Annotated in this window: 113 protein-coding genes and 1 tRNA gene (1 of these 114 cut by a window edge); 49 read left to right on the top strand and 65 right to left on the bottom strand. The window is 36.8% G+C overall.

The features are described from left to right. The 3 genes in view from P7V56_RS02295 to P7V56_RS02285 are tightly spaced (at most 38 nt apart) and all read left to right on the top strand, a layout consistent with a single transcriptional unit that may run on beyond the window. Positions 1 to 477, top strand: partial view of a LysM peptidoglycan-binding domain-containing protein gene (locus P7V56_RS02295; protein ID WP_171221287.1) — the 3' portion only. It extends 1,773 nt beyond the left edge of the window; only the last 477 of its 2,250 coding nucleotides appear in the window; its start codon lies beyond the left edge, outside the window; it ends in the stop codon at positions 475 to 477. 38 nt (positions 478 to 515) lie between these two features. Next, complete coding sequence (locus tag P7V56_RS02290) at positions 516 to 1,487, top strand: DUF4837 family protein (protein ID WP_171221288.1); 972 nt, start codon at positions 516 to 518, stop codon at positions 1,485 to 1,487. A gap of 5 nt (positions 1,488 to 1,492) precedes the next feature. Next, complete coding sequence (locus P7V56_RS02285) at positions 1,493 to 1,939, top strand: GNAT family N-acetyltransferase (RefSeq protein ID WP_171221289.1); 447 nt, start codon at positions 1,493 to 1,495, stop codon at positions 1,937 to 1,939. On the opposite strand, the gene P7V56_RS02280 is transcribed toward P7V56_RS02285, so the two are convergent. The 5 genes from P7V56_RS02280 to P7V56_RS02260 all read right to left on the bottom strand — a co-directional run bounded on the left by P7V56_RS02280 (position 1,940) and on the right by P7V56_RS02260 (position 6,142). Then, positions 1,940 to 2,752 carry an OmpA family protein gene (locus tag P7V56_RS02280; RefSeq protein ID WP_171221290.1) on the bottom strand — a complete coding sequence of 271 codons (813 nt, stop codon included), beginning with the start codon at positions 2,750 to 2,752 and terminating at the stop codon, positions 1,940 to 1,942. It abuts the gene before it with no gap. Between the two features lies 1 nt (position 2,753). Next, positions 2,754 to 4,391 (bottom strand): S41 family peptidase, encoded by a 1,638-nt coding sequence (locus tag P7V56_RS02275; RefSeq protein WP_171221291.1) that lies wholly within the window; start codon positions 4,389 to 4,391, stop codon positions 2,754 to 2,756. 1 nt (position 4,392) lies between these two features. Next, positions 4,393 to 5,262, bottom strand: coding sequence for a DUF4349 domain-containing protein (locus tag P7V56_RS02270; protein WP_171221292.1), 870 nt, complete (start codon positions 5,260 to 5,262; stop codon positions 4,393 to 4,395). 69 nt (positions 5,263 to 5,331) lie between these two features. Further along, positions 5,332 to 5,712, bottom strand: a complete 381-nt coding sequence (rnpA, locus tag P7V56_RS02265; protein ID WP_171221293.1) for a ribonuclease P protein component — start codon at positions 5,710 to 5,712, stop codon at positions 5,332 to 5,334. A 16-nt stretch (positions 5,713 to 5,728) separates the two neighbouring features. After that, positions 5,729 to 6,142 (bottom strand): hypothetical protein, encoded by a 414-nt coding sequence (locus tag P7V56_RS02260; protein WP_171221294.1) that lies wholly within the window; start codon positions 6,140 to 6,142, stop codon positions 5,729 to 5,731. A 152-nt stretch (positions 6,143 to 6,294) separates the two neighbouring features. On the opposite strand from P7V56_RS02260, the gene P7V56_RS02255 reads away from it, so the two are divergent. Next, positions 6,295 to 6,885, top strand: coding sequence for a hypothetical protein (locus tag P7V56_RS02255; protein ID WP_171221295.1), 591 nt, complete (start codon positions 6,295 to 6,297; stop codon positions 6,883 to 6,885). A gap of 28 nt (positions 6,886 to 6,913) precedes the next feature. Here P7V56_RS02255 and P7V56_RS02250 read toward each other — a convergent pair whose 3' ends face one another. The 4 genes from P7V56_RS02250 to P7V56_RS02235 form a co-directional block, all read right to left on the bottom strand. Beyond that, positions 6,914 to 8,788, bottom strand: a complete 1,875-nt coding sequence (locus P7V56_RS02250) for a M1 family metallopeptidase (protein ID WP_171221296.1) — start codon at positions 8,786 to 8,788, stop codon at positions 6,914 to 6,916. A 40-nt stretch (positions 8,789 to 8,828) separates the two neighbouring features. Continuing rightward, on the bottom strand, positions 8,829 to 10,409 hold the full coding sequence (locus P7V56_RS02245) for a S8 family peptidase (protein WP_171221297.1): 1,581 nt from the start codon (positions 10,407 to 10,409) through the stop codon (positions 8,829 to 8,831). Between the two features lie 392 nt (positions 10,410 to 10,801). Further along, entirely contained in the window at positions 10,802 to 11,233 is a 432-nt protein-coding gene (locus tag P7V56_RS02240) for a MarR family winged helix-turn-helix transcriptional regulator (RefSeq protein WP_171221298.1), read from the bottom strand. 16 nt (positions 11,234 to 11,249) lie between these two features. Beyond that, positions 11,250 to 12,107 (bottom strand): MBL fold metallo-hydrolase, encoded by an 858-nt coding sequence (locus P7V56_RS02235; protein ID WP_171221299.1) that lies wholly within the window; start codon positions 12,105 to 12,107, stop codon positions 11,250 to 11,252. A 181-nt stretch (positions 12,108 to 12,288) separates the two neighbouring features. Between P7V56_RS02235 and P7V56_RS02230 the strand changes: the two genes are divergently transcribed. The 4 genes from P7V56_RS02230 to sufD are packed head-to-tail and all read left to right on the top strand — an operon-like array spanning position 12,289 to position 16,181. Beyond that, positions 12,289 to 12,618 carry a HesB/IscA family protein gene (locus tag P7V56_RS02230; protein ID WP_171221300.1) on the top strand — a complete coding sequence of 110 codons (330 nt, stop codon included), beginning with the start codon at positions 12,289 to 12,291 and terminating at the stop codon, positions 12,616 to 12,618. Positions 12,619 to 12,633: 15 nt separating this feature from the next. Further along, positions 12,634 to 14,082, top strand: coding sequence for a Fe-S cluster assembly protein SufB (sufB, locus tag P7V56_RS02225; RefSeq protein ID WP_171221301.1), 1,449 nt, complete (start codon positions 12,634 to 12,636; stop codon positions 14,080 to 14,082). A gap of 30 nt (positions 14,083 to 14,112) precedes the next feature. Further along, positions 14,113 to 14,865, top strand: a complete 753-nt coding sequence (gene sufC / locus P7V56_RS02220; RefSeq protein WP_171221302.1) for a Fe-S cluster assembly ATPase SufC — start codon at positions 14,113 to 14,115, stop codon at positions 14,863 to 14,865. Beyond that, the gene (gene sufD, locus P7V56_RS02215) at positions 14,865 to 16,181 is read left to right on the top strand and encodes a Fe-S cluster assembly protein SufD (protein WP_171221303.1); all 1,317 of its coding nucleotides are present in this window, start codon (positions 14,865 to 14,867) and stop codon (positions 16,179 to 16,181) included. Before sufC ends, sufD begins: the two co-directional genes overlap by 1 nt. An 88-nt stretch (positions 16,182 to 16,269) precedes the next feature. Here the strand turns inward: sufD and P7V56_RS02210 are convergent, their stop codons facing one another. Then, positions 16,270 to 17,610 carry a serine hydrolase domain-containing protein gene (locus tag P7V56_RS02210; protein WP_171221304.1) on the bottom strand — a complete coding sequence of 447 codons (1,341 nt, stop codon included), beginning with the start codon at positions 17,608 to 17,610 and terminating at the stop codon, positions 16,270 to 16,272. Positions 17,611 to 17,839: 229 nt separating this feature from the next. Here P7V56_RS02210 and P7V56_RS02205 point away from each other — a divergent pair, with 229 nt between their 5' ends. The 6 genes from P7V56_RS02205 (at position 17,840) to P7V56_RS02180 (ending at position 21,914) form a co-directional block, all read left to right on the top strand. Then, entirely contained in the window at positions 17,840 to 19,054 is a 1,215-nt protein-coding gene (locus P7V56_RS02205) for an aminotransferase class V-fold PLP-dependent enzyme (RefSeq protein WP_171221305.1), read from the top strand. A gap of 93 nt (positions 19,055 to 19,147) precedes the next feature. After that, positions 19,148 to 19,588: a hypothetical protein gene (locus P7V56_RS02200; RefSeq protein ID WP_171221306.1), complete on the top strand. Its 441-nt coding sequence runs from the start codon at positions 19,148 to 19,150 to the stop codon at positions 19,586 to 19,588. Then, complete coding sequence (locus tag P7V56_RS02195) at positions 19,585 to 20,004, top strand: SufE family protein (RefSeq protein WP_171221307.1); 420 nt, start codon at positions 19,585 to 19,587, stop codon at positions 20,002 to 20,004. Before P7V56_RS02200 ends, P7V56_RS02195 begins: the two co-directional genes overlap by 4 nt. Before the next feature lie 6 nt (positions 20,005 to 20,010). Then, complete coding sequence (locus tag P7V56_RS02190; protein ID WP_171221308.1) at positions 20,011 to 20,334, top strand: SUF system Fe-S cluster assembly protein; 324 nt, start codon at positions 20,011 to 20,013, stop codon at positions 20,332 to 20,334. 80 nt (positions 20,335 to 20,414) lie between these two features. Beyond that, positions 20,415 to 20,921 (top strand): DUF2480 family protein, encoded by a 507-nt coding sequence (locus P7V56_RS02185; RefSeq protein ID WP_171221309.1) that lies wholly within the window; start codon positions 20,415 to 20,417, stop codon positions 20,919 to 20,921. Positions 20,922 to 21,020: 99 nt separating this feature from the next. After that, entirely contained in the window at positions 21,021 to 21,914 is an 894-nt protein-coding gene (locus P7V56_RS02180; protein ID WP_171221310.1) for a DUF3078 domain-containing protein, read from the top strand. A 92-nt stretch (positions 21,915 to 22,006) separates the two neighbouring features. Here P7V56_RS02180 and P7V56_RS02175 read toward each other — a convergent pair whose 3' ends face one another. Beyond that, positions 22,007 to 22,246 (bottom strand): hypothetical protein, encoded by a 240-nt coding sequence (locus tag P7V56_RS02175; protein WP_171221311.1) that lies wholly within the window; start codon positions 22,244 to 22,246, stop codon positions 22,007 to 22,009. 198 nt (positions 22,247 to 22,444) lie between these two features. Next, the gene (locus P7V56_RS02170; RefSeq protein WP_171221312.1) at positions 22,445 to 23,587 is read right to left on the bottom strand and encodes a cystathionine gamma-synthase; all 1,143 of its coding nucleotides are present in this window, start codon (positions 23,585 to 23,587) and stop codon (positions 22,445 to 22,447) included. A gap of 117 nt (positions 23,588 to 23,704) precedes the next feature. Here P7V56_RS02170 and P7V56_RS02165 point away from each other — a divergent pair, with 117 nt between their 5' ends. The 5 genes from P7V56_RS02165 (at position 23,705) to P7V56_RS02145 (ending at position 27,732) form a co-directional block, all read left to right on the top strand. Then, positions 23,705 to 24,415: a response regulator transcription factor gene (locus P7V56_RS02165; protein WP_171221313.1), complete on the top strand. Its 711-nt coding sequence runs from the start codon at positions 23,705 to 23,707 to the stop codon at positions 24,413 to 24,415. Positions 24,416 to 24,427: 12 nt separating this feature from the next. Continuing rightward, positions 24,428 to 25,807: an ATP-binding protein gene (locus P7V56_RS02160; protein ID WP_205959313.1), complete on the top strand. Its 1,380-nt coding sequence runs from the start codon at positions 24,428 to 24,430 to the stop codon at positions 25,805 to 25,807. A 154-nt stretch (positions 25,808 to 25,961) separates the two neighbouring features. Next, complete coding sequence (locus P7V56_RS02155) at positions 25,962 to 26,459, top strand: hypothetical protein (RefSeq protein ID WP_171221314.1); 498 nt, start codon at positions 25,962 to 25,964, stop codon at positions 26,457 to 26,459. Between the two features lie 15 nt (positions 26,460 to 26,474). Then, complete coding sequence (locus P7V56_RS02150) at positions 26,475 to 26,939, top strand: hypothetical protein (protein ID WP_171221315.1); 465 nt, start codon at positions 26,475 to 26,477, stop codon at positions 26,937 to 26,939. A 1-nt stretch (position 26,940) separates the two neighbouring features. Continuing rightward, entirely contained in the window at positions 26,941 to 27,732 is a 792-nt protein-coding gene (locus P7V56_RS02145) for a YoaK family protein (RefSeq protein ID WP_171221316.1), read from the top strand. A gap of 45 nt (positions 27,733 to 27,777) precedes the next feature. Here P7V56_RS02145 and P7V56_RS02140 read toward each other — a convergent pair whose 3' ends face one another. Then, positions 27,778 to 28,233: a DinB family protein gene (locus tag P7V56_RS02140; RefSeq protein WP_171221317.1), complete on the bottom strand. Its 456-nt coding sequence runs from the start codon at positions 28,231 to 28,233 to the stop codon at positions 27,778 to 27,780. A gap of 78 nt (positions 28,234 to 28,311) precedes the next feature. Here P7V56_RS02140 and P7V56_RS02135 point away from each other — a divergent pair, with 78 nt between their 5' ends. From P7V56_RS02135 to P7V56_RS02110, 6 genes are all read left to right on the top strand, one after another. Next, on the top strand, positions 28,312 to 28,668 hold the full coding sequence (locus P7V56_RS02135) for an arsenate reductase family protein (RefSeq protein WP_171221318.1): 357 nt from the start codon (positions 28,312 to 28,314) through the stop codon (positions 28,666 to 28,668). Further along, positions 28,661 to 29,548: a DMT family transporter gene (locus tag P7V56_RS02130; RefSeq protein WP_171221319.1), complete on the top strand. Its 888-nt coding sequence runs from the start codon at positions 28,661 to 28,663 to the stop codon at positions 29,546 to 29,548. The genes P7V56_RS02135 and P7V56_RS02130 overlap by 8 nt, the downstream gene beginning before the upstream one ends. 92 nt (positions 29,549 to 29,640) lie before the next feature. After that, on the top strand, positions 29,641 to 30,501 hold the full coding sequence (locus tag P7V56_RS02125; protein ID WP_171221320.1) for a YicC/YloC family endoribonuclease: 861 nt from the start codon (positions 29,641 to 29,643) through the stop codon (positions 30,499 to 30,501). Positions 30,502 to 30,542: 41 nt separating this feature from the next. Then, complete coding sequence (gene gmk / locus P7V56_RS02120) at positions 30,543 to 31,112, top strand: guanylate kinase (protein ID WP_171221321.1); 570 nt, start codon at positions 30,543 to 30,545, stop codon at positions 31,110 to 31,112. Between the two features lie 72 nt (positions 31,113 to 31,184). Next, positions 31,185 to 31,766, top strand: coding sequence for a nicotinate (nicotinamide) nucleotide adenylyltransferase (gene nadD, locus P7V56_RS02115; protein WP_171221322.1), 582 nt, complete (start codon positions 31,185 to 31,187; stop codon positions 31,764 to 31,766). A gap of 68 nt (positions 31,767 to 31,834) precedes the next feature. Beyond that, positions 31,835 to 33,001, top strand: a complete 1,167-nt coding sequence (locus P7V56_RS02110) for an iron-containing alcohol dehydrogenase (protein ID WP_171221323.1) — start codon at positions 31,835 to 31,837, stop codon at positions 32,999 to 33,001. A gap of 71 nt (positions 33,002 to 33,072) precedes the next feature. Here the strand turns inward: P7V56_RS02110 and P7V56_RS02105 are convergent, their stop codons facing one another. Continuing rightward, a complete protein-coding gene (locus P7V56_RS02105) occupies positions 33,073 to 33,633 on the bottom strand; it encodes a hypothetical protein (protein WP_171221324.1) in 561 nt (186 codons plus the stop codon). Positions 33,634 to 33,931: 298 nt separating this feature from the next. Then, positions 33,932 to 34,513: a hypothetical protein gene (locus P7V56_RS02100; protein ID WP_171221325.1), complete on the bottom strand. Its 582-nt coding sequence runs from the start codon at positions 34,511 to 34,513 to the stop codon at positions 33,932 to 33,934. A gap of 219 nt (positions 34,514 to 34,732) precedes the next feature. On the opposite strand from P7V56_RS02100, the gene P7V56_RS02095 reads away from it, so the two are divergent. Together P7V56_RS02095 and P7V56_RS02090 are read left to right on the top strand one after the other, a co-directional pair. Beyond that, the gene (locus tag P7V56_RS02095; protein ID WP_171221326.1) at positions 34,733 to 35,728 is read left to right on the top strand and encodes an NAD(P)H-dependent glycerol-3-phosphate dehydrogenase; all 996 of its coding nucleotides are present in this window, start codon (positions 34,733 to 34,735) and stop codon (positions 35,726 to 35,728) included. A 1-nt stretch (position 35,729) separates the two neighbouring features. Beyond that, positions 35,730 to 35,945: a hypothetical protein gene (locus P7V56_RS02090; RefSeq protein ID WP_171221327.1), complete on the top strand. Its 216-nt coding sequence runs from the start codon at positions 35,730 to 35,732 to the stop codon at positions 35,943 to 35,945. A 3-nt stretch (positions 35,946 to 35,948) separates the two neighbouring features. Here P7V56_RS02090 and P7V56_RS02085 read toward each other — a convergent pair whose 3' ends face one another. From P7V56_RS02085 to P7V56_RS02075, 3 genes are all read right to left on the bottom strand, one after another. Next, a complete protein-coding gene (locus P7V56_RS02085; RefSeq protein ID WP_171221328.1) occupies positions 35,949 to 36,356 on the bottom strand; it encodes a hypothetical protein in 408 nt (135 codons plus the stop codon). Positions 36,357 to 36,420: 64 nt separating this feature from the next. Then, a complete protein-coding gene (gene pheS / locus P7V56_RS02080) occupies positions 36,421 to 37,440 on the bottom strand; it encodes a phenylalanine--tRNA ligase subunit alpha (protein WP_171221329.1) in 1,020 nt (339 codons plus the stop codon). A 72-nt stretch (positions 37,441 to 37,512) separates the two neighbouring features. Beyond that, positions 37,513 to 37,869 carry a hypothetical protein gene (locus tag P7V56_RS02075; RefSeq protein WP_171221330.1) on the bottom strand — a complete coding sequence of 119 codons (357 nt, stop codon included), beginning with the start codon at positions 37,867 to 37,869 and terminating at the stop codon, positions 37,513 to 37,515. A gap of 112 nt (positions 37,870 to 37,981) precedes the next feature. Between P7V56_RS02075 and P7V56_RS02070 the strand changes: the two genes are divergently transcribed. After that, on the top strand, positions 37,982 to 38,299 hold the full coding sequence (locus tag P7V56_RS02070; protein ID WP_171221331.1) for a hypothetical protein: 318 nt from the start codon (positions 37,982 to 37,984) through the stop codon (positions 38,297 to 38,299). Between the two features lie 3 nt (positions 38,300 to 38,302). On the opposite strand, the gene P7V56_RS02065 is transcribed toward P7V56_RS02070, so the two are convergent. The 8 genes from P7V56_RS02065 to P7V56_RS02030 form a co-directional block, all read right to left on the bottom strand. Next, a complete protein-coding gene (locus tag P7V56_RS02065; protein ID WP_171221332.1) occupies positions 38,303 to 39,046 on the bottom strand; it encodes a tetratricopeptide repeat protein in 744 nt (247 codons plus the stop codon). Between the two features lie 8 nt (positions 39,047 to 39,054). Next, the gene (locus tag P7V56_RS02060) at positions 39,055 to 40,860 is read right to left on the bottom strand and encodes a BatD family protein (protein ID WP_375339194.1); all 1,806 of its coding nucleotides are present in this window, start codon (positions 40,858 to 40,860) and stop codon (positions 39,055 to 39,057) included. A gap of 35 nt (positions 40,861 to 40,895) precedes the next feature. Next, entirely contained in the window at positions 40,896 to 41,642 is a 747-nt protein-coding gene (locus P7V56_RS02055) for a tetratricopeptide repeat protein (protein ID WP_171221333.1), read from the bottom strand. Beyond that, positions 41,643 to 42,680: a vWA domain-containing protein gene (locus P7V56_RS02050; protein WP_171221334.1), complete on the bottom strand. Its 1,038-nt coding sequence runs from the start codon at positions 42,678 to 42,680 to the stop codon at positions 41,643 to 41,645. It abuts the gene before it with no gap. Between the two features lie 70 nt (positions 42,681 to 42,750). Continuing rightward, positions 42,751 to 43,749, bottom strand: a complete 999-nt coding sequence (locus tag P7V56_RS02045; protein WP_171221335.1) for a vWA domain-containing protein — start codon at positions 43,747 to 43,749, stop codon at positions 42,751 to 42,753. Next, the gene (locus P7V56_RS02040) at positions 43,749 to 45,386 is read right to left on the bottom strand and encodes a hypothetical protein (protein ID WP_171221336.1); all 1,638 of its coding nucleotides are present in this window, start codon (positions 45,384 to 45,386) and stop codon (positions 43,749 to 43,751) included. Before P7V56_RS02040 ends, P7V56_RS02045 begins: the two co-directional genes overlap by 1 nt. Before the next feature lie 6 nt (positions 45,387 to 45,392). Further along, the gene (locus tag P7V56_RS02035; protein ID WP_171221337.1) at positions 45,393 to 46,259 is read right to left on the bottom strand and encodes a DUF58 domain-containing protein; all 867 of its coding nucleotides are present in this window, start codon (positions 46,257 to 46,259) and stop codon (positions 45,393 to 45,395) included. A gap of 83 nt (positions 46,260 to 46,342) precedes the next feature. Beyond that, positions 46,343 to 47,347, bottom strand: coding sequence for an AAA family ATPase (locus tag P7V56_RS02030; RefSeq protein ID WP_171221338.1), 1,005 nt, complete (start codon positions 47,345 to 47,347; stop codon positions 46,343 to 46,345). Positions 47,348 to 47,599: 252 nt separating this feature from the next. Between P7V56_RS02030 and P7V56_RS02025 the strand changes: the two genes are divergently transcribed. The 5 genes from P7V56_RS02025 (at position 47,600) to P7V56_RS02005 (ending at position 51,577) form a co-directional block, all read left to right on the top strand. Beyond that, positions 47,600 to 48,466 carry an aldo/keto reductase gene (locus tag P7V56_RS02025; protein ID WP_171221339.1) on the top strand — a complete coding sequence of 289 codons (867 nt, stop codon included), beginning with the start codon at positions 47,600 to 47,602 and terminating at the stop codon, positions 48,464 to 48,466. A 74-nt stretch (positions 48,467 to 48,540) separates the two neighbouring features. Further along, positions 48,541 to 49,692, top strand: coding sequence for an ATP-binding protein (locus P7V56_RS02020; protein ID WP_171221340.1), 1,152 nt, complete (start codon positions 48,541 to 48,543; stop codon positions 49,690 to 49,692). Next, positions 49,685 to 50,422: a metallophosphoesterase family protein gene (locus tag P7V56_RS02015; protein ID WP_171221341.1), complete on the top strand. Its 738-nt coding sequence runs from the start codon at positions 49,685 to 49,687 to the stop codon at positions 50,420 to 50,422. Before P7V56_RS02020 ends, P7V56_RS02015 begins: the two co-directional genes overlap by 8 nt. 66 nt (positions 50,423 to 50,488) lie before the next feature. Further along, positions 50,489 to 50,983 carry a DUF6646 family protein gene (locus tag P7V56_RS02010; protein ID WP_171221342.1) on the top strand — a complete coding sequence of 165 codons (495 nt, stop codon included), beginning with the start codon at positions 50,489 to 50,491 and terminating at the stop codon, positions 50,981 to 50,983. A gap of 18 nt (positions 50,984 to 51,001) precedes the next feature. After that, positions 51,002 to 51,577: a PhnA domain-containing protein gene (locus P7V56_RS02005; RefSeq protein ID WP_171221343.1), complete on the top strand. Its 576-nt coding sequence runs from the start codon at positions 51,002 to 51,004 to the stop codon at positions 51,575 to 51,577. 48 nt (positions 51,578 to 51,625) lie between these two features. Here P7V56_RS02005 and P7V56_RS02000 read toward each other — a convergent pair whose 3' ends face one another. From P7V56_RS02000 to P7V56_RS01985, 4 genes are all read right to left on the bottom strand, one after another. Then, positions 51,626 to 53,029, bottom strand: a complete 1,404-nt coding sequence (locus P7V56_RS02000) for a PcfJ domain-containing protein (RefSeq protein ID WP_171221344.1) — start codon at positions 53,027 to 53,029, stop codon at positions 51,626 to 51,628. A 503-nt stretch (positions 53,030 to 53,532) separates the two neighbouring features. Then, a complete protein-coding gene (gene amaB / locus P7V56_RS01995) occupies positions 53,533 to 55,086 on the bottom strand; it encodes an L-piperidine-6-carboxylate dehydrogenase (RefSeq protein WP_171221345.1) in 1,554 nt (517 codons plus the stop codon). Between the two features lie 139 nt (positions 55,087 to 55,225). Beyond that, positions 55,226 to 55,762 carry a 3-hydroxyanthranilate 3,4-dioxygenase gene (locus tag P7V56_RS01990; RefSeq protein ID WP_171221346.1) on the bottom strand — a complete coding sequence of 179 codons (537 nt, stop codon included), beginning with the start codon at positions 55,760 to 55,762 and terminating at the stop codon, positions 55,226 to 55,228. Between the two features lie 131 nt (positions 55,763 to 55,893). Continuing rightward, positions 55,894 to 56,994, bottom strand: coding sequence for an endonuclease/exonuclease/phosphatase family protein (locus P7V56_RS01985; RefSeq protein WP_171221347.1), 1,101 nt, complete (start codon positions 56,992 to 56,994; stop codon positions 55,894 to 55,896). A 139-nt stretch (positions 56,995 to 57,133) separates the two neighbouring features. Here P7V56_RS01985 and P7V56_RS01980 point away from each other — a divergent pair, with 139 nt between their 5' ends. From P7V56_RS01980 to P7V56_RS01965, 4 genes are all read left to right on the top strand, one after another. Continuing rightward, positions 57,134 to 60,004, top strand: a complete 2,871-nt coding sequence (locus P7V56_RS01980; protein WP_171221348.1) for a carboxypeptidase-like regulatory domain-containing protein — start codon at positions 57,134 to 57,136, stop codon at positions 60,002 to 60,004. 18 nt (positions 60,005 to 60,022) lie between these two features. Next, positions 60,023 to 61,393: a DUF5689 domain-containing protein gene (locus P7V56_RS01975; protein WP_171221349.1), complete on the top strand. Its 1,371-nt coding sequence runs from the start codon at positions 60,023 to 60,025 to the stop codon at positions 61,391 to 61,393. 1 nt (position 61,394) lies between these two features. Then, positions 61,395 to 61,838 carry a hypothetical protein gene (locus P7V56_RS01970; RefSeq protein WP_171221350.1) on the top strand — a complete coding sequence of 148 codons (444 nt, stop codon included), beginning with the start codon at positions 61,395 to 61,397 and terminating at the stop codon, positions 61,836 to 61,838. Positions 61,839 to 61,938: 100 nt separating this feature from the next. Beyond that, positions 61,939 to 63,840: a S9 family peptidase gene (locus P7V56_RS01965; protein ID WP_171221351.1), complete on the top strand. Its 1,902-nt coding sequence runs from the start codon at positions 61,939 to 61,941 to the stop codon at positions 63,838 to 63,840. 266 nt (positions 63,841 to 64,106) lie between these two features. On the opposite strand, the gene P7V56_RS01960 is transcribed toward P7V56_RS01965, so the two are convergent. The 7 genes from P7V56_RS01960 to pdxA form a co-directional block, all read right to left on the bottom strand. Continuing rightward, on the bottom strand, positions 64,107 to 64,751 hold the full coding sequence (locus P7V56_RS01960) for a hypothetical protein (RefSeq protein ID WP_171221352.1): 645 nt from the start codon (positions 64,749 to 64,751) through the stop codon (positions 64,107 to 64,109). 131 nt (positions 64,752 to 64,882) lie between these two features. Continuing rightward, a complete protein-coding gene (accC, locus tag P7V56_RS01955; protein WP_171221353.1) occupies positions 64,883 to 66,229 on the bottom strand; it encodes an acetyl-CoA carboxylase biotin carboxylase subunit in 1,347 nt (448 codons plus the stop codon). 113 nt (positions 66,230 to 66,342) lie between these two features. Further along, positions 66,343 to 66,822, bottom strand: a complete 480-nt coding sequence (gene accB, locus P7V56_RS01950; protein ID WP_171221354.1) for an acetyl-CoA carboxylase biotin carboxyl carrier protein — start codon at positions 66,820 to 66,822, stop codon at positions 66,343 to 66,345. Positions 66,823 to 66,846: 24 nt separating this feature from the next. Then, positions 66,847 to 67,848: a beta-ketoacyl-ACP synthase III gene (locus tag P7V56_RS01945; protein WP_171221355.1), complete on the bottom strand. Its 1,002-nt coding sequence runs from the start codon at positions 67,846 to 67,848 to the stop codon at positions 66,847 to 66,849. Between the two features lie 156 nt (positions 67,849 to 68,004). Next, a complete protein-coding gene (gene rpmF, locus P7V56_RS01940; RefSeq protein ID WP_129434012.1) occupies positions 68,005 to 68,199 on the bottom strand; it encodes a 50S ribosomal protein L32 in 195 nt (64 codons plus the stop codon). A 9-nt stretch (positions 68,200 to 68,208) separates the two neighbouring features. Further along, positions 68,209 to 68,748, bottom strand: a complete 540-nt coding sequence (locus P7V56_RS01935; RefSeq protein ID WP_171221356.1) for a YceD family protein — start codon at positions 68,746 to 68,748, stop codon at positions 68,209 to 68,211. A gap of 85 nt (positions 68,749 to 68,833) precedes the next feature. Beyond that, positions 68,834 to 69,880, bottom strand: a complete 1,047-nt coding sequence (gene pdxA / locus P7V56_RS01930) for a 4-hydroxythreonine-4-phosphate dehydrogenase PdxA (protein ID WP_171221357.1) — start codon at positions 69,878 to 69,880, stop codon at positions 68,834 to 68,836. A 60-nt stretch (positions 69,881 to 69,940) separates the two neighbouring features. Between pdxA and P7V56_RS01925 the strand changes: the two genes are divergently transcribed. After that, positions 69,941 to 70,531 carry a riboflavin synthase gene (locus P7V56_RS01925; RefSeq protein ID WP_171221358.1) on the top strand — a complete coding sequence of 197 codons (591 nt, stop codon included), beginning with the start codon at positions 69,941 to 69,943 and terminating at the stop codon, positions 70,529 to 70,531. A gap of 45 nt (positions 70,532 to 70,576) precedes the next feature. Here the strand turns inward: P7V56_RS01925 and P7V56_RS13755 are convergent, their stop codons facing one another. The 3 genes from P7V56_RS13755 to mce form a co-directional block, all read right to left on the bottom strand. Further along, positions 70,577 to 70,789 carry an Fjoh_0651 family PID-CTERM protein gene (locus tag P7V56_RS13755; RefSeq protein WP_510950623.1) on the bottom strand — a complete coding sequence of 71 codons (213 nt, stop codon included), beginning with the start codon at positions 70,787 to 70,789 and terminating at the stop codon, positions 70,577 to 70,579. Between the two features lie 218 nt (positions 70,790 to 71,007). Beyond that, positions 71,008 to 71,081: transfer RNA gene (locus P7V56_RS01920), tRNA-Ile, on the bottom strand. 107 nt (positions 71,082 to 71,188) lie between these two features. After that, positions 71,189 to 71,590 (bottom strand): methylmalonyl-CoA epimerase, encoded by a 402-nt coding sequence (mce, locus tag P7V56_RS01915; protein WP_171221359.1) that lies wholly within the window; start codon positions 71,588 to 71,590, stop codon positions 71,189 to 71,191. A 191-nt stretch (positions 71,591 to 71,781) separates the two neighbouring features. On the opposite strand from mce, the gene rbfA reads away from it, so the two are divergent. Next, positions 71,782 to 72,174 carry a 30S ribosome-binding factor RbfA gene (gene rbfA, locus P7V56_RS01910; protein WP_171221360.1) on the top strand — a complete coding sequence of 131 codons (393 nt, stop codon included), beginning with the start codon at positions 71,782 to 71,784 and terminating at the stop codon, positions 72,172 to 72,174. Between the two features lies 1 nt (position 72,175). Beyond that, positions 72,176 to 73,375, top strand: a complete 1,200-nt coding sequence (locus P7V56_RS01905; RefSeq protein ID WP_171221361.1) for an ABC transporter permease — start codon at positions 72,176 to 72,178, stop codon at positions 73,373 to 73,375. On the opposite strand, the gene dusB is transcribed toward P7V56_RS01905, so the two are convergent. After that, the gene (gene dusB / locus P7V56_RS01900) at positions 73,372 to 74,364 is read right to left on the bottom strand and encodes a tRNA dihydrouridine synthase DusB (RefSeq protein WP_171221362.1); all 993 of its coding nucleotides are present in this window, start codon (positions 74,362 to 74,364) and stop codon (positions 73,372 to 73,374) included. The two genes, P7V56_RS01905 and dusB, sit on opposite strands and share 4 nt — an antisense overlap. Positions 74,365 to 74,533: 169 nt before the next feature. Here dusB and P7V56_RS01895 point away from each other — a divergent pair, with 169 nt between their 5' ends. Next, positions 74,534 to 75,691 carry a carboxypeptidase-like regulatory domain-containing protein gene (locus tag P7V56_RS01895; RefSeq protein WP_171221363.1) on the top strand — a complete coding sequence of 386 codons (1,158 nt, stop codon included), beginning with the start codon at positions 74,534 to 74,536 and terminating at the stop codon, positions 75,689 to 75,691. Between the two features lie 228 nt (positions 75,692 to 75,919). Then, the gene (lepA, locus tag P7V56_RS01890; RefSeq protein WP_171221364.1) at positions 75,920 to 77,716 is read left to right on the top strand and encodes a translation elongation factor 4; all 1,797 of its coding nucleotides are present in this window, start codon (positions 75,920 to 75,922) and stop codon (positions 77,714 to 77,716) included. Between the two features lie 72 nt (positions 77,717 to 77,788). Here the strand turns inward: lepA and P7V56_RS01885 are convergent, their stop codons facing one another. After that, on the bottom strand, positions 77,789 to 78,715 hold the full coding sequence (locus P7V56_RS01885; RefSeq protein ID WP_171221365.1) for a 1-phosphofructokinase family hexose kinase: 927 nt from the start codon (positions 78,713 to 78,715) through the stop codon (positions 77,789 to 77,791). 100 nt (positions 78,716 to 78,815) lie between these two features. Between P7V56_RS01885 and thiL the strand changes: the two genes are divergently transcribed. Beyond that, a complete protein-coding gene (gene thiL, locus P7V56_RS01880) occupies positions 78,816 to 79,862 on the top strand; it encodes a thiamine-phosphate kinase (protein WP_171221366.1) in 1,047 nt (348 codons plus the stop codon). A gap of 185 nt (positions 79,863 to 80,047) precedes the next feature. Here the strand turns inward: thiL and P7V56_RS01875 are convergent, their stop codons facing one another. From P7V56_RS01875 to P7V56_RS01825, 11 genes are all read right to left on the bottom strand, one after another. After that, positions 80,048 to 80,713 (bottom strand): response regulator, encoded by a 666-nt coding sequence (locus P7V56_RS01875; protein ID WP_171221367.1) that lies wholly within the window; start codon positions 80,711 to 80,713, stop codon positions 80,048 to 80,050. Continuing rightward, positions 80,710 to 82,764: a tetratricopeptide repeat-containing sensor histidine kinase gene (locus tag P7V56_RS01870; protein ID WP_171221368.1), complete on the bottom strand. Its 2,055-nt coding sequence runs from the start codon at positions 82,762 to 82,764 to the stop codon at positions 80,710 to 80,712. The genes P7V56_RS01875 and P7V56_RS01870 overlap by 4 nt, the downstream gene beginning before the upstream one ends. A gap of 89 nt (positions 82,765 to 82,853) precedes the next feature. After that, positions 82,854 to 83,099 carry a hypothetical protein gene (locus tag P7V56_RS01865; protein WP_171221369.1) on the bottom strand — a complete coding sequence of 82 codons (246 nt, stop codon included), beginning with the start codon at positions 83,097 to 83,099 and terminating at the stop codon, positions 82,854 to 82,856. Positions 83,100 to 83,442: 343 nt separating this feature from the next. Then, positions 83,443 to 85,452, bottom strand: a complete 2,010-nt coding sequence (locus P7V56_RS01860) for a histidine kinase (protein WP_171221370.1) — start codon at positions 85,450 to 85,452, stop codon at positions 83,443 to 83,445. 50 nt (positions 85,453 to 85,502) lie between these two features. Then, a complete protein-coding gene (locus P7V56_RS01855) occupies positions 85,503 to 85,868 on the bottom strand; it encodes a hypothetical protein (protein ID WP_171221371.1) in 366 nt (121 codons plus the stop codon). A gap of 311 nt (positions 85,869 to 86,179) precedes the next feature. Next, positions 86,180 to 86,836 carry a response regulator gene (locus P7V56_RS01850; RefSeq protein ID WP_171221372.1) on the bottom strand — a complete coding sequence of 219 codons (657 nt, stop codon included), beginning with the start codon at positions 86,834 to 86,836 and terminating at the stop codon, positions 86,180 to 86,182. Between the two features lie 35 nt (positions 86,837 to 86,871). Further along, positions 86,872 to 87,756 (bottom strand): LytR/AlgR family response regulator transcription factor, encoded by an 885-nt coding sequence (locus P7V56_RS01845; protein WP_171221373.1) that lies wholly within the window; start codon positions 87,754 to 87,756, stop codon positions 86,872 to 86,874. A gap of 300 nt (positions 87,757 to 88,056) precedes the next feature. After that, entirely contained in the window at positions 88,057 to 89,598 is a 1,542-nt protein-coding gene (locus P7V56_RS01840; protein WP_171221374.1) for a glycine--tRNA ligase, read from the bottom strand. Between the two features lie 126 nt (positions 89,599 to 89,724). Then, positions 89,725 to 90,636: a hypothetical protein gene (locus P7V56_RS01835; RefSeq protein WP_171221375.1), complete on the bottom strand. Its 912-nt coding sequence runs from the start codon at positions 90,634 to 90,636 to the stop codon at positions 89,725 to 89,727. A gap of 10 nt (positions 90,637 to 90,646) precedes the next feature. Further along, positions 90,647 to 92,092: a hypothetical protein gene (locus P7V56_RS01830; protein WP_171221376.1), complete on the bottom strand. Its 1,446-nt coding sequence runs from the start codon at positions 92,090 to 92,092 to the stop codon at positions 90,647 to 90,649. Beyond that, positions 92,089 to 92,535 (bottom strand): hypothetical protein, encoded by a 447-nt coding sequence (locus P7V56_RS01825; protein ID WP_171221377.1) that lies wholly within the window; start codon positions 92,533 to 92,535, stop codon positions 92,089 to 92,091. Before P7V56_RS01825 ends, P7V56_RS01830 begins: the two co-directional genes overlap by 4 nt. A gap of 94 nt (positions 92,536 to 92,629) precedes the next feature. Between P7V56_RS01825 and P7V56_RS01820 the strand changes: the two genes are divergently transcribed. The 3 genes from P7V56_RS01820 to P7V56_RS01810 all read left to right on the top strand — a co-directional run bounded on the left by P7V56_RS01820 (position 92,630) and on the right by P7V56_RS01810 (position 95,424). Then, positions 92,630 to 93,313: a ComF family protein gene (locus P7V56_RS01820; protein WP_171221378.1), complete on the top strand. Its 684-nt coding sequence runs from the start codon at positions 92,630 to 92,632 to the stop codon at positions 93,311 to 93,313. 71 nt (positions 93,314 to 93,384) lie between these two features. Next, complete coding sequence (locus tag P7V56_RS01815) at positions 93,385 to 93,708, top strand: hypothetical protein (protein ID WP_171221379.1); 324 nt, start codon at positions 93,385 to 93,387, stop codon at positions 93,706 to 93,708. 117 nt (positions 93,709 to 93,825) lie between these two features. Continuing rightward, positions 93,826 to 95,424 (top strand): Ig-like domain-containing domain, encoded by a 1,599-nt coding sequence (locus P7V56_RS01810; protein ID WP_171221380.1) that lies wholly within the window; start codon positions 93,826 to 93,828, stop codon positions 95,422 to 95,424. A 1-nt stretch (position 95,425) separates the two neighbouring features. Here the strand turns inward: P7V56_RS01810 and P7V56_RS01805 are convergent, their stop codons facing one another. From P7V56_RS01805 to P7V56_RS01765, 9 genes are all read right to left on the bottom strand, one after another. Further along, a complete protein-coding gene (locus tag P7V56_RS01805; RefSeq protein WP_171221381.1) occupies positions 95,426 to 96,214 on the bottom strand; it encodes a DUF3667 domain-containing protein in 789 nt (262 codons plus the stop codon). A 95-nt stretch (positions 96,215 to 96,309) separates the two neighbouring features. Next, positions 96,310 to 97,089: a nitrilase family protein gene (locus P7V56_RS01800; RefSeq protein WP_171221382.1), complete on the bottom strand. Its 780-nt coding sequence runs from the start codon at positions 97,087 to 97,089 to the stop codon at positions 96,310 to 96,312. Positions 97,090 to 97,178: 89 nt separating this feature from the next. Further along, positions 97,179 to 100,013: a GH92 family glycosyl hydrolase gene (locus P7V56_RS01795; RefSeq protein WP_171221383.1), complete on the bottom strand. Its 2,835-nt coding sequence runs from the start codon at positions 100,011 to 100,013 to the stop codon at positions 97,179 to 97,181. Between the two features lie 41 nt (positions 100,014 to 100,054). Further along, positions 100,055 to 100,891, bottom strand: a complete 837-nt coding sequence (locus P7V56_RS01790) for an endonuclease/exonuclease/phosphatase family protein (protein ID WP_171221384.1) — start codon at positions 100,889 to 100,891, stop codon at positions 100,055 to 100,057. A 159-nt stretch (positions 100,892 to 101,050) separates the two neighbouring features. After that, positions 101,051 to 101,812, bottom strand: coding sequence for a succinate dehydrogenase/fumarate reductase iron-sulfur subunit (locus P7V56_RS01785; RefSeq protein WP_171221385.1), 762 nt, complete (start codon positions 101,810 to 101,812; stop codon positions 101,051 to 101,053). Positions 101,813 to 101,819: 7 nt separating this feature from the next. After that, positions 101,820 to 103,829: a fumarate reductase/succinate dehydrogenase flavoprotein subunit gene (locus P7V56_RS01780; RefSeq protein WP_171221386.1), complete on the bottom strand. Its 2,010-nt coding sequence runs from the start codon at positions 103,827 to 103,829 to the stop codon at positions 101,820 to 101,822. Between the two features lie 18 nt (positions 103,830 to 103,847). Further along, positions 103,848 to 104,687 (bottom strand): succinate dehydrogenase cytochrome b subunit, encoded by an 840-nt coding sequence (locus P7V56_RS01775; protein ID WP_171221387.1) that lies wholly within the window; start codon positions 104,685 to 104,687, stop codon positions 103,848 to 103,850. A 163-nt stretch (positions 104,688 to 104,850) separates the two neighbouring features. Beyond that, on the bottom strand, positions 104,851 to 105,726 hold the full coding sequence (locus tag P7V56_RS01770; RefSeq protein ID WP_171221388.1) for a hypothetical protein: 876 nt from the start codon (positions 105,724 to 105,726) through the stop codon (positions 104,851 to 104,853). Positions 105,727 to 105,809: 83 nt separating this feature from the next. Further along, entirely contained in the window at positions 105,810 to 106,661 is an 852-nt protein-coding gene (locus P7V56_RS01765) for a ChaN family lipoprotein (protein WP_171221389.1), read from the bottom strand. An 87-nt stretch (positions 106,662 to 106,748) separates the two neighbouring features. Here P7V56_RS01765 and P7V56_RS01760 point away from each other — a divergent pair, with 87 nt between their 5' ends. Together P7V56_RS01760 and P7V56_RS01755 are read left to right on the top strand one after the other, a co-directional pair. Further along, positions 106,749 to 107,345, top strand: a complete 597-nt coding sequence (locus P7V56_RS01760) for a Crp/Fnr family transcriptional regulator (protein ID WP_171221390.1) — start codon at positions 106,749 to 106,751, stop codon at positions 107,343 to 107,345. Positions 107,346 to 107,450: 105 nt separating this feature from the next. Further along, positions 107,451 to 108,743 carry an aminopeptidase P family protein gene (locus tag P7V56_RS01755; RefSeq protein ID WP_171221391.1) on the top strand — a complete coding sequence of 431 codons (1,293 nt, stop codon included), beginning with the start codon at positions 107,451 to 107,453 and terminating at the stop codon, positions 108,741 to 108,743. Positions 108,744 to 108,805: 62 nt separating this feature from the next. Here the strand turns inward: P7V56_RS01755 and P7V56_RS01750 are convergent, their stop codons facing one another. After that, entirely contained in the window at positions 108,806 to 109,984 is a 1,179-nt protein-coding gene (locus P7V56_RS01750; RefSeq protein ID WP_171221392.1) for an AbiH family protein, read from the bottom strand. Between the two features lie 283 nt (positions 109,985 to 110,267). Between P7V56_RS01750 and P7V56_RS01745 the strand changes: the two genes are divergently transcribed. Continuing rightward, complete coding sequence (locus P7V56_RS01745; RefSeq protein WP_171221393.1) at positions 110,268 to 111,059, top strand: alpha/beta fold hydrolase; 792 nt, start codon at positions 110,268 to 110,270, stop codon at positions 111,057 to 111,059. On the opposite strand, the gene P7V56_RS01740 is transcribed toward P7V56_RS01745, so the two are convergent. Together P7V56_RS01740 and P7V56_RS01735 are read right to left on the bottom strand one after the other, a co-directional pair. Beyond that, positions 111,056 to 113,815 carry a PD-(D/E)XK nuclease family protein gene (locus P7V56_RS01740; RefSeq protein ID WP_171221394.1) on the bottom strand — a complete coding sequence of 920 codons (2,760 nt, stop codon included), beginning with the start codon at positions 113,813 to 113,815 and terminating at the stop codon, positions 111,056 to 111,058. The two genes, P7V56_RS01745 and P7V56_RS01740, sit on opposite strands and share 4 nt — an antisense overlap. A 63-nt stretch (positions 113,816 to 113,878) precedes the next feature. Beyond that, complete coding sequence (locus P7V56_RS01735; protein WP_171221395.1) at positions 113,879 to 115,273, bottom strand: OmpA family protein; 1,395 nt, start codon at positions 115,271 to 115,273, stop codon at positions 113,879 to 113,881. Between the last annotated feature and the right edge of the window lie 70 nt (positions 115,274 to 115,343).

The raw sequence follows: 115,343 nt of genomic DNA, 5'->3' as shown, positions 1-115,343 counted from the left end.
GAAGATTTAAAAAAGTGGAACAATTTGGATGATTTAAATGTTCAATCGGGTTCTAAATTAGCCTTGGTTAACAAAGATGAAAATGCAGTAACAGAAGAACCAAAAACCGAAACAAAAATTGTAGAGCACAAAGTTAAAAAAGGGGAATATTTGGGTTCAATTGCCAAAAAATACAATGTTACTTTAGCCGAAATCAAAGAATGGAACGGTTTGGAAAGCAACAATGTGAAATTGGGCGAAACTCTAATAGTTTCCAAAAAAGAGGTGGCGGTTAACGAAGCGAAATCTTCTAAAAAAGAGAACATCGCGGCCAATGACAGAAACGAAGTAAAAACATACTACGTGAAAAAAGGGGATTCTTTATTTAGCATCGCTAAAAAATATCCGGGAGTAACCATTTCAGATATCAAAAAATGGAACGGCATTAAAAACGAAAGTTTAAAACCGGGTATGAAGTTAAAAATTAACAACGGTTAATCCGAAAATCTTCTATAAATTTGGGTTTTATTTCAGTTATGAATAAAACCCTTTTTTTATGGCTTTTTGTCGCGTGTATTGCGAGTTCTTGTTCGTTTAAAAAGGACAAGTTTCCCGATGCTTCTTCGGCTGCGATAAATACTATAGCCGTAATTATTGACGACCAACTTTGGAACGGAGAAGTTGGTGACAGTATCAGAAACAAATTTGCTTCACCGGTTTTGGGTTTGCCGCAAGAAGAACCTTTGTTTAACATCAACCAATATCCTGTAAAGCTTTTTGAAGGCTTTTCAACCGATGCCAGAAACATTATCATCGTCAAAAAGGACAATGAAAATAAATTTGAAATCAAGGAAAATGAATTTGCATCGCCACAAAATGCCGTGCACATTTCCGGCAGAAGCACAGCAGAAATATTGGAAATCCTGGAAGAGAATGCTCCGGAGATTATCCAAAAAATGCGCGCGATTGAAATAACACAAAGCCAAAAGATTTTCAAAGATTCATTGTTGGACACCAAAAAAATTCAAAAAAAATTCAATATCGATTTGCTCATACCTTCCAAGTATGAATATGTGATGCGAAGAAAGAATTTTATTTGGCTCAAAAGTGAAATCACCAGCGGCAACACCAGCGTAATTATTTACCAAATTCCCTGGAGCGGTATTCGACCTAACAACGCAGTTAATAATATCGTAAAAATTAGAGATTCAATTGGGCGAAAATATATTCATGGATCAGCCTACAATACTCGAATGGTAACCGAAGAAGCTTATTCGCCTTATTTTTCCAAAACCACTTTGGCCGGTAGAAAAACTTATGAAACCAAAGGCACTTGGCAAATGAAAAACGACTTCATGTCGGGACCATTCATCAACTACGCCATATTTGATAAAGAACACAAAAGAATATTGGTGCTTGAGGGATTTTGTTACGCACCATCTAAAGAAAAACGCGATTTGATGTTTGAATTGGAATCCATCATCAAATCCATACAAATCAAAAAATAAAACGCATGAACTTAGAATGGAAAATAAAGCGATTTGAGGCGCTTTCTACCAAAGAGCTTTATGATTTACTGCAATTGCGCGCGGAGGTCTTTATTGTGGAGCAAAATTGCGTTTATCAGGATATTGACGGAAAAGATGAGAAGGCATTACACTTGATAGGAGAAGACAATGGTGAAATAGTGGCTTACGCCCGATTATTTAAACCACACGATTATTTTGAGCAAGCCTCTATTGGTCGGGTTGTCGTTAAAGAGCATTCGCGTTCCAAAAAATTGGGACACATTTTAATGCGAGAAGCGATTCAGGTAATCAAATCGCATTTCGACCAAAGAAAAATTACGATTTCGGCCCAATTGTATTTGAAGAAATTCTACGAAAGCCACGGTTTTATTCAAACCAGTGAGATGTATTTAGAAGATGACATTCCACACATTGAAATGCGCAAAGAATAATTATACTTTAGAAATCACCAATTCAACCCTGCGATCATATTCGGTACCTTTTCCCAAAGGCACTGTGTTGCCGTAACCTTTGAAAGTCATTCTTTCTTTCGGGATTTTTTTCCAAATTAAATACTTGTAAACCGTTTGAGCTCTGTTGGTAGATAATTGCCGTTTTTTAGTGTCTTTGTCAATCGCTTCTTTTTGATAGGGCGGTGTACAACAAACATGGCCTTGAATTTCAAATTGCAGGTTTTTGTATTTCAATAAGAGTTTGGCAATTTTGTCCAATTCGGTTTTCGATTTGAAAGTCAATTTACTGCTGCCTCTTTCAAACAACACATCGTTGAGGTAAATGTGATCACCAATGATGTGTTTTTTTTGAATCGAATTGTAGTAGCCGGGAATTTCAATTTTAGGTAGTGGTTTTAAATTGAGCACCACATCTACGCGTCTGTTTTTGGAGCGTTTTTCCGGTAGGTTTTCTACAATATCATCATCAATTAGGATTCTTCCCTTTCCCTCTATGGTTACGATGATTTTACTTTTGATCCCGTTTTCAATAAATTTATTCTGAATTTCGTTAGCCCGTTTGGTAGAAAGCTTGAAGTTATAAGCTTCTTTTCCAATGTCGTCGGTATAACCAAAAATCTGAATGGATTCAATTCGGGTGGAATCTGTTTTTTTGATAAAATCTACAACATCTTTGACCTGAACTTCATTCAAAACAAATTTGTCAAAATCAAAATAAACCGAATGAACTACTTCTTCTTGTGCGTGTAAAAACCCAAAGAAAAGTAAGGGCAAATATTTGAGTAGTTTCATGTTAAATTTTTAAAATCTTGTTATATTCAGCCGTATTGTTTAGAATACCGACGGCTTTTTTGATTTCTAAGTTGCTTTTGGCGTAATATTGATATAATCCTTCTTTGTATTGGTAGCGTTTGATGATTTCATCCAAGATTAAATTTTTGATTTCTTTTTGGTTTTTGTCTATCATGGTTTCTTCACTTTTTTGTAAAGCAGTCAATAATTGTTGGTATTCAGCATTAATGGCAGAGTCAACATTTTCTTTTTTGGCTTTTTCCAAAGTGTTTTTCAATGCTACTTCCGTTTCAGTATTGAATTCTATTTTTTCTCTTTTCAAAAAAGCTTTAAAATCCGCAAAATCTGCATCGGTGATGGTTGGAATTTTATCACCAAGATTTGGATTTTTGTAGTAATAGGAAGTTACATAATTGAAAATCCCATCGTTTTTTTGTAAAGCTTCCGCGATGGTACTAGTTTTGGTTTCTTCAATTTCCACATCCGGTAAGACGCCGCCGCCATCATACACGGGTCTGCCTTTTTTGGTTTTGAAAGCATTGTAATTTTTTTCATCCGTACGAGTGGCTTTGCCGCTTTTGTCTTTTTTGTTGTAATTCAATGCTTGAATACATCTGCCGGAAGGCGTGTAATATCTTGAAATGGTTACTTTTACTTGTGTACCGTAAGTCATATCAATCGGACGTTGCACCAATCCTTTTCCGAAACTTCTGCTACCTACAATCACAGCGCGGTCTAAATCTTGTAAAGCACCCGAAACAATTTCCGAAGCCGAAGCACTTTTCCCGTCAACAATTACAACCAACGGAATTTCAGTATCAATAGGTTCGCGAGTGGTTTTATAAGTGTTGTTGTATTTTTCGTTTTTGGATTTAGTGGTTACTATGATTTCTCCTTTGGGCACAAATAAATTGCAAATATTTACTGCTTCGTTGAGTAAGCCGCCCGGATTGCCGCGCAAGTCTAAAATAATTTGGGTTGCGCCGTCATTTTTTAATTTCTCTAAAGCTTCTTTGGTTTCTGAAGACGCTTTTTTGTTGAATTGTGATAAAACAATATAACCGGTTTTATCATCTATTTTACCATAAAAAGGAACTGCTTTGACTTCTACTTCATCCAAAATCAATTGCGCTGTTAAAGGTTTGCCTTGGCGTAAATATTTGATATCGATTTTAGTGTTTTTGGCACCTTTCAACAACTGTGAAGCATCGTCTTTAAAATCAGCCAGCAAGACATCGCCAATTTGAATGATTTCATCTCCGGCTTTCAATCCGGCTTTGTCTGCCGGAAATCCTTTATATGGTTCTTTGATAATTAATTTGTCTTCTTTTCGGGTAATCATCGCGCCAATTCCGGTGTATTCTCCGGTATTGTTGATTTTGAATTTAATCACATCGGCTTCGTTGAAATAATTCGTGTACGGATCCAAATCGGCCAACATGCTTTTAATGGCTTTGTCCATCAATTCGGCCGGATTGGTTTCATCAACATAGTTTTGATTGATGGTTTTAAACAGCGTGGTGAAGATTTCTATTTGCTTAGAAATTTCGAAAAAATCATCTTTGAAACTTACGCCTACAAAAAGGAATCCGCTCAATACCAGCGGCAAAATATATCGTTTTTTGAATTTTGAAAACATGTTATTGGTTTTTTCTTTTAAATCGTTTTCTGATCAGTAAAATCAAGACAACTAAAGTAATAATAATGGGCCAATTTTCGATTATACCGATAAAGAAATTTGAAATTCCGTTAAAGCCCGATGCTATGGCATTCCAGATTCTGCCGCCGTAGGAAACCGTGGCTTTGCTTCCGGCAGCGACCGGTTTGTAAAACTCGATATCCAAAGTACTCATGGATACTTTATTTTGAAGGTAACGCAAACGGCCTTCTTTGGCTTCAATTTCTTCACGTATGTCAGATAGTTGGCTTTCAATTTCGAGCATTTCAGACACTTTATTAGCCTTTTTCAACAGTTCCAAATAGCGTGCCTCTAAGACCTTTTTTGTTTTAATTCGAGAAGCCACATCAATATACTCCTCGGTTACATCTTGAGAGGAGATTTCTTTTTGGTCAAAATATTTTACGCCCTTAGAAATATCGGCTATAAAAGCATCAAAATGCTGGTTTGGGATTCTGATATTGACTGTTCTTGAGAGTGCATAATCATTATTAGTTTGCGAATCATTTTTAATTAAGGCGTTGTATTTTTTTACAGTGCTTTGAATTTGATTGTAAGTAACTTCTAAATCGTCAGATTGAAAGCGAAGATTTCCCGATTTGATGATCTTGGCTTCCAACTCATCAATTCTTGGAGACGGTGATGCCATGTCTTTGGCTTTAGAATCATAATTAGATTCAGAGGCGTAGGCATCATAATCTTCAGCAGCAACAGCAGTAGAGTCAACGGCAACATCGGCCATATCTACCGATGCGATATCGTCGGTTTCGGCCTGTTTGCAAGACGCAAACAACAAGATAAACACAGCACAAATCAGAAGTTTGGTTTTCATAATAAAGAGAGTTAGACTACTAAAACGCAAATAGTGTCTAATTTATTGTGTGTCTTGCAGATAAGTTGTTTATTTCTCTTCGGAAATTGTTTTCGAAAACTTTTCAAAAAGCTGTTTGGTCTTTTGTTCTATTTCTTGGTAGGATAGTTTATCACTGGTTTGATAGAAGAACATAAAGCAGTATTTTTTGTCCAAAGCATCAATTAACTGCGATTTATTAAGGCGATAACACTCGCGCAAAACTCGTTTAAAGTAATTGCGGTCGACCGCCTTTTTAAAATATTTTTTAGAAACAGAAACACCCATTTTCAAAGGAACATCTTCTTCAAAATCACAAGCGACATAAACCAAACGCAACGGATATTTACTCACCGATTTGCCTTCGGAGAATAACAAATCGATAAGGCTTTTGCTTTTGAGTTTTTCAGCCTTCGGATAGGAGAAATCCATTTGGTTTGAGGGTAAATTAATTGGAATTGTATACGTTGTAAACAAATTTTACTTCATTGTAATTGATATAAATTTGCATTCGATTGTTTTCTTTTTTCTTGGTGATGATGAATATATTACAATTGGAATATCGATTGTCAACACACTCAAAAGGCACGATGTTTACCTCTTCATTATCTTCAATTTCGCCGTAAGCTTTGATTTTAAAAGATTGTACTTCGGCTGAATTAATCAAAATTAAATCTTTTTTTGGGTCCAAAGTGATTAAGACATTGGCATCGACAAAATCTGACCATTCATTCCAAGTACCGTCATTTTTTTTTTCAGTAAAACTGACGCTGCTGGATTTGAATCGAATGGGTTGGGCATGACTTTTTTGAAATCCGAACCCAAAAGCCAGGAACAACAATAAAAAGTTTAGGTTTTTCATAGGAAAAAAATTTGGGGTAAATCTACAAATTCTATTCCACAAAAATCAAATTCCAAAACGGAACTCCTTTTGCTTTCTGATAATAAAATGAAAATGTTTTTTTTATAGGTTGGTTTATTTTACTTTCGTGTTCTATTCAAAAAGTATCCGACATGAAGTTAAAACTGTTATTGCTCTTAATGCCTTTCGCGCTTGTGGCTCAAAAAAAAGAAATAGTTTATAAAAAATTAGCCAATTCCACGTGTGAATGCATAAAAACCAAAGAAGTAACCGATATTAATTTAGGGATTTGCATTTTTGACGCTATAAACAAACTGACCGAAAAAGAGCGAAAAACGGTTAATGTTGATATTGATGATAAGATGGCTTCAATTGAAAAAATTGCAGAAAGTGTCGGATTAGAAATGGCAACCATTTGCCCGGATGTTTTTCTTAAAATAGCCAAAGAAAGTGACACGGAAGAAACCTATGTAGCACAGGAAGATGAATTAGATTTGTTTTATACCGGTACTTTTGAGAGCATAGCCGCAGTTGAATTCAATACTATTTACCTGTTAGACGATAAGAATGTTAAGCAAGAGTTTATTTGGTTATTTTCTTTTGATGGGGATAATTTGTTTATAAAAAACAAAATAGTAAAAGGTGATAAATTAGAGATTCACTATCGCCAACAGGAGTTTTTTGATCCTAAGCAAAATAAATACCGAATTTACAACGAGATAACGAGTATTAAATTACTATAAAAAAGGCAACCAATTTGGTTGCCTTTTTTTATTTCACTTCATAAATATTATTTGCTCTATTAACGTCGGCCATTAAACCGCTTGGGTCGAGCATCACTTTTTTGATGGTTTTTGTTGTAGGTAATGAATAGCTGTAGGTTGGAAAAGCCCAAGCCCAATCGGCAATAACAGTTCTTTTGAGATTGGAATAAGGATTCTCTTTTTCAAAACTCATCATGCGCAACGGGATGTAAAAACTCTCACGAGAACCATCGGTATATTCCACTATCATATCAATTGGCATGGGCATTCTGCCGATTCTCTCTAAGGTAATGGTGGTTGAATTTTCTTTCGCACTAACCTCTTTAATTGCATAATCAATCGTGTTAGTAGTTTGTGTCCAATCGTTTAAATACCAATCCAAATTGGCTCCGGAAACTCTTTCCGCTGTTCTTTTGATGTCGTTTGGCGTTGGGTGTTTGAATTTAAAATCGGTATAATAGCGCTTCAAGGTTTTTGATAGATTTTCTCTGCCTAATAAATATATTAATTGGGCCAAAAACACTTCACCTTTGCTATAGGAAGAAGTGCTGTAACATTTGTTGAAATCAAAACGATCTGCATGAGTAGATAAGGGTTGTTCTTTTCCGGAGTTGGCTAAATCAACATAACTTTTATAAGCACCTGAATAAGGATTGGATGATTTTTTAGCGGCCAATTCATTCATCACCGAATCTTCAATAAAAGAAGTAAAACCTTCGTCCATCCAACTGTGTTTGCTTTCATTGTTGGCCAAAACATGTTGGAACCAAGAATGACCAAATTCGTGGGCAATCAAACCTACAAAGCCGTTTAATTCGCCTTCGCCCAAAACTAAAGTACACATGGCATACTCCATTCCCCCGTCGCCACCTTGAATAACAGAATATTGTTGGTACGGATATTTTCCAACCAAGTTATTGTAATACGTTAAGATTTTGGCGGTGAAAGGCTGGGCTTTTTTCCAGGTGTCGATGATTTTCGGATTGTTTTTATAAAGAAAATGTAACAGTACACCTTCGTCTGTCATCAATTTATCATGGATGTATTCTTTATCAGCTGCCCAAGTAAAATCATGTACATTAGGAGCTAAAAAATGCCATGTAAGTGTTTTTTGCTTCTTTGGAACAGAGACTGTAATTCCGTCATCTTGATAACCGTGACCAATTTCATTGGCGTTTTGTAAATAACCTGTTCCGCCCAAAACATAATTTTTATCGATGGTGATTTTGACATCAAAATTACCCCAAACACCGTGAAACTCTCTGCTAATGTATGGATCGGCATGCCAACCTTCAAAATCAAATTCAGCCATTTTAGGATACCATTGCGCCATAGAAAGTTCAACACCTTCTTTATTATTTCTTCCTGAGCGTCTAATTTGCGTAGGAACTTGCCCATTGAAATCTAAGGAGAGTAAAGTAGATTTTCCGGGGAAAAGCGGTTGGATTAAATCGACTTCTAAAATAGTCCCGACTTCCTTTGTTTTAGCCGAAAGACCATCTTGTTTAAAATTTGAAATTCTCAGAAAACCAATTTCATTCGGTTTTAATTTGGCCACTCTGCTTTCATTAATCTCGGTATCATCGCCTGTTTTGATTTTGTCAACCATTCTGGCATCAGGATCCGCAATAGACTGGATTCTGGCATCCATTTCGCTTCCCGGTTGGAACGCATTATTGTACAGATGGTAATAAACGCGTCTTAAAGTATCTTGGGAATTATTAGTGTACAGTAATTCTTGTTTGCCGTTGTATTGATAGGTTTTGACATCCATCGATATTTCCATTTTATAGTCGACTTTTTGTTGCCAATATCCTTCAGATTGAGCGGTGGCTATTGTGGCAAACAATAAAACAGAAATAGAAAAAAGTTTTTTAATCATGTTTTCTAAGAAAAGGGAAGTTTCTATCTTCCCTGTAAAATTATAGTTTTGGTTCTTTTGGTGTTTCCTTTGATAATTCTTCAGCCATTTTTAGAGCGTTGTAAGCATTTACAATTTTACCCGAAACACTCGCTTTTGAGAATGCTCTTTTTTCTTTGTTTTCTCCAACATTCACTTCAAAATCTAAAGGCATTCCCGATTGCATTATAATTTGTTTGACTTGATTGGCTTTTAAATTCGGATAATAAGAACGAATCAAAGCTGCTACTCCCGCAACATTTGGAGACGCCATTGAAGTGCCTTGTTGGTACTTAAAACTATTTCCCGGAACAGTGGCATACACTTTTACGCCCGGGGCAAATACATCTACATTATCGCTTCCAAAGTTAGAGAAGTCAGCCACAATATTTTCACCATAATTGTAATTGATTGCACCTACTTTTATCACATTACTTACCAATTCATTTTTTTTGTCGGCGGTATCTTCCGGATAATTGGGTTCGAAATCAACATCTTTACCATCATTCCCTGCGGCTAAGACAATTAAAACATCTTTGCTTTCGGCATATTTCATGGCATCCCAAACCCATTCTTTGTGAGGAGAATAATCTTTGCCAAAACTTCCGTTGATTACTTTGGCACCATTGTCAACCGCATAGCGAATGGCTAATGCGATATCTTTGTCATATTCATCACCGTTGGGCACAGCTCTAATCGGCATTATCTCTACATTTTCAGCAACACCGTCTCCGCCAATTCCGTTGTTTCTTTTTTGAGCAATTATTCCGGCGACATGGGTTCCGTGTGAAGAGTCTTTTCTTTCTTTAGAATAAACAATATTGTTTCCGTATTTTTTATCCTTAAGGTCTTCAGGATTGTCTCCTACTTGTTTTCTTCCGTCAAATTCTTTATTCAAATTATAGCTTAGCTTGTCGTAAACGTAGTCTTTGAATTCTTCTAGTTCTTCTCTGAAATTAGCACCGGTATCTTCGGCGTAAGCCAACATTATTTTTTTACTTTTATACAAATCATACTTTACAGAAGCTACATTTTTAAGCTCTTCAAGCGTGTAATTTTCTTTTTTTAAATATTCGCGAATAGTTTTATCAGCTTCAACTAACAAATCAACTGTTTCTTTGTAAGGAAAAACTTTTTGGTATTCAGCTTCGTATTCTTTTTGGGCTTTTTTATACATTTCTGAACCATCATCGCCTTTTCTTAAATAGCGAACTAATTCCAGGGTTTCATTATTAGAATTGCCCAAGAAATTCCAACCATGTACATCATCGGTATATCCGTTTTTATCATCGTCTTTGCCGTTGTTGGCAATTTCTTTTTTATTGGTCCAAATTACAGCTTTCAAATCGGGATGATTGATATCAACACCGGAGTCTATTACCCCGACTATAACTTTTTTACCTTTTTTCTTTTTTAAAAGCTCAGCATAGGCTTTGTCCACACTCATGCCCGGAATAGAATCTTTTTCAAGATCCAAATGGCTCCAACGTTGTTGTTGTTGTTCGGTTAAAGCGTTTTTTTTGTACGTTTTCGTTTGTGTTGCTTGTTGCGCTGTCATTGACAGGGTGGTCAATAACACAAACGAATAGGCTAAAACTCTCATTTTTAATTATTTAATATTTATACTGATGTAAAAATAATTTCTTTTACACCAAAAAATAAAGGCCTTAACAATAATTTAGTATCGATTAATGAATCAAATAAAGGGTTTTGGTGCGCCTGTATCTTATCAAAAATAATAAAAGTACTTTGACTAAATTAATTAACACTTTTGATTTTAGTGAATTTCTCAATAACTTCTACTATCATTTATCCTTTTGGATGCTGCTTTTAAAGGAATTAAAGTTGTTCTTTTTCGAATTATTCAATTCCATATTTAGAGTAAGAAATTAGGCCAAAGAAAACATGGTTTTTTCAAAATTAACAATAAGGAAAAATGCGGTCATTTTGAAATAACTTCTTTACATGTAACACTATACGTAAAGCTGGAAAGAATTATTTTTTACAATTGAAGCTGATTTTTTTCAAAACTGTACTGACCATTTCAATTTCTTGTGGCGTTATATTTTCTAAGGCTTTTGCTCTATTTTTCAACACAATTTTATAAACATCATCTAAAATTTTTTGTCCCGAAGTTGTAATTTTTAGGACTGTTTTCCTGCGGTCTTTGGGATTGATTTCCCGATGTAAAAAATCGGCTTTAACCAACAAATCTATAATTCTGGTGATGGAAGCATTGTCTTTGAATACCTTTTCCGCTAATTCAATTTGGGTTGATTTTGGATTTTCTTTCAAGCATTTTAAAACCAACCATTGGTCAATGGTAATCTTCAGTTGATTAATTTTCAGTTGGTTTTGAGCATACATTCTGTAGGTTTTGATGGCTTCCTCAATGTTATAAAATATTACCGAATTCAAATTTTCCATACAGATTCATTTTAAGTTAAACGATTTCTTCTACGCTAAAAACATTTTTCAAACGAATGCCTCTTTCAGTGTTTTCTACCGTGATGATTTGGTTATGCGCATCGTGTTCTAACCACAAATAGTAATTGTTTTCTACTGCGGCATGCAGAAATTTAGATTTTTCAGGCATGGTTAAAAGTGGTCGGGTGTCGTAACCCATTACATAAGGCAAAGGCAAATGTCCCGCTGTTGGAATCAAATCGGCACAGAAAACAATGGTCTTATCATTGTACTGGATATGCGGAATCATCATTTTTTCGGTGTGACCATCAACATAAAAAATCCCGAATCCCATTTCTTCTGAAACGCCAAAATCGCCTTCAGGTCTTTTGATAAAGTTTAATTGTCCGCTTTCCTGCATTGGCAAAATGTTTTCCGAAAGAAAAGAGGCTTTTTCCCTTGCGTTAGGTTTGGTTGCCCATTCCCAATGGTTGTCATTCGTCCAGAATTTCGCATTTTTGAAAGCGACTTCGTAACCGGTTTTGTCTTTGTTCCAATTCACACTGCCGCCACAATGGTCAAAGTGCAAATGCGTCATGAAAACATCGGTTACATCATCGCGATGAAAACCATATTTGGCCAAAGAACCATCCAATGAATGACTTCCCCAAAGCGAATAATATCCAAAAAACTTTTCCGATTGTTTATTGCCCATCCCGGTATCAATCAAAATCAGCCGATTTCCGTCTTCAATTAGCAGGCATCTCGCTGCAATGTCAATCAAATTGTTCTCGTCTGCGGGATTGGTTTTGTTCCAAATGGTTTTAGGAACTACGCCAAACATAGCACCGCCATCGAGTTTAAAATTTCCGGCTTCAATAGGATATAGCTTCATTTGTTGAATTTTCTTCGGTTAATCTTGTAAACGGTTTGCAAATTACTAAAAATCTGTCGCTTTTAATTCCCCAAAATCACTTTTTTCTATTCTTAAATTAGTTATAAAAATGCTTTGAAATGCCGTAAAAAAAGATATTTGTGTTAACTTTGCCCTTTATTTAGACAAAATCAAAATAAACATGATTAAAGTTTCTGATACAGCCAGCAAAAAAATCATCGATATGATGCAGGAAGACGGTTTTGACGCAACCAAAGATTACGTACGAGTAGGCGTAAAAAGTGGTGGTTGCTCGGGTTTGTCGTATGAATTGAAGTTCGATAAAGAACTGGGAGAAAACGACAAGGTTTTTGAAGACAACCATGTAAAAATTGCTGTAGAAAAAAAATCGTTTTTGTACTTGGCCGGAACCGTTTTAGAATTCTCCGGCGGATTGAACGGAAAAGGATTTGTATTCAATAATCCAAATGCATCCAGAACTTGTGGATGTGGCGAAAGTTTTTCGCTCTAAAAATTAACTAACAAAATGGCAAAATATACCGAAGACGATTTAAAAGTCGAACTCGAAAATAAAGAATACGAATACGGTTTCTATACTGATTTAGAATCGGAGACGTTTCCTATTGGGCTCAATGAAGATATCGTTCGCGCTATTTCTTTGAAAAAAGAAGAGCCGCAATGGATGACCGATTGGCGCATAGAAGCATTTCGCGCTTGGCAGGAAATGACCGAACCGGAATGGGCCAACGTACATTACGAAAAACCCGATTTTCAAGCGATTTCTTATTATTCGGCACCCAAAAAAGCTGACCCGAACAAAACCCTAGACGATATAGATCCCGAACTTTTGGCGATGTACAAAAAGTTGGGCATTTCCCTTGACGAACAGAAAAAAATGAACAATATCGCTATGGATATTGTAGTCGATTCGGTTTCTGTAGCAACCACTTTCAAAAAGACTTTAGCCGAAAAAGGCATTATTTTCATGAGTATTTCCGAAGCAATTCGCGAATATCCGGATTTAGTTCAAAAATATTTAGGAACGGTTGTGCCACAAAGAGATAATTTTTATGCTGCTTTAAATTCAGCGGTTTTCTCAGACGGAAGTTTCTGTTACATTCCAAAAGGCGTTCGTTGCCCAATGGAATTATCCACCTATTTCCGTATCAACCAAGCCGGAACCGGACAATTCGAAAGAACGCTGTTAATCGCCGATGAAGACAGTTATGTTTCCTATCTCGAAGGTTGTACTGCGCCAAGTCGGGACGAAAATCAATTGCACGCAGCGGTTGTTGAACTAATTGCTTTAGATGGAGCCGAAATCAAATATTCAACGGTTCAAAATTGGTATCCCGGCAACAAAGAAGGAAAAGGCGGTGTTTTCAACTTTGTAACCAAAAGAGGTTTGTGCGAGAAAAACGCTAAGATCTCTTGGACACAAGTAGAGACAGGTTCTGCCGTGACGTGGAAATATCCGTCATGCGTATTAAAAGGCGATAATTCTATTGGCGAATTTTACTCGATTGCCGTAACCAATAATTTCCAACAAGCCGATACCGGAACCAAGATGATTCATTTGGGTAAAAACACCAAATCGACTATCATTTCTAAAGGGATTTCCGCCGGAAAATCACAAAATAGTTATCGCGGTTTGGTGCAAATTGGTGCCAGAGCAGAAAACGCCCGCAACTTCTCTCAATGTGACTCGCTGTTAATGGGTAACAATTGCGGCGCGCATACTTTTCCGTATATCGAAAGTAAAAATGCTTCGGCTAAAATCGAGCACGAAGCCACCACTTCCAAAATCGGAGAAGATCAAGTATTCTATTGCAACCAACGCGGAATCCCAACCGAAAAAGCCATTGCGTTAATCGTAAACGGTTTCAGTAAAGATGTATTGAACAAGTTGCCGATGGAATTTGCCGTAGAAGCTCAAAAATTACTCGAAATTTCGTTAGAAGGTTCAGTAGGATAATCATAAATCAGAATAAAACACATTTACAAAATGTTACAAATAACAAATTTACACGCAAGTGTTGAAGATAAAGAGATTTTAAAAGGAATCAACCTAACGGTAAATGCCGGAGAAGTACACGCGATTATGGGACCAAACGGTGCCGGAAAAAGTACACTTTCGTCCATCATTGCCGGAAATGAAAACTACGAAGTAACCGAAGGCGAAATCCTTTTGGAAGGCGAAGATATTTCAGAATTAGCTCCCGAAGAAAGAGCTCACAAAGGGGTTTTCTTGTCGTTCCAATATCCGGTAGAAATTCCGGGTGTTTCAGTGACGAATTTTATGAAAACCGCCATCAACGAAAGCCGCAAAGCCAACGGAAAAGAGGAAATGCCGGCGAATGAAATGTTGAAATTGATTCGTGAGAAATCAGAATTATTAGAAATCGACCGCAAGTTCTTATCCCGCTCGCTAAACGAAGGTTTTTCGGGTGGTGAAAAGAAACGTAACGAGATTTTCCAAATGGCCATGTTGGAACCCAAATTAGCCATCCTTGACGAAACCGATTCCGGTTTGGATATCGATGCGCTTCGAATTGTGGCCAACGGCGTAAACAAATTGAAAAACGAAAATAACGCGGTGTTAGTCATTACGCATTACCAACGTTTGTTAGACTATATCATTCCTGATTTCGTTCACGTTTTAATGGACGGAAAAATTGTAAAATCAGGCGACGCTTCATTAGCACTTGAACTTGAGGAAAAAGGATACGATTGGATTAAACAAGAGCAAGAAGCATAATGGAATTGAAAGAAAAATTAATCTCGTCTTTTATGGCTTTCGAAGAACACATTGATGTTCATTCGGAATTGCACGACGTGCGCACTTCTGCCATTAAAAACTTTGAGAACAAAGGTTTCCCCTCCAAAAAAGAGGAAGCCTGGAAATATACTTCGCTGAATGCCATCTTAAAAAATGACTATTCGGTATTCCCGAAACACGACAATGCCATCGAATTTGCTGAGGTAAAAAAATACTTCTTGCACGAAATCGACACACACAAAGTGATTTTTGTGGATGGAAAATTCTCTTCTTTTTTATCAGCAACAACGCATGACGGTTTGGATGTTTGCTTAATGTCTTCGGCTTTAAACAAACCAAAATACAAAATGATTATTGATGAGTATTTCAACAAAATAGCCAGCAAAGACGAAAGTTTGACCAGTTTAAACACGGCTTTCGCCAATGAAGGCGCCTACATCAACATTCCGAAAAGCAAAGTGGTGGAAAAACCCATCGAAATCATTTATTTCTCAACAGGCGTTGAAAGCGCTCTGATGGTTCAACCGAGAAATTTGGTTATCGTAGGCGAAAATGCCCACGTACAAATCATAGAAAGACACCAAAGTTTAAACGAAAACCCGGTGCTTACCAATTCGGTAACCGAGATTTTTGCTCAAAAACGCGCTATCGTGGATTACTATAAAATTCAAAACGACTTGCAATCGGCCAACCTGATTGACAACACTTATATTTCCCAAAAACAGGAAAGTCGCGTTTCGGTACACACGTTTTCTTTTGGTGGCAACATCACCAGAAATAACCTGAATTTCTATCATTTTGGCGAAAGAATCGATTCGACTTTAAAAGGCATTACCATCATTGGCGACAAGCAACACGTTGACCATTACACTTTAGTAAATCACGCGACGCCCAATTGCGAAAGCCACCAGAACTACAAAACCATTTTGGCCGACAGTTCGACAGGCGTTTTCAACGGAAAAATTTTCGTGGAAAAAGAAGCGCAAAAAACCGATGCTTTCCAACAGAACAACAACATCTTATTAGGCGACAAAGCCACCATCAATGCCAAACCGCAATTGGAAATTTTTGCCGATGACGTAAAGTGTTCCCACGGTTGTACCATCGGACAATTAGACGAAACCGCCATGTTCTATATGCAACAACGCGGTATTCCGAAGAAAGAAGCCAAGGCCTTATTGATGTACGCCTTCTCGAATGAAGTGATTGAAAGCATCAAAATCCCGGAATTGAAAAAGCGTATTACCAAAATTATCGCTACGAAATTGGGCGTGAATTTAGGGTTCGATTTGTAGTTAACACTAAAATATTATAAAATCATAAAGAGCGCAAGTATTTACACTTTGCGCTCTTTGCGTATTTCTTCGCGAACTTTGCGGTTAATTATTTTCTCAAACTACCAACAATACCACTTAACAACCCGTTAAAGTCAAATTCTTCGCTCAATCCCATACGTACCACAACCAAGTCGTGACTAGGGAAAATAGCCACCATTTGTCCTTGATATCCGCTGCAGTAAAACATATCTTTTGGTACATCGGGGAACTTTCCGCCGGCGTTTAACCAAAATTGTCCACCGTATTGTCCGTTAGAACCGTTGGTTGGTGTGGCAACATATTTGGCCCAACTCGGATCAAAAATTTGTTCGCCATTCCAGTTTCCTTCGTTTAAATAAAGCAAACCAAACTTCGCCCAATCACGCGTTGTGGCCCAACCATAAGATGAACCCACAAAATTCCCACTTATATCAACTTCGACTAAAGCGGAATTCATCCCGATTTTATCAAACAAACTGCTGTACCAAAAATCTAAGTATTCTTGGTGGGTTTTGAATTGTTTTCGCAAAATCCCGGACAATAAATTGGTCGTTCCTGAAGAATAATTCCAAGTATTGTTTGGTTTGCCCACCAAAGGCTTATCAATTTGAGGTTTGGTCATGTCTTCCGCAATAAAAAGCATTTTAGTTACATCGGAAATTTTGTTATAATCTTCTTCCCATTCCAAGCCGGAATTCATGTGCAACAAATCATTAATGGTGATTTTGGAACGCTCATCGTTTTTCCATTCCGCAATCGGAGCCGGTTTAGTGATGTCGATTTTGCCTTGTTTTTTTAGAATTCCGAAATAAGTTGCCGTTAAACTTTTGGTCATCGACCAACCCAAAATTTTAGATTCTTTGTTGAATCCATCGGCATATTTTTCGGCAATTAATTTGTTTTTATACAAGACTACTACCGAACGTGTGCGTTTGTTTTTCTCGCCTTTTTTATCAAAAGCATCTTCTACCGCTTTCTGCAATTTGGCATAATCAATATCACCAAAAACAGTATCTACAGGATTGTTATTACCAAAAGGATAAGGCAAATTGTTCTTCAAAAAAACTCGTTTCGGAACATTGTATGGCTTAGTTTCATCAAAATCATCGTTGATTAAAGTTGCACCCAAACCTTTACGGTAAATGGCTTTGCGGGTTTTTAAACCATACACTTTGGATACGGCATACTTTCCGTTTTCATCAATTTCATTGCTGGCCCAATCCACTTTGTCAATGTCATTGTCGCCTTTTTGAATGGTTTCCAAACTTCGACCATCAATAAAATGACCCGAAGCCACGCTCTTGGCCGAAAAACCCGATATCAAATCGAGTTGCGGATAAATTTCAATGCGCAGATAAACAAAGACTATCAACAATAAAATGCCAAAGATTTTGAGAAATTTTTTCATGGAGAATAATTTTGAAGCAATTTATAAAAATAAAACATTGTTTGAAGAAGAGTTAACCACAAAAGAAACAAAGAAAACCAAGGCGCAAAACTTTAGTGGCTTTTGAAAATTCTTGTCTCTTTTGTGGTTCAAAATTAATCCCATAACAAATCATAAATATTCGTGAATTCGTGGTTTTTTCCACTTCAATTTTTCTACTTTTGTATTTAGAATTTTTCTAAATAATACCATGTTAGACATCCAAAAAATCAGAGCTGATTTTCCGATACTTTCCCAAAAAGTCAATGGCAAACCACTCGTCTATTTTGATAACGGCGCAACTTCGCAAAAACCACAAGTGGTCATCGACGCGATATCTAAATATTACCAAGAAATTAATGCCAACATTCACCGCGGCGTGCATACTTTGAGCCAATTGGCTACTGATGCGTATGAAGTTTCTCGTGGAAAAATTCAAAATCATATCAATGCCAAACACGCGCACGAAGTGATTTTTACTTCGGGAACCACTCATGGAATTAATGCGGTTGCCAATGGTTTTGCGGCCTTTTTAAAACCCGGTGATGAGGTTATGGTTTCTGCTTTAGAACACCACAGCAACATCGTGCCTTGGCAAATGCTATGTGAGAAAACCGGTGCGGCTTTGAAAGTCATTCCGATGAATGAAAATGGCGAATTGATTATGTCGGAATACGACAAATTGCTTTCGACTAAAACCAAAATCGTAACCGTAAATCATATTTCAAATGCTTTGGGAACGATTAACCCCATCAAGGAAATGATTGATAAAGCGCATGAAGTTGGTGCGGCGATTTTAATCGATGGTGCCCAAGCTACACCGCATTTAAAACCCGATGTTCAAGCTTTGAATTGTGATTTTTATGTGTTTTCGGGGCATAAAATTTGTGGTCCAACCGGAATCGGAATCCTTTACGGAAAAGAAGAATGGTTGCGCAAATTACCACCATACCAAGGCGGCGGTGAAATGATTGCGACGGTGACATTTGAGAAAACAACTTATGCCGACTTGCCACACAAGTTCGAAGCCGGTACGCCCAATATTGCGGATGGAATCGTACTCGGAACAGCTATTGATTATTTGAATGAAATTGGTTTTGACAACATCGCCAAATACGAACATGAATTGTTGGAATATGCTACCGAAAAATTATTGGAAATCGAAGGGTTGAAAATTTTCGGTACCGCAAAAGAAAAAACTTCCGTAATTTCGTTTAACATCAACGGCATTCATCCGTACGACATTGGCACAATTATCGATAAGTTAGGAATAGCGGTGCGCACCGGACATCATTGCGCCCAGCCGATTATGGATTTCTTCCAAATTCCGGGAACGATAAGAGCGAGTTTCGCTTTTTACAATACCAAAGAAGAAATTGACACCATGGTCGAAGCGGTAAAGAAAGCCCAAATGATGTTGAGTTAAAATTTTAAGAAGCTATTTCCGGCTATCCGCTGTATCTTTTTTAGTTTCAACTAAAAAAGGATGTCGCTCCTATCCGGGCTAAAAAACAACAGTATGAAAACAATAACCATGATTTTACTAACGATTTTCCTCGGAAAAAGTTGTACCAATGAAGCACAAAACGACTTGACAAACACCACCATTCAATACACGGCGAATACGCGTGGTTTTTACCAAAAGATTGTCGTTATTAATCAAAAAGCAACGATTTTCAATGACCGAAGCGAAGGCGCTTTACCGGTAGAAGTTAAGATTTCGGATGCCGATTGGAAAGAAATGGTTTCGGCTTTCGCCAAAATTAATTTAGAAGATATTCCAAAGCTAAAAGACCCAACCCAAAAGCGCTTTTATGATGGCGCTGCGATTGCGAATTTCAAAATACGCTATCAAGATAACAATTATGAAACTACCGATTTTGATCACGGTTTTCCACCAAAAGAAATAGAAAAATTAGTCAATAAAATAGTAGCTTTGGCCAAAGAAAAAGAAGAATGAGCATAAAAGAAATACAAGACGAGATTGTAGACGAGTTCTCCATGTTCGACGATTGGATGCAACGCTACGAATATATCATCGAGCTCGGTAAATCACTCCCGCTAATTGAAGAACAATACAAAACGGAAGACAACATTATTACCGGTTGCCAATCGAAAGTTTGGGTTCACGCCGAGCAACTAGGCGATAAAGTAGTCTTCACCGCCGATAGCGATGCGATTTTAACCAAAGGCATTATAGCCATTCTGATTCGGGTATTTTCTAATCAAAAAGCCTCGGCTATTTTAGAAGCCAACACCGATTTTATTGACGAAATCGGTCTTAAAGAACATTTGTCTCCAACAAGAGCCAACGGTTTGGTCTCTATGATTAAAAAACTTAAAATGTATGCTTTGGCATTTAATGCTAAAAATTAAAAAACTATGGAAGAATTTAAAGACGATATCAATTTAGGCGAAAATGTAGTCAAAGTACTCAAAGGTATTTATGACCCGGAAATTCCTGTTGATATTTATGAATTAGGCTTAATCTACGACGTAATGATTAACGAAGACAACGAAGTAAAAGTTTTGATGACACTAACTTCACCTAACTGTCCCGTAGCCGAAACATTACCACGCGAAGTAGAAGAAAAAATCACCAAAATAGAGGCTGTAAAGTCTTGTGAAGTAGAGATTACTTTTGATCCGCCTTGGAGCAAAGATTTAATGAGTGAAGAAGCCAAGTTAGAACTCGGAATGCTTTAAAAATTTGGGTTCAGTAAGCAAGTAGCAGTAGGCAGTTTTTGCTACTGAACACTGAATACTGAACACTGAACACTAAAACCATGGACGAAATCATCAACAGAGTAGCCAACTCAGCCCTCGAAGTGTTCGATTTGGAAGATTATTATCCCAGCGGCATTCGGACACAAATAGACATTTCTCAATGGCTTTTAGAAGGCTTTTTATTGAAAGAAAAAGACTTTCGCGAAGCTTTGAAAAACCACGACTGGACACAATACCAAAATCATTTTGTAGCCATTCATTGTTCAACTGACGCGATAGTGCCGGCTTGGGCTACTATTTTGGTAACCACTTATGTTTCGCCTTTTGCTCAAAAAGTAGTATTGGGCAACATAAACGATTTGAATACGGCTTTATATCAAGAGATTTTGCCAACTCTTGATTATTCCCCATACCAAGACAAACCGGTCATCATCAAAGGTTGTTCTAAAAAACCCGTTCCTGAAAGTGCTTACATCATGGCAGTACAAAAACTCCAACCTTTTGCTAAAAGCATCATGTATGGTGAGGCTTGCTCCGCAGTTCCTTTATTTAAAAAAGCAAAATAGCTTTATAGCTGAAAATCAGTTAATTATCTTTTTATCAGGATTTGTTTAAATCGAATGTATTCTTACCTTTGCATCGAAATTTAAAAAACATTCAAAAAAATGAAAAGAGTTTTATTAGCCACGTGGTTACTTTTATCTGCCAACACTATATTTTCTCAAGTCAGTGAAAAAGAATTACTAAAGAAAACGGAAGAAACAATTGCTAAAATTCAAGAAGAAAAGCCCAACGGTTGGGAGAAGAAAGGCGTTTTTACTTTCTTGGCCAATCAAGCCAGTTTTAACAATTGGTTAGCTGGTGGACAAAGCAGTATTTCCGGAAACATGGGCGTAAAATATGATTTTAATTATAAAAGTGATACTTGGACATGGGACAACAAGTTTTTTGCTAATTATGGGTTGACCAAAATCAAAGACCAAGACCTTCAAAAAACAGATGACAGAATAGAATTCAATTCTTTATTAGGGAAAAAAGCATCAGGCGAATGGTACTATTCTTTCTTTTTTAATTTTAAAACCCAACTTGACTCAGGATTTGATCCTGCCGACAATACGGTTAAAATATCACATTTCTTTTCACCCGCTTACACCCAATTCGGACCGGGTATGATGTGGAAGAAAAGCGATAATTTTAAAATAAATGTCGCGCCTGCTACTTCAAAAGTGATTGTGGTTCACCCTCATTTTACAGAACTTGGTCCAGCTTTTGGGGTGGCTATGGGAGAATCTTCAAGATATGAGTTTGGTGCTGCAGTAAATGCTTATTACAAATTCAATTTGATGGAAAATGTAACCGCCGAAAACATTTTTAATTCTTATACCAATTATCTGGAAGATCCTTATAATATTGATATCGATTATACTTTAAATATTGTAATGAAGGTCAACAAATACTTGACCACCAATTTTGCCTTCCAAACCATTTATGACGATAATGCCTTTGCCGGATTTCAAACCCGTCAGGTTATAGGAATAGGCGTAAATTACGGATTCTGATTTTTTGGTAAATAGCATAAAAAAAGTCCTGAGCATTCAGGACTTTTTTTGTAAACTTTAAATAATGCTTTCATCTTAGCAAGGCTAAGAGGTTACTTTTTAAAAAATTTCTTTGCTTTAGATTGCATGGCATAGCCTTTAGAAGTTGTAGAGTAAGTTTTGGAAGCTGTTTTTGACGACTTTGTTGCTTTGTTTACAAAACAAGTTCTTGACTCACTCCCTTTAGAACTCGCTTCACTAGGTATCTTTGTGAATGAAAAAACCTTTGTGCTGCATAGTATCAGTGCCAAAAGGGAAAGTTTAAAAGCGGTTTTTAGGTTAATTGTTTTCATGGGGCTGGTTTTTAAATTATGTAGTATAAACTTAAATAAAGAATTTTAATAATCGCCAAAACAACATAAATAATCGATAAAATACATATAATAATTAAAAAAACATAATTTTTCTTATAAATACAAACATTTATTTTCGATAGAATTTACAAAAAAGCCGGAAGTTTTCTTCCGGCTTTTTATTATTTCTGAATTACTTTACCTAAAAGCTTGTTCTAAATCAGCCAGCAAATCATCAATGTCTTCCACACCGGTGCTTAAACGTACTAAATCGTCAGTAATCCCAACTTCTTTTCGTTTGTCTTCCGGAATCGAAGCGTGTGTCATTAAAGCAGGATGATTCGCCAAAGATTCAACTCCGCCAAGGGATTCGGCCAAAGTGAATACTTTTAGTTTTTCCAAAAATGAAATCGCATCTTCTTTTTTTCCTGATTTGAAAGTAAACGAAACCATACCGCCAAAGCCACTCATTTGTTTTTTGGCAATGTCATGAAAAGGATGGTCGGGCAATCCGGGATAAAATACCTTGTCTACTTCAGGGTGATTGGCTAAAAATTGGGCCACTTTTTCTCCGTTTTCACAGTGTCTTTGTACTCTTAAATGTAAGGTTTTGATGCCGCGTAAAACCAAGAAACTGTCCATTGGACCCAATGTACCGCCGGTCGCAAATTGTTTAAAATGTAATTCATCGCCCAAAGCTTTATCTTTTATAATCAAAGCACCGGCAATTACATCACTGTGTCCGCCTAAATATTTCGTCGCCGAATGCATTACGATATCAGCACCTAAATCCAATGGTTTTTGCAAATAAGGCGTGGCAAAAGTATTGTCTACCGCAAAAAGGATGTCGTGTTTTTTAGTGACTTTTGCTATTTCGGCAATGTCAGCCAATTTCATCAACGGATTGGTAGGCGTTTCTACCCAAACCAACTTCGTATTTTCATTAATCAATGACTGAAATTTAGCCATATCATTCATGTCCACAAAATGGAATTTAATACCGCTGTTGTTGTACAAGCGGGTAAACAAACGATACGTTCCACCATATAAATCGTCCATCGCAATGATTTCATCTCCGGCTTTGAAAAGACGGAGTAAGCAATCGGTTGCCGCTAATCCTGAGGCGAAAGCTAAGCCGCGTGCACCATTTTCAATACTGGCTAAGGCATCTTCTAAAGCTTGACGGGTTGGATTTGCCGCACGAGAATATTCGTAATCACCAACGGGTTTTCCGGGTGAAACTTGTGCGTATGTTGAGGTTTGAAATACCGGCGGCATTACCGCTCCGGTTACTTCTTCATGGTGTTGATTGCCATGTATGACTTTGGTGTTGAATTTCATTTTGCGTTAAAATTAGGTTACAAAGGTATTAACTTCGGGCGATTTTTTTTAATTTGCGAAGATCAATGATGTTAAATTTTTAGAGCAACTTTCCGGAAAACATCTTTTACACTATTCATGAAAAAAATACTTTTGGTTGAAGACGAAGCCCATGTTGTTTCATTTATTAAAAAAGGACTGTCAGAAGAAGGATTTGAAGTTAGTGTTGCCTTTGATGGCAAGACCGGTTTACAATTGGCCTTAGACAATACTTTTGATTTAATCATTTTGGACATCATGTTGCCCGAAATGAACGGTTTAGAGGTCTGCAAAGCCATTAGAATTGAAAACCAATTTGTACCCATACTTTTTTTAACTGCTTTAGGAACTTCAGAAAATATAGTTTTAGGATTGGAAAATGGTGCGGATGATTATCTGGTAAAACCATTTAAGTTTATCGAATTAGTAGCCCGAATTAAAACACTTATCCGACGCTCCAAAGGCAAATCATTAACTTCTGAAACGGCTGTAAATGATAAAGACACCTATTTTTTTGGAGACTTAACGGTCAATGATTACACTAAAACAGTGATTCGTGCCAACGAGGAAATCTCTTTAACTTCTACAGAATACAAATTGCTGTTGTTTTTTATCAAGAACAAGAAAAAAGTATTGTCGCGACAGGATATTCTGGATGCGGTTTGGGGAATTGATTATGATTTAGGCACCAATGTAGTCGATGTATATGTCAATTATTTACGAAAAAAAGTAGACGCCAAATCTGAAGAGAAAATCATTCATACTATCATTGGAATGGGTTATGTATTGAGAGAAAGTGATAATATTTAAAAAGCAAAGTTTATGCAGATGAAGAGAAGCTCAAGAACCGCGTTGTTGTTTTTAATTCCATTTTTGGTTGTTATATTTCTTTTCAGTTTGTTTATCTATTATTCCGTTTCGAGTTACTCCGAAAACTATTTGTTTAAATTACTCGAAGCCAGAGCCAATAAAGTGGCCCGAGAAAATATTGATGCCAAATCACTTAGTAAAAATTTGTTAATGGATAATGAGGCCACGGAAAAACTACCTCATGAAAAAGATTTTTTTATTCCAATTAACGATAAATTAGACATTAAGGCAGAAGCTAAGAAAGTTGGCATAAGCCAAAGATTTTTTAGCGATGCTGTTAAAAATGGAAGCGCAGAGTTTGTCACTAAGCAATATTTATACAAAGGCATTCGCTATAAATCAAAGGCAGGTGATTTTATTGTGATAACAGCAGCAGAGAATTATTTCGAAATCAATCAGGCTAAAAATCTCATCAATACACTTTTGTTTGCTATGGGAATTGCTTCATTAATTCTGTTATACATCGCTTTTTACTTTTCTAAAAATATTTTCAAGCCAATTTCTGCCATCACCGAAAAGGTAAAAGAAATCAGTTCTGAGAATTTGCATTTGCGACTGAACGAAAACAATACCAACGACGAGCTTAATCAATTGACCATGACTTTTAACAATATGTTAGACAGGATTGAAACGTCATTTGAAACCCAAAACAACTTTATCAGCAATGCTTCACATGAGTTGAGAACGCCATTGACGGCTATTATTGGCGAAACCGATGTGGTTTTGTCAAAGCCAAGACAAGCCGAAGATTACATAGAATCGCTGAAAATCATTTTACAAGAAGCAGAAAAATTGGACAACAAAACCAAAGCGCTATTGTTCTTAGCCCAAACAGGTTTTAACGGGAAAGTTCAAAAATTTGATAAAGTCAGAATCGACCAGCTTTTATGGGATGTGAAAGAAAATCTGGAAAGCATGAACAGCAAGAATAAGATTTATCTCGACATGGAACTGTTACCCGAAAATCCAATGAAGTTAAAGGTAAACGGAAATACGCAACTGTTGCATTTGGCATTCAGTAACATCATTAGTAACGGATGTAAATATTCTGATTTTAATACCGTAACCGTTTCTATAGGCGCTTCGGATGATTTCGTTTATATTGTGATTAATGATTCCGGAATAGGAATTCCCGAAGACGAAATACAATATATTTATGATCCGTTTTTCAGAGCTTCTAATACCAAAAATTATGAAGGCTACGGCATTGGTTTACCCTTAACCAGAAACATCCTTAGAATGCACAATGGTAAAATTTTTGTCAACTCTGTACAAGAACAAGGAACAACGGTTCAAATCACCATACCAACTTGGAAACCCGAAGCCGTATAACACAGTTTTTCAATAAATTAACGAATTATTAAGGTTTTCTAATCTCTTTCTAATCTCATTTGTCCAATTCTAATAACATTCTAATCTGAAATTAAGAGCACTCTAATTTCGCTCCTCTAGCTTTGTATCTGTAAACAATAAAGATTTATAAGCTATGAGAAAAACAATTTTAATTCCGACAGATTTCACCGTAAACTCACTAAATGTTTTAAAGTCGATTTTAGTAAATAACCAAGGAATGCAAACTTTTGATATCCTATTGGTTCACGGTATTAGTTTGAGCGATTCTATTAGAGACTTGCTATTTTATTCTAAAGCCAAACAGATTGAGTCATTAACCAATCCCGAATTTGAAGAAGCTTGTGAAGTAATAAAAAACAAGTTTGATTCTCAAATAAGTTCATTGCGAATAGATTTATTCACTGGTTACAATTTGTCTGCGTTCGAAAATTATTTGGAAGGCAATAAAGTAGAACAAATTTTCACTACAGATAACAAATCGGTTTTAAGCAACAAAAATAGTTTTGATTTGTCGCGTTTTATAGATAAATGCTCAGTTCAAGTAATCAAAATCGACTCAGGGTTCAACACCATCATTCCGGAAAAAGGAAAAATTGCAGAGGTTTTTATGAATCAGATTTCTATGGGATAATTTAAAAATCGCTTTATGAAAATATGGATAAGATACCTAAGCTTTTTTGGTCTCGGTATTTTTCTTTTTATAACACTCATCAGTATGGCCAAAAGTCCCGAGATGATTATAGAAGGTGAATGGAAAGAATTGGCTTGGGAATATGAAAAAGCCGATATAAAAACTTTTTCTTCCAAAGCGAGTGAGGACAATGATTCGAGTTATATAAAAGATATAGCCGGACAAGATTTGGTAATTCACAAAGCTGAAAAATGGATTTTTTGTCCCAATGGGAAACTCATTTTAAAAGGAGAGAATTACACCAAAGAAATTACTTGGAATATTAAAGGAAGAGGAAATATTTTGGAATTAAAATACGACAACAACAACATCGAACATTACAGTCTGACCGAACTTGAAAATGACAAACTCATTTTAAACTTTGATACCAGTGCTCATACTCGAGGAATTGCCCGTTTAACATTTGAAAAAGTAAATTAATATGCTCAGAAAATATAGTAATAGCCGATCACTCTCAGACAATATAAAGCTAGGGACATTATCCGCATTTTCTGCCGGTATGGTTAATATTGGCTCGCTGTTGCTGTTCTTTTCTTTTTCTTCTAACGTAACAGGACATTATGCCATTTTAGCCGCCGAAATTGTCAAAGGAAACTTGTACCAAATTGCAGTCGTTTTTTCCTGGATATTTTTGTTCTTTTTGGGGAGTTTTGTTTCCAATTTATTTGTCATTCACCTCAATCAAAAGAACAGTTATATCGCGCATTCAATTCCGCTTATTTTGGAAATCATTTGTTTGATGATGGTTGGGTTTTATGGAGAATACTTTTATAAAGAAACTTTGGCCGAAACCGAAATATTGTTAGCACTTATGCTTTTCGCCATGGGTTTACAAAACGGTTTAACCGCCAGCATTTCAAATTTCACGGTCAAAACAACCCATTTAACCGGAACAACCACTGATTTAGGTATTCTTTTTTCGATGTTTACCAAAAAAGAATTCCGCAATAATGAAGCCTTAAAAGGAAGAGCCAAATTGTTGCTTTACATCACCGCTTTCTATTTGATTGGTGCGATCACCGCCGGGTTTACTTATGTTTATTTGAACTTCAAAATGTTCTATTTAGTAAGTTTAGTCTTGATTGTAATCATTATTTACGATTTGTCAAAACTCAAACTGAAAATGTATTGGCATCAAAGAAAATTAATACGACTCAATTTTGATAATGTCATCAGAATGGAAAAAGGAAAAGAAGAATCAGTAGCTTCTTAAAGTGTAAAACATCCCAAACGAATAATATGTTTGGGATGTTTTATTTTATATAAATTTTCGAATATTCATCATAAAACCAAAATGCAATCCTTCATGATAATTATTAAATTCTATAGCGTCTTTTATATTGGCCAAATGAAATCCGGTTCCGGTTGTATATTCATTGTAAGTAACAAATTTTCCGGCCGCAAAATCTTCTTTGGTTTGTTCCAAAAGTGAAAAAAGAAGCATTTTCAGCTCGTCTAATTCGGCTTGTGTTGTGGTTCCTGTTGGTTTAGAACCGTTTCTGTACTTTTCATTCATTTCGTCACTAACATTGATTGGCAATCCCGAAAGACGGTAAACCAAACCTTGTTGCGCCACAATGATATGGCCTAAATTCCAAACCAAATTATTGCTGAATCCTTCAGGAATTTTGTTTAGTTGTTCCAAAGAATAGTTGTTGATTAATTTGAGATATAACTGTCGGTTGGTTTCCCAGATTTTGAATGATGCGTCCATAATTTTTTTTGATAAAAATACGAATTTGCCATTCAATAACCGCGTATTTTTGTGAACCGAATAGTTAATCTTTTAATCATGCGAAAAATATACTTTCTCAAAACCTGCAGTACGTGTCAACGCATTTTAAAATCGTTGCCCAATTTAGATTCTTTTCAACTGCAAGACATTAAAACCGAACCGATGACGGTAAAGCAAGTCGATGAAATGGCACAAATGGCGGGCAGTTATGAAGCACTTTTCAGCAAAAGAGCTACGCTTTATAAAGAAATGGGTTTAAAAGAGGAAAAGCTTTCGGAAGTTGATTTCAAGAGATACATTTTGGAACACTATACGTTTTTGTCGCGTCCGGTAATCATTGCCAATGGTAAAATATTTGTGGGCAACAGCCCAAAAGTAGTACAACAAGCCATAGATTTTTTGTCGAATGAGTAAGCGCGATTGGGCCTTATTGGCAGCAACAATGGTTTCGCTGATTTATGGGGTATCGTTTACGATTGCTAAAGATGTTATGCCAACTTACGTAAAACCATACGGGTTTATTTTGCTTAGGGTTTTTGGAGCTACGATTTTATTTTGGCTGGTTTCTTTTTTTGGTCCAAAAGAAAAAATCCAACGACAAGATTTTCCAAGAATTATTGTGGCAGCTTTCTTTGGCGTAGCTTTAAACATGCTCACCTTTTTCAAAGGATTGAGTTATACCTCGCCTATTTCTTCGGCAGTGATTATGGTAACCACACCGATTATTGTTCTGATTTTATCCGCCATCATCATGAAAGAGCGTATGGAAATTCGGAAAATCATAGGGATTCTGCTCGGCCTTTTCGGAACTGCTTTTCTCATTTTATATGGCAAATCAATGGGCAATGCTACGAATGCTTCTTTGGGTAATTTCCTTGTTTTTATTAACGCCGTTTCCTATGGTTTTTACCTGATAATCGTTAAAAAACTAATGGACAAATACAACGCTTTTACCTTTGTCAAATGGATTTACACTTTTGGTTTACTAATGGTCATTCCTTTTGGTTGGAGCGAATATCAGGAAATTCAATGGCAAAGCATTCCTGTAACAATCCTGTGGGAAATTGGTTTTGTAATCGTGTTTACCACATTCTTTACTTACTTGTTCAACTTAGTTTCCATGCGGGAATTGAAGCCGACAACCGTAGCCGTTTTTATTTATCTCCAACCACTTTTTGCAACCATCTTCGCTATGAGTTTAGGCAAAGATCAACTGACTTGGGTTAAATTGGTATCGGCAAGTTTAATATTTGTCGGCGTTTATTTGGTTACCAAAAAAGTAAAGAGCAACTAACGATTAGCGATTATTCTTGTTGAAGATGCTGATTACTAATCACCAATTACTAATTACTTTTATTTATATTTGAAGTCTATTAAATTACACGAATGATACAATCGATGACCGGTTTTGGGAAAGCGACTTTGCAATTACCAACCAAAAAAATTACCGTAGAAATCAAATCGCTAAACAGCAAGGGTTTGGATTTAAACACGCGTATGCCTTCTGTTTTCAGAGAAATGGAACTCGGTTTGCGCAACCAAATTTCACAACGATTAGAACGCGGAAAAATTGATTTTTCACTCTATGTTGAGGTAACCGGCGAAGAAACTTCTTCTAAAATCAATGTGCCGATTGTCAAAGGATATATCAACCAAATGAAAGCCGTAATCCCAAATGCCGATGAGACCGAATTGATGAAAATGGCCGTCAGAATGCCCGATGCCTTGAAAACCGAGCGCGACGAAATTGACGAAAACGAATGGAAGCAAATTCAAACCGTGATTGACGAAGCTTTGGAAAATATTGCTCAGTTTCGCAAGGACGAAGGCGTTTCATTGGAAAAAGAGTTTTTGCATCGCATTGCCAATATCATGACGTTGATGAACAATGCGGTTGCTTATGATGCCGAAAGAGTGGAAACGGTTAAAACAAGATTGAGAACAGCTTTAGATGAATTAAAAGAAAACGTAGACGAGAATCGTTTCGAACAAGAATTGATTTTTTACCTCGAAAAATACGACATCACCGAAGAGAAAGTGCGTTTGGAAAATCACTTAAATTATTTCATAGAAACCTTAGCCGGAACCGAAGCCAACGGAAGAAAATTAGGCTTCATCACTCAGGAAATGGGTAGAGAAATCAACACCATGGGTTCAAAATCAAACCATTCCGAAATGCAGAAATTGGTCGTGATGATGAAAGATGAGTTGGAGAAGATTAAGGAACAGGTTTTAAATGTATTATAAAAAGCTTTAAGCTCTAAGCTGACAGCTAACTGCTAACAACAATGAACAAAGGAAAATTATTAGTATTCTCAGCGCCATCCGGTTCGGGGAAAACCACCATAGTAAGACATTTATTAGCGCAACCGGAGTTGAACTTAGAATTCTCTATTTCGGCTGCAACTCGTGAACCGAGAGGACAGGAAGAACACGGCAAAGATTACTATTTTATGTCGATTGAAGACTTCAAAAAACACATTAAAGCCGAGGATTTTATCGAATGGGAAGAAGTGTATCGCGATAATTTTTACGGCACTTTAAAAAGTGAAGTAGAACGCATTTGGGCCAAAGGCAAAAACGTAATTTTCGACATTGATGTGGCCGGAGGATTGCGTATCAAACACAAGTTTCCCGAAGAAACATTGGCAGTTTTTGTCAAACCGCCCAGTGTTGACGAGCTCAAACGCCGTTTAAAAGAGCGCTCTACCGAAAGCGATGAAAAAATCAATATGCGTATCGCCAAAGCCCACGTAGAATTAGCCACTGCACCACAATTTGATACCATCATCAAAAATTATGATTTGGATGTCGCCAAAGCGGAAGCGTATGAGTTGGTGAAAGAATTTGTAAAATAAGCAACAAGGGATTAGGGAAAAGGGATAAGTAAGTTTCTTATGCCTTATTCCTTATCCCTTATCCCTGTAAAGATGAAAATTGGTTTATATTTCGGCACCTTTAACCCTATCCATGTTGGGCATTTGATTATTGCCAATCATATGGCCGAGCATTCGGATTTGGAGCAAATTTGGATGATAGTAACGCCACACAATCCGTTGAAACAGAAAAACACTTTGTTAGATGATTATCAACGGTTGCATTTGGTAAGATTGGCCACCGAAGACTATCCGAAAATCAAACCTTCCGACATCGAATTTAAATTGCCGCAACCGAATTATACCGTAAATACTTTAGCGCATTTGATGGAAAAATATCCGCAACATGAGTTCTCTTTAATCATGGGCGAAGACAATTTGAAATCCTTTCACAAGTGGAAAAACTACGAGTATATTTTACAACATCACGATATTTATATTTACCCCAGAGTTTCGGAAGAAGTCGAAAATTCAGCTTTAAAAAACCATCCGAGAATTCACAAAATCGATGCGCCGATAGTTGAAATTTCGGCTACGTTTATTCGAGAAGGAATCAAAAACAAAAAAAATATTCGCCCATTATTGCCTCACAATGTTTGGGAATATTTAGACCACAATAACTTTTACCGAAAGTAAACTTAACATAGTTTTACCACTTGTTCGTTTGACGCTTTTGTAAATTTGTACCACTAAAACAAATTACCATGTTAAACTTCGATTTATACAATCCTACCCAATACGTTTTTGGGAAAGGACAAACACAAAAATTAACCACTTTAGTCCCGAAAGAGGCCAAAATTTTACTGGCATACGGCGGCGGCAGCATCTTTAAAAATGGTGTTTATGATCAGGTAAAAGCCGCTTTAGACGGTTTTGAAGTAATCGAATTTGGCGGAATCGAACCCAATCCTAGATTTGAAACCTTGATGAAAGCGGTGGAAATCATCAGAGCAGAAAAGATTACTTTTGTTTTAGCCGTTGGTGGCGGAAGCGTGATAGATGGTGTAAAATTCATATCGGGCGCAGTTAATTATGAAGGCAATCCCATTGAGATTTTAAAGAAAAAAGTACTGTTTACTGATGTAACCAAAGTGATTCCTTTCGGGACAGTATTGACTTTGCCGGCTACGGGAAGTGAAATGAATTCGGGCGCTGTGGTTACCATTGAAGCCACTCAGGAAAAGTTAACTTTAGGAGGCAGTGCTTTGTTCCCGAAATTCTCTATTTGCGATCCAACAGTGATTGCATCTTTACCTAAAAGGCAAATCCAAAACGGAGTTGTCGATGCTTTTACTCACGTGATGGAACAATATTTAACCTATCCGCATGATGCTTTATTACAGGACCGATTCGCAGAGAGCATTTTGCAAACCTTAATTGAAATCGGGCCAAGTGTTGTGGAAAATCCTTCCGACTATAAGTTGGCCTCCAATTATATGTGGTGTGCCACCATGGCCTTGAACGGTTTAATCCAAAAAGGTGTTCCGAGTGATTGGGTAACGCACATGATTGGTCACGAATTAACGGCCTTGTATGAAATCGACCACGCCAGAACGTTGGCTATTATTGGACCCAATTTATACCGCGTTTTATTTGAAACCAAAAAAGAGAAATTGGCGCAGTATGGAGAAAGAGTTTGGAATATCACAGGCAATTCAGTAGAAGACAAAGCGGAGAAAGCCATTGAGAAAACCGTTGATTTTTTCCATCAAATGGGTATGAAAACCAAGCTCTCAGAAAACACAACGAATTATGAAAACACAGCGGATTTTATTGTCAATCGTTTTGATGAAAGAGGTTGGAAAGCGTTAGGCGAAAAACAAAACGTTACTTTGGAAAAAGTTAAGGCTATAGTTGAAATGAGCTATTAATAAAAAAGCCTTCCGAGATTGGAAGGCTTTTAAACAAAGTTAAAGGTTTATAATTATTTAATCAATTCTAATTAGTTGGAACAGTCTGATTGACAAACGTCAAAGAACATTCCCCAGCTCTCTTGGTTAAAACGCACACCTTCTGACCAAGCAGATTCTGTTTGAACCACTGAACCGTTTTGAAGACGATTTACCACTGCAAAAGCTGATATGGTAAAGCATTTTGGCAAACCTGCTCTTGGTAAAGAGTAGATAGCTGCTTCAGTACCACCTTCAAAACTTTCGCTGATTGGGAATAATGACGGATTAGGTGAACCATAACGATTCAAAGGAATCATATTCTGTTTTCCTATGAATAAATGGGTTTCTCTAATTAACCAACTGATGCTGGCTTGGTATTCTACGTAAACATTAGTAGCATCAAAATAAACTTTGATATCTCCGGCATCATAACGTTGATCGGCGATGAGCTCTGTATAAGCGCATGGAGATAGTTCGCTTACATTAACACTGTTGGCTACCGGAGCAATTTGTCTGGAAGCTGTACTTTGATCTGAACTGTTTTCAGTTTCACATGAAGTCAAAGTAATGGTGAATACACCAAGAAATAGGGATAAAATTTTTGTTTTCATAATTTGTAGATTTGGGACTGCTAAAGTATAAAGTTATCTACAAAAAGCACAAAATAATCGATGAAATGCACAAATTAACAATAAAAATAAGAAATATAATACGATAATTAATTTTTTAACCTCTTTTTTTTAACAAGATTATAGATTCAGATTGTTTAAAATTTAGTAGGAATAAATACAAAAGGATGTTTTTTCTTGCTGTTTTTATAGGCTTAAAATTTTAGTTGAGTTGCAGTCGTATTTATGAGGCCAAAAAAAAACCGCCCATTGGACGGTTTTTACAGTTTATTTTTTTTGATTAATTGCCAAAATAATAATCTTCTATGTCAAAGCAATCAGATTGGCAAACAGTAAAGAACGTAGCCCAATTTCTTGGCGTAAATCTTTGACCGGAAGCCCAAGCTGTTTCTGTTTGTACTACCATACCATTTTGCATGCGATATACTTCGGCATGAGCAGCTATTGCAAAACATTCGGGTAAATTTGTTTTAGGAATGGTATAAGTTATGGTTTGCGTTCCGTTAGCATGATTGTTGTTTATAGGAAATTGACCCGGAATTGGATTACCGCTGTTATTTCTGGGAATTAATTGGGTATCGCCTACATATAAATGCGATTTCCTAATAAACCAATTACCGGTTGTCGTATATTCAACATATACATTATCTAAATCAAAGTAGACACTTAAATCACCGGAGTCATAATTCTGACCTGCCATAAGATCGGCAACAGTACACGGAGTTAACTCGACCGTGTTTGCTGTTGTAGGTGTGTTGCCAGCGTTTTTTGATTGATGATCTTCTGTGGTGCTTTCGTTTTCACAGGCTGCAAATGTCAGTGCTAAGGCACCAACAAAAAGGTAAAGTAATTTTGTTTTCATATTATTAAAGATTTGGGACTACTAATCTAGCAACATCATCTGTAAGTCGCAAAAAAAAACGACAAACGGCATAAAAATAGTTTATTAGTAAGAATAATATTTATTTATTATAATTTATCGGGCAATAGCTTTGAGTATTTGTTTGTTTTTCTAATTGAAATAGTTCCGCTTTTATCATTTAAAATTGAGTATTTTTGGGCTTGCTAAAAGTTACTATTCATGAATGAATCTCCAAAATTTGCGGTTATTGGTGGCGGAAGTTGGGCTACAGCCATTGCTAAAATGCTTTGTGTTAATCTAGACGAAATTGCCTGGTACATGCGAAGCCAATCTGCCATTGACCATTTAAAAGCAGAAAGACATAATCCTAATTACTTAAGTTCTGTTGAGTTTGATATCAAAAAACTCAGATTGACCAACGATATTAATGAAGCGATTGCTTACGCAGATTATTTAATTTTTGCTATTCCTTCGGCATTCCTTAGTAAGGAATTGGAGAAACTAACCGTTGATTTAAAAGACAAAGTGATTTTCTCTGCCATTAAAGGAATTGTTCCGGAGACGTTTTTAATTGTAGGGGAACATTTTCACAAAGAGTTTAAAATTCCATATGATAATATTGGGGTGATTACCGGTCCATGTCATGCGGAAGAAGTGGCTTTAGAAAGATTATCTTATTTGACTATCGCCTGTGCAGATCCCCAAAAAGCTAAAGTAGTGGCTAATAACTTGAGCTGTCATTTTATTAAAACCAAAATATCCGATGATATCATTGGAACTGAATATGCCGCGATGCTGAAAAACATCTATGCGATTGCCGCCGGAATTGCCCACGGTTTAGGTTATGGCGATAATTTTCAATCGGTGATTATGAGCAATGCCATTCGCGAGATGAAAAAGTTTATCCGCAAAGTCCATAAGATGAAACGAAACATCAATAACTCGGCTTATTTGGGCGATTTATTGGTAACCGGTTATTCCGTATTTTCCAGAAACCGTATGTTTGGTAACATGATTGGCAAGGGTTATACGGTACAGGCAGCACAGCACGAGATGAGCATGGTAGCCGAAGGCTATTACGCCGTAAAAAGTGCTTATAAATTAAATCAAGAATACAAGGCCAAAACCCCAATTATTGATGCGGTATATGAAGTTTTATACGAAGGCAAAGAAGCCAAAAAAGTATTCAAAAAACTAACCGAAAAATTAGATTAAGATGAGCGAGCGTTGGAAGTACCAATTGAAATACGGTTTGTTTTGGGGAATATTTATGACCGCCTTTATGACTTTGTTTGAGATTAAGGAAAAGCCTTTAGCCGTACAATTTTCTTCAGGAGATTTTTATTTTCGAGCCGCTAGTTTTATAGCTATGGGTATTTTCTTTTTAGGCTATATGGGTTGGAGAGAAAAGATAAAGCGCCAAGGCAAATAATACCTATCTAACGATTACACCATTAACAAACAATATCGGCACTTCTTCGGTGGCGCGTTCGTTAATCATGTTTTTGCGGAAAGTGAATTTTTTGTCGTACAAAGTATTCCCGATAAAATAGGTGACCATAAACTCGTTGTTGAGTTCCAAAACACTTTTTTCCACCATTTCTATTTTTACAGCAGAAACTGATGGCACTTGCATAAATGCGTGGCGCAAGAGCGATGTTTTTTTCATTTCCCCGGCAATGGTACCAAAAGCTTTAGAAACGACCATTACAGAGTCTAAATCGAAGTCGGAGTCGTTAATCAAATACACATACCAAACCTTTTCCATAAAGTCATCGCTCCATTCCTGAACGGCGGCCAGGAATACGTTTTCTACTTTAGGGATGGTGATGTCTGCTTTCATTTTTTAGGGATAAGGGATAAGTAAAAGTTCTTGTGTCTTTTCCCTTATCCCTTTTGACTTTTATTTATATACTCGACTTGAATTGCTCCAAGAAACGAACGTCGTTTTCATAGAACATTCGGATGTCGCCGATTTGGTACAATAACATAGCGATGCGCTCGATTCCCATACCAAAAGCGAAACCATTGTATTCTTCTGGGTTAATACCACAGTTTTTCAAAACGTTCGGGTCAACCATTCCGCAGCCCATGATTTCTAACCAACCGGTTCCTTTGGTAATGCGGTAATCGGTTTCTGTTTTTAATCCCCAATAAATATCAACTTCAGCGCTTGGCTCAGTAAATGGGAAATAACTTGGTCTCAAACGGATTTTCGACTTGCCGAACATTTCTTTGGTGAAATACAAAAGCGTTTGCTTTAAGTCGGCAAACGAAACATCTTTGTCAATATATAAACCTTCAACCTGATGAAATATACAGTGTGAACGCGAAGAAACGGCTTCATTTCTGAAAACTCTTCCCGGGGAAATGGTTCGGATAGGCGGTTTGTTGTTTTCCATATAACGCACCTGAACCGATGAAGTGTGCGTTCTCAACAACACATCGGGATTGGTTTGGATGAAAAAGGTGTCTTGCATATCTCTCGCCGGATGGTATTCCGGAAGGTTCAACGCGGTGAAATTGTGCCAATCGTCTTCGATTTCCGGACCTTCGGAAACGTTGAATCCGATGGTAGAGAAAATATCAATGATTTGGTTTTTTACAATAGATATCGGATGGCGAGAGCCAATAGTAATTGGTTCTGCCGGACGCGTTAAATCGCCATAGAAACCTTTGACTTCTTCTTTGCTTTCCAATTCTTCCTGTATGGCTTTTACTTTTTCTTCCGCAACAGCTTTCAGAGTATTGATGACTTGTCCGAAGTCTTTTTTCTGTTCGTTCGGGATATTTTTGAATTCGGTAAACAGCTCTTTCAACAAGCCTTTGCTGCCCAAATATTTGATACGGAAATTTTCTAAAGCTTCTTTGTTTTTGGTATTGAAGGCTTTAGCTTCTTCTATGTGTTCTTTAATCTTATCTATCATCGGTCGTACTTTGAAGGTGCAAATTTAGGGATTTGTTGCGAGTTTAGAGTTTAAGGTTTAGAGTTTTTTCAACTAATCAATAACTTCTCTCTCCAGAAAATAGTTCACAATCGCTTCTTTCATCAAAACCGATTGTTCTCCTGCTTTTAACGGCGGTAATGCTTCTTTGACATTGTAATGAGGCCAACCTTCTTTGTCAACATAGTCAAATTCGTAGTAACCATAAGGCTCGAGCAAACGACAGATGGCGATGTGCATCAGGTTGAGTTTTTCGTCTTTTTTAAAAGTTTGGTGCACTTTTCCGAGTTCTTGTACTCCGATTAAGTATATAATGGCGTCTAAGTCGAGCAAATCTCCTTCGGCAAATTGATTGGAAAGAATGGTCACGACTTTGTCCCAGCGTTGTTTTAATTGTTCGTCTCTTGACATTTTTTGAGTTATGAATTATGAGTTATGAATTAAAAGCTAATTCAAAACTAGTTTGCAAAGATAAGAAGTTGGTATTTCTTTTATCTTTGATATTTAAATTATAATAACAGTTATGAAAGATTTAAAATGGACTGGAAGATTAACGATAATTGGACTACTTCTCTTGGTAATAAATTTTATGGTAATTGGTGGTGGTCACGGTTATTATGAGTTATTGTTTTTTACTTTTCCTTTTCCGTGCTTAATCTTAAATTTATTTGATGAAATTAATATTCTTGTTATTTTGATATTGTTGATTCAATATCCGCTTTACGGTTTAATATTGGATAAAAATAAAAAAAGCATCAAAAAGGCAGGTTTAATTATTTTAATAACACATATTGTTTTTGCGCTAATTGCTTATCAAAATATGCCAACAGGCTTCAAATAATAACTATTTAATTTCCTTAATCGCACTATCCTCAATCCAACCCGAAGTTTCGTCGGTGAGTTCTACTTTTTTCCAGTTGGCAATGCTTTCTAAGATGTAAACTTTGGTTCCTTCGTGTAACACGGTGGCATCCGGACTGTTCACTTTGGGTTCGTTTTTTAAAGCAGTAGATTCGGCAAAAATGATGGCAGGCTTTTCATTGTCTATTCTGTTTTTTTCATAAAATCCGGATGCTGCGCTAAGCCCGATTCCGGCCAACCAAACAAACATTCCAAAAAAGAAAATGCGTTTTAAGATGGTTTTTTCCGAAAAATAATATCCTGCAAAAAAAGCTAAAAACAAAAATGCAAAAGTTACTGCTATCCATGCCCAAGTATCATAATAATATTTCGAAGTAAAATCGGAAATCAGTTTTTGGAACCCGACTTTCGGAATAACTTTGATATCATCGATGGTCATTTTTCGGGCGAAATCTAAGTTGGTTTTGATTTCTTCGTCATTCGGATTTAATAACAACGCCTTTTCATAATTGTAAATGGCCGGAGCAACTTTATGCAATTTGTAATAAGCATTGCCCAAATTAAAATAAACTTCAGCCGATTCTTTTCCGGATTCTAGTATGCTTTCAAAACTGTTTATGGCAGCTTGATAGTTTTCTTTTTGATAGTATTGATTGCCTTTTTCAAAAGTTGATTGTGACCAAATGATTTGGGTTACGAATAGCAATATAAAGAGTATTTTGTTCATGTTGCTACTTATTTTATTTGTTTTTCTAATGCTGAAATAATACTCACAGCCTTATCATAATCTTGCAGAATAGCTGTTTCCGAAGACGGTGCATATCTGGCAAATTCACAGTTTTCGGTTAAAGCTATAAAGTCAGCAATGGTTTCCGGTTGTGCATTTCTTGAGGTTAGAATTTCGGTTATTTTTTCTTTACTCATATCCGAAGTTTCTATGTTCAATTTGGCTTTTAGGAAATTGTGTAACGCTTTTTCCAAAGCTATATAAAACGGTTCTTTTTGCCCCAAATGTTTTTTGGCATCGCCCAAATATTTCTTAGCCAACGCATTTGATTTTTTGATTTTGTTACCAACCACATCCTTGTCTGATGCTTCTTTTCTTCGTTTGCCGACAATCAATAATGGGATGGCTAAAAAAGGTAAAAACACCAAAGAATAGAACAATCCTGAACCCAAGAAATCTTCTTTTTCCATTGATTTCAAAGTCGTTTTTTGCTTGTTGAAGGCAAATGCTTTGGCGACTTCTACTTTATTTTTGGCGACTTCATTGGCATTGGTTTTTTCACCCGAAGCCACACTTGGTCCATCCATCACATTAATGGTTATAGGTTGGGACGAAAGGGTTTTGTATCTTCCTGAGGCCAAATCAAAATACGTAAACTTAATTGGCTTGATTTGGTAATTGCCTTTGTATTGCGGAATGATAGTGTATTTGTCGGTTATTCTTCCTGTCATTCCGGTTAGTGGTGTGGATACATTTTCATCGTGTACCGGATCATACATTTCCAAGGCTGAAGGCAAAACGGGTTTTGGTAACGAGAATAGTTTTAAGTTTCCTTTTCCAACTACGCTTACCGTTAATTCAAGTGATTCTCCGTTTTTAAGCGTTGTTTTAGAAGGGTTGACTTTAAAATTAAACTGACCCACAGCACCCGAAAAATCTTCCGGTTTTCCGGCTTCGGGCAATGGTTTTACGTTGATGATTTTGCTTCCGGCTGAAACGCGTTTGCTGTCTTCTACCATCAAAGGTTGTCCCCAAAAATTTCTTCGGTTAGTAGGAACCTGGCAATCAATATCCAAGGAAAGCGGTTCAATTTCTAATCTGCCCGATTTTTGCGGGTAAAGTACCGTTTTTCTCAAAACTACATAGCGATAGCGTTCGCCTTTGAACATGCCGTCTTCGGCTTTGAGTTGTTTGATATCGATATTTTGCGACCAAAAATCATTGTATTTGGGTTTGTTCAATTCGCGCCAATTGGAAATCCCTATATTGTAGCTAAAGTACAATTTGTAAACCACCGTAATCGGCTCGTTGAGGTAGGGATTGACTTTAGAAATATCGGCGACCAAGTAAATATTTTCATCCGCGGTTACTGCCGGTGCTTCGTTTGGATCTTTAGGCAATTGTACCGCATTGGTCACATTGATTTTTACGGGTGAAGTTTTATATATCTGTCCGTTAATTTCTATGGAAGCTTGTTTGATGGTCAGATTCCCTTTTTGAGTGGGCAATAAAATGTAGATATACGATTTGTTGAAGGAACTTTTACCATTAACCCAAGACTGACTAACGGATTGACTCGGACCGCCAACTACTCTGAAACCTGAGGATTCAAAAGCCGGTGGTACAAAGTTATCGCCATCAGCATTCATGGTGAATTCAATGCGCAATCTTTCATTGATGCCCAAAGTATTCTTACTCACTTTGGCTTCAAACTGGACTTGAGCCATTAGTGCATTGGTAATTAACAGCAATAGTATTAGAATCCGTTTACTCACAGATGATATTTTTTTGTGTTTGTGAACCTTCGGTTTCATTTTCAAATTTTCAAATTAAATCATTTTCAAATTGATTACCAGTCTTTCTCTGTTTTTTTAGGATTGGCGTGAACTTTTTGTTTGTTGACTTTATCTTGAACCTTTTTCTCTTCGTTGTTCACCGCATCCAGTAAATTTTGTAAGCGCTGTTTTGATACGCCACCGGGTTGTGGTTGCGGTTTTCCTTGGTTTTTGTCTTTGCCGTCTTTTTTGTCTTTATCATTTTGACCTTTTTGGTCTTGGTTTTGGTCTTTGTTTTTATCGTCCTTTTTGTCCTTGTCTTTGTTTTTCTTTTCGTCTTCCTTCTGGTTTTTCTTGTCTTTGCTTTTGTCGTCGTCTTTTTTAGGCGGATTGTCTTTTAGAAATTTTTTGGCCAAAGCATAGTTGTAACGGGTTTGTTCATCAGCCGGATTGTTTCTCAAAGCATTTTCATAAGCTTGAACTGCGCCGGAATAATCTTTATTCTTCATCAAAGTGTTACCGATATTGTGATAAGCCAAGTGCTTTTCGGTTTTAGTTTTGGCATTTTTTAAAGCTTTGGCATAATGATATTTGGCTTCTTCGTTATGATTTTGACGGTAAACGGCATTGCCCAAGTTGTAAGGGGCAATAGCTTTTTTGGGGTATTTGGATGTTGATACTCGGTATTCCGCTTCGGCATCGGCATACTTTTTTTCGAGAAATGCTTCGTTTCCTTTGGGCAAATTACTGTCTTTTTCCTTCTTTTGGGCTTTCGCCAAAAAGGAAATCAGGAGTAAACTATAGAGAACTATTTTTTTCATTTATTCTTTTTCATTAAATAAATTCATCTTCTCAACCCATTTGGTTTTTTTCTCTAACAGGAAAACATCCAAAAACAAAAGGAAAAATCCAAAACCCAAAAACCATTGGAACTGCGATTTGAAATCCGACATTTGGGTACTTTCAAACTCGGTTCTTTGGATATTGTCTAAAGCATTTTTCACATAATCTAAAACAGTTTTGGTTGAATTGCCATCGACATAACCGCCACCGGTTGCTTTGGCAATTTGTTTTAAAACCTCAGGATTTCTTTTGGTGATTACTACTTCGTCATTTTGGTCTCTTTGAAAACTTTGCACGACACCATTTCGTTTCAACGGAATGGGTCCGCCTTTTTCACTTCCGACACCAATAGTAATGATTTTTAAACCTAATTTTTTAGCTTCTTCTGCAGCATCCAAAGAAGCTTCGGAATGGTCTTCACCATCGCTGATGATGATTAAAAGTTTGTTGGTTTTGTCTTTTTTGTCAATGAATGTTGTGGCCAAATTAATCGCTTGGTCAATCGAAGTTCCTTGGGCCGAAATAATACCGGGATTCATGCCTTGCAGGAACATTTTTGCCACACTGTAATCGGTTGTAATCGGTAAAACCGGGAAAGCACTGCCGGAGTAAGCTACAATTCCTATACGGTCACTACCTAAGTTGTTGATGATTTGGGAAACCAGTTGTTTGCTTTTCTCTAATCGGCTTGGCGCTACGTCTTCGGCCAACATACTTTTAGAAACGTCGATGGCGAAAACAATATCGATACCTTCTCTTTTTACGGTTTCTAATTTGGTTCCCATTTTTGGATTGACTAAACCAATAATCAAACAAGTTAAAGCCAAAAGAAACACCACCAATTTCAAAATCGGTTTGAAAACAGATTTCTCCGGACTCAATTTTTTGAGCAAATCCGTATCGCCAAATTCGCGTTGTTTTTTTCTTTTCCAATATTGTACATACAAGAAAAGCATCGCCAATACCGGAATGGCAATCAAGAAATACAAATATCCTTTTTCTTCTAACTCGTACATATTCAATTGTGAATTATGAATTTTAAATTATGAATTAAATTTTTTGACATGATATTCTTTTAATTCGTAATTATATAAAACTTCTATAAACGGTATTTCGCAATCCGAATTCTAACAAGAGCAAGATGCCGGCAATCCAAACAAAAGGTCTGAATTTTTCGTCGTAATCGTAAAATTTCAACTCTTGAATTTCGGTGGTTTCCAGTTTATTGATTTCGTTATAAATGGATTCCAATTTACTGTTGTTGTTGGCTCTGAAATACTTTCCACCGGTATTTTTAGCAATGGTTTGCAACAAGTCAACATCAATTTCTACCGGCATCATTCGGAACAAAAATCCGCCGTTGGGCGCATAAGCATAAGGCGACATCGCATCGCCATTGGTTCCGATTCCGACCGTGTATACTTTGATTCCGTATTCTTTGGCAATTTGCGAAGCGGTTTCGGGTTCAATAAATCCGGAATTATTAACACCATCCGTTAAGAGAATAATCACTTTGCTTTTGGCTTTACTGTCTTTCAAACGATTCACTGCGGTGGTCAATCCCATTCCTATTCCGGTTCCGTCTTGTAACACATTATCGTATCTAATTCCACGAATAGCATCTTGAACGATTCCTTTGTCGCTGGTGACCGGTGTTTTGGTGTAAGCTTCGGCGGCATAAACTACAATTCCGATGCGGTCATTGGGTCTGCCATCGACAAAATTAGCGGCTACTTTTTTCAAAGCTTCCATTCGGTTGGGCTTTAAATCTTTGGCCAACATACTTCCGGAAACGTCAATCGCCATGACAATATCAACGCCTTTGGTCGATTTGGTTTGGCTGCTGATGTCTACTTTTCGTGGTCGTGCCATCGCAATAATCAAAGAACTCAATGCCAATAATCGCAATACAAACAAATATGGTTTGAGTTTAGCCAATAATGATTTTTCAGCTTTAAAACCTCTGACCGAACTGATCTTTAATGTGACTGATTGTTTTCTTTTCCAAAACTGCCAAGCGATGGCTGCCGGAAGTAATAAAAACAACCAGAAAAATTCAGGATTTAAAAAACTCACTTCTTTCATTACTGTGCCGGTGTTTGTAATTCAACCGAATTTAAAACTCTTTCGGTAACTTGTTTGCCATATTTATCGCCTTCTTCATGCATAATCATGATTTGTTGGAAACCTTGACTTTGCGCGAAAATCAATACTTCGTAATACAATTTGGTTGATTTGTCATTGATTTTGTCAACAAAAGTCATTGTTCCGTAGGCTCTTCTGCCCGAAATGCCTTTTTGGGTATCAAAATCATCTGTTTTGACAATAATATTGGTGGCACCTTGTTTTTCTAAAGCTCTTAATGATTCCTCAGCCACTTTGTCTAAATCAGGAGTTGGTATTTCCTGCTTGAATTCGGTTGTACTTACCACAATATAAAAATTGTCAATCATGCTACCGTAAGTAAAGGTGTTCATCTCCTTAACCATATCCGTAGCTTTTTGGGTAAGCCCTTTAGTAACATCAATGCGTTTCAAGACTTTTGGAGTCTCAAGCTTCACTGCCGGATTTCCGTAATCGCTATAAACCCATTCGCCTTCTACCAAATCTTTAGTCGGATGACCAATCAGATTGTCTTTGACATAATCAAATCCTTTGAAATAAATTAAGCCACCAAGAGCAATCAGTATCATTCCTATTACGATTCCTATGGTCGTAATGATTCTGACGCGTTTTTGTTTTTTGAGCTTTTGCAAACGGGCCAATTCTTTTTGTTGTTCGTTCCAAAGCGCCAATTCATCATCTTCTTCAACTACTTCCGGAATCGATTTGTGAATGGTTACTATCGAATTGGAGATGCGTTTTTTATCTTCTTCAATTTCAAAATCAAGCGGTTTTACTTTGGCAAACTTGACCAAATCGGCTTGTTGCAATACTTTCTCGAGGTTTTCAACCGTTTCATTGGAAAGCTTTAGTTTCTTTTGTTTGGCGGCTTTTCGCAATCCTTCAATAAGTTCCGAAGTCGTACTTTCCATAGCCGGAATGTGAATTTCTTCTTCAATATAATTACGCGCAATATCAGTTAGTTCCGAGTAATAGTTTTTGATTTCTCCTTTTTGCCAAAGCCCTTTACTTTCTAATTGTTGTAAAAGTGTTGTGGCTTTTTCGATTGGTGTTTTGAACACAATCACTTCGACTTTTTCTTTGGTTTGAATTTTTTTGATGAATCGGTAAACCAAAAATCCGGCAATGGCAATCAGCAAAGCAATCAAAACGTAAATCCACCAAGTGCCCATCGGACTTTCTACCTTAACGATGTCTTTGATGTCGTACATTTTTTGCTTTAAGGTATCGACCTTGACATCATTCACTACCACTTTAATACTGTCTGAAAAAACCGTTTTGCCGTTGATGATAACGGGTACTTTTGGGATGGTATAGGTTCCGGAATCAAATTTTGTTAGACCGTATTTTTTGATTAACTCGTAGCGAGCGCCTTTTTTTACCGTGTCAATTTTATAGGATTGAATCACTTCCAAAGCACCAAAAAATTTACTTTCCGGGAATTTTACTTTGGACAAAGTATCGACATCGGTTTTTAAGGTAAGTTTAAACTCGGCGCCGATTTTGTTTTTATTCGTATTAACAGCAGTTGTCACCTTGGGTTGTGACCAAAGTACCATCGATAATAAGCTTAAAAACAGTGCAAACTTCCTTTTCATTTTTTCTTATCTCGATTTAAAATAGCCTAATAATTTGGTTACATAACTTTCATCCACTCGCGTATTCACGGTTCCAGAGCCACATTTGGAGAAAATATCTTTAAAATAATTTACTTTGTCTTGGTATTGTTTTTCGTAGCTCAAACGTGCTTTTTTTGAACCGGTATTGACTACCAAAACTTCTCCGGTTTCAGCATCTTCCATTTCCACCATACCAATATTCGGCATTTTTTCTTCGCGAATGTCGTAAACTCTGACGCCCGTGATATCGTGTTTCTTTCCAGCAATTTTAAGTGTTTTTTCGTAATCGTCTTCGACCATAAAATCTGAAATCACAAAAACAATTGCTTTTTTCTTCTGTGTGCTTGATAAAAACTTCAAAGCTTGCGACAAATCGGTTCGTTTGCTTTTTGGTTGGAATTCAATCAGCTCACGAATGATACGCAATACGTGTGATTTTCCTTTTTTGGGCGGAATGTACAATTCGATTTGGTCTGAGAATAAAATCAAACCTATTTTATCGTTGTTTTGCGTCGCAGAAAACGCCATGGTGGCTGCAATTTCGGTTACGATTTCACTTTTCAGTTGGTTTTTGGTTCCAAAACTTTCCGAACCCGAAATGTCTACCATCAACATCATGGTCAATTCGCGTTCTTCCTCAAAAACTTTGACATACGGTTCGTTGTAACGCGCGGTCACATTCCAATCGATGGCACGAATATCATCGCCAAATTGGTACTGACGCACTTCCGAAAACGTCATACCGCGCCCTTTGAATGACGTGTGGTATTCGCCCGAGAAGATATGATCACTCAATCTTCGGGTTTTGATTTCGATTTTACGAACTTTTTTGAGAAGGTCTTTGGTTTCCATTTTTTAACGTTCAGCTATTAGCGTTCAGCCATTAGCGTTCAGTATGGTGCTGACTGCTAAAAGCTAATTGCTAAAAGCTAATTTTAAGGCACTTCAATTTCGTTCACAATTTTGTTGATGATGTCAACGGAAGTAATGTTTTCAGCTTCGGCTTCATAAGTAACCCCTATTCTGTGGCGCAATACATCGTGTACAACCGCGCGAACATCTTCCGGAATTACGTAACCGCGACGCTTGATGAAAGCGTAACATTTGGCAGCAGTCGCCAAGTTGATGCTTCCACGAGGCGAAGCACCGAACCCTATAAGTGGTTTTAGACTTTCCAGTTTGTATTTTTCAGGAGTTCGGGTAGCAAAGATGATATCTAAAATGTATTTTTCGATTTTCTCGTCCATGTACACTTCACGGACCGCTTCTTGGGCACGTAAAATTTGTTCCACCGAAACCACTTGGTTTACTTTTTCATAAGCCCCTTTTAGGTTTTGACGAATGACCATTCGTTCTTCTTCAATTTTTGGGTAATCGATAACGGTTTTTAGCATAAAACGATCGACTTGTGCTTCCGGTAACGGATAAGTTCCTTCCTGTTCGATTGGATTTTGGGTAGCTAAAACTAAAAACGGCTTGTCTAATTTGAAAGTCGTATCGCCAATCGTTACTTGTTTTTCCTGCATCGCTTCTAAAAGAGCCGATTGTACCTTGGCCGGCGCACGGTTAATCTCATCGGCTAACACGAAGTTGGCAAAAATCGGTCCTTTTTTTATAGAAAAATCATTGGCTTTAATATTGTAAATCATGGTTCCAATGACGTCGGCCGGTAATAAATCGGGTGTAAACTGAATACGGCTGAAACTACCGTGAACCGCTTGTGACAAGGTATTGATGGCTAAGGTTTTGGCCAAACCCGGTACACCTTCCAAAAGAATATGCCCTTGTCCTAAAAGACCAATTAACAATCGCTCTACCATGTGCTTTTGACCTACAATGACTTTATTGATTTCCATTGTCAACAATTCGATAAAAGCACTTTCATGTTCTATTTTTGCATTAATTGCTCTGATATCTAAAGCAGTACCATTTTCTTCCATAGTGATTGGTTTATTCTAGTGTGTGTTCGTTATAATTTTAACATTTCAAAAGTGAAAATTTATTAGGTTAGGCGATGTTAATAATGCGTTAAAACTTTAGAAAACATCCCAATTTTAAGGATGATTTATGATTTTCTTTTTATAATTTTAAGACCTAATCTGTTTTCTTGATTTTCGGCGGCAAAATAAGAAAATTTTCCAAAGGACAAAAAGCCAAAAATAGTTTCAATACATCACTTAAAAAAGATAAAAATGCAGACCAAACTTTCACCCATAATTGCCGGAACCATGAATTGGGGTATTTGGGATAAAAAACTCAATACTTCAGAGATGGAACATTTGATACAGCTTTGTATCGAAAACCAAATCACCACTTTTGACCATGCCGATATTTATGGTGACTACACTACAGAGGCTGATTTCGGCAAGGCTTTCGCCCAAAGTAAAATAGACAGAAAAAATTTTCAGTTGATTTCAAAATGCGGCATCCAACATTTGAATGGAAGAAACAACAAAATCAAACACTACGACTATTCCAAAGATTATATCATTTGGTCGGTTGAAAATTCATTGAAAAATCTCCAAACCGATTATTTGGATGTGTTGTTGTTGCATCGTCCTAGTCCGTTAATGGTTGCTGATGAAATTGCGGAAGCCATTGAAAAGCTCAAAAAAGAAGGCAAGATTATCGATTTTGGACTGTCCAATTTCACGGCTTGGCAAACTGAATTGATTCGACAAAAAACGGAAATCAGTTATAATCAAATCCAATTTTCAGCCACACATTACGAAGCGATGTTAGACGGCAGTTTTGATTATATGCAATTGCATAATATTCGTCCGATGAGTTGGAATCCATTGGGAACGGTTTTCCGTGAAGATATTGAACAAACCAGACGCTTGAAAAAACTATTGGCCGAATTGGTAAAGAAATACCATTTTGGTTCGGATACGATTTTATTAGCGTGGATTTTAAAACATCCGGCGAAAGTTATTCCCGTTGCCGGAACAGTCAATGTTGCCCGAATTCAAGCCTTAATGAAAGCCACGGAGTTGCCATTGGAACAAGAAGATTGGTTTGCCATTTGGACCGAAAGTATGGGGAATAAAGTACCTTAAAAATACGAAGTTTGAAGTACGAAGTTTGAAGTAGTTTTACTTTGTACTTCGTACTTTGTAAATCGTACTTAACTATGATCAACAAACGTCTTCTTATCAAAAACCTATTAGCTCACAACGATGAGTGTAGTTTTTATGACAAAAAGCGACAGTTAAATTTGCACACCAAAGAAGGGAAAGCCAAGTTTTTAAAACACATTTGTGCTTTGTCTAATTCCAATCCTTCTAACAATTCATATATCGTGGTTGGAGTTGAAGATCAGGACAATGAAATTCTGGGCGATGATTTTTTTGACGACAGTCGGATTCAGAATTTGGTCAATGCTTATTTGGAAAATCCGCCTAAGATTCAATACGAAAACGTTCCTTTTCCCAATTTACCCAAAGACAAAGTAGTTGGTTTGGTTACGATAAAACCCAAGCATAAAACTTCTTTTTTTAGGAAAAACATTCATACCATTTTGGCCAATACCGTTTTTATTAGAGTCGGAAGTAATTCGATGCCTACCGAAGATAAGGTTCCGTATTCCAAACAAAATATTGAAACAGTTATACGAATAGAAAATAATTCGAGAAACAGTATTGCTCACACTTTAGATGGCGTGATGGATTTTATGAATGTGCGACACGGCGATATGCCTTCTAAATACAGAGTTTTCAAGGAATTGTTTGTGATTTGTTGGGCCGGTATTCCGAAAAAAATCAGAGACACCACTTATCTTTCAAGAGTTGATATTGAACTCATTAATGAACAAATAAAGCTGTTTTATTCGGCATTGGATGTGGTTTCCATTCAGTATGACGACCACAGTTTTACGATTATTGAACACGTACCGCTTGGATTAAACGATAAAACTAGTTTTTATCCTTTGGAACAATTGACGATTCATTTTTTTGACAATGGCTACTACAAAATGGAAACCAAAATGCTCTTTGAACCGCCGGCATACAACAAAAAAATGTTACATCACATTTATAATTCTAATTTAGCATTGATTAATAAATTGCAAAAAAGCATTACTTTGTCGGAGCGAGAAGAAAAAGATTTAGAGTTTTTGTCTTCTACTTTGATGATTTGTTATTTGAATGGTTTTGAGGAAGCCAAACAAAAACTAATCGATGCCAAGCCTTTTTTAAAAGGACAGAAGAAAGCCAATGTTTATCTAAGTTTCAAAGAAGCGATGCGCATTTTAAGAAAAATGAAATACAACCAAGCAAATGGGTAGAATATTAGTAATAGGCGATATTCACGGGGGTTTGAGAGCGCTGCATCAAATTATGGAAAGAGCCAAAGTAACCCAAGAAGACACTTTAATTTTTCTGGGCGATTATGTAGATGGTTGGAGCGAATCACCACAAGTAATTGACTATTTGATGGATTTGCAACAAAAACAAAATTGCTTTTTCATCAAAGGTAATCATGACGAATTGTTGTTGGATTGGTTGGAAGGAAACACTAAGAATTTCGATGAAAAAATGTGGTTCAAACACGGTGGCGAAGCTACAATTTTGGCTTATGAAAAAGTAAGCGAAGCTACCAAAAAACAGCATATCGGTTTTTTGAAATCATTGCTGAATTATTACCACGACGACCAAAATCGCTTGTTTATCCATGCCGGATTTACCAATATGAATGGGATCAATTATGAATATTTCCCCAAATTATTTTATTGGGACAGAACGCTTTGGGAAACTGCTTTGTCGTTGGATGAAACCATTGCAAAAGACAGTTGGCTGTATCCTAGACGGCTGACTTTATATGAAGAGGTTTACATTGGTCACACACCGGTCACGCGAATCGGAGAAACCATTCCGGTGCAAAAAGCTTGTGTTTGGAATGTGGATACCGGTGCAGCATTTAAAGGTCCGTTGACGATTATGGATGTGAATACAAAAGAATTTTGGCAAAGCGAACCTTTAAACGAATTGTATTTTAACGAAAAAGGCAGGAATTGATTTCAAATTAATTCTACAAAATAGTACTTTCTAATGGTTTATATTTGCACTTTAATTTAATTTATTATGAGAAAAATAATCACAATAATAGCTTTGGCTATGGTAAGTTTGGTCAATGCTCAAGCTTTTAAAGGTAAAGGAGATGTTAAAGGTCAAGTAGGCATGACCATTCAAGATGGTGGAACCGGAATTGGTGTTTCGGCAGATTTTGGAATGGGCGAAAATATGTCTTTCGGAATTGTGGCCGGTTATATGCTCAATGCTAATGAAATAGCAGGTTTTAAGCCTCGTTTTGAAGACAGAGCCGATTTGAAAGTGCGTTTCAATGCCAATATTGGTAACGTTTTAAAATTAGATCCGAAAATGGATGTTTATCCGGGATTGAATTTAGGTTTGCGAAATTTTGGTGGGCATCTTGGTGCGAGATACTTTTTTACCAATGGATTCGGGATGTTTGCCGAAGCCAATGTGCCTTTAGCCAGATATGATACCGATGTAAACGGATTTGAAAACTACAACAACCAATTTGTGTTTACTATTGGTGCCTCGTTCAACCTATAATAATTTAAGCCCAACCTAATGAGTATTGTTACAGAAAAAAGATTAAAAGACAGAAGCGGTTCGAAATGTGAAATCAGCGGAAGTGAAGAGAATTTAGTAGTGTATTTGGTAGCACCCAAAACCGAGGATGTTCCTGAAAACTGTATTTTAATCACCAAAAATTTAAAAGACCAAATTGATAATCCTGATACTACCAATCCTAACGATTGGCGCGGTCTGAGTGACAGCATGTGGAATGAAAATTTGCCGGTGCAAATTGTTTCTTGGCGCATGTTAGCCCGATTAAAAAACCACGATTTGCTGGATATGATGTATTTAGATGAAGAGGCATTAGAATGGGCGAAAGCCACAGGTGAAGGGGAAGACGAAGAAGGAAAAATTGTGCATAAAGACAGCAATGGCAATCTATTATTTGATGGCGATTCTGTGGTGTTAATTAAAGATTTGGATGTAAAAGGCGCCAATTTTACCGCAAAACGAGGCGCAGCGGTTCACAATATTAAAGTAGTTTGGGACAACGCCGAACAAATAGAAGGCAGAGTCGAAGGACAACACATAGTGATTTTGACGCAGTATGTGAAGAAAACGAAGTAAATTATTTTTTTAAAATCAAAAAGAGTCCCGAAAATTGGGACTCTTTTTTTATCTATTCAAAGCACTACAGGCTTTGAAGACCAAGAAAACTACAAAAAGAACAAATTTCCAGTTGATTTCTCCATGGTTTGTTCTTTGCGCCCTATAGTTATTTTGTGGCGCATTGTATTGAACAGCTCGTGCCTCAGCTGGGAAATGAACTTCATGCTCTTCGGCATAGAAATCTCCGCACTCATCAAAACCTAAAGTCAATTTTTCTATAGTAGCCCATGCTGTTACTATCTCATGGGCTTCTTTTGAGATGGCTTCATTGTATTTGGCTTTTGCCTGAACAATGGTTTTTATAGCCAATTCGACTTCAAGCGTAGCCAAAGTTTCTACCACTTCGGCAACTTTTTTTCTCAAGGAGAAGATAGCCGCTCTACCTTCGATACATTCATATTCATATTCAGCAACACAGTGGCTCATTTCGTAACCTTCTTCATATAAAGCTTCAGAATTCACCAATTCGATGATGTAGTACTCAATGTTTTTTTCATTTTCAACGGTACTTTTTCTAAAACCTTTTATAGGGCTGGTTGTCCATTCTGCTCTGTTCAAGGCATGCATTCTTTTATAATATTCCGCATGCCAATCGTCAGATTGTTTTACCAAAGCTTCCCAGGTTCTGCCTTTCATAACATAGGTTTTGTCGGCTTCAAATTGTACTTTGATATAAGACAAAACTTCTTGTACTTTAGCATAAGGCAATTCCTCGAACTTAGCAAAAAAGGCGATTACAGTGATCCAAAAATCTTCATTTTCGAAATGTTCGGACAAAGTACTCCAAGCCAAGGTCTCAGCCATCAAATCAGTAGCGCCGTAACCTTTGGTTTGTGCCCATCTTATGGCTCGTTCCACAGTATAACTGGCTGGTGCTTTTTTAAACTCATGAGCCATTTTTTTGGTAAACTTTACCGGGAAACCACTCAAACTCAAAACACTTTCACCTCGACCCAATTGAACATACCACAACATTTGTATTTTATGGTCACCATAGAAAACACTTTCCAAAAACTCAGGCACTTCATATCGCGCAAAGCAATGCTTGATTAAAGCACTGATTTGGTTTTCGGCCACAAAAGACTCTTTTTCCCAAGTGTCGATTTCGCGTACCAGTTTGTTGCCAAAAGCGGCGATGTTAGCCAAAGTAGTAATGTAAACTTCATCTCTCAACAAGGCATAACAACCTTGAGCTTCAAGATGCAACAACATATCGCGAAAAGCGGCTCTTTTCCAGGTGTGTTGCACTTGACTCATTGAGGCAAAACAAGTACCTATCACAGAGGCCAAAGTCCCTTGATTACCGATAGTGTTTGTCTTTTCTGCATACAATCGCTCCACCAACTGCGTAAAAGCAGATTTTGGCTTGGTAGCGGAGTTGTTGATCATTGTTGTTACCGTTGTTTTCATTTCATTGGTTTAACTGAGCTTGTTTCAGTTTGTTGTTTAGTTATTCATTGATTATTTTTTGAGTTTTTTATAAATAAAAAGCCCGATTCTGAATCCAGAATCGGGCATGATAATGCTATACAATACTGCTGTTAAAGCAGTACTTCCGTTTCTGAAAATTTAATTGGTTTAAGAATCATTTGTAATGTTCTTGCGTTAATTGTTTTTATATTTTCCATGATGACATAAAAAAACCCGAACTTTCAGTTTCGGGTTACTATTTATATTGAAATTAGTTTTATCGCTAATTACACTTTATCCAACCCAAAACCCCGACATGGAAAATTACTTCCATCTCCTAGCTGTATGTATGTCGATTTAATAAAATGCATTGTTTTCGTTTTTAAATTCGCAGCAAAAATAGTGCTTTTTGTTAGCCGTCAAAATTTTCAAACTAATTTAGAATAAAACTAAAAAAGCGTCCCGATAAAATCAGAACGCTCTTTTTAAAACAGTTAGATGAATTACAAATCAAATTTAATGCCTTGCGCCAATGGCAAACTAGTCGTATAGTTGATAGTATTGGTTTGTCTTCTCATATACACTTTCCAAGCATCAGAACCTGATTCGCGTCCGCCACCGGTTTCTTTTTCACCACCAAAAGCACCACCGATTTCAGCACCTGAAGTTCCGATGTTTACATTGGCAATTCCACAATCAGAACCTGCTACCGAAAGGAAAGCTTCGGCTTCACGTAAATTGTTGGTCATAATCGCAGAAGATAAACCTTGTGCCACACCATTTTGAATAGCAATAGCATCATGAACATCACCTGAATATTTTAATAAGTATAACACCGGAGCAAAAGTTTCGTGTTGTACAATTTCAAAATGATTTTGAGCTTCGGCAATCGCCGGTTTTACGTAGCAACCGCTTTCGTAACCTTCGCCCGAAAGCACACCGCCGTCTACCAAGATTTTTCCGCCTTCGGCGACTACTTGTTTCAAAGCTTTGTTGTACAATTCAACCGCATGGGTGTCGATTAGAGGTCCAACGTGGTTGTTTTGGTCTAATGGATTTCCAATTCTCAACTGACCATAAGCACCAACAATCGCGTCTCTTACTTTATCATAAATGCTTTCGTGTATGATTAATCTGCGGGTTGAGGTACAACGTTGTCCGGCTGTTCCAACCGCACCGAAAACCGCACCGATAACCGTCATTTTGATATCGGCATCCGGCGTTACGATGATGGCGTTGTTTCCGCCTAATTCTAAAAGGGAATTCCCTAAACGAGCCGCACAAGCTTGTGCTACAATTTTACCCATACGGGTTGAACCGGTAGCAGAAACTAATGGCACACGTTTGTCATGCGTCATCATTTCTCCGACTTTGTAATCACCGTTGATTAAACAAGAAATTCCTTCCGGAAGATTGTTTTCTTTCAATACTTCGGCGATGATGTTTTGACAAGCGATTCCGCATAAAGGGGTTTTTTCAGAGGGTTTCCAAACACAAACGTCTCCGCAAATCCAAGCTAAAGCTGTGTTCCAAGACCAAACGGCTACCGGAAAATTAAACGCTGAAATAATCCCGACGATTCCAAGCGGATGGTATTGTTCATACATGCGGTGACCCGGACGTTCCGAGTGCATGGTTAAACCGTGTAATTGGCGAGATAAACCTACGGCGAAGTCACAGATATCGATCATTTCCTGAACTTCTCCGTAACCTTCTTGTAACGATTTACCCATTTCATAGGAAACCAATTTCCCAAGTGGTTCCTTATATTTTCTTAATTTTTCTCCAAACTGACGCACGATTTCGCCTCGTTTTGGCGCCGGCATTAAACGAAAGGTTTTGAAGGCTTCGCTGGCGGTTTGCATTACTTTTTCGTAATCGGCTGCGGTGGTGGTTTTTACTTTTCCAATTAATTGTCCGTCTACGGGAGAATAACTTTCCAAGATTTCTCCGTTTGAAAAATGGTTATTTCCGGTGGATGTTCCTTCGTTTATGGCTTTTACGCCCAGTATTTCTAAGGCTTCGGTCATGCCGAATTGTTGCGCAATTGTTGACATTGTAATATTAGTTTGTTTTAGTGATTGCAAAAGTAATCGTTTATTTTGAAATTAGCCCGGATAGGAACGACATCCTTTTTATCTCGTTTTTTGAACGGGATAAAAAGATATAGTGGATAGCCGGAATAGCTCCTTAAAATTATTTTGAAGAAAATCTTGAATCGGCTTCCATTACTGTACCACATTTGTCGCAGGTTCTGAGTTTTTCCGAATTGTAAAAATGATTGAAATGTTGTAAAAAGTCTTTTTCGATATCGTTTAGCTCGAAATAAACTTCGTAAAGTTTGTGGTTACAATGGTCGCAAAACCATAGTAAGCCGTCGGGTATGTCTTTTCCGTTTCGTTTGCGTTCTACTACCAATCCAATCGAGTTTTCGGTACGCGATGGTGAGTGCGGTACTTTGGCGGGCAATAAAAACATATCGCCGGCGGAGAGTTTCATGGCTTTCTTTTCTCCTTCCTCTTGGATGTAAACGGTAATTTCGCCTTCGAGTTGGTAGAAGAGTTCTTCGGTTTCGTTGTAGTGGTAATCTTTTCGGGCGTTGGGTCCGGCTACAATCATTACGATATAATCACCTGAATCAACGTATAAATTTTTGTTGCCAACGGGCGGTTTTAACAAATGACGGTTGTCATTTATCCATTGGTTGAGGTTGAAGGGTTTTGCTACAGCCATGAGTGCTTTTCTTGTAAAGTTATCGATATATTAAAATAAAATACCGAATGTCCACCGGACATTCTCCTCTTAATATAAAAGGTAAAGTTATAAAATAAAAAAGTCCCGATTGGCTCGAGACTTTTAAAAAATTATTTTACTTCTTTGATCAGATAGATATAAACCGGGAAGTGGTCGCTGTATCCTATTTCAGTCATGCTGTGACGCAGCGGATAACCTTTGTATTGTCCGGTAGTAGTTATGAGATAAGGTTTGTTGAAAATTCCGGCTTTCCAGTATCGGAAAGACGAATAATCAGGCTTGATTAAAGCTTCTGACACCATAATTTGGTCGAAGATGTCTCCGGCATCACGATAGAATAGCGTGGCATTTCCTTTATAAAACATTTCTTCAAAAGGGTTGTAGATGCCGAATTGTTTTACGTCTTCTTTTTTTCGTTTGGCGCCAATGCCTTCTTTTACGCTTTTGTTGTAACTACCATCATTTAGGTCACCCATGGTGATAATTTTGGCATTGGGGTTGATTTTGAAAATGGAGTCCATGATTTGTCTGTTCAATCTTCCTGCGGCTTCGCGGAAAGGAGCACTTTTCTTTTCACCTCCGGAGCGAGAAGGCCAGTGGTTGACAATGATACTTACTTCTTCACCATCAAGGAAACCGGTTACTAAAAGTTGGTCACGGGTATAAACTCGGTCGTCTTTTCCTGCTTCAGCTTTGTCATCTGTGGTTTCTTCGTTGTCTTTTTTATCTGTTTTTCCTTCTTGGCTTCTGTAAATTAATAAAGGAATATTTTTAAAACTGGTGGGTTTGAAGTGTTTCTTTTGGTATAAAAGGGCTACATCAATTCCTCTTTTATCGGGTGAGTCAAAATGAACGATACCATAGTCTTTATTAATAAGTAACGGTTCTTTGACTAAATCTTCTAAAACACCTCTGTTTTCGATTTCACAACCTCCGATTAAGGTGGGAGAATTGTTTGGATTTTCACCGGTTCCGATTTCGGAAAGTACTTTGGCTAAATTGTGTAATTTTTGCTTGTATTTTTTAGGAGTCCAATTTTGAGCTCCGTTAGGAAGCCATTCTTCGTCGTTATTTGAACCGTTAATGGTGTCAAACAAGTTTTCAAAATTGTAGAAGGCTACGGTGTGAATATTATACTTTTTTGCTTGTGCATTAGCCGCCGAAATTGCGAATAAGGCAAAGAAAAGCGCAATTAAACTTTTAATTCTCATAAAGGGTGTATTAATTTAATATCAAGTTTTTTACAAACTTTGGGCCAAAAGTAGATAATATTATTAAAAGATGTACATTTGTCGGCTGTTAAGTTTTGATTAAGACTTAGCTAAAGAAAAAATTAATTTTATTTTATTTATGAAAAAACTTGTTATTAGTACTTTATTTGTAATGCAAGTGTTTTTTGGTTTTGCGCAAACTACCGCCGGAATTACAGGGAAAGTAGTAGATTCTAAAACACAAAGGCCATTACAAAATGTTGTTGCTTCTATTCAAAACACCAGTCTCACTGTATTGACAGACGTTACCGGTGTTTTTGTATTTAAAGAAGTGCCTAGCGGTAGTCAGTTATTGCAAATTAAAAGCACCGGATTCAAAGACCAATTGTTAACTGTTGAGACAGAAGCCGGAAAAGTGTTAGATTTAGGAATTGTAGTTTTGGAAGAAGATATTACAATTGAACAACAAATTAACTTAATTACCATTTTGGAAAACGACTTGGGAGATGACAACAGCGGTTCTGAAAACACTGCCGGTTTGTTACAAGCTTCCAGAGATACATACCAACAGGCGGCGGCTTTCAATTGGGGTCAGGCTCGTTTTAGAATCAGAGGTTTGGATAATGAATATTCAACTACTATGATTAATGGGGTTTCCATGAACAAGTTATTAGATAACAGACCACAATGGGGAAATTGGGGTGGTTTAAATGATGCCACCAGAAACCAAGAGTTTACCATGGGTTCAGCTCCATCAGATTATACTTTTGGAGGGATTTTAGGAACACAAGAAATCAATACAAGAGCTTCAATTTACAGAAAAGGAACCCGTATTTCTTATGCGGGAACCCAAACCAATTATAATTGGAGAGCTATGGCTACCCATGCTTCAGGGATGAATAAAGACGGTTGGGCTTTTGTAATTTCAGCTTCAAGACGTTGGGCTGTAGAAGGTTATTTTGAAGGTACGGATTATTCTGCAAATTCTGTATTTGCCAGTATTGAGAAGAAGTTTAATGACAAACACAGTTTAAACTTCACTAGTATTTATGCTCAAAACAGAAGAGGGAGAAACTCCTCAAATACCGATGAAATTACCAGTATTGCCGGAATTAAATACAACTCATATTGGGGATGGCAAGATGGGAAAAAGAGAAATTCTCGCGACAGAGAAATAGAAGAACCTATTAATATGTTAACGCATTACTGGAAAATGAGTGATAAAACACAATTAACCACCAATGTAATGTATCAATTTGGCGAAATAGGTAACTCAAGATTAGACTTTGTGAATGCTGCTAATCCGGATCCTACTTATTACCAAAATTTACCCAGCTATTTTTCTTCATTATACAATAATGACCCGGAAACTGTTCCGAGTTCAGCCTATTTACCGGGAGGTTTAGGCGGTGTGTTTACCCCTAACTTGATAGGAGCAATGGATGCGCCGTTTTTAACCCAAAGACAGATTGATTGGAATGCTATGTATAGAGCAAACACCACTCCAATTATTGATGAAAACGGTAATGAAATCGGAAGAGAACCAACCAGAAGTTCTTATGTGCTTTATGAAGACAGAACGGAAGATAAATTATTTGTGGCTAACAGTATCTTAAGTTCGCAATTGTCCGATAATATTGTTATGAATGCAGGCGCTAGCTACAGCCGTTTGAGCTCCAGTAATTTTCAATTATTGACCGATTTACTTGGAGGTTCTTCTTTTTTAGATATTGATACCTTCCAAGAAGGTTCAGCACAACAACCGGATTTAAATAATCCAAATAGAGAAATAGGAGTTGGCGATAAATACGGTTATAATTACAAATTGTATGCTGATCACATTGATGCCTTTTCTCAATTTAAATTTACTTATAAAAAGATTGATTTTTATTTAGGACAATCTTTCAGCAGAAAAACATACCAAAGAGAAGGCTTGTACAGAAACGGAATCTATGCAACTACTTCATTTGGAAAAAGTGAGAAAATTGAATTTGACAATTTTGGATTTAAAGGTGGTTTGACCTATAAAATCTCCGGTAAACAGTTTTTAACTTTTAACGGATTGTACATGTCTAAAGCTCCTTCAATGAGAAATGTATTTTTCAATGCAAGACTTAGCAATACGCCAATCAGAAATTTGAAAAGCGAGACGGTATCTAACCTTGACATGAGTTACGTAATTAAAACACCAACTTTCAAAGCAAGACTTACAGGTTTCTTCGCTAACATTAAAGATGCTACTGAAACCTCATTCTTCTTCGCAGAAGGCGCTTTAGAAGATAATGATGGTGATGGAGGAGATGCTTTTGTGGCTGAGATTGTAACCGGATTAGACAAACTAAACATTGGTGCTGAACTTGGTTTAGAATACCAAATTACTTCTACAATCAAGGCTACTGTTGCCGCTTCTTATGGTCAGTATACTTACAATAATAATCCCAATGTTACTTTAAATGATGATGCAAGAGCCGCAAGAGGTCTTTCCACTTTAGTGAATTTGGGTGAGTCTAAACTTAAAAACTACAGACAACCCGGTATTCCTCAACAAGCTTATGCTTTAGGTCTAGAATACCGTGATCCTAAGTTTTGGTGGGTTGGTGCTAATGTGAATTATTTAGCCGACACTTATTTAGATGTGTCTTCTGTATTGAGAACCAATAGCTTTTTAAGAAATCCTGCAGATGCTAATGGTTTCCAATTTCCTGAAGCTACCCAAAGTCGCGTGGATGAATTGTTAAAACAAGAAAAATTTGATCCTTATACCCTTGTAAATTTAACCGGTGGTAAATCATGGAGAATATCCGGTAAAAATCCGGTAACTTTAGGATTGTTTGCTACATTAAATAATATTTTTGATGTACAATACAAAACCGGAGGATTTGAGCAGGCCAGAAACGCTAATTACAGAGAATTAAACCAAGATGTCTCAAGCGGAACACCAGCCTTTGCGCCACGTTATTTTTACGGTTTCGGAAGATCCTACTTTTTCAACTTCTATATTAATTTCTAAAAAAAATAAAATTACCATATGAAAACAACATTTTTAAAACCAATCCTTGCGCTAGCTTTTGTAGCAAGTTTTTCATCAAGTTGTATTAATGATGATGAATATGATACTCCTCAAGTTGATTGTATTGAAACTACATTACAAAAAACTAAAGAGGTATCTGAAATCAGTGCCAGCTCTACAGTTACTCAGTATTTACAAGATGATGTAATTGAAGCTTATGTGGTTTCTTCTGATAAAGGCGGAAACTTTTTCAAAACGATTTCTTTCCAAACTTTACCAACCCAAACACAACCGCAACCATCAGCTTTTAGTGTTCCGGTTGATGTAACTTCTACTTTTATTTCTTTTGAACCGGGTAGAAAAGTGTTAATCAAAATGAAAGATTTGTACACTGATTTAAGTAACGGAGGAAAAAGAATCGGAGGCATTTTTGTTAGTTCTTCTAATACGCCTTCTGTGGGAAGACTTTCACCGGCTTTATACAGAACTGCGCTTAATAAATCTTGTACTATTGTTCCTGAAGATCAATTAAAAAGAACGTTAACCATTCCGCAATTGTTGAATGATGCTAATATCAATACTTTAGTTGAACTTGAAGGCGTTCAGTTTTCTAACCAAGCCATAACAAGTACTTACTATAATTCAGCCAATGATTTAGGAGGCGCAACAAACCATCTTTTAACGGATTCTGAAGGGAATTCGGTTATTTTCAGAACCAGTAGTTTTGCCAATTTTGCTGCTAAACCGGTAGCTCAGGGTAGAGGTAAAGTTAGAGGAATCTTAACAAAATTTGGTACAGATTATCAATTTTTGGCAAGAACAGAAGATGACATCCAACTTACCGGACCAAGATTAGTGCCAATTTTCTCAGAAAATTTTGAAAGTATTTCAAGTACAGGTAATGGTCAAAATGTAGCTCTACCAGGTTGGTCAAACGTTTCGATGAATGGAGGAAACGAAAAATGGGAAGCCAGAATTTTCAGCAATAATAAATACGCTCAGTTTTCTCCTTTCGGAATTACTCCGGCAGAAAATAATGTAGATACCCGATTAATTACACCGGCCATTAACTTAGATAACACTACAGGTGAATTTTTAAGATTCGGCTCTAAAATTGGTTTTGCTAATGGAGAAGCCGTTACCGTATGGATTTCAACTGACTATAATGGCGCAGGAACTGTTGCCGCTGTAAATGCTGCAACTTGGGTACAATTGAATGCTACTTTTGCTGCTCAAACTGCCAGTTTCCCAACTAACTTTACCAGTTCAGGTAATGTAGATTTATCTTCATATTCCGGAAATGTTTACATTTCTTTCCGTTATGTTGGAGGAACTAATAACATTACATCGACCTATCAAATTGACAATATTGAAGTTTATGCCCAATAAGATGAAAAAGTTACTCACTTTATTATTTCTTCTACCACTGACTTTTGTTTCCTGTGGCGAAGATGAAAAGGATTTTGTAGAACAAAATTACTTGGTCGGAAATTGGGAAATCATCCAGAAAGGGACAAGATCTCCACAAGGAGTTATTTTGTATCAAGACTATTTGAACAATTCAAATTGTAAAGACAATTATATTTTTAATTCCGACTTTACATTTGAAAGCAACGATTACACTACCGAAGAACCTTGCGTAAGCGACAAAATTGAAGGCACTTACGATAGGTTTTCAACCATAGTAACATTAGACTATACCATTCAAGTTGGTGAAACAACACAAGAAGAGTCTAAATCGCTAACGATAGTGTCTCTAACTTATACCGAAGCCATTATCGCTTACACCGATGATTTAGGGGAAGTGGTTTACCTGAAATTACAAAAGGTATAATATTAAATTAAACCTTTACAACAAAGCCATCCTATATAGGGTGGCTTTTTTTATGGATATAATTTACTATTTTTAAGCCTTTAAATAAACAAAAACCACTATGAAAAAAATCTTTTTTATAATCCTCGGTACCATGAGCATAAACGCAACAGCGCAGCAAGTATTGACGCCCGAAACCATGTGGCAACTCGGCAGAGTAACTTCGCTCGGCCTTTCTAAAGACGGCAAATCGGTAGTCTATAAAGTGGCGACGCCATCCGTAGCCGATAATAAATCGAATACCAAATTTTATACTATTCCGGTAACCGGCGGAACACCAACAGAAGTGGCTGACACCAAAGAAATATTGGCAGACAAAAATGTTTCTCCTGATGGTTTATATATTCTTTCTAATCAAGAAGTAAAAACCGAAAATGTATTAGGCAAAGACATTTATTCCGATTTAAGCAAATCAGATGCCCAAGTCTATAACGGTTTAGATTACCGCCATTGGGATACTTGGAACAACGGTTCGCACAACCACGTTTTCTACGCCGAAAACAAAGCTAAAGCCAAAGGCATTGACATCATGCCCAACGAACCTTACGACAGTCCGCAAAAACCTTTCGGTGGCGATGAAGATTACATTTGGTCACCGGACAGCAAAAGCATCATTTACGTTTGCAAAAAGAAAGCAGGAACAGCATACGCCGTTTCAACCAACACCGATTTATACGAATACAATCTCGAAACCAAAACCACCAAAAACCTAACCGAAAATAATCCGGGTTACGATATGAATCCGGTGTTTTCCCCAACCGGAAACTTAACTTGGTTGCAAATGAAACGCGATGGTTACGAAGCCGATAAAAACGATTTAATCGTTCGTTTCAAAGGCATCGATATGAACCTAACCGCCAATTGGGACGGCAGTGTCGATAATTTCATTTGGAGTGCCGATGGTAAAAAAATCTATTTCACCGCAGCGGTTGATGGCGCCAAACATTTATTCGAAGTCAATTTCCCGGGTTTAACCCGAATTGCAGTTACGGTTAGACAAATTACTTCAGGTGATTTTGACGTGAATGATTTAGTAGGTTTCTCAGGCGATAATATCATCGTAACGCGCACCGATATGAACCACGCGGCCGAAATCTATTCGTATAACTTCAAGAAAAAAACCTGGTTGCAACTCACCAAAACCAACGACGAAACCTACGCCAAATTGGCTTTACCCAAATACGAAAGACGTTATGTAACCACCACTGATGGTAAGAAAATGTTGGTTTGGCTAATTCTCCCTCCGAATTTTGATAAAACCAAAAAATACCCAACACTTTTATACTGCCAAGGCGGACCGCAATCACCATTGACGCAAAGCTATTCTTTCCGCTGGAACTTCTCTTTGATGGCTTCACAAGGCTATGTAATCGTGGCGCCAAACCGTCGCGGAATGTATGGTCACGGACAAGCTTGGAACGAACAAATCTCTAAAGATTGGGGCGGGCAAGTAATGGATGACTACCTTTCGGCGATTGATGACGTGGCTAACGAAAGTTATGTTGACAGAGCACGTTTAGGCGCTGTTGGAGCGAGCTACGGCGGGTATTCGGTATTCTACCTGGCCGGAATCCATGGTAATCGTTTTAAAACGTTTATTTCACATTGCGGGGTTTTCAATTTGGAAAGCATGTATGGCACCACCGAAGAAGTGTTCTTCAACAACTGGGATCACGGCGGCGCTTATTGGGAAAAAGACAATGCCGATGCCCAAAAAGCCTATACTGAATTCAACCCAATTAAAATGGTAGACAAATGGAACACGCCTATCCTAATCATCCAAGGCGGAAAAGACTACCGTGTGCCTATCGGACAAGGACAAGAAGCTTTCCAAGCGGCACAATTGCGAGGCATCAAAAGCCGTTTCATGCTCTTCCCCGAAGAAAACCACTGGGTGCTAAAACCACAAAACGCCTTAGTATGGCAACGTGAGTTTTACAAATGGTTGAAAGAAACTTTATAACGTAAGATTCGTTAGTTCGAGTGATTCCGATTTATCGGAATTGTATTGAGAACACTATAGAAAAGCCCAACTTGAGAAAGTTGGGCTTTGTTTTTTTAATCAGGAGCGATTGGTTTGGGCATTCTTGCCGTCCGTGTTCCCGCTTTCCGCGCTACAAGGTAGCCAGCTGCAATCGGGGCTAGAGGATAAACCGTTTTAATTTTTGGAAACTAGTTTTGACATGGTTTGAAAATCCAAATAATCATGTCGTATTAATAAAAATCTACCTAAATAAAATGAGGAGCTTTTTCTATTTTAAACCCGGTAACATTACTTTCTTCTATAGCTACTTTTAACCTTTCCGAAATATATACGTTATTATCAAAAGGCAAAAAAGTAAATAGGTCTAAATTTTTATCGAAAGACTCTGATAAAGCAATCTTATCTATCTCTACACCAAATGAAGCTTCTTTGTCTTTACTTTTCAAATCTTGGTAGTGTTCATAAGAAGTTAACTCGATTCGGTCTTCCCTAAAAGTCCATTCGGTTCTATAGAAAACGGTTTTTTTGTAATCTAATGATTTTGTTAAATCGGGTTCTGATAGATGCAACCAATAATATTCCAATTCATTATTCTTATCAATCACTAAGGATTTAAAATATTGATGTCTCATTATATTAAATTTTTCAAGAATCTCTTTTGTTTTTTTAGTTATTAAAAAACCTGTACCACCACCTATAGTTATATCATTTAACACATCAGTTAAGATAGCCCTTTTCTTCAATTCAAATTTAAGATTTGGCTTAGGATCAAAAAGATGCCATGAAGTAATTAAATGAGCTTGGTGCATGGTTAAACAATCAACTTGAGGATAATCCTTTCCTACGATTTTATCATCCAAATTATTTTTTAAGATATAATACGGTTTCATTTATAATTGATTTTGTATTTCTTTAAATTTGATAGCGTCGATTTGCAACCTGATAGCGCGGATTACAAATCCGTACTAAAACAAATGTAACAAAAAACCCAACTCTCTCAAGTTGGGCTTCCATTTTCTATCTATTCCGGATCGTTCATTTTAAAACTCTCCATAAACTTCGTAGTATAATTTCCGGCAACATAATCCGGCTCGTCCATCAATTGTCTGTGGAACGGAATGGTCGTTTTTACACCTTCAATGTAAAACTCATCCAAAGCGCGTTTCATTTTGTTGATGGCTTCTTCTCTGGTTTGCGCGGTTGTAATCAACTTGGCAATCATCGAGTCATAATTCGGCGGGATCGTATACCCTGCGTAAACGTGTGTATCCAAACGCACTCCGTGTCCACCCGGCGCATGTAAAACGGTAATTTTACCCGGCGAAGGACGGAAGTCATTGTAAGGATCTTCGGCGTTGATACGACATTCAATAGAGTGCAATTGCGGTAAATAGTTTTTACCCGAAATTGGCACACCGGCCGCTACCAATATCTGCTCACGAATCAAATCGTAATCAATAACTTGTTCCGTAATAGGGTGCTCTACTTGGATACGGGTATTCATTTCCATGAAGTAGAAGTTTCGGTGTTTGTCCACCAAGAATTCTACCGTTCCGGCACCTTCGTATTTGATAAATTCGGCTGCTTTTACAGCGGCTTCACCCATTTTAGTTCTCAATTCGTCCGTCATAAACGGAGACGGCGTTTCTTCAGTCAATTTTTGGTGACGACGTTGCACCGAACAATCTCTTTCTGATAAGTGACAAGCTTTTCCATAAGAATCACCCACTACTTGAATCTCAATATGACGAGGTTCTTCGATTAATTTTTCCATATACATCCCGTCATTTCCAAATGCCGCAGCAGATTCCTGACGAGCGCCTTCCCATGCCTTTAATAAATCTTCGGGTTTCCATACGGCACGCATTCCTTTTCCACCACCACCGGCAGTTGCTTTCAACATCACGGGATATCCCATTTCTTTGGCTAATCTTTGTGCTTCTTCAAAAGACTCTAACAAACCGTCAGAACCCGGAACACAAGGAACACCGGCTGCTTTCATGGTCGCTTTCGCCGTAGCTTTGTCACCCATTTTATCAATCATTTCCGGTGAAGCCCCAATAAATTTGATACCATGTTCCTGACAAATTTTAGAAAACTTAGCATTTTCCGAAAGGAATCCGTAACCCGGATGAATGGCATCGGCATTAGTGATTTCGGCCGCCGCAATGATATTCGCCATTTTTAAATAAGACAAATTACTTGGCGGTGGTCCGATACAAACAGCTTCATCTGCAAACTTTACGTGTAAACTTTCCGCATCGGCGGTTGAGTAAACCGCCACGGTCTTGATGCCCATTTCTTTACAGGTTCTGATAACGCGAAGCGCAATTTCCCCTCTATTGGCAATTAATATTTTTTTAAACATCTTTTTTTAATTTAGATTGTTAGACAAATTAGATTTGTTAGACTTCTTAGATTGCTTAGGTTGTAGAAAAAGTTTCTAACTAATGTAGTAATCTAATGATCTAGAGATCTAAATTAAGATGGATCTACCAAGAATAACGGTTGGTCAAACTCTACAGGCGACATATCGTCTACTAAAATTTTAACGATTTTACCGGTAACTTCTGCTTCGATTTCGTTGAACAACTTCATCGCTTCAACCACACAAAGTACGTCACCTTTTTGGATAGTACTTCCCACTTCCACAAATACCGGTTTGTCCGGAGAAGGCTTGCGGTAGAATGTTCCAATCATTGGTGATTTTATAGTAACATATTTTGAATTGTCATCAGCAGCAGGAGCAGCGGCAACCGGTGCGGCAGCTACAGGAGCAGCGGCTACAGGAGCAGCCATAGCTTGTTGCATTGGCGCTTGTTGTACATAAGTAATATCAGGTGTATTTCCTTCAAGAGTTGTTCTGATAGTAATTTTTACATCACCTGTTTCTAACTTTACTTCGGCAACCCCGGAATTGGATACAAATTTGATTAAGTTTTGAATTTCTTTTAAATCCATAATTAGTTAGTTTTAGAATTAGTTTTATTGTTGTTTGTTGTATGCCCATTTTAAATAGATAGAACCCCAAGTGAATCCACCTCCAAATGCTGCAAAAATTAAATTATCTCCTTTTTTAAATTTATTTTCGAAATCGCTCAACAACAAAGGTAAAGTTGCTGAAGTTGTATTTCCGTATTTTTGAATGTTTACCAATACTTTTTCTTCGTCTACACCCATTCTGCTGGCCGTTGCATCAATGATTCTTTTGTTGGCTTGGTGGGCAATTAACCAATTCACATCATCTTTGGTTAAGTTGTTGCGCTCCATGATTTTCTCACTCACATCAGCCATCCCAGATACTGCATATTTAAAAACGGTTTTTCCATCCTGAAATACAAAGTGTTGTCCGTTGGCAACTGTTTCAGCGGTTGGAGGAAGAATTGAACCGCCGGCATCAATTTTAAGGTATTCTCTACCGATTCCGTCGCTTCTTAAAAACTCGTCTTGTAATCCCAAACCTTCATAATTTGGTTCGAATAAAACTGCACCAGCGCCATCTCCAAAGATGATACAAGTCGCTCTGTCGGTGTAGTCAATGATAGAGGACATTTTATCAGCACCAATCAACAACACTTTTTTGTATCTGCCTGATTGGATGTAAGCTGCGGCATTAGACATGCCAAATAAGAAACTCGAACAAGCGGCTTGTAAATCATACGCAAAAGCGTTTACAGCGCCAATTTGAGTAGCGACATAAACACCGGTAGAAGCCACCGGCATATCCGGAGTCGCAGTTGCCATAATGACTAAGTCGATTTCTTCGGGGTTGATGTTGGCTTTGGAAATTAAATCCTGAGCGGCTTTGATAGCCATATACGAAGTGCCTTTACCTTTGTCTTTTAAAAGTCTTCTTTCCTTGATTCCGGTGCGAGTGGTAATCCATTCGTCATTGGTGTCAACCATGGTTTCCAGTACTTGATTTGAGAGTACAAATTCCGGAACATAAGCTCCAACTGCGGTAATTGCGGCTGTAATTGTAGTCATAAAAATGGTATTTTTCCCATCGATTTTTTGAAATCGAAAAGTTGTGGAAATTACAAAAAAAAATTATACCTAAGCGGATTAGGATTGGATATTTTAAAATTAATTAAAACAAAAAACTCCCACATAGTGAGAGTTTGTTTTGTAAAAAAACCTTAATTAAGCAACAGCCACTGATTTATCAATAACTACTTGTCCTCTGTAATACATTTTACCTTCATGCCAGTAAGCTCTGTGGTATAAATGTGCTTCACCTGTTATAGGGCAAGTTGCGATTTGGGCAACAGTTGCTTTATAATGAGTTCTTCTTTTATCTCTTCTTGTTTTCGAGGTTTTTCTCTTAGGATGTGCCATTGTACTATATTATTTATCCGTTAATAGTTGTTTTAATTTGTCCCAACGTGGGTCAATATCATCTTCTTTTTTTACTTCTTTGACGTCTTTAACTTGTAATTCATTTAGTTTTTGCAATGCTTCCGTTTGTAAAGTACCGTCTTTTACGCCGGGGTGAACCCTTTTTTGCGGAATAGACAACACAATCATTTCGTAAATGTATTGTGATAAATCGATTTGATGTTCACCGTGAGGCAATATCAATAATTCATCATTATCGTTGTTGAATTCGTCACCAAACTGGACTACCAATTTGATTTTCCCTTTGATGGGCAAATCAAATGACTCTCCGGTGAGGTCGCACGGAACGTTTACGGTTCCTTTGTGCTTGAAGTTGATTTCCAACAGGGTAGTCTTTTTTTCTAAGACCACACTAGCGGTTATATCACAACTTTCGAATTCATCAAAACTAAATTCGTCAAAGAACTTTTTGTTTATTTTAAATTCAAATTGATGCTTTCCTAATTTTAACCCTACAAAAGGAATTAAATATTCATTTGTACTTTTCATCTAGACAACAATTTGACCCGACATTTCGGGAGTGCAAAGATATAAAATTATTGGAATTCCAATAACCTTATGAACATTTTTTTGTTTATAACTGTTTTTCTTTTGTTTTCAAGGGATTTTTGCTGATTTCCTCAAACTGAAATCTTGAATTATAGATGTCAATGGCAGTATAAACAGCTTCCTTAAACGAATTATAATCGGCAATTCCTTTTCCGGCAATTTCATAAGCTGTCCCGTGATCCGGTGAAGTTCTTATTTTATTTAAACCGGCTGTATAATTTACCCCATTCCCAAAAGACAACGTTTTAAACGGAATTAATCCTTGGTCATGATAAGTAGCCACTACGGCATCATATTTTTCATATTGGTTACTGCCAAAAAAACCATCTGCGGCAAAAGGGCCAAAAACCATAGTGCCTTTATCGAATAATTTTTTGAGTGTTGGCTTGATAATTTCATCGTCTTCTTTACCGATCACACCATTATCTCCTGCGTGAGGATTTAAGGCTAAAACCGCAATTTTAGGTTTGGTAATCCCAAAATCCTGAATTAAAGATTGTTTGATGGTTTCAATTTTCTGAAGGATTAATTTTTCATTTAGGTGTTTGGACACTTCATTTACAGGAACATGGTCTGTTAAAAGTCCGACTCTAAGACTGTCTTGAACCATTAGCATCAATGCGTTGCCTTCCAATTCTTGGTTTAAATAATCAGTATGTCCCGGAAATTTGAAGTCTTCTGATTGGATGTTGTACTTGTTGATTGGGGCAGTGACCAAAACATCAATGTGGTTTTCTTTCAAGGCTTTAGTAGCGGCAATGAATGATTTTATGGCATATTTGCCAACATTCTCATCGTTGTTTCCGAAGTTCAAATCAACTCCTTCGCGCCAAATGTTTAAGACATTTATTTTTCCGATAACCAGCTGCTCTATTTTATCAATACCATGTAATGGCGCCGTTAATTCTAAAGTTTTTTTGATAAACGAAAGCACTTTAACATTAGCGAAAATAACCGGCGTGCAAAGTTCCAGCATTCTGGCATCTTCAAAAGTCTTAAGGATTACTTCGCTTCCAATACCGTTTAAATCTCCTATTGAAATTCCAACGATTATATTTTCTGCTTTTTTCATAAGTAGGACTGGTTATTTATTGCTAATTTTGAAGTGCAAATTTAGTAAAATAAAACCATAATGTTTACAGGAATAATTGAAACCCTCGGAATAATAAAAGAAATAAAAAAAGACTATGACAATATTCATGTTACGGTTTCTTCAAGCCTGACACACGAACTGAAAATAGACCAAAGTGTGGCGCATAATGGGGTTTGCTTAACAGTAGTAGCCATAAATAATGAGGATTATACCGTAACAGCCATAAGAGAAACTATTGAAAAAACAAATTTGGGCGATTGGAAAGCGGGAGATTTAGTTAATTTAGAACGCGCGATGAAATTAGGAGACCGATTAGACGGCCATATTGTTCAAGGTCATGTGGATCAAATAGGAATTTGTAAATCAATTGAAGAAGCCAATGGCAGTTGGTATTTTACTTTTGAATACGACAGCAAATTGAACAACATTACTATTGAAAAAGGATCCATAACGGTAAACGGAGTGAGTTTGACAGTAGTTAATTCTAAAGAGAATGAATTTAGTGTTGCCATTATACCATATACTTACGAACATACTAATTTTAAATCGTTCCAAATTGGAAAAAAAATCAATCTTGAATTCGATGTTGTGGGAAAATACGTTGCCAGATTGTATTCTTTGAAGCAATAATTTTAAAAATGCACGAATTTTTAAAAGAAAAAAGCATCCTTTTCATTAGGATGCTTTTTTTATGTTTGATTGGTAAATTTTATAACAACCGAAGAGTAATGAAAGGGCCATCAATAGTAATAAACCCCCATCCAATGGTAGACCAGGCGGCGGCGGCGGCGTAGATGGCGGTGGTGGTCCAGGTGCCGCAACAACATTTGCTATCGGCAACAAAAACACAGCCAGAACGATAATAATTCTATTCGGGACAATTTTCATAGTGCGTAAAAGTATAAAAAAAATCTAATCACCAAAATAAATTAATTATTAAATCAATCAAGTTAATAGAAATTTAATGTGTAAAAGTATAGATTACAACACAAATTAAAATTTCTATTGTGAAAATTACATTAAAGTCATCTAACTATTAACGGTATTTTTGACTTTTTAGTTTTTTATTAAATAAAAAAACCTCTTAAATAGAGGTTTTTATTTTGTGGTCCCACTTGGGCTCGAACCAAGGACCACCTGATTATGAGTCAGGTGCTCTAACCAACTGAGCTATAGGACCGGTTTACTTCACTGACTTTTATTGGTTTTGGAGTTCAGTGAATAAAGCCATGGCTTTATTTAGAGGTTGCAATATTACTACTATTTTTGTTTCGTTGCAACTATTTTTTAACTGATTTCTTGGCAAAGCTCAACCAAAACACCATTGGTACCTTTTGGGTGAAGAAAGGCGACTAGTTTATTGTCTGCTCCTTTTTTAGGGGTTTCATTTAATACGATGAAACCTTCTTTTTTTAAGCGTTCTATTTCAGAAAGAATATCTTCTACATCAAAAGCAATGTGATGAATGCCTTCGCCTTTCTTTTCCAGGAATTTGGCAATTGGGCTATCGGGATTCGTGGCTTCTAAAAGTTCTATCTTGTTTGGGCCATTCATAAAAAAGGAGGTTTTTACGCCTTCGCTGGCGACTTCTTCTTCTTTGTAAGGCGGATTTCCAAACAGTTTTTCAAAAAGTAGGTTGGAAGTTTCCAAACTTTTTACGGCTATGCCTATATGTTCAATTTTTCTCATGATTGTGGATTGGAATGACAAAGTTAATAAAAATTCAAATGGTTTCTTCTCTAGCCCCGATTCCTTCGGCAGTCGCTTCGCTCGTGTGTAGTGGCACGAAGTAGAGCGAATAGCGGGAAAATGGACGGCTGAAAATGCCAAAACTTTCGCTTCTGGGCGTTATAAAAATTTAAAAGTTGTATTTTTGCCCCATGGAAACGAACAGACAGAAAAAAATTGGCAGTGTATTGCAAAAGGATTTGGTAGATATTCTTCAAGGGGAAGTGCGTAAAAACGGTATTTCTAACTTGGTGATTTCGGTTTCAAAAGTAAGTGTGACTACTGATTTATCGATTGCCAAAGTGTATTTGAGCGTTTTTCCACAAGATAAAGCTAAAGATTTATTGGAAGCCATTAAAACCAATGCGCCTTTGATTAAACATGATTTATCGCAAAGAGTAAAATTACAATTGCGCAAAGTGCCGAATTTGGCTTTTTATATCGACGATTCGTTGGATTATATTGAAAAAATTGACAATGCCTTAGCCGGAAAAGAAAATCCGATTGAAAACCGCGACCTTTTAGACAAACGCAAGAAATTCTAATTTGAACTTTTCGCTTTACATAGCCAAACGATACCTTTTTAGCAAAAGTAAAAACAATGCTATTAATATTATTACCGGTATCGCTTCGGTCGGAATTATTGTAGGCGCCATGGCTTTGTTTGTGGTGCTTTCTGTTTTTAGCGGGTTGCGGGTTTTTAGTTTGTCCTTCTCCAACGACTTTGACCCTGATTTAAAAGTCAATCCCGTTTCCGGAAAATCATTTGTCATTTCACCAGCGCAAGAAGAGCAAGTCAAAACCCTCGAAGGAGTTGCTTCTTACAGTAAAGTTGTTGAAGAGCGTGTACTTTTCTTTTTTGACGGTAAAGAGCAAGTGACTTATTTAAAAGGTGTTGACGCTAATTTTACCAAAACCAACGTAGTAAATCAAAATTTAATCAACGGAAAATGGTTAAATCCCAACACGATTGAAGTGGTAATTGGCTATGGAATTTCCGAAAAATTGTCATTAGGACTTTTTGATTTCAATAATCCGTTTGAAGTTTATGTGCCGAGAAAAGGAAAAGGAGTCATCGAAAGTGAAGCGGAAGCCTTTAACAAAGCCAAGTTAATCCCAACCGGAATCTACGCTGTAAGTGAGGATTTGGACAGTAAATATGTGTTTTGCGACTTGAACTTAGCGCAATATTTATTAGAATTAAAAGCGAATCAGATTTCCGGGCTTGAGATTAAGCTAAAACCAAATGTTGATGAAGCGAAAGTGATAGAAAATGTTCAAACGCTTTTTCAAAATAAAGTAGCGGTAAAAAACAGAGCGCAGCAAAATGCGACTTTGTACAAGATGTTGAACACCGAAAATATTGCGGTGTATTTGATTTTTACTTTGGTCATCATTATTGCGCTTTTCAACTTAATCGGAGCGCTGATTATGATGGTTTTAGATAAAAAATCTAATTTGAAGACACTTTATAATTTGGGTTCTGAAATCAAAGATTTGAAAAAAATATTTTTATTACAAGGCAGTTTACTAAGTGTCTTTGGGGGTATTATCGGGTTACTTTTGGGGATTATTGTTGTGGTAATTCAACAGCAATTTAACTTGGTGATGATCACCGAAACCTTAGCCTATCCGGTGGTTTTTAGTGTTCAGAATGTGGTGATTGTGTTTTTGACGATTGTTTCACTGGGCGTTATTTCCAGTTGGATTGCGAGTAGTCGTGTCAGTAAAAAATTATTGGATTAAATAAACTGGTAGTCGGCATAAGCCTCACGAATTTCCTCAAAAACTTGTAGTAAAGCATTGTGATCATCGGTAGTGACCAATCGCTGTTTGAATTCTTTAAAGCCGTGAATTCCTTTAAAATAATTGGTATAATGACGGCGCATTTCTACAATACCTAAGCGTTCTCCTTTCCATTCCATAGACCAAATTAAATGGTTTCTGGCCGCTTCAATTCGATCATTCATGTTTGGTTGTGCCAAATGTTCTCCGGTATTGAAGTAATGTTTGATTTCGTTAAAAATCCACGGATAACCAATCGCAGCGCGCCCTATCATCATGCCGTCTAAACCGTATTTGTTTTTGTATTCTAAAGCTTTTTCGGGCGAATCAATATCTCCGTTTCCGAAAATCGGCATCGTGATACGCGGATTGTTTTTTACGCGGGCAATGTGTGACCAATCAGAATGGCCTTTGTACATTTGGGCACGAGTACGCGCATGAACGGTCAAAGCTTGCACGCCAATATCCTGCAAACGTTCGGCAACTTCATCGATATTGATAGAATTTTCATCCCAACCCAAACGCGTTTTTACCGTAACCGGAAGATTGGTTCCTTTGATAACGGCTTTGGTCAAGCGCACCATCAAATCGACATCTTTTAAAACGCCGGCACCGGCGCCTTTGCAAACCACTTTTTTCACCGGACAACCAAAATTAATATCTACCAAATCCGGTTGGACCGCATCAACAATTCTGGAAGACATTTCCATGGCTTCTTCATCACCACCAAAAATTTGAATGCCAACCGGACGTTCGTAATCAAAAATATCCAATTTCATTCGGCTTTTCATGGCATCGCGAATCAGTCCTTCGGAAGAGATAAATTCAGAATACATTAAATCGGCACCGTGCAACTTACAAAGTCTGCGAAACGGCGGGTCGCTTACGTCTTCCATAGGCGCAAGTAACAAAGGAAAATCAGGTAATATGATGTTGCCGATTTTGGGCATGGTTTGAATGTAATTTTTTGCAAAGGTAAAAATCTATTGCGAATAACCCTTAAATGATTATTAATCTTCGAGTTGCTGAAAAAATTTACAAAAAAACCAAATGTTATATAAGAAAAACATTAAATTTGATTTCTAGTCAACTTTAAATCAATTCATTAAAAACTATACCATGAAAAAACAATTACTAGTTTTGTTTTTGTCGGTGCTGACTTTGGTTAGCTGTAGTGACGACAACAACAATTCCTCAGGAGAAAAAACAGGAACCTTAACAGGTAAAGTAACCACGATTAATACCCATAAGGCTGTTGGTGGTGCTTTGGTTTTTGCTTTTGACGATGACCATAATATTTATCATACTTACACCAATGCAACCGGTGATTTTGAATTGGATGCACCAATTGGTGACCGAGAAGTATACATCCAAACCGGAGATGGTTCAAATTTCAGAACAAAAATCGATGTGGTTGTTGAAGAAAACCAAACCAAGCAACTAGAAGAATCATTACTCAGATTGGATCAAGTGGCCAGAATTGCTTATGTAAGCGGAAATTATGACAGTATAGAAGACATCATAACTTCCTTAGGATATGTTGCAGAGTCAATAACTTTTAGCCAATTATCAGATTACAATATAGTTTCTGAGTATGATATCATTTTTTTGAATTGTGGATCAATATCAGGGGGTATTTGGAATAATGCAACGGTTACTACTAATTTGGCTAAATTTGTCACCAATGGTGGAAGTTTATATGCTTCTGATTGGGCGGTGGCTTACTTAATAGGAGGAAGCAGATATAGCACTATGTGTGGCGATGCCGGTGGGTTTATTTCTGATGCAACACTTTGCTCAACAAACACCGGCAATATGGGAACCCTTAATGCCTCCATTACCAATACAGCTCTGGCAAACGCTATCGGACTTTCAACATTAGATATCGAATACGATTTGGGTTCTTGGCAAAAAATTATTTCGGTAGATGAAACTTTTTGGGAAGTTTTGGTTAGAGATTCTACAACGAATGAAGCTTTGATGATCAAAACCAATAGTTTTTTTGATTCAAGTTTGGTTGGAAACCCTGTAGGGAATCCTCAAAATTCCGATTGGATAACCATTTGTCATCAACCCGATGAGAATTCATCCACTCCAATAACCATAACTATTGATGCCTCTAGTTGGCCGGCACATCAAGCCCATGGCGACACGCTGGGTTCTTGCACCGGTACCGGTACCGGCGGCACTATTTATTATACCACGTTTCACAATCATGCGAATGAGAATATTGGGAACTCCCAATTAATCCTCGAACATGTGATTTTAAATCTGTAAACAAAATGCTCCTAAATGGAGCATTTTTTATTTGTAAAAGCTTTGCCGATTAGTGTTTAATCAATCCAAAACTTTGACTTATATTTGCGGATTAAATGCGTGAAGGATGGGAGCAAGTACCTAGTACTGCGGACAGCCTGGCCCGAAGGGACACGCCCCAAAAAGGACAGATTTACGAAGATGAAATGCGAAGCATTACAGGTTTCCAATAAGGAATATTAAGTTTACATGAAACATATTAGAAATTTTTGCATTATTGCACACATTGACCACGGGAAAAGTACGTTAGCAGACCGATTGCTAGGTGCTACTCAAACTGTTACGGCTCGTGAAGAGAAAGCCCAGTTGTTGGACAATATGGATTTGGAGCGCGAGCGTGGGATAACCATTAAGAGTCACGCCATTCAGATGGAATACAAATACAAAGGTGAAGATTACATCTTGAATTTGATTGATACCCCCGGACACGTAGATTTCTCTTATGAAGTTTCTCGTTCGATTGCTGCTTGTGAAGGAGCGCTTTTGATTGTTGATGCGGCACAAAGTATACAAGCACAAACCATTTCCAATTTGTATTTGGCTTTAGAAAACGATTTGGAGATTATTCCGGTGTTGAATAAAGTAGATTTGCCAAGTGCTAATCCGGAAGAAGTGAGCGATGATATTATTGATTTGTTGGGTTGTAAGTTAGAAGATATTATTCACGCTTCGGGGAAAACCGGTTTTGGGGTGGAAAATATTTTGGCGGCCATTATTGAAAAAATTCCGGCACCCAAAGGCACTAAAGACGAACCGTTGCAAGCGTTGATTTTTGATAGTGTTTACAATCCGTTTCGTGGTATTGAAGTTATTTTCCGTGTGAAAAACGGGGAAATCAAGAAAGGACAAAAAATAAAGTTCATGGCTACCGGAAATGAGTATTTTGCGGATGAAGTGGGAACTTTGAAGTTAAATCAAGTGCCTAAGAATGTCATTTCTACGGGAGATGTTGGGTATTTGATTTCGGGAATTAAAGAGGCGAAAGAAGTAAAAGTTGGGGATACCATTACCGATGCCAAAACGCCAACAACTAATATGATTGTTGGTTTTGAAGATGTAAAACCGATGGTATTTGCCGGGATTTATCCGGTGGATACAGAAGATTACGAAGATTTGCGTTCTTCTATGGAGAAGTTGCAGTTGAATGATGCTTCGTTGGTTTTTGCGCCGGAAAGTTCGGCTGCGTTAGGCTTTGGTTTTCGTTGCGGATTCTTGGGCATGTTGCACTTGGAAATCATTCAAGAGCGATTGGAGCGTGAGTTTGACATGACGGTGATTACTACGGTACCCAACGTTTCGTATTTGGCTTACACCAAAAAAGAACCCGATACGCCAATAGTAGTCAACAATCCTTCGGATTTACCGGAACCTTCAAAATTGGACCGAGTAGAAGAGCCGTTTATCAAAGCAACTATCATTACCAAATCCGATTTTGTGGGTAACGTAATGAGTTTGTGTATTGAAAAACGCGGGATTATTACCAATCAAACTTATTTAACCACTGAGCGTGTAGAATTGAATTTTGACATGCCATTGGCGGAGATTGTCTTCGATTTTTATGACCGTTTGAAAACGGTTTCCAAAGGATATGCGTCATTTGACTATTCGCCTATTGGAATGCGGGCTTCAAAATTAGTTAAACTGGATGTTTTATTAAACGCCAATTCAGTTGATGCTTTATCGGCTTTGATTCACGAAGACAATGCGTACAACATTGGAAAGAAAATGTGTGAGAAATTGCGCGAATTGATTCCGAGACAACAATTTGATATTCCGATTCAGGCTGCTATCGGGGCCAAAATCATCGCTCGTGAAACCATTAAAGCTTTGAGAAAAGACGTTACGGCGAAGTGTTATGGTGGAGATATTTCGCGTAAGCGTAAATTGTTAGAGAAACAGAAAAAGGGGAAAAAGAGAATGCGTCAGGTGGGTAACGTAGAGATTCCGCAGGAAGCTTTTATGGCAGTTTTGAAACTGAATGACTAGAAAATACGAGGTACAAAATACGAAGAGGATAAATACAGAGAAACCCGATGACGAAAGTTATTGGGTTTTTTGTTACTGCATTCCTTCAAACAATTTTTCAGCCTCTTCTTTTTTGAAAAGTTGGGTGCCTTCGTTCATAGTGGCTGCTGTTCCACAGGCAACGCCCCATTGAATCACTTCTTTTAGGGGTTTGTTTTGTGACAATGCCCAGACCATTCCGCCAACCATGCTGTCACCTGCGCCGACAGTACTTTTCTTTGTTACTTTTGGGGCAGCTACGAATTCGGTTTGGTTTTTTGAAACTAAAATGGCGCCTTGTGCTCCAAGCGAGACCACTACAATTTCGGCATTTCCATTATCGATTAAAGTTTTGGCTGCTTTTTCTACTTCGGGTAAGGCTAATCTTTCCGCTCCGATTAATTTGGCCAATTCACCAATATTGGGTTTAATTAGAAAAACACCTTCTTCCAGTACTTTCTGCAAAGCTTCGCCTGAAGTATCAACAATTACTTTTGTTCCGGAAGTTTTTGCGGTTTCAGCGATTGTTTGATAGAAATCGGAGGGTAAGCCTTCATTTAGACTTCCGCTTAGGACTAAATAAGTGGTTTTTATTCTTTTGATGATGTTGATTACGGTTTCTTTTTCATCTTCCGACAGTTCATTTCCGGGAAATCCAAATCGATATTGTGCCTTAGAATTGTTTTCAAAAGCGATGAAATTTTCTCGGGTCCAGTTTTGAGTTAGAATGACTTGGTTTTCAATGTCTTCTTTATTGACTAATTCCTCTAACATTTTTCCTGCCGAACCGCCCGACGTATGAATACAAAGAGAATTGCCGCCTAGTTTAGCAATGGCTTTAGAGACATTTATTCCGCCACCGCCGGCATCGTATCTTGGTTTGTCACAACGAATTTTTTGTTCTGCTATTAATCCCGTAAAACGGGTGCTTTTGTCTAAAGACGGATTTAGGGTAAGGGTTACAATCTGATATGATTTCATGTCAAAAAATTATTTCCATAAAGTTGCAAATAATCAACGAGAATCTGTGCAAACTATGGCTAAAAAACTTTGTAACTTTGCCGTTTAAAATGGAGCAACTATGTTAGAAGATAAAACACCGCAACGCACTTCCTTATCGCAATTGGGCGAATTTGGTTTGATCTCTCATCTGACCAAAAAATTTGATGTAAAACAGTCTTCGACCTTAAAAAGCATAGGTGATGATGGAGCTGTTTTAGATTTTAAAGATAAAAAAGTCGTCGTTTCTACTGATTTGTTGATTGAAGGTGTACATTTTGATTTGTCCTATATGCCTTTGAAGCATTTGGGTTATAAAGCGGTTGTGGTTAATGTTTCCGACATCTGTGCGATGAATGCTAAACCTACACAAATAACCGTTTCTGTAGCGGTTTCTAATCGTTTTCCGTTGGAAGCTTTGGAAGAGTTGTTTGATGGGATTGCTTTGGCGGCCAAATTTTATAATGTGGATGTTATTGGTGGTGATACCACTTCGTCTCAAAAAGGATTGATTATTTCTATTACGGCCATTGGAGAAGCGAATGGCGATGAAATTGTGTATAGAGATGGCGCTAATAATGGCGATTTATTGGTAGTCACAGGCGATTTAGGGTCGGCTTATATGGGCTTGCAGGTTTTGGAGCGTGAAAAGCAAGTGTTTCAGGTCAATCCGAATAACCAACCCGATTTGGATGCGTACACTTATTTAATCGAGAGACAACTTAAACCGGAAGCCAGAACCGATATCAGAGAACTTTTAGAAAAGCTGGAAGTAAAGCCAACGGCGATGATTGACATTTCAGACGGATTGTCTTCGGAGATTATTCATATTTGTAAGCAGAGTAATGTTGGCTGTAATTTGTACGAAGAAAAGATTCCTGTCGACCCACAATTTATCAATGTTTGTGAGGAATTTAATATCGATTCGACAACGGTGGCTATTAATGGCGGTGAAGATTATGAACTACTGTTTACGATTGCTTTAGAAGATTTTGATAAAATTAAAGCCAATCCGAACTTTACGGTGATAGGTCATTTAACCCAAGAAAGTGAAGGGGTGCACTTAATTACCAGAGCGAATACCAAAATTCCTTTGAAAGCTCGCGGTTGGGATGCCATAAGCGAATAAAAAAAGCGATACCCGAAAGTATCGCTTCCCCCTAAGTCTTGTAAATTAAGCAGTAGCTTGAAGTTTTTACTACTTACTTTATTCTACAAATACTAACCCTGAAATCATTCAGCTAAGTTAGTCATTGTTCTTGTTCGAGTTATTACGGTTTCCCGCATATTTGGTTACGGTTTCCCGTAATATCGTTAAATGACACCTTTATTTTTGGCTTCTCTTATCAAATCCACATCGGTTCCTCCACCGACTTCAAGTATTTCTCGGATATTTAATTTTCTTTTCTCAATTGCACTTAAAGAAAGCGGAATATAGGTGGGCAAGTCTTTTGTTTTAACTCCTTTTGATAGGTGAAAAAGGATTTGTTTATCAAATACATCCAATTCTATGTTGTTGTATTGGGCTTGTCCGACTAATTTGATAACGGTTTGGCTGTAGTAGCTTTCATCGTTGATGATTTTATCGAAAGCAAAGAGCAATTCGTCAAAGGTTAAATCATTTTTGATGATTAGACCGCTAGGATTGATGTTTTTGATGATGTTATTAATTTTTAAAAGCTCAGTGTGCATGGTCAAAAGGATGATTTTGCAGGCCGGTATTTCGCTTTTCATCAGCATGGCTAAATCTTCACCGGAATAGATTCCTTTTTCGGCATATTCGGGCATGCTGATGTCAAAAAAGGCGATATCAAATTTTTTCGAAGATTCTACAATATTTTCGTAACCCGATTTACAGTTGTTGGCTTGGGTTACTTCAAATTCGAAGCCATTTTGGCTGTATTTATTGATGGCATTTTTGTAGGCTTCAATTATGAACGGATGGTCATCAACGATTAAAATTTGGATAGGGCTTTTCATTCTTGTGGTATTATTACAGGTTGTTTGGTTTCAATTGGAATAGTGATGACTATTTTGGTGCCTTCGTCTTTTTTAGAGGTAATATCGATAATACCTTTACAATCATGGGTTCTCGAAATCATGTTTTGCATGCCGATTCCTTTGCTTTTTTTGTTGACATCAAATCCAACACCATCATCTTGGATTTTTAAATATACATTTTCTTCGTCTCCTTTGATTTTTACGACAATGTTAGAGGCATTGGCATATTTATTAATATTTTGCAATCCTTCTTGTAGGATACGGTACAAGTTGATTTTAATAGCGTTTCCTATTTTGTCCCAAACTACATTTTCATCAATAGAATAGGTTACATTGGCTTCAAAAGAGTTCTTTTGTTCTTCTAATAAATTATGAACGATAGAGACAAAGTTATTAATTAAAACTTGTTTTTCTCTATTTAGGTCGTGTGATATTTCACGAATGTCTTGTTCGATGGTTTTGAGTTCATTCAACAATTCGAAACGTTTTTGAACGGCATCTTCTTCTGTGCTTGAATTTAGGCTGTCGAGGTTTAAACGCAAACCAAACATTCTGCCCAAAACCCCGTCGTGTAAGTCTTGTGCCAAACGTTTCTTTTCTTTACTTCGGCTTTCGTCAATAATAGCTTGTTGTGACATCATAAGGTTGTAGATGTCTTCATTGGCTTTTTGCTGGGCTTGTTTGTAAAGGAGTTCACGAGTTCTGGCGCGTTGTGCTCTTACGACGAATAGTAACACCACAACAATAAATGTTACTACAAAGAAATATAACAGGTTTCTGTTTGCTTCTGCTAGGCCTTGGTTTTCTTGTTTGATTTCTTCAGTTTCGAGTTCAATACTAGCAAAACGATCCTTAGATTTCCTTTCAATAATTTGAAGGCTATCGCTTAGTTTTACATATTCTTTATTGTAATTTGATGCGTTTGAGATGTCAACATCTGATGCTTGCTGAAGTGATAATAGAATGTCTATAGGTGTTTTTGAAGTTCTTGAAATCTTTAAAGCATTCTTTGCGTATTTTTCAGCGGTTTTTATGTTTCCAATTGAAGCATAGTATTGAGATAAATGTATATTACTTACTATAATATTAGATATTGAATTTAGACTATCTCTTATTTTTAAAGAAGTATAAAACATTTGTGGAAGACCTTCCGTTTTATTTGTTTTTAATTTTGAATATGCTAGATTGTCAAGCAAGTTAGCATACAAATCAGGAAGGTCCTTTCTAATTCCTATGTCTTTCAATCCTAAATTAAAATTCTGAATGGCCTTGTTATAATCGTTAAGTTTTTCATAAACAAACCCAATATTGTTATAACAGATTGCCTCACGATGGGTTTTAGATTCTTTTTCTAATTCTTTTGCTTTTTCTAAAGCTTTAGTGTGGTAAATTAATGATTTGTCAAATTCTTTTAGTTCTTCTGAAACATTTCCTAAGACTATTAATGTTTCAAATAACTTTTGTTGTTCATTTAACTCATTAAATAAATTTTGAGCTCTGGTTAAGGATAATTCAGCACCTAAATTGTTGCCTCCCTTGTATTGTACCATTCCTTTGTTTAGTAATACATTAGCTAGATTGAGACGGTCATTTAGATTTTGATAAAGTTTTTCGGATTTAAAATAATAGTAAAAAGAACTATCTAAAACATTTTTACTTTTAAAATAAAATGCTTTACTTCTATATGCAACCCCTAAATTAATTGAGTCGTTTGTCTTTTTTGAAAGTTTTAATAGATATTTTGAAGTGTTGTTAACACTTTCTAGGTCATTTATATAATAGTATTCAAAAATAATCTTTGATAAGTAATTTCTTGATTGCAAAGAATTATCTCCATTGCTAACTATTTCATAAGCCTTGTCTATTAATTTTTTTTTCTCAAAAAAAGAAGGTTTGCTTTTTGATAGGTTTAAAATTTTTTCAACACTATCATTTCTTTCAATTTTTAAATTAGTATTCTCTTTCTCATTCTTTTTTGAACAAGAAAATAATGAAATTAAAATGATTGAAAAGAAAAGTTTTGTTTTCAAGTATTAGTTAGTTTCTCCAAAACTACAAATTATATCAAAAAAAAACTATCGCTAATGCGATAGTTTTAAATGTTATCTATATGTTTAATTTACATTGAAGGTCTTGGATCTTGTTTTCCGCCAGTTTCGTAAGTAAGCATGGTCGGGGTTGGATCTTGCTTTCCACCAGTTTCGTAAGTAAGCATAGTCGGAGTTGGATCTTGTTTTCCGCCAGTTTCATAAGTAAGCATAGTCGGAGTTGGATCTTGTTTTCCGCCAGTTTCTATTGGCGTAGTAAAAGATGTAACTACAAGCATCAAAGCTAATAGTCCGAATGTTGTTGCTAATTTTTTCATAATTTGAGACTTTTTATTGTTAATGTTTTTGTTTCGTTTTAATAAGTGTGGGCTTTTAATGATTTGAGGGCTTTCACACTTTCACGATGTAAAACTAAAAAGGATGTCTCTGTGAATCCCTATATATATTGGTGTTTATGGTGGAATGACCTCGTTTGTGAGTGAATGATAGTCAAATCCGGGTGGATGATTTTGGCGATTTTCTCCAAAATGTTGATAATTGTGTATAAGTGTTGATAAACTTATTTCACAGCAGTGTCAATTAAGCTTTTTGAAAATAAAAATTCCATAAGGAAAAGGAATAGTCATTATGGCAGTAATCTTTTTAGAAAACGAAAAAAGATTATTCTTCGTCTAGCGGAATGGAGATATTTATTTTAGTGCCGAGGTTGTGTTTTGAAGTAAGGTTAAATTTTCCCTTCATTATTTTTACCCGAAGTTTCATGTTTTTTATACCAATGCCTTTTTGGACAGCACCCTTTTTAAATCCGATTCCATTATCAACAATCAGAAGATAGGCATTTTTATCATCCATTAAAAAGCTAATGGTTGCTTTTTGGGCTTTGGCATATTTAATAATATTGTTGCCGGCTTCCTGAATAATGCGAAGTAAATTCATTCTCTTATTGCTTGAAAGTTTAATCCAATTAAAGTCAGGATTAATTTCCAATTTGAAAAGAGTGATGTTTGTTTGGTTTAGATTGGACAATAAATTATTCAATAAAGGTTCAAAACTGTCTAAATCGTATAGTGAATCCTGGCTCAAATCATGGGCAATGTTTCTGATTTCTTTTTCAATGTTTTGAATGTCGCGTATGTGATTTAAACAATTTTCAATAGTTTGATCATCACGACTAATCGACAACAAGGAAAGATTTAAGCGAGTGCTGGCCAATCTGTTCATAACACCGTCATGTAAATCTCTGCCGATTCGTTTTTTTTCATGTTGTCTTGCTTCTTCTTCTTTGGCTTTTTGAACCAACATTAATTGGAAAATCTCTTCGTTGGCTTTTTGCTCTACTTGTTTTAATATAAGCTCTTTTTGTTTTAGTCTTTGTCGAGAAATGATGAAAATTAAGATGGAAATAATAAGAATTGTGATTGCAATGGCTACAACAATTGCTTTTTGTCTTAAAGCGTCTTCCTTTTGTTGATTGATTTCATTTGTTTCAAATTGCATTTGTGCAAACTTATCCCTGAAACTACGCTCCTTAAGTTGAAGGCTGTCATTTACTTTAATATACTTTAATCCATTTTCATGTGCATTTTTTTTATCTATTTTTATTAATTGAGTTAGGCTGAGCAAGATATCTGTTGGATTTTTATAACTCTCAGATACCATTAAAGCTTTTTTGGCAAAATAAATTGCTTTGGTAGTATCTCCTTTGATACTATACAATTTCGAAAAATTTATCAAATTGTAATTGTATCCATTTAAGCTATTTGTAACCGAAAGTATCGAATCAGCATCTCTTATTAATTCTAAAACTTTAGTACTATTTTTTGATTCAATTTCATTAAATGCAAATAATGATTCAGCAATTGCATATTCATTAGGAAATTTTTTTTTGTTAGACTTTGATGATAAGATTTTTGATAAATAATAAATGGCATTTTGATGTTTTTTTAAATTTATATACTCATGAGCAATATTATTATACAATGTATACCTCTGGCTCTTATTCGAACTATTTTTTTCTGCTTTTAAATAGTATTCTATTGACTTAGAATGCAACTTGAGACCTGATAAATTGTTTGCAATTGTATTGTAGCAGAAGTACTTAATTCTCAAATCTCTTTTTGCTACATTATTTTTTAAAAGCTCAAATGCAGTTTTATTACTTCCTAGATAATCACAAGCATATGATTGAGTTAATAAAATGTCTAATGTTACTCTGTTAACATAACTTTCATTTTTTTGAGAATTGAATATTTTTTTTGCTGTAAAAAGATGTTCTATTGCCTTCTCATTATCAGATTTCCCCATGTAATATAATCCTAGAATTCTATTAGCATATCCCAATCCTGTTGAATCATTCTTTTTTTTTGATAACATTAAAAGAGTTTGTGAAGTTCTTTTTAAACACTTATTTTTATTTAGCTCATAGTATTTATATGAAATGTTGTAAAGGGTTCTTATTTTCAAACTATCATTCCTCTCCAAATCCACAAAACTTAGCGCCTTGTCATTATACTTTATTCTTTTATCAAAAGGCAAAGTATCATTCCCTGCCAAGGCAAGGTATTTTTGAATGGAATCGTTGGCAGGTGAAGTGTTTTTGACTGATGTTGACTGATGGCAACCGCACAGTATTATTAGAAAGAGTAGTGAAAATAAAATGTTTTTATTCATGTAGCCAATTTAGGTAAAAATCCTATTTTTTTTAAAACAGTCCTTAATAACTATTCCATCGCTATACCTACCAATTGTTTTTGCAGTTTTTTTACCGCCGCTATGATTGTTTGTGAAGGAGCAGTGACTGAGCCTGTTATGGTTATTGAAGTATCTGTTGATGTTATAGTGATGCTGATTTCAATAGTTAAATCTTGATCTTTTTCTTTTTTTCCGGGAAGATTCGCTGCCGGAATTTCATCTAATATTTTCATCGAATTTTCCTCAAAATCCTGAACAGAATGAAATTCATAAGTGGTGATATCCTCACCCGATCTGACTTTCAAATAAGTCGATTCACGCTTGTATTTGGCCTGAGCCATTGCTATACTAATGTGTAAGAAAAGAATAATAGTAATAAGAAGAAGTTGCTTCATGACATCAGTTGACTTAAATAAAACAGCCCCGCTTTTAGTCGTCCAAAACGTCAAAGCAAGGGCTGTTAGTGGTTGTTTTTGCATACTCCTGTTTAATAACGAACCCAAAATAAACAGAACAAAATTTCAATTAATTTTCCACCAAATAAAATACCACTTTCATCCGGCTTCTTACTCAAGATGGTAAGTCTTGTTTCTTTACCAATTAAACAACTTGAATTTTTATTGAAGTAAAAGTAAAGGCTTGGAATGACTTTTTGTTACACTAAAAGTGTACATTTTCTGTAATTTGAAGAAAAAGAGGAAAAAGTTTAAATAAATCCCTGTTTTCTGGCTTCTCTGATAATGTCTTCATCGGAGCCTTTTTCTAAATCAAAAAACTCTTTGATAAACACTTTGCGTTTGTCGATAGCACTTTTAGAAAGGTGTAAGTGATCCGGAAGATTTTTTGTTTTGATGCCTTCTGATAAAAGCAAGATGATTTGCTGATTATAACTGTCTAAAACCTTAACCTTCTTTGAAGCTTCATTCATCAGGCCATGAATAGTACTGCTGAAGTAGTTTTCTCCTCTAACTATGACATCAAAGGCAATTATTAATTCTTGGGCTGAAAAATCACTTTTAACCAATAAACCTTCGGGTTTGCATTCCTCCATCAGTTTCAACAATAATAACGATGAAGAATGTGAAGTCATCATCATGATTTTAGCATAAGGCAAATATTGTCTGATTATCGGAACCAAATCAGCGCCCGAATGGATATTTTTTTCCGGAAATGGCGGCATGGTATAATCCATCATCACCACATCAAAAGAAGTTGTAGTCGTTGAAATCAACTCATAAGCCGATTCACAACTAAGCGCAGTTTGAATAGTTAAATTATAACCATAAGGATTGTAAGCCAGTATCGATTTATAGCCTTCAATGATAGGAGAATGATCATCAATGATTAATACGCTTACTTCCATAAAGATATAATTTTAGTAAACGTACTACTTTTCTGCTATATTTCCAAATAATTTCCGCCGGCGATGCGAGTAATAATCAAATCAACATTGTCTTTATAAGATTTGGAGAACGGTAATTTGGTGGTAGAGTTTTTAATATAACAAACCGTATTTCCGGTGTGAATCCTAGAAACCTGGTCGACATTAATAATGTAACTGTTATGAATACGAAGGAATTGGGTTTGCGGTAAAACCGTTTCAAAATGTTTCAAAGTCTTGAACGCCGTAATCATTTCACCATTATTCAAATGTATATCGGTAGAGTTGTTGTCGGCTTCAAAATAAAGCACATCATTGGAGTCAATATAGCGGTAATCGCCATAAGATTTTATACAAATTACCAACGATTGCTGTTTCTGAACGATTACCGGTGTTTCGGCAGTTATAGGTATGGTTTTTACTTCCACATCGTGTTCGGCAGTTTCTAATTCTTCCGTTATGGTTTCATCCAAGACTTCAAAAGTAGCCGCCGGATTTTTGACTTCCATGTGTGGCAAATCAGATTTAATAGCACGGTCGAATTTTAAAATTGCTTTTCTGAAATCATTAATGTCTAATGGTTTTAACAAATAATCAACGACTTCATATTTCAAGGCTTCATAAGCCAAATCCTTTTTGGCCGTAATGATAATGATTTTGGGAACAACACTCAAATAACGATACAATTCATTAATTAAGGCTAAGGATAAATTACTCTTTTTATCCGAAGGGTCAATTTCAAGAAAAACAAGATGAGGTTGGTGTTCTAAGATTAAGTTAACACCTTCGTCATAACTATTGGCCGATGCGACAAATGAGAGGTTACGAAAGCGCTCAGCTATAGCCTGAGTTTTCGTGACATCGTCTTGGTTGTCATCAATAATTATGTAAGTGTGGCTCATTAACGCTTATCCGTGATTTAGGGACAGCATTTTCTGATTAAATTAACAGGTAGTTTTGGGGAAACTTTTTTGTTAAACTAAATATGTTCATTAAAAACAAAACATAAAAATAAAAACGACCAAAAGAGCCGATTTTCGTTGTAACGAAATTATAGTATCAATTTTGGAGAATTTCAAATTGTTGACAGAATCCCTCAATCTGTTAATATGTGAATTTTATTCAGGTATAATTCTCACAAAAACAAAAAATCCCAAATTTCAATATGAGTTTGGGATTTTATTATTGGAATTTAAAGAAGTTTACATTTTCATCAACCAGTTTCTCATAGAAACTTCGTTGCCGATGAGGTTTCTCAATTCGGATATTTTAACGCGGTCTTGCGCCATCGAATCTCTGTGGCGAATGGTTACCGTTTCATCTTCCAAAGTTTGGTGATCCACCGTAATACAGAATGGTGTTCCTAAGGCATCTTGTCTTCTGTAACGACGACCAACCGCATCTTTTTCATCATAAGCCACGTTGAAATCCCATTTCAAATCTTCGATTATTTTTTGAGCCACTTCCGGCAATCCGTCCTTTTTTACTAAGGGTAAAACGGCAGCTTTGGTTGGTGCCAAAACAGATGGCAAACGCAAAACGGTACGTGTTGAACCATCTTCTAAAGTTTCTTCTTTTAAGGAAGTAGCAAAAACCGCCAAGAACATACGGTCTAAACCAACCGAAGTTTCCACTACATAAGGCACATAGTTCGAATTGGTTTCGTTGTCAAAATATTGCAGTTTTTTACCCGAATATTGTTCGTGTGCTTTCAAATCGAAATCGGTTCTTGAGTGAATTCCTTCTAATTCTTTGAAACCAAAAGGGAAATTAAACTCAATATCCGCAGCAGCATTGGCGTAGTGTGCTAATTTTTCGTGGTCGTGGAAACGGTAATTTGCTGCACCTAAACCTAAAGATAAATGCCAGTTCAAACGGGTTTGTTTCCAGTATTCGTACCATTTCATTTCTTCCCCCGGTTTGACGAAAAACTGCATTTCCATTTGTTCAAATTCACGCATGCGGAAAATAAACTGACGCGCTACAATCTCGTTACGGAAGGCTTTCCCGGTTTGGGCAATTCCAAAAGGAATCTTCATTCTTCCGGTTTTTTGTACGTTTAAGAAATTCACAAAAATACCTTGAGCGGTTTCCGGACGCAAGTACAAATCCATGGCGTTTTCAGCTGAAGCTCCGAGTTTGGTGCCAAACATCAAGTTGAACTGCTTCACATCCGTCCAGTTTCTTGAACCGGTTTCCGGATCGGCAATTTCCAGTTCTTCGATTAAGGCTTTTACATCTTCCAAATCTCCGGCACCCAATGAACGACCCATTCTTTCCAGAATTTCACGCTCTTTGGCCAAGTATTCCATCACTCGCGGATTGGTCGTTTTGTATTGCTCTTCGTCAAAAGAAGCACCAAAACGCTCGCGGGCTTTTTCAATTTCTTTTTTGGCTTTCAGGTTTAATTTTTCGGCATAATCCTCAATTAAAACATCGGCTCTGTATCTTTTTTTAGAATCCTTGTTGTCAATCAACGGATCGTTAAACGCATCAACGTGACCCGAAGCTTTCCAAGTGGTCGGATGCATCAAAATCGCGGCGTCTAAACCGACAATGTTTTCATGCATTTGCACCATGGCTTTCCACCAATATTCTCTAATGTTCTTTTTTAATTCGACTCCGTTTTGCGCATAATCATACACTGCGCTCAAACCATCGTATATTTCGCTTGAAGGAAAAATGAATCCATATTCCTTAGCATGCGAAACTACATTCTTAAATAAATCTTCTTGTTTTGCCATAATGCTGCAAAAATATAAAAAGCAGTGGTAAAATAATGTTTTGAAATGGTTTTTTGAAAGGTTTCTCAGTTAGTCCATAACTCAATCAGCTGGTGAAACCAATTGATCTTTAACTCCTGAGGATTATTAATCATAACAGTTCCATCCTAATAGAGAGCCTCCTATTACTTTCTTTATTTTAACTTTTCTTCTTGTAGAATCTTTATTGTCAACTAAATAAACAAGTCTGCTCCTAGTGCTTATTAAATTATCTAAATCGCATGCACAAAATTTATTTAAATATTCTAGGCGTATAATTTTATTATTTTTTTTCAAAAATTTTCTTTTATCCATAGTTAATACAACACTCTCTCTCTGAAAAAAATTAGTAAAATTAACCGATAAGTTACCAAAAGATAATTGATACTCTTGTGAACGAGTATTATTTATTATTTCAATATTTGCAAACTTTTTTTCTTCTTTACTCCTTTCAATATAAATATATAAAGTGTCTAAAGCTTTAACTCGATAAAATTCTTCGTCATAAAAAAAACTTAATAATTGAGAATAACACTCCACAAATATTTTTCTTTTTTCAAAGAACGGAACCTCCTCCCTAATATACGTATCTGGTGCATAACTATATAATACTAGTTTTTTGTTTTTTTTATAAATTTTGATGGTTATTTCACCTCCATCTTCTACTCGAATTCTGCTGCCATTTTTACCTTCTTCAGACTTCAATTCTGGCGGATTTAATTCAGCTAGTTTTTTTATATATACTTTACACAAATTAGACTTAACCATATCTAATTTTATAGTATTTATTAATTTGTTTCCGCATATTACTTTACAAAAAACATTATCATCGATTAAGCAGACATATTTAGAATTGTTTAAATTAACTATTACATCATCTTCTTTTAGATTTAAAATTTTTCTTAAATGTTCTCCCTCTCTATCTAAATCATTTGATTCATATTTTGAAATATCATATAATTTGTCATTTTGACAAAACACGCTGAAACTTATAAATAATAATAAAATAACTGATTTCATAATAATTAATTTAATTGGTAATATTCCAATGACCTCTAGTGATATATTGAATAAAACTTTGCATTAAGGTTTGGTTTACTGTAATTATTGGTGTTGGCACACCATTAACAACTTGAATTGTACCTATTTCATTTTGAAAAAAGGAACAGTTTTGTATTCCATTTAAAGACAAATTATAATAATAATCTGCCCAAACAAATGGTGTTGCTGGAGAATTATCAAAAGGAATATGAACAACTACATCTGTCAACATTAATTGATTATTAGTAGTTGAAACCAAAAAATCTTTTACTTCTGAAAGTATGGTTACCATAGTAGGCACCATATAATTGTAAATAAAGTTATGTTGGTTTTGTCCGGGACTTAAATCATTGTATTCTTGGTTTACAATATCACAAAATTCCATGTTATTAAGGTTAGGAATACTCATCCCTTGACTAGGGTCTAATAATTTTACATTTAAAAAGGCATGAATACATTCGTGAATTATTGTTTTGGCTATTTCCATTTTATTTCCATTCAATAAAAATTGACGTGAAATGGTTATTGTATTTAGTGATGGATTTACAAGGTTAGTATCCGTTACGGTATTTCCATCAGCACCATTGGCTACCGTACCTATTTGGAATTTAACATTAAATCTATCACTATTTTCAAATAAATCTATGAATAGTTCTTTGAATTTAGGGGATTTCAACAATTCTTCATATACCAAATTAAACTTTTGTCCTTCTGGGGTTAAAGTATCTATTGCACTTCTGTCAATATTGGATGGAGATTTTAATGACGCCAAATAATCTAAATTTAAATCAGGGTTTAATTGAGATTGAGTTATAAACTGCTGATTAAAACTTACCGTTTCTGCTGTAGGATTATTAAGTAGATAAATAAATGAATTGTAATGCAATTGATTAATTTCTACAAAAGTAAAATTTGATGGATTGAAGTTCAGTATTGGTGAAATATTATTCAAGACAAAGAAAATCGCATTTTGATTTCTGGGGTTTAATTCGTTACCATTGTTTCTAACAAAATTTATGATATTGGAAAACATCCAAGAATTGTACGTTAATGTTGCTTGAATGTTTGGAAAGTTTTGAGATAATGTATTGGTATAGGCAGCTACTTGGGCAGCTAACATGAACTCGGCATTATTAATATCGGCATCTCCGTTATAGGGATTTGGGATATATATACCCTCCAAAGAGTTTCCGCCTACTCCATCTCCTCCACTTGAACCTCCACCTGAGGTGCCTATTGTTTGATCAATACTTGTAGGAACTTCACAAGAGGCATAGGAAATACTTTCAGTATAACACTCTCCGGTTGGGCAAGCTAAACCATCACAATAGTTTGCATTACAAGGGGCAACTTGCGTGCAGTGGAAACTAACAGTGTAAGTTTGACAAAAATCAGACAATGTTATAGATGAATTGAGTCCTCTATTGTATATCATTTCAGAATAAATAGTTTTAACGTATCTACATTAACGCTATCAATCTCTCTGTTTTTAAAGATAATTTCATTCCATTCGTCACCATATTTTTCATAAACAAGATTGTAATATTCTTTGTCTTCAAGCACTTCATAGATTGGATAAATCTTAAATGAATAGGTGATTTTATTGTTTTGGGTTGTATACCTGTAGATTGTTGTTGTATCTATAACATAACCTTCATCTGTTCCTTCTTCTCTTGCATTGATACTTGTAGATTTTATTGTCTTAAGCAGGTCAAAGTTTTTAATTCCTTTTTCTCTTTTAAATTGCGCAAATGAGATTTTATATTTTTCTTTTAGGGCATTTGAATGTGAGGCACTATTTTCATAAATATCTTCACTACATCCTAAAAAAACAGTTAACAATACAACTAAACATAGTGATACTAATTTGGTTTTCATCTTCATTTTTAATTAATTTTTTAATATTATTTTAATAAAAAGAGATAAGATTCCATTCAAATATAATAATTTTACGTAAGAAAATTACTTTTTTATGTGGAATCACTTGGTCAATTTATTTTTTCCGAAGTCGTGCGCCGGTTGTCACGCTATTTTGCTAAGCGATGAAAAGGTGATTTGTACGCAGTGCCGACACGAAATTCCGCTCACCAACCACCACAATATAAAAGAGAATGAAATTTTCCAAAAGCTCTATGGTAGAATTCCGCTCGAGTTTGGCGCAGCGTTGTTTTATTTCCACAAAAAAGGGATTGTTCAGGAAATGATGCACCAACTAAAATACAAAGGCAATCAAGAAATCGGGACAATCGTAGGCGACTGGTATGCTTCCGAATTAAAAGATTTGCAACCGATGAAAAATATCGACTACATCATTCCGGTTCCGCTGCACAAAAGAAGGTTTCGCGAACGCGGTTACAATCAGGTGACGACTTTCGGCAAATCATTGGCACAAAATTTAAACATTCCTTATGAGGAAAGCGTTTTGCAACGAAAATTGTACACCAAAACCCAAACCAAAAAGTCGCTTTTGGGCAGAGCTGATATCAACAAGACCATATTCGAGGTTACTTTTTCCGAAAACCACCACGACAAACATTTTTTGCTCATAGACGATGTAATGACAACCGGTTCAACCCTAGAAGCTTGCAGTAGAGAATTGCTCAAAATCCCCAATGCCAAAATCAGCATAGTCTGTATGGCGATGGCGCATAGTTAATTTATATAAATTGTAAGAAACACATATATTTTCTTATATTCGTGTCAGATTAACCTTTAAATAAAGTGTTTATGAAAAAAATCTTTTTATTACTCGCTATGCTTGTTTCGTTACAAAGTTGTTTCAGTTATAAAGCAATGGACAATGATCCGTCAAAGATGGAAGTAGGTAAAACCTACAAGATTGAACGGAACCATAAATACGCTAAAGTGGTTTTCCATGGTATCAAAGACAGTACTATACTGGTGAATGAAAAATTTGAGGAAAAACAAGTTCCTATAAAAGACATTACCAACATCAAAAAAAGAAACTTCTCAGTAATTAAGACGATAGTTTATCCTTTATCTGTAATTGCCGTTCTTTCCGGCATGTATATTATAGTGCTGTCAAATTAATTTCAAAGGAAAAGAAATACGATTAGGAACCAATACTATTCAATTTGTTAAGTTTCGGCTAAAACATTTCATTCACACTAAATATAATTGTTATTTTGTGCTTTGAAAAAATGCTTTATGCCAAAATATAACTTCAAATATTTTTCTTTACTGTTGCTACTCGTAATTATTGGTTGTGCCAAACGCGGCTCAATTACCGGCGGCGATAAAGACTCAATTGCACCGGTGTTAAAGTCGAGTTTACCCAAAAATTTCTCGACCAATTTTAACGGCAAGGAAATCAAATTGGTTTTTGACGAATATGTAAAGCTAAAAAACGCCAACAAACAGTTGATTATTTCTCCACCAATGAAAAATCAGCCGGAGATTTTACCTTATACCGCGAGTAAAACACTCACGATTAAAATAAAAGATACGCTGCAGCCCAATACCACTTACAGTTTTAATTTTGGCCAAAGCATAGAAGACAACAACGAAGGCAATCCCTATTCGCAATTCAAATATGTTTTTTCAACCGGAAGTTTTATCGATTCTTTGGCATTAAGTGTTAAGGTAAAAGATGCTTTAGAGAAAAAAACAGACAACTTTGTCTCGGTGATGTTGTATGAAATCAATGAGCAATTTAACGATTCCACCATTTATAAAGAAACACCGAGATACATCACCAATACGTTGGACAGTTTGGAAGTGGTTAAATTGGAAAACTTAAAATCAGGAAAGTATCTTTTGGTCGCCTTGAAAGACAATGGCAATAACAAATACAATCCGAAGTCAGATAAAATAGGTTTTCAAAAGCAATACATCACCATTCCGAATGATACCATTTTTGAAGTCGAATTGTTTAAAGAAGTTTTACCATTTAAAGCTCTTAAACCTTCACTAGCCGCCAAAAGCAGATTGCTAATGGGTTACGAAGGACAACCGAGAAATACCAAAGCAACGCTCAAGAACGGTGCTGAAACCATTCCGACTTTGGTTACCCAAATGCCCAAAAAAGACTCGTTGCAAATTTGGTTCAAACCTGTAAAAGCAGATTCGCTTCAGCTCAATGTTGAGAAAGACAGTTTTAAACAAGATTTTATCGTTAAAATAAACGCAGCCAAAGCCGATACACTTACCATAAATCCGGATTTTAACGGTAGTTTACCCTTACGCGAACGATTTTCGATGAGCAGTTCAATTCCTTTAGTGCAATTTGACCAATCAAAAATAAGCATCATTAATAAAGATTCTGTGGCAGTGGATTTCACGACTGAATATGATGAATTCAATCAAAAGTTTTATTTAGATTTCAAAAAAGAACCTTTGGAAAGATATACCATTAAAGCCATGCCGGGCGCTTTGATTGATTTTTACGATCATAAAAACGATACATTATCTTATAAAATCAACACTAAAAACCTTTCGGATTACGGAAATTTAAGGGTTGTTTTAGAAAATGTCAAGAAGTTTCCGGTAATTGTACAACTGACGGATAAGGAAGGAAAAGTAAAATATTCCGAATTCACGGAAACGGCAACTATTAATTTTGATGCGATAGAACCGGCTTTATACACTTTACGCATTATTTACGACGACAACAAAAACAAGGTTTGGGACACCGGAAGTTATATGGAAAAACGCCAAACCGAAGAAGTCATTTATTTTCCCAAAGAAATTGATGTGCGTGCCAATTGGGATGTCGAACAGCCGTTTAGCCTTTCTGTAATTAAGTAAATCATCGTTGTTGTATAAATGCTTGCGGACCATTTATAGCAATCATAAAAACTACAATAATTAAGATTAAGACGAAAAAAACTACAATGCCTAATCCTACAATGGCTAAAATCCTAACAATTATTGAGCCTGTACTCATTTCGTTATAAACATTCTTGTAAAACCAAAACATCAGTAGCGGTACAAAAAGATACGATACAAACGACAACGAAATAATGGCGCCGGGATCATCTTTTAAAAAATAAAAGATAGGATAAAAAACAAAGATCATTAACAACAGATAGGCCGATTGACCAAAGGTATTCATGATTACATGTTCGTAATAATTATGCTTTTTACTGTTAAAAACCAATTTTGTAAATAACGCTACTATAGGGATAAATAGCATCATTAAGAAAGAATTGTAGTTTGACACAAAGGTCGAATAATCTCTCATGAATTGTTTAGAAGCTTCTGGGTTTGGACTGCTGTAACTACTCATCATAATCTTCTCAAAATCCAAAATCTTTAAAGATATAAACGAAGAGATACCCGCTAATAAAAAAGCTAATAAAATTGGTTTATAATGATTTACCCTGTGACCGTCCAGAAAATCTTTAGCCGTTTTTCCGGGATTTTTTATGATACTTTTAATGGTATATAAAAAACCTTTGTTCACATGAAGAAAGGTATATTGAAGCTCTTCGACAAGATATTTGCTGTCAATTCTTCGGTACTTTTTTTGACCGCATACAGCACAATAATTTTCCACATTTGTGTTCGCACAATTACAACATACATTGTTTTCCATAATCAAAGCTTCTGTTCATAGATTTCCTAAAGTATTTGACTACTTAGTAATCTGTTTTTTACGAAAATAAAAACTTTAGTATAAATATCAAAATCCTACTTTTTACTTTGTGGTGTTATATTAAAAAAATCTCGGTCGTTTAAAAAAGCCAATTTACTTCTGGTTTCGTGTAATTTTTCTTGGTCTAATTCCACTATAAAAACACCATCGGTTTCTTGTGGTTCTACCAAATGATTTCCCAAAAAATCAACGACTTGAGAATGGCCAATGTATTCCAAATTATTGTTGTCCATTCCAATTCTATTCACGCCAATGGCATAACTCATGTTTTCTACGGCTCTGGCTTTAAGTAAAATATTCCAAGCATTAATGCGTGGTTTAGGCCAATTGGCCACATAAATCAGCAAATCATAATTTTCCACATTTCTCGAAAAAACCGGGAAACGCAAATCGTAACAAATCAACGGACAAATCTTAAATCCTTTGTACTCAATGAGTATTTTTTCGGTTCCGGCAGTATACACTTTGTCTTCTCCGGCCAAAGTAAACAAATGTCTTTTGTCATAAGTTTGGAGGTCACCATTCGGAAAAACAAATACCAACCGATTGTAAAAATTACCGTTTTCTGCTATTACTAAACTTCCTGTGATTGCACAGTTTTTGGCTTTCGCCAAATGTTGGAGCCACGATATCGTCTCACCTTGCATCGTTTCTGCAACTATTTTAGGATTCATGGTAAATCCAGATGAAAACATTTCGGGCAGTACAATCAAATCAACCTCTTCCATAAAACCCGTAATTTTTTGGGCCAAATGGCTTCGGTTCTCCGTTGGGTTTTCCCAAGTTAAGTGGGTTTGGATTAGCGCGACTTTCATTTTAAGACATTAGGCAATAGCCATTAGTGATTAATAAAATAATTTTATTTTTAAATTTTAGCTACTTATGGCTATTGCCTTTTGCCTATTTACTTAATGGTGATTTCATCAATAAAGACAAAAGCATCACCATTATAAGGATAACCTAAATGCCATTCCGGGAGTTTGCCGTAATTGTAGGCTTTTACTTTTACATATCGTCCTTTGAGTACTTTTGAAGCAGTTAGGCTGAAATCTTTTATCTGATTGTCATCGGTTTTTGGATCAACGTCGTTATCCACGGTTCCGGCCAAAGTAAAGTTGACATTGTCGGAGGAAACATAGTATTCCACTTTGGTAGGCATCAAAATCCAAGAACGTTGGTCTTGCAGAAAAGTACTGTGAAATTCACTCACGGATTGCTCTTTTTGCATGTCAATCACCGCTTCAAAATCTTGAGTTTGGTAACCTTGCCAATCGCCTTTGCGCCAGTTGGTCGTACCGTTAATCCCATCTAATAAACCATCCGGACCGCCGGCATGGTATTGCGGGTTGTAGGTTGATTTAATGTCGATGGTGTAATTGTTGGGTTTTTTGAAGAAATTGCCCGAAATAATTTGGCTCCTAAAAGGTTTATTGTCAATCATTTCGGCAAATCTTACTTCTACGGTAGCCGTTTCTTTCAAGGTAATTTTTTCTCCTTGGTATTGTTTAAAAGGGACTCCTTTTTCATTATTGTAAACAATTCTATAAGAATAAGCACCAAGATGATCCGGATGCGGATGATCAAAGTCGATGTCTAAAGAATCTTTAAATGACTTGCTTTTCGCCAAAATAATAGGAACTGGAACAATACTCGGACTGCTCAATGGTTTAATCCAATTAGATTTTGTTTGAGTAATTCCCAGCCTTGATTTGTTTGAAGTCTCCGTAAGCATTGCTGAGGTTCCGTCTTCAAAATTGATTTTCACATTGTTGAAAAGAGGTTTGGTTTCATCCCATTTGGCCATCCCCGGCGTAACCGAATACATTCCCATCGAACTCAACACATACCAAGCGCTCATTTGACCGCAATCTTCATTGCCAATCAACCCGTCGGGGGTGTTTTTGTAAAATTCGTTTAGAATATAATGCACTTTGGCTTGGGTTTTTTCAGGTTTACCAATGTAATTGTACAAATAAGTCATGTGATGACTGGGTTCATTTCCATGTGCATATTGACCAATCAAACCGGTAACATCAACTTGCTCTCGACCGGTAGTTTTGCTTTCGCTATTAAACATTTCGTCTAGTTTGGCTTCAAATTTGTCGGCTCCGCCGTAAGCTTCTATCATACCGGGAATATCTTGTGGTACAAAAAACGAATATTGCCAACTGTTGCCCTCAGTGAAATTGTTGTTGATTTCGCGTGGGTCAAAAGGTTTGTCCCAACCGCCGTTTTTCTTAGGTCGCATAAAACCGCTAGTCCAATCGAAGACATTTTTCCAACTTTGGGAACGTTTCATGAAGTAATCGTACTCGTCTTTTTTGTTTAAAATCATCGCCATTTGCGCAATACACCAATCGTCATAGGCATATTCCACGGTTTTGGAAACGCTTTCGTGTTCGTCATCCATCGAAATAAAACCTTGATTTTTATAGGCTGCTAATCCTAGGTGGTCTAACATAGCCGAATGTTTGGCCGCTTCAAAAGCCTTTTCGTAATCAAAACCGGTCAAGCCTTTGGCCATTGCATCAGCCATTACCGAAACAGAATGATATCCAATCATACAATCCGTTTCATTCGACGCCAATTCCCAAACCGGTAATCTGCCGCCTTGCTCGTATTGTTTCAAAAAAGTATTGATGAAATCAACGGTGCGTTTCTTTTCGATTAAAGTATACAAAGGATGCGCGCCGCGGAAGGTATCCCAAAGAGAGAACACCGAATAGTAATCAAACCCTTCGGCTTTATGAATTTGATTGTCGCGACCGCGGTATTTGCCGTCGATGTCTTGCGCGATATTTGGCTGTGCCATCGTATGGTACAAAGCGGTGTAGAAAATGCTCAGCCTGTCTTTATTGGTTTCGGTGATTTCTATTTTGGCTAATTGTTGGTCCCAAAGTTGCTCAGCGGCTTTTTGAACTTTACTAAAATCCCAACCCGGAATTTCGCTCATATTGAGTTTGGCGCCTTCGTAACCCGTTGGTGACAAAGCGACTTTGACCCAAATTTTATCACCTTTACTCACTTTTTTAGAAAAACTTAAGGCCAATTGCGTTCCTTTAAATACTTTGTCAGTAGCAGCAGCTTGAGCTGAGTTATTACTTCTGATTTTATTGATTTGCATCGGTTGGCTGAATTCAATTCGGGCAAAAACGTATTGGTCTTTCGCCCAAGCTTCGCTTCTTCTGAGAATTTCGATGGTTTTCGCATTGATGATTCGCACTTCTCCTTGCAACAATTTATCGCGGTGGTTTAAATCCAAAATGATATTGGCTTGGCCGGCAGTATTGAAAGTATATTGGTGAAAACCAACCCTTGTAGAAGCAGTCAAAGCTACGGCGATGTTGTGTTTGTCGAGTTTAACCGAATAAAATCCGGCCGAAGCTTTTTCGTTGGCGTGTGAAAAGGTGGAGCTGTAGTCTTTTGGGCTCAACATTGGGTTGCCCATGGTTGGCATCAACATGATGTCGCCATAATCAGTGCAACCGGTTCCGTTTAAATGAGTATGTGAAAAACCATAGATAGTAGTGTCGTCGTAATGATAGCCTGAACATCCGTCCCAACTGCCGTCGATTCGGGTATCGGGTGACAATTGCACCATTCCGAATGGTACTGTAGCGCCGGGATACGTATGACCGTGACCACCGGTGCCAATCATGGGATTAACGTGTTGGTGGAGATTTTGTCCTAAAGCGGAAAGCGTAAGCAGTAAAAAAAGATTGGTTAGCTGAAGTCTCATAATGTTTGTTGTTGTTATGCCAAAGATAGAAAATGCTTTGATTAAATTTTAAGTTCAATATAAACCGGTAAATGATCTGAAGGATATTTTAGGTCTTTCGAATCACTCAAAATTCCGTATTTGACAACTTTAAACGGATTGTCTTTGGATAAAAAGATATAATCGATGCGTTTGGTAACGGCTTCGTTGTGTTTGAACCCATTAAATGTACCGCTTGGGCCAAAAGGTTTTTCTTGGGTGATATCTTTACTATCGAGCATTTCTTTTTTCAAGTTGATGATTCGCTCTTCATTAGGTTCCGAATTGAAGTCGCCCATCAAAAACACCGGATAGTTTTTAGGATTTAGTTCTCTGATTTTGGACAGAATTAAAAGAATGGAATTGGTTCTCGCCAATTCGCCCATATGGTCTAAATGGGTATTGAAAACCCAAAAGGTTTGTTTGGTTTTATGGTCTTTGAACAGTGCATAAGTACAAACGCGGTTAAGCGCGGCGTCCCAACCTTTGGAGATTTTATCAGGAGTTTCCGAAAGCCAAAAGGTGTTTTCCTGCAGGACTTTGAATCGGTCTTTTTTATAAAAAATATTGGAAGATTCGCCTTTGCCAATGCCATCTCTGCCGATGCCTACATAATGGTAATCCGGCAATAAGGTTTTGATATCGGTGACTTGATGTGGTAAAGCTTCTTGTATCCCTAAAATATCCGGAGTGTAAAAAGTTACTTGAGATGCCCAATAATCTTTGCGGTTTGGCCAAGCATTTTCACCGTCGGAAGCGATATCTAATCGGATGTTATAAGTCATTAGCTTGAGTTTTTGTGCTGAAATTGTGTTGGCAAAAACAAGCAGCAAAAGCAAGCCGGTTAAATAGGTTTTCATACTAGATATTGTTTGTATCAAATATACATCTTTTCAGCAAAGTTTGCGTTAAGGATGGGAGCAAGTACCGTGTACTGCGGACAGCCTGACCCGAAGGGGAACGCCATAAAAAAACGCATCCAAATCAATGAATGCGTTTCTTATTTTTATATAGTTGAATTACTTCAAACTTGCTTTTAAGTATTCGCGGTTCATGCGAGCAATGTTTTCCAAAGAAATGCCTTTTGGACATTCTACTTCACAAGCACCGGTGTTGGTACAGTTTCCGAATCCTTCTTCGTCCATTTGACGTACCATGTTTAGAACGCGTTGCGTAGCTTCTACTTTTCCTTGCGGTAACAATGCGTATTGCGACACTTTGGCGCCTACAAACAACATGGCCGAACCGTTTTTACAAGTAGCCACACAAGCGCCACAACCGATACAAGCAGCCGCTTCAAAAGCTCTGTCCGCGTCGTGTTTTGGCACCGGAGTTGCGTTAGCGTCAATGGTTCTTCCGGAAGTATTTACCGAAACGAAACCACCGGCTTGTTGGATTCTGTCGAAGGCACTACGATCTACCACTAAATCTTTTACCACCGGGAAAGCTTTACTTCTCCATGGTTCAATGTAAATGGTGTCGCCATCGTTGAATTTACGCATGTGCAACTGACAAGTCGTAGTTCCGGTATCCGGTCCGTGTGCGCGACCGTTGATGTATAAAGAACACATTCCGCAAATACCTTCGCGACAATCATGGTCGAAAGCTACGGGTTCTTTTTTCTCATTGATTAATTGCTCGTTCAATTGGTCTAACATTTCCAAAAATGAACTGGCAGTAGAAACGTTATCTAATTTATAAGTTTCTATTTGACCTTTCGCTTTAGCGTTTTTTTGACGCCAAATTTTAAGGGTTATATTGATGTTTTTTGCTGCAGACATAATGTAATTATTTGTAGTTTCTAGCGGCTATTTTGATAAACTCGTATTTCAATTCTTCTTTGTGAAGGTTTTCTTTGCTGATGTCGTAGCCCATGTATTCCCAAGCACTTACGAAAGCAAAGTTTTCATCATCACGAAGCGTTTCTCCTTCGGCATCTTGGTATTCTTCACGGAAGTGACCACCACAAGATTCTTTACGTTGCAACGCATCCATCGCCATTAATTGTCCTAAATCAATAAAGTCGGCTACGCGAAGTGCTTTCTCTAACTCAGGATTTAATTCGTCTGAACTTCCCGGAACGTAAACGTCTTTGTAGAATTCTTCTTTTAGCGCAGCGATTTCTTCGATGGCTTCTTTCAATCCTTTTTCGTTACGAGCCATACCCACTTTGTTCCACATAATCAACCCTAAACGTTTGTGGAAATGGTCTACTGATTTGGTTCCGTTATTGTTTAAGAATTTATTGATAGCTTCTTTCACACTGTTTTCCGCTTCAGCGAATTCAGGAGACTCGGTTGAAATTTTTCCGGTTCTGATTTCGTCAGCCAAATAGTTAGAAACCGTGTATGGCAATACAAAATAACCATCGGCCAAACCTTGCATCAAGGCAGAAGCCCCTAATCTGTTGGCTCCGTGGTCAGAGAAATTGGCTTCTCCGGCAACGAAACAACCCGGAATGGTGGATTGTAAATTATAATCTACCCAAACACCACCCATAGTGTAGTGAACCGCCGGATAAATTTTCATTGGCGTTTCGTATGGATTTTCGTCGGTGATTTTTTCATACATCGCAAAAAGGTTCCCGTATTTTTCTTCCAACCATTTTTTACCCAGTTTGGTCACTTCTTCCGCTGACGGATTATGGTTTCCTTGAGAGTAAGCCGCTTGGCGACCTTTGGTTTGAATTTCGGTAGAGAAATCCAGATAAACTCCTTCGTTAGTGTCATTGGCTTCAATTCCGAAACCTTCATCACAACGCTCTTTAGCCGCTCTCGAAGCAACGTCACGTGGGACTAAGTTTCCGAAAGCCGGATATCTTCTTTCTAAGAAATAATCTCTGTCTTCTTCTTTCAGTTGGGTTGGTTTTAATTTCCCGGCACGAATCGCTTCGGCATCTTCTTTTTTCTTCGGTACCCAAATTCTACCCGAGTTACGCAACGATTCCGACATCAAAGTCAGTTTCGATTGGTTTACTCCGTGAACCGGAATACAAGTTGGGTGAATTTGCACAAAACAAGGATTGGCGAATAATGCGCCTCTTTTGTGTACTTTCCAACTGGCGGTAACGTTACTTCCCATGGCATTGGTTGACAAGAAATAAACATTTCCATAACCACCTGAAGCTATAATTACGGCATGAGCCGAATGTCTTTCTAATTCTCCGGTAACCAAGTTACGGGCGATGATTCCACGTGCTTTTCCGTCAACTTTTACCAAGTCTAACATTTCATGACGGTTGAACATTTGCACGTTACCAATTCCGATTTGTCTTGACAAAGCTGAATAGGCACCTAAAAGCAATTGTTGTCCGGTTTGTCCGGCTGCATAAAACGTACGTTGCACTTGGGTTCCACCAAAAGAACGGTTGTCTAACATTCCGCCGTAATCGCGGGCAAAAGGAACGCCTTGAGCCACACATTGGTCAATGATATTAGCCGAAACTTCAGCCAAACGGTGAACGTTGGCTTCACGGGCTCTGTAGTCACCACCTTTGATGGTGTCGTAAAATAATCGGTAAGTACTGTCGCCGTCATTTTGGTAATTTTTGGCGGCGTTAATTCCACCTTGAGCGGCAATAGAGTGTGCTCTTCTTGGAGAGTCTTGGAAACAAAATGCTTTTACATTATATCCCATTTCTCCTAATGAAGCGGCAGCAGAAGCACCGGCCAAACCGGTTCCGACAACGATGATATCGATTTTCGGACGGTTATTGGGAGCAACTAGTTTTAAATGATTTTTATGATTAGTCCATTTCTCTGAAATAGAACCTTCTGGTATTTTAGAATCTAACTTCATGATGTATACTGATGTTGATTATTTTAGGAAAAAGTGAATGTAAACCGGAATGGCAGCGAATAATAGCGGAACTATAATGGCAAATGCTTTTCCGAAGCCTTTGATGGCCGGAGTATACTTAGGGTTGTTTAAACCAAGTGATTGGAAAGCACTTTGGAAACCGTGAAGTAAGTGGAAAGCCAAGACAAACATAGCAATTACATAGGCAATGGTGGCAATCAAACCGGTTTTAGGGTCTTTAAAAAAGGCTACCGTGATTTTGTGCAAGTCTTTATAACCATCCCCCATTTTTACATTAGCTACTTTGTTGTAAAACTCTGTTCTGTTTCTGATTTCTAAGCCCATTTGTTTCAATTGGGTTGTGTCAACCGGGAAAAACTTACCGTTATCGGTAGTGATGTAGTAATCCATTTTTTGACCCATTTGATCTACCGTAATGGTTTGCAACGGCATTTTTTCGTCAAAATGCATTACTGCCCAAAAGTTTACCATGTGCGTTACAATAAACACCAAAATCAAAGTTCCCAAAACCGCCATGTTTCTCGAAGAAAAACTACTGTTTTTAGAAGGATTGTTTTTAGCATAACCAATCGGTCGTGCTTTTACGTTTTGATAAGTCAATAAAAACCCATCAACAGCGTGAAAAAGAATGGAAAGGTAAGTGAGATAAGAAAGAATTTTTACTGCCGGATTAGAGGTCATGAACAACGCATACTTATTGAACGCTGATGCATCGCTAAAAATTAATTGAAGATTTCCTGCTAAGTGACCCGCTAAAAACAAGCATAAAAATAAACCTGTAAGAGCCATCCAATATTTTTTTGCCAAGGACGACTTTAAAAGTGCAGATTTTGCCATAATTGTTGTGTATAATTGTTTAAAAAAATCACACAAAAATAAGGCTATTTGGTATTAACTACAACCTTTTCGCTCTAATTTATAATGAATTTAAAGTGAGTTTAACAGTTGTTGATTATCAGTTGTTTAAAAGGCTTTTTTGACTAAAAAAACTTAAACAAAATTATCGAACATAGCTCGGAATCAAACCTCTTAATCCCATGTCAACTACATTTTCTCCGATGGAAGGTTCAAATTTGCCGTCAGCCGTAACTTCTTGCCACTCAAAACTGTTATTCACAGAAAGCGAAAGTGTAATCACAACATCATCCGTTTCATTGCCGTTGATGACCAAATTAGAAGCAAATTTCCCGGTCACTACACAAGTGTTTAAGTTTCTTGGAATAGGAGAAGTCGCCTCAATCGGATTGGGAACTGTTGTTGTTCCGGCAGGCGCTTGTCCGGAAGCGGAATAGGGTTGGTTGTTCAGCCCAAAGGCCCAATAACCCTGCGCTCTGTTGCCATTGACTTGAAAAATATTATTGCCTATGTTAAACTCAGTGATATAAGTATTGAAACCGACAAAACTGGCTAAAGTTCCCGTATAATCCACATTCTGATGGCGAATATTGATTTGGTAATTCTGATAAGATAAAGAAACACGCATCCATTCATAACTTCCCGAAGCCACTTGGCTTAATGGAATTTTCAGAAAAGTTTCGCCTTCGGCTACTATTTTAGATTGGTTAAAATCGATAGCAGTAGTGCCACCAAGATTGGTTTCGGGCGCATGATAAATAATAGTTCCACTGCCCAATTGTGTATTGGCATTCGGAGCCAATTCAATGTAATGAGAAGAGATAGTATTAAAAACCGGAGATTGCGCCGCATTGCCCGTAGCCACAACTGAAGGTTGACCCAAATTATTCAAACGCACCTGATTTTCATCAAATTTGAATTTGATAATCAGCATAGGTTCTTCCGGCGAACCATCGTTGCTACACGAAAAAAACGGAATCGCGGCAACGAGGAAGAGCAAAAGAATATAAACTTTTTTCATTTGATTTTTGATTTTTGCCACGTTCCAAAAAGTTTGACAACGAAGCGGGTGATTGATTTTTGATTGATAATGTTAAGACGTTGTTAATGCGTTTTTGTTACATCTTCATCTATAACGAGAATATAGTCTGCTTTATTGTATTCTTCTGCCGGTATTTTTTCTAAATCTTTTTGCTCAATTGTTGCAATGGTAATTATTTGCAGATTAGGCGAGCTTTTTTTCAAATACCAATTAATCCCTTCAAAGTGGTCGGAATGGTAAGTGCCGTTGTAGTGAATAAAAATCGAATCCGGTTTTAAATGCTTCTGAATAAAATAAGCCATCGTCGCGTCTTTACTGGCTTGCGCTTTAGGCATATTCGGACTCGCATGATCGCCCATCATCTTCATCATATTAACATAACCCGGTAAATTTTCGTCATAAGCAATGGGTAACGGAGCAATCCATGTTTTTTCTTCTGCAGTCAAAGTTTCTAATGCCTCAAATCCTTTTTTGGAAACCATAGAAGCATATCTTCTCGGAATATTGGTGGCAATAAAAGGCAGTTTATTTTCTTTAGCAAAATCAACTAATGGTTTGTAATCGGTTTTGTAATTGGGCCAAAGGCGCGCTGTCGTGTCCAATTGCTTCTGATTGATTTCGCCTTTCAGGTATTGGTCAAGCTGTTTTTGATTATCCGCTTCTAGCATTTCGGCACCAAGAACCAACGGCTTTTTCTCAGCCAAATCTTTCGTGAGTTCCAATTGTAGCCAATGCACTACCGAATTGTTATGGTATTCGCCAAACAAAACCACTTGCGCCTTTTCAGCCGCTTTGAGCAGTTTGCCGTAGGTTACTTTTTTGCCTTTTTTGTCAAATAATTGGTAAGCTTTTTTGTCTTGAGCCGAAACACCAAAACAAACCAATAATGCGAGGAATAATGAAACCTTTTTCATGGGAGGATTTTTGTTTAAAATTATTCATTAATGAGCGAATAAAAAAATGTGACCCAAAAAAGAATATTTTTGTACTGCACTTTATTCATGAAAACATCAATCGACAATACGGCTTTTTTAGAGTATCTGCGTCATTTTATTAATGATTCGGATAAGCATTTGGAACAACAACTTCCCGAAATAGCCAATCGTTTCAAGGTGTTGACTTTAAAAAAGAACCAACTTTTAGTAGATGAAAACCAAGGTTGTCCCTATTTCTGTTATGTCGAAAGCGGCATTTTGCAACACGCCATTTTAGTCGAGGCCGAAGAAAAAACCACCTATTTAGCCTTGCGCAATTCGGTTACCTCGTCTTTAAACAGTTTCCTCAATAAAATTCCGTCCCGGAAAAGTATTAAAGCACTAGTTGACTGCCAACTTTGGGTGATTGATTTGGATAGCTTCAAGGATTTGTTAGCCAATAACGAAGCGTTCCAACAGTTTTACCACAACTTAATCGAAAGACAAATCATGCTAATTGACGATTACCGCATTGATTTACTGACATTAACTCCCGAAGAACGCTATAAAAAACTATTGGCCACCGAACCCAAACTTTTACAAGAAGTGCCATTGCATTACTTGGCGTCTTTCCTCGGCATTTCCAATCGCCACATGAGCCGCATCCGAAAAAATATAGGGTGATAAAAAATAACGCCATTTGGCTACTATTCGCTTTAGACTTATCCGTAATTTTGGTAAACTAAATCTAAGAAGTCTAACAATCTAATAATCTAACATAGTCTAAAAATGAAATACCATCCTATAGACCGCGATTTGTTTGTAAAAAACAGAGCCAAATTCACCGCACAAATGAAGCCAAACAGTGTAGCGGTTTTCAATTCCAATGATATTTATCCGGTTTCGGCCGACAGTACTTTGCCGTTTGCGCAGCACCGTGATATTTTTTACTTATCGGGTGTTGACCAGGAAGAGAGCATTTTATTGCTTTTTCCGGATGCGCCTTATGAGCATTTGAAACAAATTTTATTCTTAAAAGAAACCAACGAACACATTGCCATTTGGGAAGGCGAGAAGCTTACTAAAGACAGAGCATTCGAAGTATCAGGTATCAAATCGGTGATTTGGTTGCAGGATTTTCACAAAACGTTGAAAGAAATCATGGCTTATGCCGATACGATTTACATCAACACCAATGAGCATTACAGAGCTTCCATCGAAACCGAAACCCGTGAAGCGCGTTTTGTCAAATGGTGGAAAGAAAACTATCCGGCGCATAAAGTCGAAAAATCCAACCCAATTTTACAAAGATTGCGTTCGGTAAAAGAAAGCGAAGAATTGGATTTAATCCAAAAAGCCTGTGACATCACCGAAAAAGGATTTCGCAGAGTGCTGAACTTTACCAAACCCAACGTAATGGAATACGAAATCGAAGCCGAATTCGCCCACGAATTCCTAATCAACCGTTCCAAAGGGTTTGCTTACACTCCAATCATCGCTTCGGGAAACAATGCCAATGTGTTGCATTACATTGAAAACAACCAACAATGCAAAACCGGCGATTTATTGCTGTTGGATGTTGGTGCCGAATATGCCAACTATTCCAGCGATATGACCAGAACGATTCCGGTTTCGGGAAAATTTAATGACCGACAAAAAGCAGTTTACAATGCCGTGTTGCGCGTGAAAAACGAAGCGACAAAAATGTTGGTACCCGGAAATTACTGGAAACAATACCACGTTGAGGTGGGCAAAATCATGACCTCGGAATTGTTAGGCTTAGGCCTAATCGACAAAGCCGATGTCCAAAACGAAAACCCGGATTGGCCGGCGTATAAAAAATATTTCATGCACGGAACCTCACACCACATGGGATTAGACACGCATGATTACGGTTTATTGCACGAACCAATGCAAGCCAATATGGTCTTCACCGTTGAACCTGGAATCTACATTCCGGCAGAAGGTTTTGGCATCCGTTTAGAAGATGATGTGGTGATTCAGGAAAAAGGAGAACCATTCAACCTAATGAGAAACATCCCGATAGAAGTGGAGGAAATTGAGAGTTTGATGAATTCCTAATTAAAGGGATAAGGGAAAAGAAATAAGGGATAAGACGGCTCACGAAAGTGGGTCGTTTTGTTTTAAAAAGTAAATTCTTTTTCCCAAGGAGTAATAAGAAAATAGAGCATTAAATTTTCTTTATTTATTTGAATGAATTCTATACGCTTTTCCATTTCTAAACGTACAATTTTATTTTTTTCCATATAGCTGAATAAATTAGCAAGCTTTCTCTTATGATCTTTTAAATCTTTATAAAAAATAATTATCCTACTTCGATTATTAGGATCTTTTTCTAAAAAATCGAATAGAGATTGAATATATTCTCTGTCAGAAGCGTCTAAAGAATGGCCAAAGAAGAAAAAAATATTTTCTATATCATAATTGCAATTGGAAATGTGAATTATTTCAACATTAGATTTTTTTATAATTTTTTGATAGTTCTTTAAGAAATCAAACATTCTATTTTCTTTAAGTTTTTCAGGTAATTCATCCACACCAAGAATAATATTTTGATCATCTTCTTTTAAACTTATTTTCCCATGTATGTAAATGACACCTTCCTTTTTATAGAGTAGCTCCATACTAGGAGTATAGTTGAAGCTGAAAATTTTATCTATACTATCTTTAGGAAAATAAATTTCTCCACAATAATTTTCATAAAATTTGCTAACAATTATCGAAAGATATTTGTTAAAAATAGAAGTGAATTCGGAAAAAGAATTAAACATTAACTCAAGAATTTTTTTTTCTTTAATTCTGTTTTTTCTATGATCAAAAAAATCTGAATTTAATCTAATATAATATGAATTGAAAGTCCAGAAATTGAAGGTTTCAAATCTTTCGTATACATCAGTATCTCGAAGAGAAAAAGAAGATTTGTGTTGTGAATGCTCGGATAATTCAAAAATTAATGAAATTTGTTCTAACACATCAGCTGTTTCTTGTTCAAAGTCAATCCAAGTGTCTAACGTGTTTATCTTTTTGAATAGTTTATACCAATCGTTAGATAAAACACTTTTTATATTGCCAATATCTTTAATAGTAAATAATAAGTTATCCGTTTTGTAATGTTTTTTCAATATTTGATAATCATCAATGAATTGTCTTTTAAATTCTTCTCCAAACAGTTCATCAAAATTTAAGTCTTTTTCAATAGATATATTTTCAATTGTTTCCATGATAGTCATAAAATGACCATACTTGGTTGGTAATCCATGGTATAAATCAAAACCATTACCAGTAATTAGTATTTTTGGCATAATAAAATCCTTTTCTCAAATATAGGAATTTTACGTTTAGTATTGTCATTCCGAGAAAGGAGGAATCTCATCATGTGGATGAGCATACTTCTCTTTTTGTTTCCTTCATACATTCGTCATAGATACGACCTATATATAGCGTATATATAGCGTGTTTATAGCGTATATACGTCTGGTATATCTCGACTCAAACCCATATAAACGCCTGCTTTATCTCATAATTTATCAACAAACATTCGTGCATTGGTGGCTAAACACTATTTTTGAACTGTAAATTTCGATTGTGACTGCGACTAAACACATTACTTACAAAAACACTAAAATCTCTTTTACTGATGAAGGTAAAGGAACAGCAGTGGTGTTATTGCATGGCTTTCTTGAAAACAAAACCATGTGGAACGCTTTTGTGCCGGAATTGACCAAGAAGCACCGCGTCATTACGGTCGATTTACTCGGTCATGGCGATACAGAATGTCTCGGTTATGTGCACGTGATGGAAGACCAAGCCGATATGTTGTTCGCACTATTCTTGCATTTAAAAATTCGGAAAGTAGTGCTCGTTGGACATTCTATGGGCGGTTATGTGGCTTTGGCTTTCGCTGAATTGTATCCCGATCACATGAAAGGCTTGTTCTTATTGAATTCCACTTCTCGAGCGGACAGTGACGAGCGTAAAACCAATCGCGACCGAGCGGTAGTTTGTGTCAAACAAAATTATGGTGCTTTTGTCAGTATGTCCATCGCCAATTTATTTGCCGAAGACAACCGCGAACGCTTAGCCAATGAAATTGAAAAGGTAAAAGAACAAGCGCTAAAAACACCATTGCAAGGTATTGTAGCTGCTTTAGAAGGCATGAAAATCCGCAAAGACCGCGAAGTCATTCTGCATTTTGCGCCTTATCCGATGCAGTTGGTTTTGGGTCAAAAAGACGGCGTATTAAATTACGAAGACTGTCTCGAACAAATTGAAGGCACGAAAGTCGAACTCACCACTTTCCCCGACGGACACATGAGCCACATCGAAAACGAAAAGGAATTGCTGAAAGTGTTGTTGAATTTCTTGAAGAAGGTTTAGTTTACTTTCTCCTCAAAAGGCATTTCCACATTGAAAATGGCCTGAAGCAAAACCACAATCTGCTCTACATAAGCTTCCATAATTTCAGGCGAAACATTATCGGTTACTTCTTTATCTTGCTTAAAATTAAACGGTAAAAACCCCGATTTTAAATTCTTAAACGAAATGATACCGGCTTCAATGTTGCGACCTTTGGCTTGTTCTTCAAACATAAAAGCATAAGCCAAAATCTGAATGATTTTATCATTTTTAATATCTTCGGTTAAGCCGTTCCAGTCTTTTAACGTGACACTTTTTTGTTCAACTTTACCGGTTTTATAATCGATGATTCTGACTCTGCCGTTGCGAAGCTCAATTCGGTCCACGTTTCCGGCAATGGTTACCGGCAATGGTAAATTAGGGTGATTTAGTGTTCTGCTTAGTGGCGCTTCCAAAGCGATGATTTGCACTTCATCTCCTTTTTCTAATAACTCTAATTCGAGCTTAAGAAAATTATAGACATTCCGTTTCGCTACTTCAAAAGCCAATAGGTTTCGGCCTTTTTTGATTTCACCTTCTTTGTAAACTTCTTTGAATTGCGTCAGCACTTCGTCATCTATTTTTTTGAAACAACTTTCGATATCAACTTTCGTTAAAACCCTTCCGATAAATGGTTTGTATAAAGCTTCTAAAGCGCCGTGAATTATCGTTCCCAAAGTGTTGACTGCAATATTTTCTTCCACTTCATCGGTTTCGGAAATGCGCAACACGCGTTGGAAATAAAACTGAATCGGGTTTCTGATATAAGTCGTTAATGACGAAGGTGAAAAACCCTTTTCGGCAATTTCGCGCAAGCGTGTTAAAACACTTTCGGTTTTTGGAACAATTATCGGTTGGTGTGCAATATTCGGCACATTGGGATTAAAATATTGAAAGGTTAAGTTGTGCTTCGGTTGTTTTTCGACTTCCAACTGAGTGATAAAACGACTTTTTTCGCCGGCATCAAAACCATCGCTGTCGGCGTTGTAAATCAGATAAATGTTTTTGGCACGTTGCAATAAATGGTAGAAGTGATACGTATAAATAGCATCTTTTTCTTTGTAAGTGGGCAACTCTAATTCTCGCTTCACATCATACGGAATAAAGGAATTGGTGCTTTTTCCCGCCGGAAATTTGCCTTCATTAACCGATGTGATGATTACGGTTTCAAAATCGAGCACACGGCTTTCTAAAACACCCATGATTTGCAGACCGTCTAAAGGTTCGCCTTCAAAGGAAACTTCAGCCACGTCAATCACTTGTTTGTAAATGGCGTGCAGCGTTTTGATGTCGTCTATGTTTTGGTGTTGGCCAAAATAAGAAGTCATTTTATTAATCACTTTAAAGACGGAATAGACAAAAGCATTGGTGATTTTCTCTTCTTCATTGTCGTAACTCAGGTTGGCTTTGATTTGGAGTAGAATCTGAGACAGATTTTCAAGTACATTTACAGAACTTGTATCCCATTTTCGGAACAACATTCCGAACAAAGCATTCTCCTGAGTATATAATTCTTCAAGCTTTTTATGGGTAATAAAAGTATAATTGTTTTTGTTGATTCGGTTGACCAATTCGCCGGCGTAAACATAAGGTTCAATCAGCGGATGTGTTAAAATGTCGAGCACATCTTTATAATACATTACATAACTGCTCGGATTTCGGGATAATGCATTATAATGTAACTTAAACAATTTAGCGATTAGCAATTGTGCGGGATTGTTTTTACTCGAAAATCCCATGGTTACGTTCAACGCGTTTACGTTATTGGGTAACGAATGTAAAATAGGTAATAACAGATTTTCTTCGCCTAAAACTACGGCAACGTTTTGCAGATTGGTGTCGTTTTCAGCGATATGTTTTTCAATAATACTTCCGGTGATTTTGGCTTGCCCGATAGATTTGGATGTCGCAATGACGTGGATATTTTTGGTTTCCGTAAAGTCGTTGACAATCCATTCGTAAGGATGTGTTTTGTAGTAAATCCATTCCGATTTGAATTTTCTTTGAAACAAACCCGCATCGTGAAAGGAATCGTGAAGCAAAGTCTCGTCGATATCCCAATAGATTTTGGCTTTGTCAAGTGCCAATAAATGTTGGATGATTTTTTCCTCTGCTTGGTTTAATGCGTTGAAACCTGCGAATATAAATTGGTTGGTATTGTTTTCAGAAAAATGATCCAGATTTCCCACGGCTTCGCGATAAATCAAACCTTGGTAACCGACGCCTTTGTTGAGTAGATAATCATAAAGTGATTGATAATATTCCGGGAGTTTTTTCCAAAAGGCGAGATGTTTTTCGACTAATTCAGTTTTGTTTTCTATTTTTTCCCACCAATGTTCAATTTCTTTGATGTTCTCAAGATAATTTAAAACATGATTAGTATCTAGTAAATAACGGTCGATTTCGTTGAAATCCTGAAGTAAGGTTTTGGCCCAATTGGCAAAGGTTTCGAAGGATTCTTGTTGGTCTTTTTCGGTAACCGTAAGATAAACGTCATAGAATTCGAAAAGCAATTCAACACTATCGATTGACCGAATTCCGGCCACATCTTGTATAAAATCTTCGATGCTGATAATTTTGGGGGCAAAGGCATTATTGGCAACAGATTTCTTTAATTCTTCGAGCAAAAATACTTTGGCTCTTTTGTTGGGTAAAATCACCACCAAATCCAATAGAGAATTGGAATGTGTTTTTAGAATTTCTTGTGCGAGTTGGTAAAGAAATGTGGGTTTTGACATTTTATAAAAATAAAAAAACGCCCCGATATTCGGAGCGTTTTTTAGAAATATTTTGGAAAGAAATTATTTTACTAATTTCACTTCAACTCTTCTGTTGTTAGCTTTACCAGCTTTAGTTTTGTTAGTATCGATTGGTTTAGACTCTCCGAAACCAGCTGAAGACAATCTTGAAGCAGCAATACCATTTTCAATTAAATAGTTTTTAACTGCAGCAGCTCTGTTTTCAGATAAGGTTTGGTTAGCAGCATCTTTACCATCGCTATCTGTGTGACCTTCGATTGAGAAGTTAGAGTTTGGATACTCTTTCAAGATAGCTACAATAGCTTGTAATACAGGGTAAGTTTGTTGTTGGAATGAAGCTTTACCGCTATCAAATAAGATAGTTTTAGCATAGTCGTTCAATCTTTTGATAGCTTCTTCAGTTACTTCAGGACAACCATTGTTTGCCACAGTACCAGCTACATCCGGACATCTGTCATCTTTGTCTAATACTTTGTCACCATCTCTATCTGGCCAAGGACATCCGCCATTTTCTTTAGGACCTTTAACGTCTTTACATTTATCTTCTTTGTCTTGAACTCCGTCACCGTCAGTATCAGGACAACCACCGAAAGCAGCTAAACCGGCAACTTCTGGACAAGCATCAACATTGTCAGCGATTTTATCACCGTCAGTATCAGGACAACCGTTATATTCAGCAGGACCGGCAATTTCCGGACAAGCATCTTTACTGTTTTCGATTCCGTCACTGTCAGTATCAGGACAACCGTTGAATTGTTTTAAACCAGCTTCTTCCGGACAAGCATCGTCTTTGTCATAAATACCGTCACCGTCTTTGTCAGAACCTCCAAATTTGAAAGTTAAACCTGCAAAGTGTTGTGAGTGAGAAGGCATGTCAGCGCGTGAATCTTCGAAAGAATGTTTGTATGTTGTACGGTAAGATAAACCAATGTTTTCAGTAAACCAATAAGTTAATCCTAAACCACCATTTAAAGTACCTGCGCTAGATTCGTCACCAAGCCAAGTGTAACCTCCACCAAAATTGATAGATGGATCAAGTTTTTTAGAATTAATTAAATTCATCAAACTGTAGGTGATAACACCATCTAATGCATAATAGTTTAAATCGCCTGGATTAACTACTTCGTAAGGTCCGTTATTAACTCTTGGTAAAACGAACTTAGTGATTTTGTTCATCGAACCTGTAACTCCAAATGTGAAATTACCGCCAATGTGTTTGGATACGCTTACAAATGATACAGTAGGAAGAATATTCCAGTTATCTGTAGCATTAAAATACTGAGAAAATTGATCTTCTAATTTTGATGCAGCACTTACTCTGGTATCTACCGCGTTAACCCCAAACGATACTGCCCAAGGATTGTTGCCGTCTTGAGCTTGAGAGCTTAAACCAGCTAACATTAGCATAGCAACGAATAATTTGTTAAGATGTTTCATACTTAAATTGATTAAATTATAATAATTATAATAGAACAAAAGTAATACCTATTACTATAATATCAAAATC

The organism is Flavobacterium sp. IMCC34852, assembly GCF_030643905.1.
Classification (GTDB): domain Bacteria; phylum Bacteroidota; class Bacteroidia; order Flavobacteriales; family Flavobacteriaceae; genus Flavobacterium; species Flavobacterium rivulicola.
The sequence above is the reverse complement of the archived record's forward strand: the minus strand, read 5'-3'. Positions and strand labels throughout refer to the sequence as shown.

Excerpts from the sequence above, each read along its gene's own strand:
- P7V56_RS02055 (WP_171221333.1), bottom strand. The coding sequence starts at position 41,642 with ATGAAAAAAATAGTTCTCTATAGTTTACTCCTGATTTCCTTTTTGGCG.
- P7V56_RS02075 (WP_171221330.1), bottom strand. The coding sequence starts at position 37,869 with ATGTCAAGAGACGAACAATTAAAACAACGCTGGGACAAAGTCGTGACC.
- P7V56_RS01795 (WP_171221383.1), bottom strand. The coding sequence starts at position 100,013 with ATGAGACTTCAGCTAACCAATCTTTTTTTACTGCTTACGCTTTCCGCT.
- P7V56_RS01935 (WP_171221356.1), bottom strand. The coding sequence starts at position 68,748 with ATGAAAAGTACAAATGAATATTTAATTCCTTTTGTAGGGTTAAAATTA.
- P7V56_RS02165 (WP_171221313.1), top strand. The coding sequence starts at position 23,705 with ATGAAAAAAATACTTTTGGTTGAAGACGAAGCCCATGTTGTTTCATTT.
- P7V56_RS02150 (WP_171221315.1), top strand. The coding sequence starts at position 26,475 with ATGAAAATATGGATAAGATACCTAAGCTTTTTTGGTCTCGGTATTTTT.
- P7V56_RS02100 (WP_171221325.1), bottom strand. The coding sequence starts at position 34,513 with ATGAAAACAAAATTACTTTACCTTTTTGTTGGTGCCTTAGCACTGACA.
- P7V56_RS02200 (WP_171221306.1), top strand. The coding sequence starts at position 19,148 with ATGAAAACAATAACCATGATTTTACTAACGATTTTCCTCGGAAAAAGT.
- P7V56_RS01835 (WP_171221375.1), bottom strand. The coding sequence starts at position 90,636 with ATGAAATCAGTTATTTTATTATTATTTATAAGTTTCAGCGTGTTTTGT.
- P7V56_RS02005 (WP_171221343.1), top strand. The coding sequence starts at position 51,002 with ATGAGTATTGTTACAGAAAAAAGATTAAAAGACAGAAGCGGTTCGAAA.
- P7V56_RS01895 (WP_171221363.1), top strand. The coding sequence starts at position 74,534 with ATGAAAAAACAATTACTAGTTTTGTTTTTGTCGGTGCTGACTTTGGTT.
- P7V56_RS01815 (WP_171221379.1), top strand. The coding sequence starts at position 93,385 with ATGAAAAAAATCTTTTTATTACTCGCTATGCTTGTTTCGTTACAAAGT.
- P7V56_RS01830 (WP_171221376.1), bottom strand. The coding sequence starts at position 92,092 with ATGATATACAATAGAGGACTCAATTCATCTATAACATTGTCTGATTTT.
- P7V56_RS01810 (WP_171221380.1), top strand. The coding sequence starts at position 93,826 with ATGCCAAAATATAACTTCAAATATTTTTCTTTACTGTTGCTACTCGTA.
- P7V56_RS01775 (WP_171221387.1), bottom strand. The coding sequence starts at position 104,687 with ATGGCAAAATCTGCACTTTTAAAGTCGTCCTTGGCAAAAAAATATTGG.
- P7V56_RS02175 (WP_171221311.1), bottom strand. The coding sequence starts at position 22,246 with ATGAAAACAATTAACCTAAAAACCGCTTTTAAACTTTCCCTTTTGGCA.
- P7V56_RS01760 (WP_171221390.1), top strand. The coding sequence starts at position 106,749 with ATGAAAACATCAATCGACAATACGGCTTTTTTAGAGTATCTGCGTCAT.
- P7V56_RS02015 (WP_171221341.1), top strand. The coding sequence starts at position 49,685 with ATGGGTAGAATATTAGTAATAGGCGATATTCACGGGGGTTTGAGAGCG.
- rnpA (WP_171221293.1), bottom strand. The coding sequence starts at position 5,712 with ATGGATTTCTCCTATCCGAAGGCTGAAAAACTCAAAAGCAAAAGCCTT.
- P7V56_RS02130 (WP_171221319.1), top strand. The coding sequence starts at position 28,661 with ATGAGTAAGCGCGATTGGGCCTTATTGGCAGCAACAATGGTTTCGCTG.
- thiL (WP_171221366.1), top strand. The coding sequence starts at position 78,816 with ATGTTAGAAGATAAAACACCGCAACGCACTTCCTTATCGCAATTGGGC.
- P7V56_RS02270 (WP_171221292.1), bottom strand. The coding sequence starts at position 5,262 with ATGAAAACCAAACTTCTGATTTGTGCTGTGTTTATCTTGTTGTTTGCG.
- P7V56_RS01820 (WP_171221378.1), top strand. The coding sequence starts at position 92,630 with ATGTGGAATCACTTGGTCAATTTATTTTTTCCGAAGTCGTGCGCCGGT.
- P7V56_RS02235 (WP_171221299.1), bottom strand. The coding sequence starts at position 12,107 with ATGAAGCTATATCCTATTGAAGCCGGAAATTTTAAACTCGATGGCGGT.
- P7V56_RS02230 (WP_171221300.1), top strand. The coding sequence starts at position 12,289 with ATGATTAAAGTTTCTGATACAGCCAGCAAAAAAATCATCGATATGATG.
- P7V56_RS02170 (WP_171221312.1), bottom strand. The coding sequence starts at position 23,587 with ATGAAATTCAACACCAAAGTCATACATGGCAATCAACACCATGAAGAA.
- sufB (WP_171221301.1), top strand. The coding sequence starts at position 12,634 with ATGGCAAAATATACCGAAGACGATTTAAAAGTCGAACTCGAAAATAAA.
- lepA (WP_171221364.1), top strand. The coding sequence starts at position 75,920 with ATGAAACATATTAGAAATTTTTGCATTATTGCACACATTGACCACGGG.
- P7V56_RS02210 (WP_171221304.1), bottom strand. The coding sequence starts at position 17,610 with ATGAAAAAATTTCTCAAAATCTTTGGCATTTTATTGTTGATAGTCTTT.
- P7V56_RS02255 (WP_171221295.1), top strand. The coding sequence starts at position 6,295 with ATGAAGTTAAAACTGTTATTGCTCTTAATGCCTTTCGCGCTTGTGGCT.
- nadD (WP_171221322.1), top strand. The coding sequence starts at position 31,185 with ATGAAAATTGGTTTATATTTCGGCACCTTTAACCCTATCCATGTTGGG.
- sufD (WP_171221303.1), top strand. The coding sequence starts at position 14,865 with ATGGAATTGAAAGAAAAATTAATCTCGTCTTTTATGGCTTTCGAAGAA.
- P7V56_RS02060 (WP_375339194.1), bottom strand. The coding sequence starts at position 40,860 with ATGAAACCGAAGGTTCACAAACACAAAAAAATATCATCTGTGAGTAAA.
- P7V56_RS02065 (WP_171221332.1), bottom strand. The coding sequence starts at position 39,046 with ATGAACAAAATACTCTTTATATTGCTATTCGTAACCCAAATCATTTGG.
- mce (WP_171221359.1), bottom strand. The coding sequence starts at position 71,590 with ATGAGAAAAATTGAACATATAGGCATAGCCGTAAAAAGTTTGGAAACT.
- accB (WP_171221354.1), bottom strand. The coding sequence starts at position 66,822 with ATGGATTTAAAAGAAATTCAAAACTTAATCAAATTTGTATCCAATTCC.
- P7V56_RS02205 (WP_171221305.1), top strand. The coding sequence starts at position 17,840 with ATGTTAGACATCCAAAAAATCAGAGCTGATTTTCCGATACTTTCCCAA.
- P7V56_RS01925 (WP_171221358.1), top strand. The coding sequence starts at position 69,941 with ATGTTTACAGGAATAATTGAAACCCTCGGAATAATAAAAGAAATAAAA.
- P7V56_RS01840 (WP_171221374.1), bottom strand. The coding sequence starts at position 89,598 with ATGGCAAAACAAGAAGATTTATTTAAGAATGTAGTTTCGCATGCTAAG.
- P7V56_RS01740 (WP_171221394.1), bottom strand. The coding sequence starts at position 113,815 with ATGTCAAAACCCACATTTCTTTACCAACTCGCACAAGAAATTCTAAAA.
- P7V56_RS02180 (WP_171221310.1), top strand. The coding sequence starts at position 21,021 with ATGAAAAGAGTTTTATTAGCCACGTGGTTACTTTTATCTGCCAACACT.
- P7V56_RS02260 (WP_171221294.1), bottom strand. The coding sequence starts at position 6,142 with ATGAAAAACCTAAACTTTTTATTGTTGTTCCTGGCTTTTGGGTTCGGA.
- sufC (WP_171221302.1), top strand. The coding sequence starts at position 14,113 with ATGTTACAAATAACAAATTTACACGCAAGTGTTGAAGATAAAGAGATT.
- P7V56_RS01980 (WP_171221348.1), top strand. The coding sequence starts at position 57,134 with ATGAAAAAACTTGTTATTAGTACTTTATTTGTAATGCAAGTGTTTTTT.
- amaB (WP_171221345.1), bottom strand. The coding sequence starts at position 55,086 with ATGTCAACAATTGCGCAACAATTCGGCATGACCGAAGCCTTAGAAATA.
- P7V56_RS01990 (WP_171221346.1), bottom strand. The coding sequence starts at position 55,762 with ATGGCTGTAGCAAAACCCTTCAACCTCAACCAATGGATAAATGACAAC.
- P7V56_RS01960 (WP_171221352.1), bottom strand. The coding sequence starts at position 64,751 with ATGAAACCGTATTATATCTTAAAAAATAATTTGGATGATAAAATCGTA.
- P7V56_RS01735 (WP_171221395.1), bottom strand. The coding sequence starts at position 115,273 with ATGAAACATCTTAACAAATTATTCGTTGCTATGCTAATGTTAGCTGGT.
- P7V56_RS02250 (WP_171221296.1), bottom strand. The coding sequence starts at position 8,788 with ATGATTAAAAAACTTTTTTCTATTTCTGTTTTATTGTTTGCCACAATA.
- P7V56_RS01770 (WP_171221388.1), bottom strand. The coding sequence starts at position 105,726 with ATGAAAAAAGTTTATATTCTTTTGCTCTTCCTCGTTGCCGCGATTCCG.
- P7V56_RS02095 (WP_171221326.1), top strand. The coding sequence starts at position 34,733 with ATGAATGAATCTCCAAAATTTGCGGTTATTGGTGGCGGAAGTTGGGCT.
- P7V56_RS13755 (WP_510950623.1), bottom strand. The coding sequence starts at position 70,789 with ATGAAAATTGTCCCGAATAGAATTATTATCGTTCTGGCTGTGTTTTTG.
- P7V56_RS01785 (WP_171221385.1), bottom strand. The coding sequence starts at position 101,812 with ATGTCTGCAGCAAAAAACATCAATATAACCCTTAAAATTTGGCGTCAA.
- P7V56_RS01755 (WP_171221391.1), top strand. The coding sequence starts at position 107,451 with ATGAAATACCATCCTATAGACCGCGATTTGTTTGTAAAAAACAGAGCC.
- P7V56_RS01970 (WP_171221350.1), top strand. The coding sequence starts at position 61,395 with ATGAAAAAGTTACTCACTTTATTATTTCTTCTACCACTGACTTTTGTT.
- P7V56_RS01800 (WP_171221382.1), bottom strand. The coding sequence starts at position 97,089 with ATGAAAGTCGCGCTAATCCAAACCCACTTAACTTGGGAAAACCCAACG.
- P7V56_RS02275 (WP_171221291.1), bottom strand. The coding sequence starts at position 4,391 with ATGTTTTCAAAATTCAAAAAACGATATATTTTGCCGCTGGTATTGAGC.
- P7V56_RS02135 (WP_171221318.1), top strand. The coding sequence starts at position 28,312 with ATGCGAAAAATATACTTTCTCAAAACCTGCAGTACGTGTCAACGCATT.
- P7V56_RS02020 (WP_171221340.1), top strand. The coding sequence starts at position 48,541 with ATGATCAACAAACGTCTTCTTATCAAAAACCTATTAGCTCACAACGAT.
- P7V56_RS01780 (WP_171221386.1), bottom strand. The coding sequence starts at position 103,829 with ATGAAGTTAGATTCTAAAATACCAGAAGGTTCTATTTCAGAGAAATGG.
- P7V56_RS02145 (WP_171221316.1), top strand. The coding sequence starts at position 26,941 with ATGCTCAGAAAATATAGTAATAGCCGATCACTCTCAGACAATATAAAG.
- P7V56_RS01825 (WP_171221377.1), bottom strand. The coding sequence starts at position 92,535 with ATGAAAACCAAATTAGTATCACTATGTTTAGTTGTATTGTTAACTGTT.
- P7V56_RS01860 (WP_171221370.1), bottom strand. The coding sequence starts at position 85,452 with ATGAATAAAAACATTTTATTTTCACTACTCTTTCTAATAATACTGTGC.
- P7V56_RS02035 (WP_171221337.1), bottom strand. The coding sequence starts at position 46,259 with ATGGAAACCAAAGACCTTCTCAAAAAAGTTCGTAAAATCGAAATCAAA.
- dusB (WP_171221362.1), bottom strand. The coding sequence starts at position 74,364 with ATGCCCAAAATCGGCAACATCATATTACCTGATTTTCCTTTGTTACTT.
- P7V56_RS02185 (WP_171221309.1), top strand. The coding sequence starts at position 20,415 with ATGGACGAAATCATCAACAGAGTAGCCAACTCAGCCCTCGAAGTGTTC.
- P7V56_RS02160 (WP_205959313.1), top strand. The coding sequence starts at position 24,428 with ATGCAGATGAAGAGAAGCTCAAGAACCGCGTTGTTGTTTTTAATTCCA.
- P7V56_RS01865 (WP_171221369.1), bottom strand. The coding sequence starts at position 83,099 with ATGAAAAAATTAGCAACAACATTCGGACTATTAGCTTTGATGCTTGTA.
- P7V56_RS01765 (WP_171221389.1), bottom strand. The coding sequence starts at position 106,661 with ATGAAAAAGGTTTCATTATTCCTCGCATTATTGGTTTGTTTTGGTGTT.
- P7V56_RS02280 (WP_171221290.1), bottom strand. The coding sequence starts at position 2,752 with ATGAAACTACTCAAATATTTGCCCTTACTTTTCTTTGGGTTTTTACAC.
- P7V56_RS01975 (WP_171221349.1), top strand. The coding sequence starts at position 60,023 with ATGAAAACAACATTTTTAAAACCAATCCTTGCGCTAGCTTTTGTAGCA.
- P7V56_RS02025 (WP_171221339.1), top strand. The coding sequence starts at position 47,600 with ATGCAGACCAAACTTTCACCCATAATTGCCGGAACCATGAATTGGGGT.
- P7V56_RS02085 (WP_171221328.1), bottom strand. The coding sequence starts at position 36,356 with ATGAAAGCAGACATCACCATCCCTAAAGTAGAAAACGTATTCCTGGCC.
- gmk (WP_171221321.1), top strand. The coding sequence starts at position 30,543 with ATGAACAAAGGAAAATTATTAGTATTCTCAGCGCCATCCGGTTCGGGG.
- P7V56_RS01985 (WP_171221347.1), bottom strand. The coding sequence starts at position 56,994 with ATGAGAATTAAAAGTTTAATTGCGCTTTTCTTTGCCTTATTCGCAATT.
- P7V56_RS02245 (WP_171221297.1), bottom strand. The coding sequence starts at position 10,409 with ATGAGAGTTTTAGCCTATTCGTTTGTGTTATTGACCACCCTGTCAATG.
- P7V56_RS02070 (WP_171221331.1), top strand. The coding sequence starts at position 37,982 with ATGAAAGATTTAAAATGGACTGGAAGATTAACGATAATTGGACTACTT.
- rpmF (WP_129434012.1), bottom strand. The coding sequence starts at position 68,199 with ATGGCACATCCTAAGAGAAAAACCTCGAAAACAAGAAGAGATAAAAGA.
- P7V56_RS02000 (WP_171221344.1), bottom strand. The coding sequence starts at position 53,029 with ATGAAAACAACGGTAACAACAATGATCAACAACTCCGCTACCAAGCCA.
- P7V56_RS01850 (WP_171221372.1), bottom strand. The coding sequence starts at position 86,836 with ATGGAAGTAAGCGTATTAATCATTGATGATCATTCTCCTATCATTGAA.
- P7V56_RS02195 (WP_171221307.1), top strand. The coding sequence starts at position 19,585 with ATGAGCATAAAAGAAATACAAGACGAGATTGTAGACGAGTTCTCCATG.
- P7V56_RS01805 (WP_171221381.1), bottom strand. The coding sequence starts at position 96,214 with ATGGAAAACAATGTATGTTGTAATTGTGCGAACACAAATGTGGAAAAT.
- P7V56_RS02030 (WP_171221338.1), bottom strand. The coding sequence starts at position 47,347 with ATGGAAGAAAATGGTACTGCTTTAGATATCAGAGCAATTAATGCAAAA.
- P7V56_RS02125 (WP_171221320.1), top strand. The coding sequence starts at position 29,641 with ATGATACAATCGATGACCGGTTTTGGGAAAGCGACTTTGCAATTACCA.
- P7V56_RS02105 (WP_171221324.1), bottom strand. The coding sequence starts at position 33,633 with ATGAAAACAAAAATTTTATCCCTATTTCTTGGTGTATTCACCATTACT.
- P7V56_RS02045 (WP_171221335.1), bottom strand. The coding sequence starts at position 43,749 with ATGAAAGAAGTGAGTTTTTTAAATCCTGAATTTTTCTGGTTGTTTTTA.
- rbfA (WP_171221360.1), top strand. The coding sequence starts at position 71,782 with ATGGAAACGAACAGACAGAAAAAAATTGGCAGTGTATTGCAAAAGGAT.
- P7V56_RS02240 (WP_171221298.1), bottom strand. The coding sequence starts at position 11,233 with ATGGAAAATTTGAATTCGGTAATATTTTATAACATTGAGGAAGCCATC.
- P7V56_RS02285 (WP_171221289.1), top strand. The coding sequence starts at position 1,493 with ATGAACTTAGAATGGAAAATAAAGCGATTTGAGGCGCTTTCTACCAAA.
- P7V56_RS01945 (WP_171221355.1), bottom strand. The coding sequence starts at position 67,848 with ATGACTACAATTACAGCCGCAATTACCGCAGTTGGAGCTTATGTTCCG.
- P7V56_RS02155 (WP_171221314.1), top strand. The coding sequence starts at position 25,962 with ATGAGAAAAACAATTTTAATTCCGACAGATTTCACCGTAAACTCACTA.
- P7V56_RS01875 (WP_171221367.1), bottom strand. The coding sequence starts at position 80,713 with ATGAAAAGCCCTATCCAAATTTTAATCGTTGATGACCATCCGTTCATA.
- P7V56_RS02010 (WP_171221342.1), top strand. The coding sequence starts at position 50,489 with ATGAGAAAAATAATCACAATAATAGCTTTGGCTATGGTAAGTTTGGTC.
- P7V56_RS02040 (WP_171221336.1), bottom strand. The coding sequence starts at position 45,386 with ATGAAAAGGAAGTTTGCACTGTTTTTAAGCTTATTATCGATGGTACTT.
- P7V56_RS01790 (WP_171221384.1), bottom strand. The coding sequence starts at position 100,891 with ATGAAAACCTATTTAACCGGCTTGCTTTTGCTGCTTGTTTTTGCCAAC.
- pheS (WP_171221329.1), bottom strand. The coding sequence starts at position 37,440 with ATGATAGATAAGATTAAAGAACACATAGAAGAAGCTAAAGCCTTCAAT.
- P7V56_RS02110 (WP_171221323.1), top strand. The coding sequence starts at position 31,835 with ATGTTAAACTTCGATTTATACAATCCTACCCAATACGTTTTTGGGAAA.
- accC (WP_171221353.1), bottom strand. The coding sequence starts at position 66,229 with ATGTTTAAAAAAATATTAATTGCCAATAGAGGGGAAATTGCGCTTCGC.
- P7V56_RS01750 (WP_171221392.1), bottom strand. The coding sequence starts at position 109,984 with ATGCCAAAAATACTAATTACTGGTAATGGTTTTGATTTATACCATGGA.
- P7V56_RS02050 (WP_171221334.1), bottom strand. The coding sequence starts at position 42,680 with ATGTACGAGTTAGAAGAAAAAGGATATTTGTATTTCTTGATTGCCATT.
- P7V56_RS02090 (WP_171221327.1), top strand. The coding sequence starts at position 35,730 with ATGAGCGAGCGTTGGAAGTACCAATTGAAATACGGTTTGTTTTGGGGA.
- P7V56_RS01845 (WP_171221373.1), bottom strand. The coding sequence starts at position 87,756 with ATGAGCCACACTTACATAATTATTGATGACAACCAAGACGATGTCACG.
- P7V56_RS01855 (WP_171221371.1), bottom strand. The coding sequence starts at position 85,868 with ATGAAGCAACTTCTTCTTATTACTATTATTCTTTTCTTACACATTAGT.
- P7V56_RS02290 (WP_171221288.1), top strand. The coding sequence starts at position 516 with ATGAATAAAACCCTTTTTTTATGGCTTTTTGTCGCGTGTATTGCGAGT.
- P7V56_RS02190 (WP_171221308.1), top strand. The coding sequence starts at position 20,011 with ATGGAAGAATTTAAAGACGATATCAATTTAGGCGAAAATGTAGTCAAA.
- P7V56_RS02140 (WP_171221317.1), bottom strand. The coding sequence starts at position 28,233 with ATGGACGCATCATTCAAAATCTGGGAAACCAACCGACAGTTATATCTC.
- P7V56_RS01965 (WP_171221351.1), top strand. The coding sequence starts at position 61,939 with ATGAAAAAAATCTTTTTTATAATCCTCGGTACCATGAGCATAAACGCA.
- pdxA (WP_171221357.1), bottom strand. The coding sequence starts at position 69,880 with ATGAAAAAAGCAGAAAATATAATCGTTGGAATTTCAATAGGAGATTTA.
- P7V56_RS01885 (WP_171221365.1), bottom strand. The coding sequence starts at position 78,715 with ATGAAATCATATCAGATTGTAACCCTTACCCTAAATCCGTCTTTAGAC.